Source organism: Duganella sp. BJB476, from assembly GCF_003416895.1.
Taxonomy (GTDB): Bacteria; Pseudomonadota; Gammaproteobacteria; order Burkholderiales; family Burkholderiaceae_D; genus Rugamonas.
On the sequence record NZ_QVIO01000008.1, the window covers coordinates 56160 to 170651 of the forward strand.

Annotated in this window: 103 protein-coding genes and 1 tRNA gene (2 of these 104 running past the window's edge); 75 read left to right on the forward strand and 29 right to left on the reverse strand. The window is 63.5% G+C overall.

The window, feature by feature from the left end; all coding sequences use genetic code 11:
* The 8 genes in view from D0T21_RS26085 to D0T21_RS26120 are tightly spaced (at most 55 nt apart) and all read left to right on the forward strand, a layout consistent with a single transcriptional unit that may run on beyond the window.
* Positions 1 to 641, forward strand: partial view of a PilN domain-containing protein gene (locus D0T21_RS26085; RefSeq protein WP_116992782.1) — the 3' portion only. Its footprint begins 13 nt before the window's first position; only the last 641 of its 654 coding nucleotides appear in the window; the start codon falls outside the window, past its left edge; it ends in the stop codon at positions 639 to 641.
* A gap of 2 nt (positions 642 to 643) precedes the next feature.
* Positions 644 to 1312 carry a type 4a pilus biogenesis protein PilO gene (locus D0T21_RS26090; RefSeq protein ID WP_116992781.1) on the forward strand — a complete coding sequence of 223 codons (669 nt, stop codon included), beginning with the start codon at positions 644 to 646 and terminating at the stop codon, positions 1310 to 1312.
* Positions 1309 to 1854 carry a pilus assembly protein PilP gene (locus D0T21_RS26095; RefSeq protein ID WP_116992780.1) on the forward strand — a complete coding sequence of 182 codons (546 nt, stop codon included), beginning with the start codon at positions 1309 to 1311 and terminating at the stop codon, positions 1852 to 1854. The genes D0T21_RS26090 and D0T21_RS26095 overlap by 4 nt, the downstream gene beginning before the upstream one ends.
* Entirely contained in the window at positions 1851 to 4043 is a 2193-nt protein-coding gene (gene pilQ / locus D0T21_RS26100; RefSeq protein ID WP_116992779.1) for a type IV pilus secretin PilQ, read from the forward strand. Before D0T21_RS26095 ends, pilQ begins: the two co-directional genes overlap by 4 nt.
* A 43-nt stretch (positions 4044 to 4086) precedes the next feature.
* Positions 4087 to 6357: an Ig-like domain-containing protein gene (locus D0T21_RS26105; RefSeq protein ID WP_116992778.1), complete on the forward strand. Its 2271-nt coding sequence runs from the start codon at positions 4087 to 4089 to the stop codon at positions 6355 to 6357.
* A 12-nt stretch (positions 6358 to 6369) separates the two neighbouring features.
* Positions 6370 to 8013: a bifunctional shikimate kinase/3-dehydroquinate synthase AroKB gene (gene aroKB / locus D0T21_RS26110; protein WP_116992777.1), complete on the forward strand. Its 1644-nt coding sequence runs from the start codon at positions 6370 to 6372 to the stop codon at positions 8011 to 8013.
* Between the two features lie 12 nt (positions 8014 to 8025).
* Positions 8026 to 9162 carry a deoxyguanosinetriphosphate triphosphohydrolase gene (locus tag D0T21_RS26115; protein WP_116992776.1) on the forward strand — a complete coding sequence of 379 codons (1137 nt, stop codon included), beginning with the start codon at positions 8026 to 8028 and terminating at the stop codon, positions 9160 to 9162.
* Positions 9163 to 9217: 55 nt separating this feature from the next.
* The gene (locus D0T21_RS26120) at positions 9218 to 9661 is read left to right on the forward strand and encodes a hypothetical protein (protein WP_116992775.1); all 444 of its coding nucleotides are present in this window, start codon (positions 9218 to 9220) and stop codon (positions 9659 to 9661) included.
* On the opposite strand, the gene mutY is transcribed toward D0T21_RS26120, so the two are convergent.
* From mutY to mutM, 3 genes are read right to left on the reverse strand one after another with little or no spacing between them, the layout of a single operon-like run.
* A complete protein-coding gene (mutY, locus tag D0T21_RS26125; protein WP_116992774.1) occupies positions 9658 to 10788 on the reverse strand; it encodes an A/G-specific adenine glycosylase in 1131 nt (376 codons plus the stop codon). The two genes, D0T21_RS26120 and mutY, sit on opposite strands and share 4 nt — an antisense overlap.
* Positions 10789 to 10802: 14 nt before the next feature.
* Positions 10803 to 12731, reverse strand: a complete 1929-nt coding sequence (locus D0T21_RS26130; RefSeq protein ID WP_116992828.1) for a dynamin family protein — start codon at positions 12729 to 12731, stop codon at positions 10803 to 10805.
* A gap of 12 nt (positions 12732 to 12743) precedes the next feature.
* On the reverse strand, positions 12744 to 13577 hold the full coding sequence (gene mutM, locus D0T21_RS26135; RefSeq protein ID WP_116992773.1) for a bifunctional DNA-formamidopyrimidine glycosylase/DNA-(apurinic or apyrimidinic site) lyase: 834 nt from the start codon (positions 13575 to 13577) through the stop codon (positions 12744 to 12746).
* Positions 13578 to 13722: 145 nt separating this feature from the next.
* Between mutM and D0T21_RS26140 the strand changes: the two genes are divergently transcribed.
* The 8 genes from D0T21_RS26140 (at position 13723) to D0T21_RS26175 (ending at position 21156) form a co-directional block, all read left to right on the forward strand.
* Complete coding sequence (locus D0T21_RS26140; protein ID WP_116992772.1) at positions 13723 to 15504, forward strand: tetratricopeptide repeat protein; 1782 nt, start codon at positions 13723 to 13725, stop codon at positions 15502 to 15504.
* Positions 15505 to 15514: 10 nt separating this feature from the next.
* On the forward strand, positions 15515 to 16138 hold the full coding sequence (locus tag D0T21_RS26145; protein WP_116992771.1) for an outer membrane lipoprotein LolB: 624 nt from the start codon (positions 15515 to 15517) through the stop codon (positions 16136 to 16138).
* A gap of 8 nt (positions 16139 to 16146) precedes the next feature.
* Positions 16147 to 17025: a 4-(cytidine 5'-diphospho)-2-C-methyl-D-erythritol kinase gene (gene ispE, locus D0T21_RS26150; protein WP_116992770.1), complete on the forward strand. Its 879-nt coding sequence runs from the start codon at positions 16147 to 16149 to the stop codon at positions 17023 to 17025.
* A gap of 76 nt (positions 17026 to 17101) precedes the next feature.
* Positions 17102 to 17178, forward strand: a tRNA-Gln gene (locus tag D0T21_RS26155).
* Positions 17179 to 17342: 164 nt separating this feature from the next.
* Positions 17343 to 18293: a ribose-phosphate pyrophosphokinase gene (locus D0T21_RS26160; protein ID WP_026334886.1), complete on the forward strand. Its 951-nt coding sequence runs from the start codon at positions 17343 to 17345 to the stop codon at positions 18291 to 18293.
* Positions 18294 to 18457: 164 nt separating this feature from the next.
* Positions 18458 to 19093 carry a 50S ribosomal protein L25/general stress protein Ctc gene (locus D0T21_RS26165; protein ID WP_116992769.1) on the forward strand — a complete coding sequence of 212 codons (636 nt, stop codon included), beginning with the start codon at positions 18458 to 18460 and terminating at the stop codon, positions 19091 to 19093.
* 127 nt (positions 19094 to 19220) lie between these two features.
* A complete protein-coding gene (gene pth / locus D0T21_RS26170; protein WP_116992768.1) occupies positions 19221 to 19802 on the forward strand; it encodes an aminoacyl-tRNA hydrolase in 582 nt (193 codons plus the stop codon).
* Positions 19803 to 19851: 49 nt separating this feature from the next.
* Positions 19852 to 21156, forward strand: coding sequence for an amidohydrolase (locus D0T21_RS26175; RefSeq protein ID WP_116992767.1), 1305 nt, complete (start codon positions 19852 to 19854; stop codon positions 21154 to 21156).
* Here the strand turns inward: D0T21_RS26175 and D0T21_RS26180 are convergent.
* The 3 genes from D0T21_RS26180 to D0T21_RS26190 all read right to left on the reverse strand — a co-directional run bounded on the left by D0T21_RS26180 (position 21119) and on the right by D0T21_RS26190 (position 27638).
* Positions 21119 to 22519, reverse strand: a complete 1401-nt coding sequence (locus D0T21_RS26180) for a DUF3999 family protein (RefSeq protein WP_116992766.1) — start codon at positions 22517 to 22519, stop codon at positions 21119 to 21121. The genes D0T21_RS26175 and D0T21_RS26180 overlap by 38 nt on opposite strands.
* Positions 22516 to 25731: a DUF2339 domain-containing protein gene (locus D0T21_RS26185; protein ID WP_116992765.1), complete on the reverse strand. Its 3216-nt coding sequence runs from the start codon at positions 25729 to 25731 to the stop codon at positions 22516 to 22518. Before D0T21_RS26185 ends, D0T21_RS26180 begins: the two co-directional genes overlap by 4 nt.
* Positions 25732 to 25811: 80 nt before the next feature.
* The gene (locus tag D0T21_RS26190) at positions 25812 to 27638 is read right to left on the reverse strand and encodes a DUF885 family protein (RefSeq protein WP_116992764.1); all 1827 of its coding nucleotides are present in this window, start codon (positions 27636 to 27638) and stop codon (positions 25812 to 25814) included.
* Positions 27639 to 27823: 185 nt separating this feature from the next.
* On the opposite strand from D0T21_RS26190, the gene D0T21_RS26195 reads away from it, so the two are divergent.
* Complete coding sequence (locus D0T21_RS26195) at positions 27824 to 29095, forward strand: MFS transporter (RefSeq protein WP_116992763.1); 1272 nt, start codon at positions 27824 to 27826, stop codon at positions 29093 to 29095.
* Between the two features lies 1 nt (position 29096).
* Here D0T21_RS26195 and D0T21_RS26200 read toward each other — a convergent pair whose 3' ends face one another.
* From D0T21_RS26200 to D0T21_RS31840, 6 genes are all read right to left on the reverse strand, one after another.
* Positions 29097 to 30245 carry an acyltransferase gene (locus tag D0T21_RS26200; RefSeq protein WP_116992762.1) on the reverse strand — a complete coding sequence of 383 codons (1149 nt, stop codon included), beginning with the start codon at positions 30243 to 30245 and terminating at the stop codon, positions 29097 to 29099.
* Positions 30246 to 30247: 2 nt separating this feature from the next.
* Positions 30248 to 31285, reverse strand: coding sequence for a hypothetical protein (locus tag D0T21_RS26205; RefSeq protein ID WP_199538573.1), 1038 nt, complete (start codon positions 31283 to 31285; stop codon positions 30248 to 30250).
* Positions 31286 to 31373: 88 nt separating this feature from the next.
* Entirely contained in the window at positions 31374 to 32375 is a 1002-nt protein-coding gene (locus D0T21_RS26210) for an SUMF1/EgtB/PvdO family nonheme iron enzyme (protein WP_116992761.1), read from the reverse strand.
* Between the two features lie 112 nt (positions 32376 to 32487).
* The gene (locus D0T21_RS26215; protein WP_116992760.1) at positions 32488 to 33255 is read right to left on the reverse strand and encodes a LytTR family DNA-binding domain-containing protein; all 768 of its coding nucleotides are present in this window, start codon (positions 33253 to 33255) and stop codon (positions 32488 to 32490) included.
* Complete coding sequence (locus tag D0T21_RS26220; RefSeq protein ID WP_116992759.1) at positions 33252 to 34382, reverse strand: sensor histidine kinase; 1131 nt, start codon at positions 34380 to 34382, stop codon at positions 33252 to 33254. The genes D0T21_RS26215 and D0T21_RS26220 overlap by 4 nt, the downstream gene beginning before the upstream one ends.
* A gap of 85 nt (positions 34383 to 34467) precedes the next feature.
* Positions 34468 to 34647: a hypothetical protein gene (locus D0T21_RS31840; protein ID WP_147328172.1), complete on the reverse strand. Its 180-nt coding sequence runs from the start codon at positions 34645 to 34647 to the stop codon at positions 34468 to 34470.
* A gap of 258 nt (positions 34648 to 34905) precedes the next feature.
* On the opposite strand from D0T21_RS31840, the gene D0T21_RS26225 reads away from it, so the two are divergent.
* From D0T21_RS26225 to D0T21_RS26255, 7 genes are all read left to right on the forward strand, one after another.
* Positions 34906 to 35106, forward strand: coding sequence for a hypothetical protein (locus D0T21_RS26225; RefSeq protein ID WP_116992758.1), 201 nt, complete (start codon positions 34906 to 34908; stop codon positions 35104 to 35106).
* On the forward strand, positions 35097 to 35600 hold the full coding sequence (locus tag D0T21_RS26230) for a PIN domain-containing protein (protein ID WP_116992757.1): 504 nt from the start codon (positions 35097 to 35099) through the stop codon (positions 35598 to 35600). The genes D0T21_RS26225 and D0T21_RS26230 overlap by 10 nt, the downstream gene beginning before the upstream one ends.
* A gap of 354 nt (positions 35601 to 35954) precedes the next feature.
* On the forward strand, positions 35955 to 37046 hold the full coding sequence (gene ychF / locus D0T21_RS26235; protein WP_116992756.1) for a redox-regulated ATPase YchF: 1092 nt from the start codon (positions 35955 to 35957) through the stop codon (positions 37044 to 37046).
* A 157-nt stretch (positions 37047 to 37203) separates the two neighbouring features.
* Positions 37204 to 37713 carry an SgcJ/EcaC family oxidoreductase gene (locus D0T21_RS26240; protein ID WP_116992755.1) on the forward strand — a complete coding sequence of 170 codons (510 nt, stop codon included), beginning with the start codon at positions 37204 to 37206 and terminating at the stop codon, positions 37711 to 37713.
* Between the two features lie 139 nt (positions 37714 to 37852).
* A complete protein-coding gene (locus D0T21_RS26245; RefSeq protein ID WP_116992754.1) occupies positions 37853 to 38581 on the forward strand; it encodes a Crp/Fnr family transcriptional regulator in 729 nt (242 codons plus the stop codon).
* Positions 38578 to 40296, forward strand: coding sequence for a hybrid sensor histidine kinase/response regulator (locus tag D0T21_RS26250; protein WP_116992753.1), 1719 nt, complete (start codon positions 38578 to 38580; stop codon positions 40294 to 40296). Before D0T21_RS26245 ends, D0T21_RS26250 begins: the two co-directional genes overlap by 4 nt.
* Complete coding sequence (locus D0T21_RS26255; protein WP_116992752.1) at positions 40293 to 41105, forward strand: response regulator; 813 nt, start codon at positions 40293 to 40295, stop codon at positions 41103 to 41105. Before D0T21_RS26250 ends, D0T21_RS26255 begins: the two co-directional genes overlap by 4 nt.
* 2 nt (positions 41106 to 41107) lie before the next feature.
* On the opposite strand, the gene D0T21_RS26260 is transcribed toward D0T21_RS26255, so the two are convergent.
* A complete protein-coding gene (locus D0T21_RS26260; protein ID WP_116992751.1) occupies positions 41108 to 42928 on the reverse strand; it encodes a M48 family metallopeptidase in 1821 nt (606 codons plus the stop codon).
* Between the two features lie 108 nt (positions 42929 to 43036).
* On the opposite strand from D0T21_RS26260, the gene D0T21_RS26265 reads away from it, so the two are divergent.
* The 4 genes from D0T21_RS26265 (at position 43037) to D0T21_RS26280 (ending at position 47785) form a co-directional block, all read left to right on the forward strand.
* The gene (locus D0T21_RS26265) at positions 43037 to 43840 is read left to right on the forward strand and encodes a transporter substrate-binding domain-containing protein (RefSeq protein WP_158568054.1); all 804 of its coding nucleotides are present in this window, start codon (positions 43037 to 43039) and stop codon (positions 43838 to 43840) included.
* A 117-nt stretch (positions 43841 to 43957) separates the two neighbouring features.
* A complete protein-coding gene (locus D0T21_RS26270) occupies positions 43958 to 45577 on the forward strand; it encodes an NYN domain-containing protein (RefSeq protein WP_116992749.1) in 1620 nt (539 codons plus the stop codon).
* Positions 45578 to 45668: 91 nt separating this feature from the next.
* Positions 45669 to 46520, forward strand: coding sequence for an MOSC domain-containing protein (locus tag D0T21_RS26275; RefSeq protein WP_116992748.1), 852 nt, complete (start codon positions 45669 to 45671; stop codon positions 46518 to 46520).
* 80 nt (positions 46521 to 46600) lie between these two features.
* On the forward strand, positions 46601 to 47785 hold the full coding sequence (locus D0T21_RS26280) for a diguanylate cyclase (protein WP_116992747.1): 1185 nt from the start codon (positions 46601 to 46603) through the stop codon (positions 47783 to 47785).
* Positions 47786 to 47861: 76 nt separating this feature from the next.
* On the opposite strand, the gene D0T21_RS26285 is transcribed toward D0T21_RS26280, so the two are convergent.
* A complete protein-coding gene (locus tag D0T21_RS26285; protein ID WP_116992746.1) occupies positions 47862 to 49844 on the reverse strand; it encodes a monovalent cation:proton antiporter family protein in 1983 nt (660 codons plus the stop codon).
* 127 nt (positions 49845 to 49971) lie between these two features.
* Here D0T21_RS26285 and D0T21_RS26290 point away from each other — a divergent pair, with 127 nt between their 5' ends.
* The 11 genes from D0T21_RS26290 to D0T21_RS26340 all read left to right on the forward strand — a co-directional run bounded on the left by D0T21_RS26290 (position 49972) and on the right by D0T21_RS26340 (position 58492).
* Positions 49972 to 50970: an SIS domain-containing protein gene (locus tag D0T21_RS26290; RefSeq protein ID WP_116992745.1), complete on the forward strand. Its 999-nt coding sequence runs from the start codon at positions 49972 to 49974 to the stop codon at positions 50968 to 50970.
* On the forward strand, positions 50970 to 51500 hold the full coding sequence (locus D0T21_RS26295) for an HAD family hydrolase (protein ID WP_116992744.1): 531 nt from the start codon (positions 50970 to 50972) through the stop codon (positions 51498 to 51500). Before D0T21_RS26290 ends, D0T21_RS26295 begins: the two co-directional genes overlap by 1 nt.
* A gap of 12 nt (positions 51501 to 51512) precedes the next feature.
* Positions 51513 to 52106, forward strand: coding sequence for an LPS export ABC transporter periplasmic protein LptC (lptC, locus tag D0T21_RS26300; protein WP_116992743.1), 594 nt, complete (start codon positions 51513 to 51515; stop codon positions 52104 to 52106).
* A 10-nt stretch (positions 52107 to 52116) separates the two neighbouring features.
* On the forward strand, positions 52117 to 52722 hold the full coding sequence (gene lptA / locus D0T21_RS26305; protein ID WP_307720731.1) for a lipopolysaccharide transport periplasmic protein LptA: 606 nt from the start codon (positions 52117 to 52119) through the stop codon (positions 52720 to 52722).
* 2 nt (positions 52723 to 52724) lie between these two features.
* Positions 52725 to 53477, forward strand: a complete 753-nt coding sequence (gene lptB, locus D0T21_RS26310; protein ID WP_116992742.1) for an LPS export ABC transporter ATP-binding protein — start codon at positions 52725 to 52727, stop codon at positions 53475 to 53477.
* Positions 53478 to 53482: 5 nt separating this feature from the next.
* Positions 53483 to 54961 (forward strand): RNA polymerase factor sigma-54, encoded by a 1479-nt coding sequence (locus D0T21_RS26315; protein WP_116992741.1) that lies wholly within the window; start codon positions 53483 to 53485, stop codon positions 54959 to 54961.
* A gap of 77 nt (positions 54962 to 55038) precedes the next feature.
* The gene (gene hpf, locus D0T21_RS26320; protein ID WP_026334892.1) at positions 55039 to 55398 is read left to right on the forward strand and encodes a ribosome hibernation-promoting factor, HPF/YfiA family; all 360 of its coding nucleotides are present in this window, start codon (positions 55039 to 55041) and stop codon (positions 55396 to 55398) included.
* A 98-nt stretch (positions 55399 to 55496) separates the two neighbouring features.
* On the forward strand, positions 55497 to 56432 hold the full coding sequence (locus D0T21_RS26325) for an alginate lyase family protein (RefSeq protein ID WP_116992740.1): 936 nt from the start codon (positions 55497 to 55499) through the stop codon (positions 56430 to 56432).
* A gap of 32 nt (positions 56433 to 56464) precedes the next feature.
* Entirely contained in the window at positions 56465 to 57550 is a 1086-nt protein-coding gene (locus D0T21_RS26330; protein ID WP_116992739.1) for an enoyl-CoA hydratase/isomerase family protein, read from the forward strand.
* Between the two features lie 12 nt (positions 57551 to 57562).
* Positions 57563 to 58021: an Lrp/AsnC family transcriptional regulator gene (locus D0T21_RS26335; protein WP_116992825.1), complete on the forward strand. Its 459-nt coding sequence runs from the start codon at positions 57563 to 57565 to the stop codon at positions 58019 to 58021.
* A 96-nt stretch (positions 58022 to 58117) separates the two neighbouring features.
* The gene (locus D0T21_RS26340; protein ID WP_116992738.1) at positions 58118 to 58492 is read left to right on the forward strand and encodes a VOC family protein; all 375 of its coding nucleotides are present in this window, start codon (positions 58118 to 58120) and stop codon (positions 58490 to 58492) included.
* Here D0T21_RS26340 and D0T21_RS26345 read toward each other — a convergent pair whose 3' ends face one another.
* The 6 genes from D0T21_RS26345 to ilvA form a co-directional block, all read right to left on the reverse strand.
* On the reverse strand, positions 58493 to 58891 hold the full coding sequence (locus D0T21_RS26345; protein ID WP_116992737.1) for a VOC family protein: 399 nt from the start codon (positions 58889 to 58891) through the stop codon (positions 58493 to 58495).
* A gap of 98 nt (positions 58892 to 58989) precedes the next feature.
* Positions 58990 to 59853 carry an RNase adapter RapZ gene (rapZ, locus tag D0T21_RS26350; protein ID WP_116992736.1) on the reverse strand — a complete coding sequence of 288 codons (864 nt, stop codon included), beginning with the start codon at positions 59851 to 59853 and terminating at the stop codon, positions 58990 to 58992.
* 83 nt (positions 59854 to 59936) lie between these two features.
* On the reverse strand, positions 59937 to 60872 hold the full coding sequence (gene hprK / locus D0T21_RS26355; protein WP_116992735.1) for an HPr(Ser) kinase/phosphatase: 936 nt from the start codon (positions 60870 to 60872) through the stop codon (positions 59937 to 59939).
* A gap of 66 nt (positions 60873 to 60938) precedes the next feature.
* Complete coding sequence (locus D0T21_RS26360; RefSeq protein ID WP_020704458.1) at positions 60939 to 61421, reverse strand: PTS sugar transporter subunit IIA; 483 nt, start codon at positions 61419 to 61421, stop codon at positions 60939 to 60941.
* Between the two features lie 339 nt (positions 61422 to 61760).
* Entirely contained in the window at positions 61761 to 62594 is an 834-nt protein-coding gene (queF, locus tag D0T21_RS26365) for an NADPH-dependent 7-cyano-7-deazaguanine reductase QueF (protein ID WP_116992734.1), read from the reverse strand.
* 63 nt (positions 62595 to 62657) lie between these two features.
* Positions 62658 to 64193: a threonine ammonia-lyase, biosynthetic gene (gene ilvA, locus D0T21_RS26370; protein ID WP_116992733.1), complete on the reverse strand. Its 1536-nt coding sequence runs from the start codon at positions 64191 to 64193 to the stop codon at positions 62658 to 62660.
* 185 nt (positions 64194 to 64378) lie between these two features.
* Here ilvA and D0T21_RS26375 point away from each other — a divergent pair, with 185 nt between their 5' ends.
* From D0T21_RS26375 to D0T21_RS26390, 4 genes are all read left to right on the forward strand, one after another.
* The gene (locus D0T21_RS26375) at positions 64379 to 64870 is read left to right on the forward strand and encodes a YqaA family protein (protein WP_116992732.1); all 492 of its coding nucleotides are present in this window, start codon (positions 64379 to 64381) and stop codon (positions 64868 to 64870) included.
* 224 nt (positions 64871 to 65094) lie between these two features.
* Positions 65095 to 69114 carry an FAD/FMN-binding oxidoreductase gene (locus tag D0T21_RS26380; RefSeq protein ID WP_116992731.1) on the forward strand — a complete coding sequence of 1340 codons (4020 nt, stop codon included), beginning with the start codon at positions 65095 to 65097 and terminating at the stop codon, positions 69112 to 69114.
* Entirely contained in the window at positions 69114 to 69542 is a 429-nt protein-coding gene (locus D0T21_RS26385; RefSeq protein ID WP_116992730.1) for an HIT family protein, read from the forward strand. Before D0T21_RS26380 ends, D0T21_RS26385 begins: the two co-directional genes overlap by 1 nt.
* A 3-nt stretch (positions 69543 to 69545) precedes the next feature.
* Entirely contained in the window at positions 69546 to 69971 is a 426-nt protein-coding gene (locus tag D0T21_RS26390) for a gamma-butyrobetaine hydroxylase-like domain-containing protein (RefSeq protein WP_116992729.1), read from the forward strand.
* Position 69972: 1 nt separating this feature from the next.
* Here the strand turns inward: D0T21_RS26390 and D0T21_RS26395 are convergent, their stop codons facing one another.
* Both D0T21_RS26395 and D0T21_RS31845 read right to left on the reverse strand, forming a co-directional pair.
* A complete protein-coding gene (locus D0T21_RS26395) occupies positions 69973 to 70278 on the reverse strand; it encodes a hypothetical protein (protein ID WP_116992728.1) in 306 nt (101 codons plus the stop codon).
* On the reverse strand, positions 70232 to 70753 hold the full coding sequence (locus tag D0T21_RS31845; protein WP_147328173.1) for a type II toxin-antitoxin system VapC family toxin: 522 nt from the start codon (positions 70751 to 70753) through the stop codon (positions 70232 to 70234). The genes D0T21_RS26395 and D0T21_RS31845 overlap by 47 nt, the downstream gene beginning before the upstream one ends.
* 169 nt (positions 70754 to 70922) lie before the next feature.
* Between D0T21_RS31845 and D0T21_RS26400 the strand changes: the two genes are divergently transcribed.
* A complete protein-coding gene (locus tag D0T21_RS26400; protein WP_229211645.1) occupies positions 70923 to 72197 on the forward strand; it encodes a dienelactone hydrolase in 1275 nt (424 codons plus the stop codon).
* A 12-nt stretch (positions 72198 to 72209) separates the two neighbouring features.
* Here D0T21_RS26400 and D0T21_RS26405 read toward each other — a convergent pair whose 3' ends face one another.
* Positions 72210 to 72587 (reverse strand): lysozyme inhibitor LprI family protein, encoded by a 378-nt coding sequence (locus D0T21_RS26405; protein ID WP_116992726.1) that lies wholly within the window; start codon positions 72585 to 72587, stop codon positions 72210 to 72212.
* Positions 72588 to 72692: 105 nt separating this feature from the next.
* On the opposite strand from D0T21_RS26405, the gene ubiE reads away from it, so the two are divergent.
* The 12 genes from ubiE (at position 72693) to D0T21_RS26465 (ending at position 82045) form a co-directional block, all read left to right on the forward strand.
* Positions 72693 to 73427, forward strand: coding sequence for a bifunctional demethylmenaquinone methyltransferase/2-methoxy-6-polyprenyl-1,4-benzoquinol methylase UbiE (ubiE, locus tag D0T21_RS26410; RefSeq protein ID WP_116992725.1), 735 nt, complete (start codon positions 72693 to 72695; stop codon positions 73425 to 73427).
* A gap of 13 nt (positions 73428 to 73440) precedes the next feature.
* Positions 73441 to 74358, forward strand: a complete 918-nt coding sequence (locus D0T21_RS26415; RefSeq protein WP_116992724.1) for a Tim44 domain-containing protein — start codon at positions 73441 to 73443, stop codon at positions 74356 to 74358.
* Positions 74359 to 74449: 91 nt separating this feature from the next.
* Positions 74450 to 75052 carry an SCP2 domain-containing protein gene (locus D0T21_RS26420; RefSeq protein ID WP_116992723.1) on the forward strand — a complete coding sequence of 201 codons (603 nt, stop codon included), beginning with the start codon at positions 74450 to 74452 and terminating at the stop codon, positions 75050 to 75052.
* Positions 75049 to 76617, forward strand: a complete 1569-nt coding sequence (gene ubiB, locus D0T21_RS26425; protein WP_116992722.1) for a ubiquinone biosynthesis regulatory protein kinase UbiB — start codon at positions 75049 to 75051, stop codon at positions 76615 to 76617. Before D0T21_RS26420 ends, ubiB begins: the two co-directional genes overlap by 4 nt.
* 2 nt (positions 76618 to 76619) lie before the next feature.
* Entirely contained in the window at positions 76620 to 77216 is a 597-nt protein-coding gene (locus tag D0T21_RS26430; RefSeq protein WP_116992721.1) for a methyltransferase domain-containing protein, read from the forward strand.
* Between the two features lie 106 nt (positions 77217 to 77322).
* The gene (locus tag D0T21_RS26435) at positions 77323 to 77610 is read left to right on the forward strand and encodes an FmdB family zinc ribbon protein (RefSeq protein WP_116992720.1); all 288 of its coding nucleotides are present in this window, start codon (positions 77323 to 77325) and stop codon (positions 77608 to 77610) included.
* A gap of 25 nt (positions 77611 to 77635) precedes the next feature.
* On the forward strand, positions 77636 to 78253 hold the full coding sequence (locus D0T21_RS26440; protein ID WP_116992719.1) for a DUF502 domain-containing protein: 618 nt from the start codon (positions 77636 to 77638) through the stop codon (positions 78251 to 78253).
* A 49-nt stretch (positions 78254 to 78302) separates the two neighbouring features.
* The gene (aspS, locus tag D0T21_RS26445) at positions 78303 to 80102 is read left to right on the forward strand and encodes an aspartate--tRNA ligase (protein WP_199538583.1); all 1800 of its coding nucleotides are present in this window, start codon (positions 78303 to 78305) and stop codon (positions 80100 to 80102) included.
* Between the two features lie 45 nt (positions 80103 to 80147).
* Entirely contained in the window at positions 80148 to 80600 is a 453-nt protein-coding gene (gene nudB / locus D0T21_RS26450) for a dihydroneopterin triphosphate diphosphatase (RefSeq protein ID WP_116992717.1), read from the forward strand.
* Positions 80601 to 80674: 74 nt separating this feature from the next.
* Positions 80675 to 80914, forward strand: a complete 240-nt coding sequence (locus D0T21_RS26455; protein ID WP_116992716.1) for a DUF4160 domain-containing protein — start codon at positions 80675 to 80677, stop codon at positions 80912 to 80914.
* A complete protein-coding gene (locus tag D0T21_RS26460) occupies positions 80892 to 81164 on the forward strand; it encodes a DUF2442 domain-containing protein (protein ID WP_116992715.1) in 273 nt (90 codons plus the stop codon). Before D0T21_RS26455 ends, D0T21_RS26460 begins: the two co-directional genes overlap by 23 nt.
* 65 nt (positions 81165 to 81229) lie before the next feature.
* Positions 81230 to 82045, forward strand: coding sequence for an endonuclease/exonuclease/phosphatase family protein (locus D0T21_RS26465; RefSeq protein WP_116992714.1), 816 nt, complete (start codon positions 81230 to 81232; stop codon positions 82043 to 82045).
* 1 nt (position 82046) lies between these two features.
* Here the strand turns inward: D0T21_RS26465 and D0T21_RS26470 are convergent, their stop codons facing one another.
* Positions 82047 to 82847: an ABC transporter substrate-binding protein gene (locus tag D0T21_RS26470; protein WP_116992713.1), complete on the reverse strand. Its 801-nt coding sequence runs from the start codon at positions 82845 to 82847 to the stop codon at positions 82047 to 82049.
* A gap of 87 nt (positions 82848 to 82934) precedes the next feature.
* On the opposite strand from D0T21_RS26470, the gene clsB reads away from it, so the two are divergent.
* From clsB to D0T21_RS26510, 8 genes are all read left to right on the forward strand, one after another.
* Positions 82935 to 84098 carry a cardiolipin synthase ClsB gene (clsB, locus tag D0T21_RS26475; protein WP_116992712.1) on the forward strand — a complete coding sequence of 388 codons (1164 nt, stop codon included), beginning with the start codon at positions 82935 to 82937 and terminating at the stop codon, positions 84096 to 84098.
* Positions 84095 to 84472: an RNA-binding S4 domain-containing protein gene (locus D0T21_RS26480; protein ID WP_116992711.1), complete on the forward strand. Its 378-nt coding sequence runs from the start codon at positions 84095 to 84097 to the stop codon at positions 84470 to 84472. Before clsB ends, D0T21_RS26480 begins: the two co-directional genes overlap by 4 nt.
* A gap of 222 nt (positions 84473 to 84694) precedes the next feature.
* Positions 84695 to 85315, forward strand: coding sequence for a TetR/AcrR family transcriptional regulator (locus tag D0T21_RS26485; RefSeq protein WP_116992710.1), 621 nt, complete (start codon positions 84695 to 84697; stop codon positions 85313 to 85315).
* Positions 85316 to 85370: 55 nt separating this feature from the next.
* Positions 85371 to 87161 carry an acyl-CoA dehydrogenase C-terminal domain-containing protein gene (locus D0T21_RS26490; protein ID WP_116992709.1) on the forward strand — a complete coding sequence of 597 codons (1791 nt, stop codon included), beginning with the start codon at positions 85371 to 85373 and terminating at the stop codon, positions 87159 to 87161.
* A gap of 18 nt (positions 87162 to 87179) precedes the next feature.
* On the forward strand, positions 87180 to 89579 hold the full coding sequence (locus tag D0T21_RS26495; RefSeq protein WP_116992708.1) for a 3-hydroxyacyl-CoA dehydrogenase/enoyl-CoA hydratase family protein: 2400 nt from the start codon (positions 87180 to 87182) through the stop codon (positions 89577 to 89579).
* A 56-nt stretch (positions 89580 to 89635) separates the two neighbouring features.
* On the forward strand, positions 89636 to 90088 hold the full coding sequence (locus D0T21_RS26500) for a PaaI family thioesterase (protein ID WP_008444563.1): 453 nt from the start codon (positions 89636 to 89638) through the stop codon (positions 90086 to 90088).
* A 40-nt stretch (positions 90089 to 90128) separates the two neighbouring features.
* A complete protein-coding gene (locus D0T21_RS26505; RefSeq protein WP_116992707.1) occupies positions 90129 to 91325 on the forward strand; it encodes an acetyl-CoA C-acyltransferase in 1197 nt (398 codons plus the stop codon).
* 70 nt (positions 91326 to 91395) lie between these two features.
* Positions 91396 to 92175 (forward strand): enoyl-CoA hydratase, encoded by a 780-nt coding sequence (locus D0T21_RS26510; RefSeq protein ID WP_116992706.1) that lies wholly within the window; start codon positions 91396 to 91398, stop codon positions 92173 to 92175.
* 94 nt (positions 92176 to 92269) lie between these two features.
* On the opposite strand, the gene D0T21_RS26515 is transcribed toward D0T21_RS26510, so the two are convergent.
* From D0T21_RS26515 to D0T21_RS26525, 3 genes are all read right to left on the reverse strand, one after another.
* Positions 92270 to 94372, reverse strand: coding sequence for a hypothetical protein (locus tag D0T21_RS26515; protein ID WP_116992705.1), 2103 nt, complete (start codon positions 94370 to 94372; stop codon positions 92270 to 92272).
* A 115-nt stretch (positions 94373 to 94487) separates the two neighbouring features.
* Positions 94488 to 96041, reverse strand: coding sequence for an OmpA family protein (locus D0T21_RS26520; RefSeq protein WP_116992704.1), 1554 nt, complete (start codon positions 96039 to 96041; stop codon positions 94488 to 94490).
* A gap of 286 nt (positions 96042 to 96327) precedes the next feature.
* On the reverse strand, positions 96328 to 97359 hold the full coding sequence (locus D0T21_RS26525; protein WP_116992703.1) for a lipocalin-like domain-containing protein: 1032 nt from the start codon (positions 97357 to 97359) through the stop codon (positions 96328 to 96330).
* A gap of 120 nt (positions 97360 to 97479) precedes the next feature.
* On the opposite strand from D0T21_RS26525, the gene D0T21_RS26530 reads away from it, so the two are divergent.
* The 4 genes from D0T21_RS26530 (at position 97480) to D0T21_RS26545 (ending at position 103366) form a co-directional block, all read left to right on the forward strand.
* Positions 97480 to 98550 (forward strand): SGNH/GDSL hydrolase family protein, encoded by a 1071-nt coding sequence (locus D0T21_RS26530; RefSeq protein ID WP_116992702.1) that lies wholly within the window; start codon positions 97480 to 97482, stop codon positions 98548 to 98550.
* A gap of 111 nt (positions 98551 to 98661) precedes the next feature.
* Complete coding sequence (locus tag D0T21_RS26535) at positions 98662 to 101010, forward strand: glycoside hydrolase family 127 protein (protein ID WP_116992701.1); 2349 nt, start codon at positions 98662 to 98664, stop codon at positions 101008 to 101010.
* Positions 101011 to 101108: 98 nt separating this feature from the next.
* Entirely contained in the window at positions 101109 to 101705 is a 597-nt protein-coding gene (locus D0T21_RS26540) for a PEP-CTERM sorting domain-containing protein (RefSeq protein WP_116992700.1), read from the forward strand.
* Between the two features lie 89 nt (positions 101706 to 101794).
* A complete protein-coding gene (locus D0T21_RS26545; RefSeq protein WP_116992699.1) occupies positions 101795 to 103366 on the forward strand; it encodes a S9 family peptidase in 1572 nt (523 codons plus the stop codon).
* 4 nt (positions 103367 to 103370) lie between these two features.
* On the opposite strand, the gene D0T21_RS26550 is transcribed toward D0T21_RS26545, so the two are convergent.
* Positions 103371 to 104096: a hypothetical protein gene (locus D0T21_RS26550; RefSeq protein WP_116992698.1), complete on the reverse strand. Its 726-nt coding sequence runs from the start codon at positions 104094 to 104096 to the stop codon at positions 103371 to 103373.
* Between the two features lie 169 nt (positions 104097 to 104265).
* On the opposite strand from D0T21_RS26550, the gene D0T21_RS26555 reads away from it, so the two are divergent.
* The 4 genes from D0T21_RS26555 (at position 104266) to D0T21_RS32770 (ending at position 109113) form a co-directional block, all read left to right on the forward strand.
* Positions 104266 to 105525 carry a sensor histidine kinase gene (locus tag D0T21_RS26555; protein ID WP_116992697.1) on the forward strand — a complete coding sequence of 420 codons (1260 nt, stop codon included), beginning with the start codon at positions 104266 to 104268 and terminating at the stop codon, positions 105523 to 105525.
* Entirely contained in the window at positions 105522 to 106166 is a 645-nt protein-coding gene (locus D0T21_RS26560) for a response regulator transcription factor (protein ID WP_116992696.1), read from the forward strand. The genes D0T21_RS26555 and D0T21_RS26560 overlap by 4 nt, the downstream gene beginning before the upstream one ends.
* Positions 106166 to 106930, forward strand: a complete 765-nt coding sequence (locus D0T21_RS26565) for a MipA/OmpV family protein (protein WP_116992695.1) — start codon at positions 106166 to 106168, stop codon at positions 106928 to 106930. Before D0T21_RS26560 ends, D0T21_RS26565 begins: the two co-directional genes overlap by 1 nt.
* Positions 106931 to 107019: 89 nt before the next feature.
* Positions 107020 to 109113, forward strand: coding sequence for a DUF6600 domain-containing protein (locus tag D0T21_RS32770; protein WP_116992694.1), 2094 nt, complete (start codon positions 107020 to 107022; stop codon positions 109111 to 109113).
* Between the two features lie 24 nt (positions 109114 to 109137).
* Here the strand turns inward: D0T21_RS32770 and D0T21_RS26575 are convergent, their stop codons facing one another.
* The gene (locus D0T21_RS26575; RefSeq protein WP_116992824.1) at positions 109138 to 109881 is read right to left on the reverse strand and encodes an ABC transporter substrate-binding protein; all 744 of its coding nucleotides are present in this window, start codon (positions 109879 to 109881) and stop codon (positions 109138 to 109140) included.
* A 185-nt stretch (positions 109882 to 110066) separates the two neighbouring features.
* On the opposite strand from D0T21_RS26575, the gene D0T21_RS26580 reads away from it, so the two are divergent.
* From D0T21_RS26580 to D0T21_RS26590, 3 genes are all read left to right on the forward strand, one after another.
* Positions 110067 to 112082: a hybrid sensor histidine kinase/response regulator gene (locus D0T21_RS26580; RefSeq protein WP_158568055.1), complete on the forward strand. Its 2016-nt coding sequence runs from the start codon at positions 110067 to 110069 to the stop codon at positions 112080 to 112082.
* Positions 112083 to 112125: 43 nt separating this feature from the next.
* Entirely contained in the window at positions 112126 to 112686 is a 561-nt protein-coding gene (gene pnuC / locus D0T21_RS26585) for a nicotinamide riboside transporter PnuC (RefSeq protein WP_116992823.1), read from the forward strand.
* Positions 112687 to 112978: 292 nt separating this feature from the next.
* Positions 112979 to 114492: the 5' portion of a TonB-dependent receptor gene (locus D0T21_RS26590; RefSeq protein ID WP_116992692.1), read on the forward strand. The gene runs 1042 nt beyond the window's last position; 1514 of the gene's 2556 nt are visible here — the first part of the coding sequence; the start codon lies at positions 112979 to 112981; its stop codon lies beyond the right edge, outside the window.

Below are 114492 nucleotides of genomic sequence, written 5' to 3' on the forward strand. Positions count from 1 at the left end.
ACCTGCTGCCGCACCGCGAGGAAAAGCGCAAACAGAAAAAGGCGGCCTTCTTCGCGCTGCTGGCGCTGGGCGCCATCGTCGGCGTCGGCGTGGTGCTGCTGGTGGGCGGCTACAACGCCCGCGAAATCTCCATCCAGAACGAACGCAACCACGTGATCAAGACCGCGATCTCCGGCCTCGACAAGAAGATCGCCGAGATCGCCACGCTGAAGCAGGAAATCGAAGCGCTGAAGGCGCGCCAGCAGGCGGTGGAAGACTTGCAGGGCGATCGCAACCAGCCGGTCTACCTGCTCGACGAGCTGGTCAAGCAGATCCCGTCCGGCGTCTACCTCAAGGGCTTCAAGCAGGAAGGCCAGAAAGTGGCGATCGGCGGTTATGCGCAGTCGCAGGAGCGGGTCTCCGAATTGCTGGGCAACCTGGCCGGCGTCTCGCCGTGGCTGGAGCGGCCGGAGCTGGTCGAAGTGAAGTCCACCGGACTGGGCCAGGGCAAGACCGCCAAGAAGGTGGTGGAGTTCAACCTGTCGGTCAACATCAAGCGCCCGCGCGACAAGGATGCTGCCGCCTCCAGCGCCAAGGGCAAGCCCGCCGGCGACGCCCCGGCCGCCGGCCCGTCGCCGGCCAAGAGCCAGGAGCGCGGATAACCATGGCCAAGCTGAATCTCAATCTGATGGGCGCGCAACTGGCCGACCAGTTCCGCAACCTCGGCGACCGCCATCCGGGCCAATGGCCGCTGGCGCCGCGCGTGCTGTGCAGCCTCGGCGTGACGGCGGCGGTGGTGGTGGCCGGCTACTTCGGCTACTGGAGCTCGCAGTTCGACGAGCAGGAAGCCGGCGCCCAGGCCGAAATCAAGCTGCGCGACGAGTACAAGTTCAAGACCTCGCAGGCGGTCAACCTGGACGCGCTGCGGGCACAGAAAGTGCAGGTCGACCAGTACGTCGACCGGCTGCAGAAACAACTGCCGAGCAAGGCCGAGATGGACGCGCTGCTGAAGGACATCGGCCGCGCCGGCACCGGCAGCGGCTTGCAGTTCGAGTCCTTCAAGCCGGCGCAGGTGGTGGTCAAGGACTACTACGCCGAACTGCCGATCGACATCCGCGTCACCGGCAGCTACCACGACATCGGCGCCTTTGCCGGCAACATGGCCAACCTGTCGCGCATCGTCACGCTCAACAACATGAGCCTGAACACCGGCAAGGACGGCGTGCTGACCCTGGATGCGGTGGTCAAGACCTTCCGCTACCTCGACCCCGAGGAGGTCAGCGCCCAGCGCAAGGCCGCCGCCGACAAGAAAAAGGCGGCGAAAAAATCATGAGAACCCTGATCCCCGCGATGCTGCTGGCCCCCGTGCTGGCGCTGCTGGCCGGCTGCGGCGACAGCGACGTGCAGGAAGTGCGCGCCTGGATGAAGCAGGTCGATTCCCAGGCCAAGGTGGCGGTGCCGCCGCTGGCCGAGCCCAAGACCTTCATCCCCTTCGCCTACGCCCAGGCCGAGGCGATCGACCCCTTCAATCCCAACAAGCTGCTGGCCGAGCTGGCCAAGGCCTCGGCCAAGGGCAGCAACGGCATCAAGCCGGACACGGAGCGGCGCAAGGAATTGCTGGAGAGCTTCCCGCTCGACACCGTCAAGATGGTCGGCACCGTGCAGCAGAAAGGCGTGCTGTACGGACTGCTGCAGGTCGACCGCAACCTGCACCATGTGATCGTCGGGCAGCACGTGGGCCAGAACTTCGGCCTGATCACCGCCATCAGCGACACCAGCGTCAGCGTCAAGGAAATCGTACAGGATGCGGGCGGCGATTGGGTCGAACGCATGTCCAAGTTGGAACTGCAGGAAAGCAAGGAGAACACCAAATGACCGCTCACATCACGCCCCGGCGCGCCCTGGCCGTCGCCAGCTGGATGCCGGTGCTCGCTTTTGCCTTCGCCATGCAACTGGCCGGCGTCGTCCACGCCCAGGCCGCGCCGGAGGCGCCGCCTTCCAACGCCATCGAAGCGATCACCGCCAACCAGCAGGGCTCGAACGTGATCGTCAAGATCGCGCTGAAGAACGCGCCCGGAAAATTGCCGATCGGCTTCGCCATCACCAATCCGCCGCGCATCGCGCTGGACTTCGGCGCCACCTCCAACGCCACCGGCAAGACCGTGCAGGAGCTGAGCCTGGGCGACCTGCGTGGCGTCAACGTGGTGCAGGCCGGCGAGCGTTCGCGCCTGGTGTTCAACCTGAAGCGCAGCCTGAACTACGCCACCGCCATCGACGGCAACGCCGTGATCCTGACCATCGACGGTTCCGGCGGCCTGGCCCAGGCGGTCGACGCCCGCGGCTTGCCGGTGGCGGCCGCCACGCCAGCCGCGCCGGCCGGCCGTCAACTGCTGCGCGACATGGACTTCCGCCGCGGCGCCAACGGCGAGGGCCGGGTGGTGGTCGACCTGCCCAACAGCCAGGTGGCAGTCGACGTGCGCCAGACCCCGACCGGCGTGGTGGTCGATTTCCTCAAGACCGGCGTGCCGGAAAGCCTGCGCCGCCGGCTCGACGTCGGCGACTTCGGCACCCCGGTGGCGCTGGTCACCACCGTGCCGCAGGGCGACAACACGCGCATGACGATCGAGGCGCGCGGCCTGTGGGAACAGACCGTCTACCAGAGCGACACCCAGCTGGTGATCGACGTCAAGCCGATCAAGGAAGACCCGAACAAGCTGACCCAGGGCACCCAGGGCTATCGCGGCGAGAAGCTGTCCTTCAATTTCCAGAACGTCGAAGTGCGCGCGGCCTTGCAGGCGATCGCCGACATCTCCGGCCTGAACATCATCACCAGCGACAGCGTCAGCGGCAACCTGACCCTGCGCCTGAAGGAAGTGCCGTGGGACCAGGCGCTGGACGTGGTGTTGCAGGCCAAGGGCCTGGACATGCGCAAGAACGGCTCGGTGCTGTGGATCGCGCCCAAGGAGGAACTGCTGACCAAGGAAAAGCTGGAGCTGGAGCAGCGCGCCCAGATCGCCGACCTTGAACCGCTGAAATCCGAGATCTTCCAGCTGAACTACCAGAAGGCCGACGCCTTCAAGACCGTGTTCGGCCTGGAAGGTGGCAGCGGCGACGGCAAGAACCGCATCCTGTCCAAGCGCGGCAGCGCCATCATCGAGCCGCGCACCAACCAGCTGTTCGTCACCGACATCGCCTCCAAGCTGGAGGATATCCGCAAGCTGATCGCCAAGACCGACATCGCCTCCAAGCAGGTGCTGATCGAGGCCCGCATCGTCGAGGCCAGCGACACCTTCACCCGCAACCTCGGCGCCAAGCTGGGCTTTTCCGACCTGCGCACCCAGCGCGGCGGCGACTCCGGCTACCAGCTCGGCACCAGCAACACCCGGGTCGCCATCGGCGGCAACATCAACGGCGTGGGCGAGGTGACCGGCCAGATCAAGGCCTCCGACGCCAGCTACAGCAACAGCCAGTTCATCAACCTGCCGGCCGGCGCCATCAACGGCGCCGCCGCCGGCAACCTGGCGGTCAGCCTGTTTTCGTCGGCCGCCAACCGCTTCCTCAACCTGGAACTGTCCGCGCTGGAAGCGGACGGCACCGGCAAGATCATCTCCAGCCCGCGCGTGATCACGGCCGACAAGGCGATCGCGCTGATCGAGCAGGGCATCGAGCTGCCCTACCAGGTGGCCACCAGCAGCGGCGCCACCTCGATCATGTTCCGCAAGGCCAACCTGCGGCTGGAAGTGACGCCGCAGATCACGCCGGACGGCAACGTCGTCATCGACGTCGACGTCAACAAGGACAGCGTCGGCCAGGAAACCCGCGCCGGCTTCGCCATCGACACCAAGCACGTCAAGACCCAGGTCATGGTCGAGAACGGCGGCACCGTGGTGCTGGGCGGCATCTACCAGCAGACCGAGCGCAACACCACCGACAAGGTGCCGCTGCTGGGCGACGTGCCGGTGCTCGGCTATCTGTTCCGCAGCAACAGCCGCACCAACGACAAGACAGAATTGCTGGTCTTTATCACGCCCAAGATCGTCGCCGAACGGCTGTCGACGCGCTGATCAAGTGTTCAAGAACACGTACTTCGTTTAACTAGGATCTGACATGATATACGCGCTCCCCTCGGGCCTGGCCCAACCCATACTCCGCAGCGGCCGCTGGCTGGTGGCGCTCGGCGTCGCCGCTGCGCTGGCCGCCTGCGGCGGCGGCGGCGGCTCGCCCGGCAGCACCGGCGATGGCACGACGCCGCCGCCGGTCGTCAGCAAGGTGGCCACCGTGACCCTCAAGGCCGACCCGGCCACCATCGATTCGTCCGGCGTCGCCGGTACCGAGGTGACGCTGACGGCCATCGTCAAGGACGCCAACAGCAACGCTCTGGCGGGCGAGACGGTGGCATTCAAGGCCAACGCCGGCATCATCACCAACACCAACCGGATCACCAACACCAACGGCGAGGTGGTGGAAAAACTCAGCATCAAGGATAGCCCGACGGCGGGCGATATTACCCTCACCGCCAGCGTCGGCACGGTGACCTCGACGGCGATCGTGGTCAAGGTGGTGACGGCGATGCCGACGCTGACGCTGACCTCCAACCCCGGCGAGCTGGCGTCGTCCGGCGCGGCCGGCAGCGAAGTGACGGTGTCGGTGGTGGTCAAGGATTCGTCCAACAACGTGTTGCCGGGCGTCGCGGTGGCGCTGCAGGTCGACTCGGGCAACCTGGTCTATGCCACCCGCGTCAGCGACGCCAACGGCCGCGTCACGGCCAAGCTGGACCGGGGTAGCGATCCGACCTCGCGCACCGTCACCGTCACCGCGTCCGCCGCCGGCGCCCAGACGCAGACGCTGCCGATCAAGGTGACCGGCAACAAGCTGAGCATCAACAACAGCAGCTCCATCAAGGTCGGCGCCGCCACCGACGTCACCGTCAAGCTGGTCGATTCGGCCGGCAGCGCGCTGCCTGGGCAGGCGGTCACCTTCAGCGCCGGCGGCGCCAACCGGCTCAGCGTCAAGGGCGGCGGCACCGCCATCACCGATTCCAGCGGCCAGCTGGTGCTCAGCTATACGGCGCAGACGGCCGGCACCGACGCCATCGTGGTGCGTTCGGCCGGCGAGATCGCCAACGCCTCGATCGTGGTCAGCGCCACCAACTTCACCGTCAGCGGCGTCGACGGCGCCGGCGCACCGCTGGCGCTCACCAACATCAACAGCTGCCAGAAGGTGGCGGTCCACAGCGACATCGGCGGCGTGCCGCAGACAGGCGGCGTCACGCTCAACACCTCGCGCGGCGCCATCTACTCCGACGTCGGCTGCGCTACCGCCACCAGCGCGCTGACGCTGGTGAACGGCAACGCCATCGCCTATGTGCGCGCTGTCAATCCCGGCATAGCCACGCTGACCGCCACCTCCAGCGTCACCGGCCTGGCGACCCAGGGCTTGCTGGAGTTCGTCGCACCGTACACGGCGTCGGCGATCGTCAGCATCCAGGCCGACCCTGCGGTCATCGGCGTCAACGCCAACGGCAGCACGGTGCAGCAATCGACGCTGCGCGCCACCGTGCTCGACGGCACATCGGAGAACAACCTGGTCAAGAACGCCGTGGTCAACTTCTCCTTCGTCAGCGACCCGAGCGGCGGCACCTTGACGCAGCCATCGGTGGTCACCACCGGCGCCGACGGCACCGCCTCGGTCAGCTACATCGCCGGCCCCAACGACACCAAGCTGAACGGCGTGGTGGTCCAGGCCCAGCTGCAGGGTGTGTCGAACGCCACCGGCCAGGTCCAGCTGACCGTGGCCCGGCGGGCCGCCTCGATCAGCGCGGGCACCGGTAACACCATCGGCGTGCCGAGCTCGACCAGTTACCAGCTCGACTACGCGGTGACCGTGACCGACGCCGCCGGCAACCCGGCCGCCGGCATCAAGCTGACCAGTTCGGTGCGCCCGCGCTACTACTACAAGGGCCAACTGTACTTTGTCGGCACCACCGGCCCGTGGGTGCTCGACCTCTCCGGCGCCAACCCGCTGCCGCTCGCCTGCGCCAACGAGGACGTCAACAGTGATAACATCATGCAGCCGGGCGAAGACCTGAACCAGGACGGAACATTGACTCCGGGCAACGGTACCGTCGCCGTGACACCGACCGCGACCACCGACGTCAACGGCCAGGCCGTGGTGTCGCTGACGTATGCGCGCGACCACGCCAACTGGATCGATGTGGTGCTGACCATCCGCGGCCAGGTGTCGGGCACCGAGGCGCTGTATACTACCCACACCAGGCTGCCCTATTTGGGGACCGACTTCACGACGGTGGGGACGCCGCCGCCGGGCCGGTACAGTCCGTACGGCATCGACGTGACGTCCTGTACCAATACAAATTAATACCGGGGTTCAATGCAAAATGTGTTTCTAGTCGGCCTGATGGGGGCAGGAAAAACCACCATCGGCCGCATCCTGGCGCGCAAGCTGGGACTGAAGTTTGTCGATTCCGACCACGAGATCGAGGCCCGCACCGGCGCCTCGATCCCGTGGATTTTTGAAATCGAGGGCGAACAGAGCTTCCGGCGACGGGAGGCGGACGTGATCCGCGAGCTGACCGCCCAGCCCGACCTGGTGCTGGCCACCGGCGGCGGCGCCATCCTGAATCCGGACAACCGCGCCTACCTGCAGCAGCGCGGCACGGTGATCTACCTGCGCGCCACCGTCAACAGCATCCTGCAGCGCACCGCGCACGACAAGAACCGGCCGCTGTTGCAAACGGCCGATCCGCGCAAAAAACTCGAAGAATTGATGGCGATCCGTGATCCTTTGTACATGGAAATTGCCGATATCGTCATCGATACCGGCCGACCTAACGTACAATCGATGGTTCAATCCATCCTGACCCAGCTGGAAACCCGGGCTTGCGTAGCCTCGCCCAACTGCGTCACACAAGCCGAACCATCGATGAACGAAGAATCCACCATCCTGTTAAATGTCGAGCTGGGCGAGCGCAGCTATCCCATCTCGATCGGCCCGGCGCTGCTGCAAGACGGCATGCTGCTGGCCCGTCACGTCAACGGCGACAAGGTCGCCATCGTCACCAACACCACCGTCGCACCGCTGTACCTGGAGCGCGTCGAGGCCGGCTTGCGCCAGGCCGGCAAGCAGGTCACGTCCATCGTGCTGCCGGACGGCGAGGAGCACAAGAACTGGTCCAGCCTGATGCTGATCTTCGATGCGCTGCTGGCCGCCAAGGCCGACCGCAAGACCACGCTGATCGCCCTGGGCGGCGGCGTCATCGGCGACCTGACCGGCTACGCGGCCGCCAGCTATATGCGCGGCGTCGATTTCATCCAGGTGCCGACCACCTTGCTGTCGCAGGTCGATTCCTCGGTGGGCGGCAAGACCGGCATCAACCATCCGCTGGGCAAGAACATGATAGGCGCGTTCTACCAGCCGCGCGCGGTGATCGCCGATACCTCGACCCTGGAAACCCTGCCGGCGCGCGAGCTGTCGGCCGGGCTGGCCGAGGTCATCAAGCACGGCGCCATCATCGACGCCGCCTTCTTCGACTGGATCGAGGCCAACATCGGCAAGCTGATGGCGCGCGACAAGGGCGCGCTGGCCTACGCCATCGCCCGCTCGTGCGAGATCAAGTCCGACGTGGTGCGCCAGGACGAACGCGAAGGCGGCCTGCGCGCCATCCTGAATTTCGGCCACACCTTCGGCCACGCCATCGAGAACGGCCTGGGCTACGGCGAGTGGCTGCACGGCGAAGCCGTCGGCTGCGGCATGGTGATGGCGGCCGACCTGTCGCACCGCATGGGCCTGGTCGACGCGGCCACCGTGGCGCGCATGCGTGCGCTGGTGGTGGCCGCCGGCCTGCCGGTCAAGGCGCCCGACCTGGGCACCGAGCGTTGGCTGGAGCTGATGGAGGTCGACAAGAAGAACGAGGGCGGCGCCATCAAGTTCATCCTGCTCAAACCGCTGGGTGCGCCAAGCATCACCAACGCGCCGCAAGAGCTGCTGCTGGCCACGCTGGCCGCCAGCATTTAAGCGGGGAGCGCCATGCTGCCCGACGAATTCCTCGCCCCCTACGCGGCCCATTCGGCGGGCGGCGTGGGGCGCCGCTTCGACGAAACGGCGCACGCCTCGCGCAGCCAGTTCCAGCGCGACCGCGACCGCATCATCCATTCCTCGGCCTTCCGCCGGCTGGAATACAAGACCCAGGTGTTCCTCAACCACGAGGGCGACCTGTTCCGCACCCGGCTGACGCACAGCCTGGAAGTGGCGCAGGTGGGCCGCTCGCTGGCGCGCAACCTGCGGCTGAACGAAGACCTGGTGGAAGCCATCTCGCTGGCGCACGACCTGGGCCACACGCCGTTCGGCCACGTCGGCCAGGACGTGCTCAACGAATGCATGCAGGACCACGGCGGCTTCGAGCACAACCTGCAAAGCCTGCGCGTGGTCGACGAGCTGGAAGAACACTACGGCGCCTACAACGGCCTGAACCTGATGTTCGAAACCCGCGAGGGCATCCTCAAGCACTGCTCGCTGAACAATGCGCGCTTGCTGGGGCCGGTGGCGCAGCGCTTCATCGACCGCACCCAGCCGTCGCTGGAGGCGCAGCTGACCAACCTCGCCGACGAGATCGCCTACAACAGCCACGATATCGACGACGGCCTGCGTTCCGGCCTGATCACCATCGAGCAGCTGGAGCAGGTGGAGTTTTTTGCGCGGCTGTGGCGCGATGTGCAGGTGACCTTCCCTGGCTTGTCTGGCCGCCGCGCGATCTATGAAACCTTGCGCCGCCTGATCACCGCGCTGGCCGACGATCTGATCGCCACCTCCAGCGCGCTGCTGGCCGACGCCGCGCCCAAGAGCATCGACGAGGTGCGCGCGGCGCCGCCGCTGATACGCTTCTCCGATCCGATGCGCAAGGACGCGACCGAGCTCAAGCGCTTCCTGCGCGAGAATCTCTACCGTCACTACAAGGTCAACCGCATGCGGGTCAAGGCCAGCCGCATCGTGCGCGAGCTGTACCATGCCTTCATGGCCGAACCGGTGCTGCTGCCGCCGGATTACCAGGACAAATCGGGCGACGTTGGCAAGCAGGCGCGCAAGATCGCCGACTACATCGCCGGCATGACCGACCGCTACGCCATCCGCGAACACCGCCGCCTGTTCTCGCTCGACGAGCTTTGAGTGGGCTCAATCGTGCGGTCTTGAGCACCAACAGTGTTCGGCGCATGATGGCTCGATGGACGAGCAAATCACCCAACTGGATCGGCGCCTGACCTCGGTCGAGGTCGAGGTTGCCTCGCTTGCAGCGGAGGCGTTGGCGGCACGCGGCCAGTCCGTTACCAAGGAAGACATGGCAAAACTGGACGGCCGGGTCGCCGTCATCCAATCCAATTACGCGACGAAGGAAGACTTGGTCCAGTTGGAAGCTCGCGTGACTGTAATTCAGTCCAACTACGTGACGAAGGAGGATGTGGCACTGCTGGAAGCGCGGGTCGCCGTGATTCAGTCCAATTACGTAACGAAAGAGGATCTGGCCGCAGTGGACAGTAAGCTCTGCGAAAAAATTGCCGCGCTAAGGTTGGATATCTCCGAGCTTGAGAGCCGCATGGTGCGCTGGTCCTTCGCTACCATCCTCACCGTTTCCGGCGTGGTGGTGGCGGTCGTCAAGGTCTGGCCTTAAAACATCCTTTGCTGCGCGGCCTTGCTGTCGCCTACCAGTTCCAGCAGCAGTTTCTTGATCGGCGCCGGTAGCGGGGCGTCGGGGATTTTGGCGGCGTCGTACCAGACGTGGCCGGATTCGGCGGCCATCGTCAGGCGGCGCGCCAAGGTCACGCGGTAGGGCGCGATGTGCAGCTTGTAGTGGGTGAACACATGCGTCACCGTCGACAGCCGCTCGTGCGATTCCATCTCGCCGAATTTGCTCACCGCCAGCATCAGCGCGGCATCATCGACTGCTTCCACTTCATCGTCCTCGGCCAGCAGATGGCCATCCAACTCCGGCAGCGACAACAAACCGCCCCAGATGCCGCTTGGCGGACGCTGCTCCAGCAGCACCTGGCCGCCGTCGATAATCGCCAGCATCACCGCATGCTTTTCCGGGCTGGCCTTCTTCGGCTTGCGCACCGGCAGATCCTTGGTGCGGTTGCTGGAAAACGCCACGCAGCGCGGCTGCATCGGACAACGTTCGCACGACGGACTGCTGCGCGTGCACAAGGTCGCACCCATGTCCATCAAGCCCTGCGTGTACGATTCGATGCCTTGCTCAGGCAGCAGCGCCTCGGCGCGGCGCCACATCGCCTCCTCGGTCTTGCGCTCGCCGGGATAGGTGTCGATGCCGAACACGCGCGCGAACACGCGCTTGACGTTGCCGTCCATGATGGCCGCCCGCGTGCCGCTGGAAAACGCCGAGATCGCCGCCGCCGTCGAACGGCCGATGCCGGGCAAGTCCGCCAACAGCAGCGGATCGGACGGAAACACGCCGTCATACTCCGCCACCACGCGCTGCGCGCACTTGTGCAGGTTGCGCGCGCGAGTGTAGTAGCCCAGGCCGCTCCACTGCGCCATCACATCCTCGACCGGCGCTGAAGCCAGATCGCGCAGGGTAGGGAAGCGTTCCAGGAAGCGCGCGTAATAACCCAGTACCGCCGACACCTGCGTCTGCTGCAACATGATTTCCGACAGCCAGATCAGATACGCATCGCGCGTGTTCTGCCACGGCAGCACATGGCGCCCATGCACTTTTTGCCAGCCGATCAGATCGGCCGAAAAACTGGGATCTGCAAAATTCTCTACTGCTACAACTTTCATTCTTTTCCTAAACTCTAAGCTGCGGCGTCCAGCGCCACGAATTCCGCGTTGATGGCGATGCTGATCTGCCCCGCCAATTCATTGAGCCGCGCCTTCTGCGCCTCCAGCTCCTGCTGGCTGCCTTCAAACGCGTCGATTTTCTGTTCCAGGCTGTCGGTCGCATCGTGGATGCGCTGGATCGACGCCAGCCGGTGTTTCAACTGATCCTTATGCTGGCGGATCTGTGCCTCCAGCGGCGCCATGATCACCTTCAGCCAGGCCTCCGCATCGTTGTTGGCGGCGCGGAAGCAGCCGCGCACGCGCGAGGCGATGGTGTCGAAGAACTTCTCCATCAACACCACGCGGCTGGTGGTCAGCAAGGTCGCCGTGCCGAACTGCTTGTAGTAGATCGCCTCGATGGACGCGATCTCCTCGCGGTAATGCTCCAGCGAAAACGGCATCGGCAAGGCCAGGGTCAGCCCATGCTCGTTGGAGAAGCGGCGGTACATCACGCCCATCATCTCGCTGATCTCCACGGTCTTGTGCTCGGCCGCGTCGAGGCTGGCGCGGATGCGTTCGAAGTAGTTGCGCACCGCCTCGCGCACGCCGGTGAAGAAGCGGCTGCGCTGCATCTCCTGGCGCACCTGTTCGATATCGTCGCGCACGATGTCCATGCCCATGTTGGTGTACAGCTCGGTGGACAGGCGCGTGAACACGGCGCGCGTGGCCTGCAGCTTGAACAGGCTGGCGTCGAACTCTTTTTTCTCGACGTCGATGCGGCGCATCATGTGGGCGATCACGCTTTGGTTCTTGCCGCGCAAACCCTTCAGCTCATGCAGCTGTTCGACCACGCCGCGGCTGCGCGCGTTCACCATCGCCAGCTGCGCCGCGCTCAGCGCCTGCAATTCCTCGCTCAGCTGCTTGCGCACGATTTCCTTCTTGGCCGGAATCAGCTCGTTGAACAGCGCGCCTTCCAGCGTCTGCAGGCGGCTGCGCTCCAGCAGCGCCGGGTCCTGGTTGATCTTGGCCACCAGCGCCTTCTGCGCCGACACCGGGAACACCTGGCGCGGCTCCAGCGCCAGCACGTGCGCCACGTTGGCCTGCTGGCGTTCGATCTCGATATTGATCTCGGCCTCGCTGCGCAACTCGTCCCACATGCTGTCGATCTTGTTGAGCACCACCAGCCGCCCCGCGCCGGCGCCGATGTGGTTGCGCCAGACTTCGATATCGCTCTTGGTCACGCCGGTGTCGGCGGCCAGGATGAACAGCACCGCGTGCGCGTTCGGGATCAGGTTCAGCGTCAATTCCGGCTCGGTGCCGATGGCGTTCAGGCCCGGCGTGTCGAGGATCACCAGGCCTTGCTTCAACAGCGGATGCGGGAAGTTGATGATCGCATGGCGCCACAGCGAAATCTCGACCAGGCCGGCATCATCCAGCGTGACCGGCATGTCGGGATCGTCCTCGTCGTACAGGCCGTAGCGCTTGGCTTCCTCCACCGGCACGTGGCGCGTCATGCTGACCTGCTTGAACACCTCGTGCATGTCGGCGCCGGCGTCCAGGTTCAGCGGCAGCACGGTCCAGGCGGCGGGCTGGTCGCGGTAATCGCTGGTGGACAGGTTCTCGGCCCGCGTCTCGATCGGCAGCAGGCGGATCGACGGCGCGAAGCTGGCGTCGTACATCAACTCGGTCGGGCACATGGTGGTGCGGCCGGCGGCGGACGGCAGGATGCGTTGGCCGTAGTCGGCAAAGAAAATGGCGTTGATCAGCTCCGATTTGCCGCGCGAGAATTCGGCGACGAAGGCCACCGACAATTTATCGTCGGCCAGCCGCGCCAAGGTGCGCACGATGCGCTGGTCGGTGGCGGCGTCGGTCAGGGACGCGCCAGCAACCCAGGATTGATAATCTTTCAACGCCGTGACGACGCCTTGCCGCCAGGCGCTGTATTGCTCGAAATCCCTGACCATCATGTTCTGCCCTTATTTTTGGCAATTCACACAGTAGAACGTGGACCGTTGCCCCTGCTTGATCTGCCGTATCGGCGCCGCGCATACCTTGCAGGGGACGCCTGCACGATCATAGACGAAATAACTCTGCTGAAAATACCCGGATTGTCCGTTGACGCTAATAAAATCGCGCAGCGTGCTGCCGCCCTGGACGATGGCCTCGGCCAGGATCTCGCGCACGGCCTGCGCCAGCTTGTCGTAGCGGGCCAGACTGATGCGTTTGGCCGGCGTCTTCGGGTTGATGCCGGCGCGGAACAAGCTTTCCGAAGCATAAATATTGCCGACGCCGACAACGATATCGCCCGCCAGCAGCACCTGCTTGACGGGCGCGCTGCGCTGCCGGGTTTGATCGTACAGCAATTTGCCGCTGAAGCCAGCCTCCAGCGGCTCCACGCCCAGTTCGCGCAGCAGCACGTGGTGTTCCAGCAGGCCGTCGGCGTCGTCGTGCCACAGCACGGCGCCGAAGCGGCGCGGGTCCTTCATGCGTAGCACGCGCAGGCCGTCCGGAGTCTCGACCACGAGATCAAAATGATCATGTTTTTCCGGCTCGATATCGGACGGCATGATCCGCAGGTGGCCCGACATGCCGAGGTGGATGATCAGCGTGCCATGGTCAAAGTGCAGCAGCAGGTATTTGCCGCGGCGGCCGGTGCGCAGCACCTGGTGGCCGGCCAGCAGCTGCGGCAGCTGCGCCGGAAACGGCCAGCGCAAGCCTTCGCGGCGCAGCACCACCTGATGCACGGTGCGTCCCTCGATATGCGGCGCAACGCCGCGCCGGGTGACTTCAACTTCTGGTAATTCTGGCATCTGGCTCGCAAACAGTCGAAATAATGAGGCGGCTGACTCTGGTCGTGGCGGAATATTTGGTTACACTAGTCAAAAGACGCAATCGGTGTGTTGCGCGTAAAATCCGATGCATCTGTACCTTTTGCCGACTTGCCAGGATCTTCCCTTGAAAAACGCTTTCGCCATTGTAACCCTCTCCGCCTTGCTGTCCGCGTGCGCCGTCGCGCCGCAAAAAGAGGCGGAGTCCGCCACTGCGGCGCCAGCCGACGCGGCTGCGGAGAGTCCTGCGCCGGTTGTCGCCGCACCGGCGCCGGCCGCGGAGGTATTGCCCGATGTCGAGCTGACCAGCGATATGCTGTTCCGCATCACCAAGGCCGAGCTGGAATTCAAGCAGGGGCAGTGGCAGGGCGCCTACATCACCATGCTGGCGCTGGCGCAGCAAACGCGCGATCCGCGCCTGGCGCGCCGCGCCGCCGAAATGGCGCTGACCGCCAAGCAGGGGCCGGAAGCGCTGTCGGCCATCCGCCTGTGGCGCAGCCTGGCGCCGGACTCGGACGAGGCCACCCAATACTTCCTCGGCTTCGCCGTCGTCAACGACGACCTGGGCGAAGCGGAGCAGATCTTTGTCGAACGCCTGAGGGCCGCGCCGCTGCAGGCGCGTCCGCTGGCCATGTTCCAGATGCAGCAGTTCCTGCTGCGCGCCAAGGACAAGAGCGCCGCCTTCGCACTGGAAGACCGCGTGCTGGCGCCGTACAGCGGCACGCTGGAAAGCCATTTGATCCTGGCGCAGGGCGCTTTCGCGCTGGGCGACAACGAGCGCTCCCGCGCCGAGGCGGAACAGGCGCTGCAAATCAAGCCCGATTCCGAGTTGGCCATCCTGACCACGGCGCAGGTGTCCGGCGACATCGACACCGCGTTGAAGGTGCTGTCGACCTTCCTGGACAAGTATCCGAAATCGCGTGAAGTGCGCGCCGCCTATGCCCGCATCCTGGCCGACGCCAAGCAGACCGAACCCGCCCGCAAGGAATTCCTGACCCTGCTGAAAGACCAGCCGGACAACCTGGCCACGCTGTACGCGCTGGGCGTGATGTCGATGCAGTCCAACGACATCCCCAACGCGGAAAAATACTTCACCGATTTCATCAAGGTGCTGGCCGACCATCCGAGCGACGAGCGCGACCCGTCCAAGGTGCTGATGATACTGTCGCAGATCGCCGAGCAGCGCAACGACTTCGACGCCGCCTACAACTGGCTGGACAAGGTCGACGGCGCCGATGAAAAAATCTACCTGGCCGCGCGCATGAAGATGGCGCAGCTGACGGCCCGCAAGGGCAATGTCGACGAAGCCCGCAAGCAGCTGGCCGAGCTGAAGCCGTCCGAGGCGGTCGACCAGGCGCAGATCTTCCAGGCCGACGCGCAAATCCTGCGCGACGCCGGCGACAACCGTGCCGCCTACACGGTGCTGGAAAACGCCGTCAAGCGCTATCCGGACAATCCCGACCTGCTGTACGACTTCGCGCTGGTCGCCGAAAAGCTGGGCCAGGTGGAGCTGATGGAAAAGGCGCTGCGCCAGGTGATGATCGCCGCGCCCGACAACCAGCACGCCTACAACGCGCTGGGCTACTCGCTGGCCGAGCGCAACGAGCGTTTACCGGAAGCCTACTCACTGATCGACAAGGCCATGAAGATGGCGCCGGGCGATCCCTTCATCATGGACAGCATGGGTTGGGTGCAGTACCGCATGGGCAACCTGAACGAAGCGGAAGCCTTGCTGCGCCGCGCCTACGCCTTGCGCGGCGATCCTGAAATCGCCGTCCACTTGGGCGAGGTATTGTTCGTCAAGGGCGACAAGACCGGCGCCCAGCAGATGTGGCAGGAAGCGCAAACCAAAGACCCGAAGAACGACGCGCTGAAAAGCACGCTCGCCCGTTTGAACCAAAGCCTGTAAGCGATACCTGATGACCTTATTCAACCTGCGCCGCCGCGCGCCCGCCGCCATGCTGGCCACCGTGTTGGCGGCTTCCGTGCTGGCCGGCTGCGCCACCACTTCCGGGCCGCGCTCGGCCGCCGTGGTCGCGCCCTACAGCGACAATATCGCGCTGGGCGGCGGCATCTCCATCCACTACAGCAAGGACGGCAAGCGCGAATCGCTGATCGGCAAGTTCACCTGGCAGCAGACCAAGGCCGACACCGACGTCAACCTGATCTCGCCGACCGGCCAGATCCTCGCCGTCATCAATGTCACGCCGGGATTGGCCACGTTGAAGCAAAGCGGCAAGGAGCCGCGCACCGCGTCCGACCTCGACAGCCTGACCGCGCAGGCGCTGGGCTGGACGCTGCCGGTCTCCGGCTTGCGCGAATGGCTGCAAGGCTACGCCACCGACGCCAGCGGCAAGCGCTTCGTCGCCTCGCCGGCCAACGACACGGTGATCACCCGCGACGGCTGGAAAGTCGAATACGCCACATGGCAAGACGACAAAGCGGCCGTACCGCAACCTAAACTCATCGACCTCACGCGCCTGGGCGCGGGGCAGGTGGATGACCTGACGATACGCATCGCCATCCGTCCGAACGCAGAATAAGCAGCACCATGACCAGTCTGAAGAATTGCCCGGCTCCGGCCAAGCTCAACCTTTTCCTGCACGTGAACGGCCGCCGCGCCGACGGCTACCATTTGCTGCAAACCGTGTTCCAGTTGATCGACCACGGCGACACGCTGCACTTCGAGCTGCGCGGCGACCACGAGATCCGCCGCGTGACCGACCTGCCCGGCGTGCCGGAAGACAGCGACCTGATTATCCGCGCCGCCCGGCTGCTGCAAGCCGAGGTGCTGCGCCGCACCGGCGCGCTGCCGGCCGGCGCGGACATCGCCATCGACAAGATCCTGCCCATGGGCGGCGGCCTGGGCGGCGGTTCGTCCGACGCGGCCACCACGCTGATGGCGTTGAACCATTTGTGGCGGGCCGGTCTAAGCAAGGAAGAGTTGATGGCGCTGGGCCTGCCGCTGGGCGCGGACATCCCGTTCTTCATCTTCGGCCAGACCTCCTTTGCCGAGGGCGTAGGGGAGGCCATGCGGCCAGTAACAGCGCCGGATTGTTGGTATGTCGTCATCGAACCGGGCGTCGCGGTGCCGACGGCAGCAATTTTTTGCTCAGAACATTTGACAAGGGATACTCCGGTCGTCATAATAACGGACTTTTCCAGCCACCTCGAAAATCGAATCGGTTTAAAAGGGTTTGGAAAGAACGACTTGCAGCAAGTAGCAACGAAGTTATTCCCGCCGGTAGCAGAGGCGATAGAATGGCTCAGTGCTTACGGTGACGCCAGGATGACTGGCTCCGGTGCTTGCGTGTTCAGTGCGGTAGCAACCGAGAACGAAGCGGATGCGGTGCTTGCAAAAGTACCGGCGAAGTGGAAGGCCTGGAAAGCAAAAGCGCTGAATCGCCACCCGATCATCGAAAAGTTGTGAGGCGGTAAAAAAATTTGGCTTAGCGTGAAAATGGCTGTAAAATACCGGCCATGTAACGACAAGCAGTCAGTTGCGTAGGGGAATCGCCAAGCTGGTTAAGGCACTGGATTTTGATTCCAGCATACCAAGGTTCGAATCCTTGTTCCCCTGCCATTCGTTTGTATCTGGACCCGTCGAGGCGCAAGCTGTCTCCGGCCAGGTAGAGCAAAGATGGCGTCGCCCCAGCGCGAACCATACCCTAAGTTCTAAGTACAGCGCCGCGCGGTTTTCGCTGGCGACTTTTCAAAAAATTTCATCGACTATCTCTGGGACTCCCAATGGCTTTCGAAAACCTGATGGTTTTTACCGGCAACGCTAATCCTGCATTGGCAGAAGGAGTCGCTAAAAATCTCGGCATCCCTCTCGGCAAGGCAAACGTTTCGAAATTCTCGGACGGCGAAGTGATGGTTGAGATTAACGAAAACGTCCGCGGTAAAGACGTGTTCGTTCTGCAATCGACTTGTGCTCCAACCAACGACAGCCTGATGGAGTTGATCCTGATGGTCGACGCCCTGAAACGCGCGTCCGCTGGCCGTATCACCGCAGCTATCCCTTACTTCGGCTATGCCCGTCAAGACCGTCGCCCACGTTCGGCGCGCGTTGCGATCTCGGCCAAAGTGGTCGCGAACATGCTGGAAGAAGCGGGCGTCGAGCGCGTCCTGATCATGGATCTGCACGCAGACCAGATCCAGGGCTTCTTCGATATCCCGGTTGACAATATTTACGCTTCGCCAATTCTGCTGGGCGACCTGCAGAAGAAGAACTACCAGGATCTGCTGGTGGTATCGCCGGACGTCGGCGGTGTGGTACGTGCGCGCGCCCTGGCAAAACGCCTGGGCTGCGACCTGGCCATCATCGACAAGCGTCGTCCTAAGGCCAACGTTTCGGAAGTGATGAACATCATCGGTGAAGTCGAAGGCCGTAACTGCGTGATCATGGATGACATGGTCGACACCGCAGGTACCCTGGTCAAGGCTGCCGAAGTGCTGAAAGAGCGCGGCGCGAAGAAAGTGATCGCGTATTGCACGCACCCAGTGCTGTCCGGCCCGGCAATCGAGCGCATCACCAATTCGTCGCTGGACGAGCTGGTCGTGACGGACACGATTCCACTGTCCGACGCGGCCAAGGCTTGCGGCAAGATCCGTCAACTGACCTGCGCACCGCTGCTGGCCGAGACGTTCAAACGCATCATCAAGGGCGATTCCGTGATCTCCCTGTTTATCGACTAAAGATAAACGATTTAGCCAGTTTTTCATGGCGCGACAGGCATAAATTGCCTGTCGCGCCTTTGCTTTTCCCGGTTTCATGAGCGCAGTCAGCTCATTTTCGAAGCACCCTGGTCGCGGGGGCTTCATAACACGGGGCGCGAGCCCTGTTATTTTTGGAGTTACACATGAAAGTTGTTGCATTCAAACGCGAATTGCAAGGTTCCGGAGCGAGCCGCCGCCTGCGCAATTCGGGCCAAACCCCTGGCATCATCTACGGCGGTACCGAAGCGCCAGTGACCATCTCCCTGGATCACAACGCCCTGTACCACGCGCTGAAAAAAGAAGCCTTCCACTCGTCGATCCTGGATCTGGAAATCGATGGCAAGACCCAGCAAGTTCTGCTGCGTGACTTCCAAGTCCACGCGTTCAAACAACTGGTTCTGCACGCTGACTTCCAGCGCGTTGACGCAAACGCCAAAGTGCACATGAAAGTGGCTCTGCACTTCGCTAACGCTGACGTGTCCCCAGCAGTCAAACTGCACGGCGCAACCATCAGCCACGTAGCTAACGAAATCGAAGTTTCGTGCCTGCCAAAAGACCTGCCAGAGTTCATCACCGTTGACCTGTCGACCATCGACGTTGGTCACTCGCTGCACATCGCTGACCTGGTTCTGCCAGCTGGCGTAACCGCGATCACCCACGGTTCGAACCTGACCATCGCTACCGCTTCGGTACCTGCTGGTCACGTAGCTGCTGAAGCCGCTGCTACCGCTGAAGCTCCAGCTGCTGACGCTAAGCCAGCCGCTAAAGCCAAGAAGTAATCACTGACGCCGCCTTCGGGCGGTTGCAGGAGAAAACCCCCGCCAGTGCTGTCATGCCGGCGGGGGTTTTTGTTTTAAAACGCTGACTTAAGCGATAATCACGTTTCTCTTTTACCGACCACACGTCATGCCTATACGTCTCATCGTCGGCCTCGGCAATCCCGGCCCCGAATACGAACAAACCCGTCACAACGCCGGCTTCTGGCTGGTGGACAACCTCGCCAACGACATCGGCGCGCGCCTGCAACGCGAGACCAAGTACAACGCGCTGATGGCCAAGGGCTCGGTCGCCGGCCAGGAAGTCTATCTGCTGGAGCCGCAGACGTATATGAACCGCTCCGGCCAGTCGGTCGGCGGCCTGTGCCGCTTCTTCAAGATCCTGCCGGACGAAGTGCTGGTCGTGCACGACGAGCTGGACCTGATGCCCGGCGCCGCGCGCCTGAAAAAAGGCGGCTCCTCGGGCGGCCACAACGGCCTGAAGGACATCACCGCCGCGCTCGGCACGCAGGACTACTGGCGGCTGCGCCTCGGCATCGGCCATCCGCGCACGCTCAGCCTGCAGCAGCAGGTGGCGGATTTCGTGCTGCACCGCCCGCGCCGCGAAGACCAGGAGTTGATCGAACAAGCCATCGACAAGTCGCTGCTGGTGATGCCGCAGATCGTCGAAGGCAAGTTCGACGCCGCCACGATGAAGTTGCATACAGCCTGATCCGCCGGTGGTATGCTGGTTTGCTTATCCCCAGACCAGGAAATCACCGATGAAGCTGCTCCCGCTTGCCGCATTATTGTGCATCCACGCCGTCCAGGCGCAGGACGCGTCCGCCGTCGCCAGCCAGATCAACGGCATGTATCCCAAGCTCGATGCGATCTACAAGGATCTGCACGCGCATCCCGAAATCGCCTTCCAGGAAGAACGCACGGCCGCCAAGCTGGCCGCCGAGATGCGCGCGATCGGCTTCGAGGTGACGGAAAAAGTCGGCAAGACCGGCGTGGTGGCCATCTACAAGAACGGCGCCGGCCCGACCGTGCTGGTGCGCACCGAGCTGGACGGCCTGCCGATGGAGGAGAAGTCCGGCTACGCCTATTCCAGCAAGGCGCATGCGCTGCTGGACGGCAAGGACACGATGGTGGCCCACAGCTGCGGCCACGACGTCCACATGACCGCCTGGCTGGGCGCGGCGCGCACGCTGGTGGCGCTGAAGTCGCAGTGGAAGGGCACGCTGATGTTCATCGGCCAGCCGGCCGAGGAAACCGTCAGCGGCGCCAAGGCCATGCTGGACGACGGCCTGTTCAAGCGCTTCCCGAAACCGGACTACGCCTTCGCGCTGCATACCTGGCCGCTGGCCCATGGCACCATCGGCTACAACAGCGGGCCGGTGTCGTCGAACTCGGACGCGATTGAAATCACCTTCAAGGGCCGCGGCGGCCACGGCTCGGCGCCGGACAAGGCGCTGGATCCGATCACCATCGCCGCCCGCTTCGTGGTCGATGTGCAGACCGTGATCAGCCGCGAGAAAGATCCCAAGGAATTCGGCGTCGTCACCATCGGCGCGATCAACGGCGGCACGGTCGGCAACATCATCCCCGACACCGTGCGCGTGCGTGGCACGATACGCTCATACAGCCCGGAAGTACGGGCGAAACTGCTGGCCGGCGTGCGCCGCGTCGCCAACGCATCGGCCGCGATGGCTGACGCGCCGGCGCCCGATGTCGAGCTGATCACCGGTGGCGCCGCCATCGACAACAGCGATGCGCTGGTCAAGCGTACCGAAGGCGTGCTGAAAAAAGCCTTCGGCGAAGCCAACGTCGCGCGCATGCCAGCGATGACGGCCAGCGAAGACTTCTCGGCCTACGTCAACGAGGGCGTGCCGGGCATGTTCTTCTTCACCGGCGTCTACGATCCGAAGGCGGTGGCCGAAGCGGCCAAGCCGGGCGGCAAGCCGATCGCCTTCAACCACTCGCCGTACTACGCGCCGGTGCCGGAGCCGTCGATCAAGACCGCCGCCCAGGCGATGACGCTGGCCGTCATGAACGTGATGGGCGCAGCAAGCGCCAAACCATAAACGCCAGCACGGCCACGCCCAGCAGCAACACGCCCCACAGCACAACCAGGCGCTGCTGGGCGGCGGTGGCTGCGGTCAGCGCCGCAGTGGCGTCCTGCGCGCCGCTGCCTTGCTGCTGCGTGGCCGGGCCGGCGCTGGCCTGTTCCAATTTCTGCAATTCTGCATCGGAGAATCCAGGCGCGACCTGGCTCAACTCGCGTACGGCCGGCGTGGCGCGCTCGCGGCCGACCGCCAGCGTGTAGGGGCCGTTGCCGTTGGCGAGGAAAATCAGCGTGGCCGGTTGCCAGCTCAATCGCAAAGCGGGCCTTGCCGTTGCTGGCGCCGTGGTCCGCAGCACCCATTGCGTCGCATGCACGGTTGGTACTTCGATGTCGCCGGAACTGCGCACCTGCTCGCCTTGCGCGATGCGGTAGAACGTCGCGCTGGTGAGCGGATCGAAGCGCCATGCCGGGCCTTGTCCTGCCTGCCTTGCGGGCAGTTCGCGATAGATGCCCAGGGTGCCGGACAGTACGACATTGGGCTCGCTGAATTGCAGTCCGGCCTTGCTCGGCGCGACGGCGGGCGGCACGGCGTAGGCCAGGTCTTGCGCCTGCCTGCCGGTTGTCGCTTGCAGCAGCAGTTGCTCGGTGGGCTGGGCGACGTCGGCATGGACCAGCTGCTCGGCCGTGATCGCGGCGAACTGGATCGGCGTGCCGCTGCGCCAGTTCAGCCGGGCGTAGCGGAAGCTGCGGGCGTCGAACTCCAGCCGGTCGTTGGACAGCGTTTGCGCATCCTGGTTGACCAGCCAGTTCAGGTCGGCGGCGCCGACGGTATCCCATTGCTTCATGTCGGCGCTGGTCTCCAGCCAGACCTGCGCGCTGTACTCGCGCTGGCCGGACGGCAGCGTGAAGCGCAGCGCGCTGACCGGTGTGGCGGCCGCGTCTTTGCCCAGGTCGAGCACCAGCCCCGCCAAGTGCGGTGGCTGGGCGGCCTTATCGCGCGCGTTGTCGGGGCGGACCTTGACGGACAGCAGGCGCCCGTCGGTGGCCGTGCTGACATCCAGGTCCAGCTGCCCGGCCGATGCGGCCGTGCTCATCAACGGGAAGATGGCCGACGGCAGGTCGCGCCGGCTGGTGCGCGTCGCCGGCGCCGGCGTGCGTAGCGCGAACGGCTGCAAGGCGCCGCTGGCGTCGAATATCCGCACGTCGTCCAGCAGCGGCGAACGCGCGTGCAGGTAGACATCCTTGGGCAGCCGCACTTGCAGCACGCCCTGTTTGGCGCTGGTGGTCAGCGGCAGCAGGTGAGTGTAGTCCTGCGGTGCGTCGCTGGCCGCCGCCGATGCGATGGTCGACGCGGCCACTGCCGCGATCAGGATGTTCTTCATGTCTTTTCCGTTTCGGTAGGGTAGGGCGCCAGATAACCGATGCCGACCATCAGCGCGCCCACGCCGACGAAGGAGACGATGCGTTCGACGCCGCCCACGTTGGACAGGTCGACCAGGAACAGCTTGGCGACCACCAGGGCCAGCAGCACCGCGCCGCCTATCCATACGGTGCGCAGCACGCGCTTGACGGCGTAGCGCATCATCAGCAGCGCTGTGATGCTCCACACCAGCGACAGCATCGCCTGCACGAATTGCGAGGCGAACATGGCGTCGAATTCGTACGGCACTTTCATGTAGTTGGAGACGGTGCGCAGCAGCGCCAGGTTGAGCCAGCCATAGCCGGCCAGCGCGGCCAGCAGCGGCAACGGCGCCACCCAGTGCGGCGGCCAGGCGGTGAGCAGGTTCCGACGCAACGTGCCGCCGGCGTCCATGTCGTGCAGCAGGCGGTAGCAGCCGTAGGCCATCAGCATGGCGAAGCAGGTCGTCAGGTCCAGCGGGTTCAGCAAAGGCACGTAGGGCAGTGGCGCCATGGCGCCGTTCTGCGACAGGTTCCAGACCGCGACCAGCAGCAGCGCCCAGCCGCAGGCCAGCGGGATCAGGCGGCGCCGATACCACGCGGCCAGCGGCGCGACCGGCCAGCCGCCGGCGCGGCTGCGCTGCATCAGCCAGCCGACGGCGGCCATCATCAGCCAGGCCGGAATGAAGCGCGCCCAGCTGGCGCTGGTCTCCCAGCCGGCGTCGGCCAGCAGCTGTGCTTCGGCGCCGCTGGCGCCGTGCAGCCAGCGCGTGATCCAGATCGCCGCGACCGGCCAGATCATCAACCACAGGCCGCCGGTGCGCACGATGTGCAGCAGTTGCAGCGGCATGTCGCGCAGCATCCAGCCGTTGGCGGGCCAGACGCGCAACAGCCATTCGCCTGTCAGCCACAGCGCGGCGTAGGCCAGCCAGACGGATGCGACGGGCAGGCGGTTGTCGAAATACAGGCCGCCCAGCATCAGTGCGCTGGCGACCAAGAGGGCGACCCAGGCCGGCGCCGTCAACACGCGCAGGCTGCGCCATTGCAGGCGGCGCGCCAGCATGACGATGGCCACGGTGCCGGCGGCGAGCAGCATGCCGTAGATGCTGGGGCCGAGGATGTCGTCGCTGGCCCATGCGCCGGTGGTGGCGATCTGGTAGCGGATCGACAGCCAGCCGGCCAGGTCGGGCAGGATCAGGGCGAACCACCACAGGCCGGCCCATAGCATCGCCAGGCGCGACAGGCCGTAGGTGGCGGTGCCGGGTTCCTGGCCATCGTGCCGCATCAGCGCCCAGCTGCTGAACAGGGCGCCGGCGCAGATCATGGCCGCGCCCAGTATCGGCCGGTCGAACAGGTCGGGTGTCGCGGAGGCCCAGTTCCATTGCGTCAGCGCCAGGATGGCCAGCATCACGCCGGCAACGGCCTGCGCGATCAAGGCGAAACCGCTGGCCAGTTGCCACGCCATCTTGCGGGCGATGAAGTACAGCGCCGCCGCCGCGACCAGTGCGCTGACCACCAGCAGGTTGGCCTGGCTGGCGCCGTCGGTGCGCAGGAAGATTTCGGTCCAGGCGCCGGCGACCAGCCAGATCGATGCGAACGCGAGGAACAGCGCCGCCAGCGCGGTAAATAATTTCGTGCCGCTGTCCTGCTGTGCGCGGAAGCGCGTCGCCATCAGGAAGGCCGTGACGGACAGCAGGATGAAGCCCAGCCACAGATTGGATTCCATGGCACTTTCCGGCGACATCCCGCTGACTGTGCCGAAGAATGACAACCAGGCGCCGGCTTGCACCAGCAGGCCGAACATCCAGGCCATTGTCTGTTTCTGGCGCAGCCCGATCCAGACGATGCCCGCGCCTTCCAGCGCCCACGCGGCGGAAGTCCAGCGGCCGTCGAGCGCGAACGGTATCGCCAGCGTGCCGAACACGATGCCCAGCGCGAGGAAAGCGTCGGTCAGCAGGGCTACCTTGTCGCGCTGGCGCAGCACGGTGGCCAGGCCGATGTAGAACAAGCCCAGCGCCAGCGCCGAATAGGCCACGCCGAATGGGTAGCCGTGCACCAGGCCAAATTGCAGGCCGAAGCCCAGCATCGGCGTGCCGAACACCAGCGTGCCGTCGACATAGTTCTTCAGCTTGACTGATTGCCGGCTTGCATACGCCAGTGGAATCGAGACGTAGAAGGCAAAGAACAGCAGCAGGAACAATTGCACCGACAGATAATTTTCCGGCGTGTAGCGCAGCACGCCCCAGGCGGTGCCGATGGCGAAGGTAAAGGCGAAGCCCAGCAGGTTCAGCGGACGCCACGAGCGCAGCATAGCCAGCGCGAACACGCCGGCGTTGAGCAGCGCGTAGTACGAGAACAGTCCGATGTGGCTGCCGCCGCCGGTGGACGCCAGGATGGGCGCGGCAAAGCCGCCGACGATGCCGAAGATGGCCAGCCACATGGCGTCTTGCAGCACCGCCAGCAGGCAGGTGAAGACGGTCAGCACGAACAGCAGCGCGAAGGCCAGCGAGCCGGGGATCAGCTGGTACAGGCGGAACGCGCCGAAGGTCACCAGCATCAGCACGGCCAGCGCCGCGCCTTGTACCGGCAGGCTGATGGCGGGACGGCTCAAGCGTATGCGCCAGGCCCAGGCCAGCAGCGCGATGTCGGCCAGCACGATGCCGGCCAGGCGAAATTCGATCGGCACCGTCACGCGGGCGGCCGTGTACTTGAGCAGGAAGCTGACGCCGATGAACAGGATCAGCAAGCCAAGCTTGGCGACCAGGTTGCCGCCGAACAGCCAGGCCTTGGCGGCCACCAGCCATCGCGGCGGCGTTGGTTCAGGCCGGGGCGCCGGCGATGGCGGTGGAGCAGGTTCGGCGGGAGCGGGCGATGGCGCTGCGGGCGCGGGTGCTTCTACCGGCGCCGGCGCTGCTACAGGCGCGGACTGCGGTGGACGTGGCGACAGGATGGTGGTCTGTATCGGCCCATAGACAGGCGTCGGTGCAGCCGGGCGCGCAGGCTGAGCTGCTTGCGGTGGCGTTTGCTGTGGTGCTTGCGGCGCGGCGGCGCGCTGCATCGTCGTTTGCATCTCGCGCAGCGCGTCCACTTCCCGCTGCAACTCCGTGGCGATCTTGCGTGCCTGCTTCGCTTCCGTGCGCGCGCGCCAGGCGACGCTCAGCGTGAACACGCCGAAGATAAACAACAGGAATTCCATTGAGCGGCTCCCTTGAGGCAATCTCGCAAAGTATCACATTTGCAACATTGCCTCAATCGGAACCCTCAATGGCGCGCCACTTATTTGCTGGCGGCGATCCAGCGGTCGACGCGCGCTTCGAGGATCGGCAGCGGCAGAGTGCCGTCGCCGATCACGACTTCATGGAATTTCTGATAGCTGAACTTGTCGCCCAACGCCTGCTGCGCGCGCGACCGCAGCTCCAGGATCTTCAGCGAGCCGATCTTGTAGCTCAGCGCCTGCGCCGGCCACACCATGTAGCGCTCGATCTGGTTCTTGGCGCGCGCTTCGCTCCAGCCCAGCGTGTCGGCCAGGTAGGCGATGGCTTGCTCGCGGCTCCAGCCCTTGGCGTGCATGCCGGTGTCCACCACCAGCCGCGCGGCGCGCAGCATTTCCGCGTTCAGGTGGCCGTAGTAGGCCACTGGATCTTCATACAAGCCCATCTCGCGACCCAGCGTTTCCGAGTACAGCGCCCAGCCCTCGGTGTAGGCCGCGCTGTTCGGATTCTCGGTGCTGAATTTGCGGAAGTCCGGCAAGTCCAGTTCCTTCAGCAGCGCCGCGTGCAGGTGGTGGCCGGGCACGCCTTCATGCAGGAACAGGCTGACCATGTCGACCCGGCTGTATTTTTTCGGATCGTTGACCACCGGCCAGAACACGCCCGGATGCGAGCCATCGGCCGCCGACGGCGTGTAGTGGTCGGACGCGGTGGCGCGCGTCAGCTCGGGCTCCAGGTGCAGCTCCAGCTTGGCTTTCGGAATCAGGCTGAAGTAGGTCGGCAGCTTGGTTTGCACGGTCGCGTAAATTTCGCGATAGGCGTCCAGCACCTGCTCGTCGGTGGTGAAGATCTTGAATTTTTCCTGCGCCGCCACCCACTGCGGCAATTGTTTTTCCGGACCGTCATAGCCCAGCTTGGGGCCGAGCGCGGCCAGCTGCTGCTGGATGCGCGCCACTTCCTTCAAACCCAGCGCGTGCACCGCGTCCGGCGTCAGTGGCAGGTTGGTGCTGTCCTTGATGCGGGCGGCGTACCAGGCGGCGCCGTTCGGCAGCGCGCCCCAGCCGGTGCTGGCGCGGCTGGCCGGCAGGTATTCATTTTCCAGGAAGCTGACCAGGCGGTTCAATGCCGGCGCGATCTTGGCGTCGACCGTGTTCAGGTAGGCGGCCGTCAGTTTTTTCTTGTCGGCGTCGGAGAAGCCGGCCGGGAAGCGCGTCACCGGCGAGTAGTAGATGCTGGTTTCCGGCGTCGCGCTGCGCAGGTTCTGGAACTGCGGCAGCATCGCCACCGTGATCGCCTTCGGCTGCACGATGCCGGCGCGCATGCCCAGCTTCATGTTGGCGATGGCCTGGTCTATCCATGTCGGCAACTGGTTCAGGCGGCTCAGGTAGGCCTGGTATTGCTTGACCGTGCCCAGCGGCTGCGAGCCGTTGCCGTCGGCGTAGTTGGCCAGCGTGCTGGGCACGTTGTCGAGCTGGTTCAGCGGCAGCAGGTGTTCCGGGAAGGACTCCAGCTGCATCGCGTTGTTGAGTTCGTAGGACAGCAGGTCGTAGGTCAGCTGCTCCTGCTGGCCGAGCTGGTCGCGGCGCACCGTCATCAGCTGCTTCTGCATCTGGCGGTACAGCGTGAACTGCTGCGCGCGCACCTTGGGCGAGATGGCCAGGCCGAGCTGGTCGTCATAACGGCCGTCGCCGTTGGCGGTGGCGAACAGCAGCGGATCGAATTTGCAGCGCGCCGTGTGGAAGGCCGCCGCCAGCTTGGCCAGCTGCTTCTGGGCTTGCCCGGCTTGCTGAGTCTGCACTGGTTTGGCGGCTGCCGTGATGGGCGGCGCGCCCAACAGCAAAGCGGCAATCAGGGTGGAAGTGGTCAGCGCGGCAAGCGGGCGGGCAGATGGCATGGGTGTCCTCGATGTGGAGATGGATTTTCGCCCAGCAGTCTAGCATTTGTCGCTGCGGTTTACTCATCGCCGGAAAAATTGCGTATTCTATGCTTGCCGCGAACCGGCTACCCATAAAAATGCTAACAATAGCGAGACCACACATGCAGACAAAAGATAACGCAGCAGCCATCGCCAGCCCCGGCATGGACCACAGCGCCACACCCGCCCGACCGCTTACCCGCCAGGATTACAAGACCCTGTCGCTGGCCGCCCTGGGCGGTGCGCTGGAGTTCTACGATTTCGTTATTTTTGTCTTCTTCACCGCCGTGATCGGCAAGCTGTTCTTCCCGCCGTCGATGCCGGGCTGGCTGAGCATGCTGCAAACCTTCGGCATCTTCGCCGCCGGCTATGTGGTGCGTCCGCTGGGCGGCATCATCATGGCGCACTTCGGCGATCTGTTTGGCCGGAAAAAAATGTTCACCATGTCCATCCTGCTGATGGCGGTGCCGACGCTGCTGATGGGCATGCTGCCGACCTACGCCAGCATCGGCCTGGCGGCTCCCATGCTGCTGTTGCTGCTGCGCGTGATGCAGGGCGCGGCCGTGGGCGGCGAGGTGCCGGGCGCTTGGGTGTTTGTGTCCGAGCACGTGCCGGCGCGCCATATCGGCTATGCCTGCGGCACGCTGACGGCCGGCCTGACCGCCGGCATCTTGCTGGGCTCGGTGGTCGCCACCGGCATCAACACCGCCTTCACGCCGGAGCAGGTGGCCGATGGCGCCTGGCGTTTGCCGTTCCTGCTGGGCGGCTTCTTCGGCCTGGGCGCGATGTACCTGCGCCGCTGGCTGCATGAGACGCCGGTCTTCGCCGAGCTGCAGCAGCGCAAGGCGCTGGCCGCCGAGATGCCGCTCAAGACCGTGCTGCGCAATCATCGCGGCGCGGTGGTGGTGTCGATGCTGCTGACGTGGATGCTGTCGGCCGCCATCGTCGTGGTCATCCTGATGACGCCGACCTTGCTGCAAAAGATATACCGCTTCGATCCGCATACCTCGCTGGTGGCGAACACGCTGGCGACGCTGTGCCTGTCCATCGGTTGCCTGGTGGCGGGCGTGCTGGCCGACCGCATCGGCGCGCGCACCACCTTGTTCGGCGGCGCCTTGCTGCTGGCGATCAGCACTTACGTGTTCTACACCACGCTGCATGCGCGGCCGGATCTGCTGTTGCCCTTGTATGGGCTGGTCGGCTTCACGGTCGGCGTGGTGGGCGCCGTGCCTTGCGTGCTGGTCAAGGCGTTCCCGGCGCAGGTGCGCTTCTCGGGCCTGTCGTTCTCGTATAACGTGGCGTACGCCATCTTTGGCGGCCTGACGCCGGTGGTGGTGGCGTTGATGCTGAAGAATAATCCGCTGGCGCCGGCCTACTATGTCATCGCCGTGAGCGTGCTCGGCATGATTACCGCGCTGTTCGTCAAGGAGCGTTGAGTCAGGTAGCGACGGGGCGGTCGAAGGATCGCCGCCGGTCGCGCAGCAGCAGGAACGGTTTTTCCAGCGCGACGTGCAGCAGCCACGCGGCGGCCCAGGACATGGCGCCGTAGATCGCCAGGAACAGCAGACTGCCCAAGACGGGCGCCTGCTGCGTTCCGCCGAGCAGGGCCTGGCATACTTTTGTGGCAGGTCCGATCAGCGGATAGTGCACCAGATACAGCGCATAGGACAGCCTGGCGATGTAGCGCAGCGGACGCGCGGCGCCGAACGAAGGCAGCTGCGCATTGACGGCCAGGCCGCAGCGCACCAGCAGCGCAAACAGCATGGACGACAGCGCGATGATCCAGCAGACCGTCGGCCAGTCGCCCTGTGTCAGCCAATCCCTATACGTCAGCAGCAACAGCGGTGGCATCGCCAACGCCAGGAACAGCGCGCGTGGCGCGCGCCCCGTACCCGATGCGCCATGCTGGACGGCGACCAGCACGCCCGCCAGGATGCCCAGCACGGCATGGTGAAACGGTGCGCGTATCGCCCAGAAGAAGGCAGGGTAATCGCCCGGTGTGATGCCGTGTGCGCTGTTTTGCATCGACCAGCATAGCCCTCCCATCACCGCCGCCAGCAGCATGCAGGCGGAGCGGGCGCCCATCCGCGTCAGCAGGAACAGCAGCAACGGCGTGGCCAGGTAAAACTTTTCTTCCACCGCCAGCGACCACAGCGTGACCATGACATCCGAGCCCAGGTAATCCTGCATGAACAACAGGTGTGTGGCGAAGGACAGGCTGGAGAATTCCGCACCCAGCGTCCACGGCGCGGCCAGCCAGCACAGCAGGATCACGCCCCAGTACAGCGGCAGTGTGCGGAAGGCGCGGCGGCGGTAGAAGTCCATCACCGAGGCGCGCTCGAACGGCGCGGCATGCGGTCCGGCGAAGTGGCTGCCGATCAGGAAACCGCTGAGCACAAAGAACAGGTCGACGCCGACCCAGCCATTGGCCGACAGCACCGCCAGCGGACCACCGGGCACGACGCCGAACGTGGCCTGTGACGCGACCGCCCAATGCCGCGCCAGCACCAGCAGGATCGCCACGGCGCGCAATGCGTCGAGGACAGGGTAGCGGCCCGGCTTGCCGGCCAGTCCGGTGCTCGACATGGTCAGACTATCTTCAGCGCGCTCTGGACATCGCGCTTGCGCAATTTCCAGATGATCGAGTCAACGATGTAGTGATGAAAATTGATGCCCTGGTAGGCGATCACCACCAGCGGCACCAGCGTGTAGTTGGCGAAGTAGGCATTGGACATATCGATGGACCGGTACACCACGCCGGTCAGCGCCAGGCAGGCCATCAGGTAGAGCGGCCAGCGGCCTTCCTGGCTGAGCCAGGACAGCGCCCGCTGCTCGGGGTTGACGCCGCCCTTGAACTGGTTGGAATTGAACAGCCACACAAAGGCGATGTACTGAGCGTTGTGCCAGACGTTGATGACCAGCCAGCCGCTGGTGATGTCGTGGATGGCGACATACGACACCAGGTAGATCATGTAGTGCGAGCACAGGTAGGCGAAATGCAGCCGGCCCAGCGTACCGTCGCGCAGCGCGCGCACCTGCGCCGCCAGCCACCACGCCAGGCAGGCGGCCGCCGCCGCCATCGTGGCCAGGGCCAGCCATTGCGGAACCGGCAGCTTCCACACTTCCATCCCCAGGAAGGTCGAGTCCGGGCGCGCGCTCATCATCAGGAAGGCGGCGGCCGGCACCAGATAAAAGGTGATGCGGTTGAACACGGGATTGCCGGCCTGGACGCTGCGCGTCTTCATGCCGTAGGCCTTGTTGATGCCTTCGCTTTGCCGCGTGTAGTGATACCACTGCCAGTGCATGTACAGCGTGGCGACCGCCGCCACGCCGCCCCAGCCGATCAGCAGATAGACGCCGGCAAACACCGCCACCGGCAAAGGCAGCAACAGCGCCCAGTGCTGGCGGGCCGACTTCAGGTCGAACAGCAGGCGGGTGTAGGTGGAAATGACATGGTGATAACCCAGCAAGGCCAGGTCCAGCGAAATGATCAGCATGAAGTAATGGGGGAAGCCGAGCGCCAGCGCACCCACAGCCAGCGCGAGCAGGGGAATGCCCAGCACGAACAGGCGATCGAATCGCCTGCTGCGCATATAGATCGGTGCCGTCTCGGCGATTGCTGGCATGGCGTGGACTCCTGCGGATAGCACTGTCTGTATGATAGTGCTATACGGCAATAAGTCCACTATTCCTTTTGTGCGGTGTTGCGCGGGTTTATTTTGCGCGGCGGCTGCGTTCGGCCGCCTGCGCTTTCGCCAGGCCGGCGTCGAAGGTGTTCGCGCCGCCATCCTTAACCGTTTCGCCGCTGACATCCTCGGCGATGCGGAAGCCTTCACCCACGCTGCTGCGGTTGTCCGTTCCTGCATGGGCGCGGAAGGTCGGGCTGGCGCCGGCCGGGCCGCTGTTGTAGTTGCCGCCGCGATGGATGACCATGGTCGAGCCGTGGAATAGTTCGCAGCCGGTGGTCCAGGGCGCGCCGTTGTCAGGGGCGCCCTGGTAGCTCAGGTGCTGGCAATCCTCGACCAGTTCGCCTACGTTGCCCAGCATGTCGTACAGGCCATAGGCATTCGCCTGGTACATGCCGACCACCGTGGTCAACTCCGCCTGGTCGTCGCAGGCGATTTCCTTCCTGTCCTTGCCGGTGATGCGCGTAATGGCGGTCTTGCCGCTGCGGTCATAAACATTGGCGTATTGGCACAGTGCGGCCGGATCGTCGCCGTAAGGATAACGGCTGCTGGCGCCGGCGCGCGCCGCGTATTCCCATTCCGCTTCGCTGGGCAGGCGGAAGTGGCGCCCGGTTTGCTTCGACAGCCATTGCAGGTAGGCGTGGGCGTCGTCCCAGCTGACGCACATGACCGGATGGTAGTCGCTTGGCGCGTTGACGGCGGCGTTCCAACCGGCCTTGCCGCTGTCCATGCCCCAGTCGTTGGCCGCCAGCTTCCAGCAATCGCCGTCGGCCTTGTAGCCGGTGGCTTCGATAAACTGGCGGAATTGCCCAACCGTGGTTTCGTAGCGGGACAGCCGGTAGCTCTTGATGTTGACGGTGTGCAGCGGTTCCGATGCCGGATAGTCATCGTTCTTCGGATTGGCGGTGCTGCCCATGACGAATTCGCCGCCCTTGAGCGTGACCATGGAGGGCGTGAGCAGAGAATCGGTGGCCGCGAACAGCGGGCAGCTCAACATCAGCATCGACAACAGCGAAATGGTTTTTTTCATTGCAGGGTCCTGTAGGATCAATGTTTGCGGGAATGCAAAGATCCCACAGGGTCCGCGCCGACGGCAGTGGCAAGCGACGAATCGACGGCCGCGCCGACCAATCGCCAGCCGCCTACATTGCCCGGAACAGGTGGACGTAGGCGCGGCTGACGCGCAACTCGCGCGCATGGCCCTTGATGCGCAGGAACAGGCGGCTGCTTTCATCGCGCCGGGTGCCGGCCAGGTAGTCCAGGTTGACCAGCGTCGAGCGGTGCACCTGCCAGAACTGCTCGGGATCGAGCTGCTCGGACAGCTCGACGATGGTGGTGCGGATCAGGTACTCGCCGCCGGTGGTTTGCACCACGGTGTACTTGTCGTCGGCATGAAAGTACAGGATGTCGCTGACGGCGATCTGATGAACAAACTCGCCCTGGCCGGCGCGCACGAAACGCAGCCGCGCCGGCGCCGCCGGTCTGCGCGTCAATTGGTGTAGCGCTTGCGACAGGCGCGCATCGGGCTGCGCGCTGCGGCCGGCCGCCTGCAAGGCCAGCGTGGCCTTGACCCGTTCGATCATCTGCGCCAGCCGGTCGGTCTTCAGGGGTTTGAGCAGGTAGTCGAGCGCGCAATGGTCGAAGGCCTGCACCGCGTAGGTGTCGAAGGCGGTGACGAATACCACGCGGGTGTCGCCTTCGATGCCCTGCGCCACTTCCAGCCCGCTCAGGCCCGGCATCTGGATGTCGAGGAAGGCCAGGTCCGGCTCCAGTTCCTCGATGCGTGCGGCCGCCTCCACGCCGTTGCGGGCGATGTGCACGATCTCCAGTTCCGGCCACAGCAGTTCCAGCTGCTCCTTCAGGTACAGCGCCAGGTGCGGTTCGTCGTCGGCGATCAGCGCGCGCGTCATGCCAGCGTCCGGTATGGGATGGACAGCGAGGCTTGCATGCCCACGGTCTGCGGCGCCAGCGTCAGCGCAGCCTTGCCGCCGTAGCGGGTGCGCAGCCGTTCGTGGATATTGGGCAGGGCCATGCCGCTGCCGCGCTTGCGCGGACGGCGCGGGCCGTCCAGGCCGAGTCCGTCGTCGTCGACGCGGATGTCGAGCTGGCCATCGGCGACGTGCGCGCGGATGCGGATGCTGCCGCCTTCGATTTTCGGCTCCAGTCCGTGTTCGATGGCGTTTTCCACCAGCGGTTGCAGCAGCAGGGTGGGCAAGGCCGCAGCCAGGGCTTCGTCGCTGGCGTCGATCTCGAAGCGCAGCCGGTCTTCCATGCGGATCTGCAGCAGCGTCAGGTAGCTGCGCACCATCGCCAGTTCCGCCGCCAGCGTGCTGTCGGTGTGGCGCAGCTGGCTCAGGCTGGCGCGCAGATAGTCGGTGAAGGTTTCCAGCATCAGCCGGGCGCGCGGCGTGTCGCGCTCGAGCAGGCTTTGCACATTGGCCAGCGTGTTGAACAGGAAGTGCGGTTCGATCTGCGCCTGGAGCAGGCGCAGCTGGGCTTCCATCGCCTGGTGCAGCAGCCGGTCCTGCCTGACCCGCAGGCGCCACCAGAACCAGTTGGCCGCCGCCACCACCATGACGAAGGCGAGGAATTCGGTCTGGGCCACGCTGTGGCTCATGAAACTGTCCCAGGCATTCCAGCCGCTGAGCCAGGTGTACAAGCTCAGGCTGAACGCGGCGCCGAACACGACGCCGCCGACGGCGATGGCGTTGATGACCAGCGCGGCGCGCCAGTCGGCCGCCTCGGACATCCGCTCGATGGTGGCGGCCGGCAGCAGCTTTTCGACGGCGCGGGTGATCGCGAGCATGCTGTAGGCCACGCACAGGCAGATGAACAGGTTGAACAGCAGCGACGCGCGCCACCAGCCGGGGTCGCTCACCCGGCCGGTCAGCAGGCCGTTAATCAGCATCATGCAGAAGCCGATCGGCAGCGCCAAAGCGGCGCCGACCGCCAGTTGCGCCCAGAGCGGCTCCTGGCGTTGCTTTTTAAGCATCCAGAACGAGCGCCAGGCCAGTTGGAAGGGGGAGCTAGTATTCATGGCGGCAATTGTAGCTGCGAAGAACGGCCGGGCAGGGCGGAATGCGACGGATCGACAGGATTGCCGACAGAATGCAAGTTTCGATTTATTCTGCAAGACGCGATCGTTTCTTGGCTACGGCAACCGCCTTTTTTGCCGGGACCTTCGCAGCGATTCCCCTCGCAGGCGCAATCATCTCTTCTGTTTTTTCATGAGAAAGCGCGGCAATTTTTTTTTGACGGTTGGCCGGTAGTTTTTTGATGACATCGTCCAGATTTCTTCCCACAGCAATCCCCTATACCTTTCTCCTGGTGTTTTTTTTGCTTGCGCTTTCGTGGCCTAGGTCGCTTCGGCGGTTTTCAGGACTTCTGAGATTGAGTCAATTATCATTCCCTAGTGATATCACGGCAAGATGGATTCGAGCACCAACGCGACTTTCGCAAGGAATGGGGGCGAGATGAGGAAATACTGATGAATTGCGACTCAATGACGATTCAAAGGGAATGCGCTACACTATTTGATATCAAAGATAGGGAGGTGCGCTATGACAGCCTTCATTCATCACGAAGACGACCAGTCGCTCGACGCGACGATAAAAGACACGCCAAAGGACAACGCGCTTGCTCAAGCACGCAAACGTCGCGTCGAGGCTTTGCGCCGCATCGCCGGCATCTGGGCGAATCGCACTGACATTCCCGCTGACGGCCTGACCTATCAAGTGGAGTTGAGGTCTGAATGGCGCTAGTCCTATTCGACACCAATATACTCATCGATGCTCTTAAGGGTTACACGCCTGCAATCGAGGAACTGGCATATTGGGACGAGCCTGCCATCAGCGTGATCACCTGGATGGAGGTCATGGCTGGCACCAGAGACGACTATGACGAAGTGCTGGGCTTCTTGAATTCCTTTGGGTTTGAGGTCATTCATACGAACGAAGCCATCATGATCGCTTCGATGGAGGTCCGCAGGATGAGCATCCAAATGAGGCACAAGGTAGCGCTTCCTGACGCCATCATCATGGGAACGGCTTTATCCTGCAGAGCTACCATCGTCACTCGCAACAAGAAGGATTTCTTTACTCCGAACGTTCGCATTCCTTACGAATTGACACCAATAGATCCAGTGGAGTTCATCAATGTCGATCCTCCACCTGGTCTCTCGTCTTCGTCAGAGCACCTGGGCGACGACTTCTTTGAGCTTTTCGCTAAAACCATTCTCGGCCCACCGCAAGGCTAAAATGAGGAACTGATCAACGATCAGACGGAGCCAGCGACCTGGGCTTTCCGTACCTGTTTTCCGTGCAATAAAGAAAATCCTTGCCCTATGGCCGACTCGCACGCACAGCCCTGACAAAATCCGATCACACAGAATTGCATCATTCCGCGCAGGATGCTTTTGGAGAAGGGTGTCGCTGAGGGTTACAATAGCCATATTCTTTGACAAAACTCGCACAAAATTCAGCGATCGCGCTGCAATTTTGGGAGTTTTGTTGTCATTTATGGTAGTGATGGTGGTTGACGTAAGAGTCTTGCCTGGCGTATTGCGCCACGATCTGCATCCGCCTAACTTATTGATAATTAAAGGTTTTTCATGAGTCTCCAATGCGGCATCGTCGGCCTGCCTAACGTCGGCAAGTCCACCCTCTTCAACGCCCTGACCAAGGCCGGCATTCCGGCCGAGAACTATCCGTTCTGCACCATCGAGCCTAACGTCGGCGTGGTCGAAGTGCCGGATCCGCGCATGGGCGCGCTGGCCGACATCGTCAAGCCGGAACGCATGGTCAACGCCATCGTCGAGTTCGTCGACATCGCCGGCCTGGTGGCTGGCGCGTCGCAGGGCGAGGGCCTGGGCAACCAGTTCCTGTCGCACATCCGCGAAACCGACGCCATCGTCAACGTCGTGCGCTGCTTCGAAGATGACAACGTGATCCACGTGGCCGGCAAGGTCAGCCCGCTGGACGACATCGAAGTGATCCAGACCGAGCTGGCGCTGGCCGACTTGGGCACCGTGGAAAAAGCCATCCACCGCGAAAACAAGAAAGCCCGTTCCGGCGACAAGGACGCGGCCAAGCTGCTGGCCATCATGGAGCGCATCGTGCCGCACCTAAACGAAGCCAAGCCAGTGCGCGCCATGGGCCTGGACGCCGACGAAATGGCCCTGATCAAGCAGCTGTGCCTGATCACCGCCAAGCCGGCCATGTACGTGGCCAACGTCTCCGACACCGGCTTCAAGAACAACCCGCTGCTGGACCAGCTGACCGCCTACGCCGCCACCCAGAACGCGCCTATCGTCGCCATCTGCGCGTCGATCGAAGCGGAAATCGCCGACCTGGACGACGCCGACAAGACCGCCTTCCTGAACGACATGGGCATGGAAGAGCCGGGCCTGGACCGTCTGATCCGCGCCGCCTACAAGCTGCTGGGCCTGCAAACCTACTTCACCGCCGGTGTGAAGGAAGTGCGCGCCTGGACCATCCACGTGGGCGACACCGCGCCGCAAGCGGCCGGCGTGATCCACACCGACTTCGAACGCGGCTTCATCCGCGCGCAAACCATCGCCTATGACGACTACATCCAGTACAAGGGTGAAGGCGGCGCCAAGGAAGCGGGCAAGATGCGCGCCGAGGGCAAGGAATATGTGGTCAAGGATGGCGACGTGTTGAACTTCCTGTTCAACGTCTGACGCGCTGTATTCTGAAGAAGCCCTGTCGATACAGGGCTTTTTTGTTTTTGGCAGGGAGCATCATGATTGTTGGCCGATTGAATCGTACTGGATCGGCGCAAAATCAGCGCTAGAATATCAACATGGCCTGATTTGCAACGACAGCAGGAGAGCATTGATGCGATTCCCACTTAAGCTTGCGTTACTCCTGACCTTTGCGGCGATGGACCTGTCGCCAGTTCAAGCGTCGCCTTCAGATGATGAGCTGGCGATCCAGCAAATCGAAAGTCGTTGGCAGGACGCCTGGAACCGCCACGATATGGAGGCGCTTTCCAGCCTCTTCACCGATGACGCCGATTTTGTTCAAGTCAATGGCCGGAGATGGATCGGACCGGCTGAGATCAAGAAAAACCATACGCTGGTCCATGAAATGATGTTCAAGGACAGCGTCTGGACCAACCTGAAATTGGATATACGGTTTCTCAAGCCGGACGTCGCCATCGCCCATCAAATGTGGGGGCTGCGCGGCGACAAGAATCCCGATGGCACGCCGCGCACGCCTCGCGAAGGCTTGTTTACCCAGGTATTTATCAAGCGCGGCGGTCATTGGTTGATTTCCGCTGCCCACAATACGAATATCGCTGTTGTCCCCGGAAGTCCCGTCGCGGGCTCCGCGCCGCCAAAATAAAATCGCAAAGAAATTCGCCCGCACGCCAGACTGGCGGCAAACCCGGCGTTTGCGCCCATCTGTGTTACTCTGTCTGACGGTCATCGTTTACCGTCCCCGCCCCCCCACCTAGTTGACGACTGGAACAAGGAATGTTTCCATGCGTCTCAACGACCCCAATCAGAACCACCTGCTGGCCGCGCTTTTAGACGCCGAGTTCTCCCGCCTGTCGCCGCACCTGGAACCGATCATGATGCGGCTGGGCGATGTGCTGTACGAATCCGGCGGCAAGCTCGATCACGTGTACTTCCCGACCTCGGCCATCGTCTCGCTGCACTATGTGCTGGAGAACGGCAGCTCGTCCGAGATCGCCGGCGTCGGCAACGAGGGCATCCTCGGCATCTCGCTGTTCATGGGCGGTAACACCACGCCCAGCCGCGCCGTGGTCCAGACCGCCGGTCATGGCTACCGCCTCAAGGCGCACATCCTGATGGAGGAGTTCAACCGCGCCGGGCCCGTCATGCGCCTGCTGCTGCGCTACACCCAGGCGCTGATCACCCAGATGTCGCAGACGGCGATCTGCAACCGCCATCACACGGTGGAACAGCAACTGTGCCGCTGGCTGCTGCTGACCTTGGACCGCCTGCCGACCAGCGAGCTGACCATGACCCAGGAACTGATCGCCAGCATGCTGGGCGTGCGGCGCGAAGGGGTGACGGTGGCGGCCGGGCGCTTGCAGGCCAACGGCTACATCAGCAACCGGCGCGGCCATATTTCCGTGCTGAACCGGGCCGGCCTGGAAGGCGACGTCTGCGAATGCTACGGCGTGGTCAAAAAAGAATTCGCGCGCCTGATGTCGGACGTGCACCAACGCCAGGGACTGAAATGAAACCGATCAAACTGCCAGAAAGCCCGCTGCTCAAGGCCGATGCGCTGCAACTGGCGATCCACAACAGCGCCAATTTCTCCAGCATCGCCACCGACGCCCAGGGCGTCATCCAGATCTTCAACGTCGGCGCCGAGCGCATGCTGGGCTATAGCGCCGCCGAAGTGGTGAACCAGATCACGCCGGCCGGCATCTCCGACGCGGAGGAAATCATCGCCCGCGCCGCCGAGCTCAGCATCGAAGCCGGCGTGACCATCCTGCCGGGTTTTGAAGCACTGGTGTTCAAGGCTTCGCGCGGCATCGAAGACATCTACGAGCTGACTTATATCCGCAAGGACGGCAGCCGTTTCCCCGCCATCGTATCGGTCAGCCCGCTGCGCGACGCCGAGGAAAAAGTCATCGGCTACCTGCTGCTGGGGACCGACAACACGGCCCGCAAGCAGGTCGCGCTGGAGCGAGCCCTGCTGGACCAGCGCCTGCGCGAGCAGCAGCTGGCCTTGCAGGAAACCAATGTGGAACTGGAGGCGGCGCGCGCGCTGGCCGAGACGGCCAACCGCGCCAAGTCTGAATTCCTGTCGGCCATGAGCCACGAACTGCGCACGCCGCTGAACGCCGTGCTGGGCTTTGCACAGCTGCTGGCGTCGGACAAGCCGCCACCCAGCGTCTCGCAGCAGCGCTCGCTGGATCAGATCCTCAAGGGCGGCTGGTACCTGCTGCAATTGATTAATGAAATCCTCGACCTGGCCATGATCGAATCGGGCAAGGTGACGATGTCGCAGGAGTCGATGGGCCTGTCCGAAGTGCTCAGGGATTGCCGGGCGCTGATAGGCCCGCAGGCGGAAAAGCGCGGCATCCATTTGTTCTTCGCCTCGCTGAGCGAACCCTTCTTCGTCCATGCGGACCGTACGCGCGTCAAGCAAGTGATGATCAACCTGCTGTCCAACGCCATCAAGTACAACCGGCGCGACGGCAAGGTGACGGTGGAGTGCGCGGCCGGCAGCGAAGGCATGGTGCGCATCAGCGTGACCGATACCGGGGCCGGCCTGAGCGACGAGCAGATGGCGCAGCTGTTCCAGCCTTTCAACCGGCTGGGCCAGGAAGACGGCGCGGAAGAGGGCACCGGCATCGGCCTGGTGGTGACCAAGCAGCTGACCGAGCTGATGGGCGGCGCCATCGGCGTACGCAGCGAGATCGGCATCGGCACCACCTTCTGGATCGAGCTGGCCGCCAGCAGCGAGCCGGTGCTGGAGATCGTCGCCTTCGACAGCTCGGCGCCGTTCGAGGGCTCGGACCACGCCGCGCTGAGAACGCTGCTGTACATCGAGGACAACCCGGCCAACCTGAGCCTGGTGGAGCAGCTGATCCTGCGCCGCAGCGATCTCAAGCTGCTGACCGCGATCGACGGCCACAGCGGCATCCAGCTGGCGCGCGCCTACCAGCCCGATGTGATTTTAATGGACATCAACCTGCCCGGCGTGAGCGGCTACGGCTGCCTGAAGATCTTGCAGGACGATGCCGCCACGGCGCACATTCCGGTGATGGCGCTGTCGGCCAACGCCATGCCGCGCGACATAGAAAAAGGGGTCGAGGCCGGCTTCTTCCGCTACCTGACCAAGCCGATCAACGTCGTCGAATTCATGGGCGCGCTGGACCTGGCGCTAGCATTTGCTGCCGAATACGGCAGTCTCCACACCAGTTCCCACGGAAGCGCATCATGATAGACCCCTCTGAAATACTGCGCGCCCAGATCCTGATCGTCGACGACCAGGAAGCGAACGTCATGCTGCTGGAGCAGATGCTGGCCAACGCCGGCTACACCAATGTCAGCAGCACGATGGACCCGTTCACCGTGTGCGATCTGCACCTGAAGCACCATTACGACCTGATCCTGCTGGACCTGCAAATGCCCGGCATGGACGGTTTTGCCGTGCTGGAAGCGCTCAAGCAGATCGAGCCGGACGGCTACGTGCCGGTGCTGGTGGTGACGGCGCAGCCGAACCACAAGCTGCGCGCGTTGCAGGCCGGCGCCAAGGATTTCGTCGGCAAGCCGTTCGAGCTGGTCGAGGTGGAAACGCGCATCCGCAACATGCTGGAAGTGCGCCTGCTGCATCGCAAGCTGCGCCGCTACAACGAGCAGCTGGAATCGACGGTGTTGGAACGCACGGCGCAATTGCGCGCCAGCGAGGCGCGCTTCCAGCGCTTCGCCGAACTGTCGACCGACTGGTACTGGGAGCAGGATGTCGACGGCCAGCTCACCAACTGGTCCGGTCCGGTGGCCGACATGGTGGGCATCGGCAGCAGCGATACCGGCGGCTGGGACGTGGCCGAGCACGCGTTGCTGCAATCGAATATCGCCGAGCGCAAGGCCTTCCTGGACTTCGTCTACAGCCGGACTATCGGTGGCGTGCTGCAATACCTGCAGGTGAGCGGCGAGCCCATGTTCGACGAGACCGGCCGCTTCATCGGCTATCGCGGCGTCGGCCGCGACGTGACGGCGATGGCCGGCATGTTCGCCAAGACGGAATAAACCTAGCCCGCCGAACGCGAGACCTTGTGGCGGTGCCAGTAGTGCCCCAGCACCGCTTTCACACGCTCGCGTTCGCCACGTATGCCTTTCAGCTTGACCTTGTCGTCGCTGCCGAAGTTGCGCTTGATGGTCAGCACGTCGCCCCCTATGCCATCCTTGTAGCGCAGGTCGCCGATCGCGTCCCAGGCGATGAACTGCCCGTCCTGCGGCAAGGTCAGGCCGTCGTAGCCGATCTGGAAGCGCTGGCCGCCGTTCAGCTCGAACACTTGCTGCGGGAAGTGGCGCAGCACGACGGCGCGCTCTTCGTCGTTGTGCGGCTGGTAGCGGTAGGCCAGGTCGCGCTCATGCTCGCTGGCGAAGCGGCCTTCATATACATTCCACAAACGCGTTTCGATCTCCTCCGCGCCGGCGATGTCGGCGACCCAGCTGCGCGCCACCGGCGCCACCACGATCGCGCCGAAGTCCTGCGGCGCGATGACGCAGCCGGCGTTGTCCATGCGCTCGTCCAGCTTGGGATGGCTGTCGAAAGGATGGGGCATGTCGGTATCGGCCATGTCGCCGGCGAACTCGTCGGAGTGCGCGAACGCCTCCAGCCCCTGCGCCACATGGGCGGCGATGCCCAGCGTTGCGCCATGTTGGGCATTGCGCTCGAACAGTTCACGCTCGATGCGGCCGCGATAGTTGCTGTAGGCGCTGACCTTGATCAGCGCGCGCACCAGCGCCGCGCCGGACACCAGGTCACGCGCGGCGCGGTCGGCCAGGAACTCGCGCTCGCGGCTGTCGCGCTTCAGGGCCAGCTCGTAGATGAAACGGTACAGGCTCAGCAGGTAGAACGCGATCACCGTCAGGCCGGCCGCGCCCATCATCGCGCGGTAGTAGTCGAACTGCGACAGCTTGGGGCCGAGCGCCGCGCTGCTGCTGGTGTCGCCGCCGCGCAGGTGGGCCAGTTCGTGCACCAGCACCGCGTCGGCCTCGTCCTGCGCCATCACGCGCAACAGCGGCAGGCTGACGAACAGCGTGCGTCCCGTCAGCTTGCGCCCTCCCACCGACAGTGCCGCCTCGGTGACGAAGAAGTTGTTGTCGATGCCGGCCACGATCTGTTCCGGCGGCGCCGTGCCCAGCGTGGCGGCCAGCGCGCGCACGCGGGCCCACAGTGCCGGCGCGGCGTCGGCCGCCAGCAGTTCGCCATCGACGCCGGTCTGTTCCGGCACGCGCTGGAACATATGCTTGAGCGAGGCGAACACGGCGCCCGCCGCCAGCAGGGCGACGATGCCGACCAGCTTGATCGAATAGAAGTGCAGGAAGTACGCGGTCAGCCAGAACGACATCCACACCAGCAGCGCGCTTTGCAGCGTCACCTCCAGCGCGCTGGCCAGCGCCATGATGCGCCAGCCCAGCACCAGGCTGGCATACTGCGCCGCGCGGTTGTAGAAGGCCAGCAGTCCCAGTCCCGCCGCCGTCAGCAGCAACACCGCGCCGGCCACCAGCAAGCCGACGGCGGCCAGCTGCGCCCAATAGAATTGCCACTCTTCCGACAGCGGCTCGCAGACGCCGTGGCGATAGTCGGCCCGTTCCGGCGCGGCGTCGCCGCAGACGGACGAGGGCGGATGCTCGCGGTAGTAGGTCAGCAGCGCGCCCTTGTCCAGCGTGGCGTCGGCGGACTGTGTGAGCTTTTGCTGCACGGCCTCGATGAAGTTGGCGTCCTGCGCGCCCAGCACGTAGTGGGCGAACGCCAGCACGATCAGCGGTACGGCGAACAAGGCGAGCGCTGCCCGGCCGAGGGCTTTCAGCAGATCGCGTTTGATGATATCCAGTGAACGCACGATGGCTCCGTCTCGTTTAAAAAAATCGAGCGGCTATGGTAATGCACCGGCAGGCCCGCGAAATACGCACATTGTCACCCCCGCCGCCATGCTGTTAGTATGCCTTGCATGACAAAAACAAAGACATGGGGACTGCTCGCCGGCCTGGCGCTGCTGCTGCATGGGCGCCTTGCGCCGGCGGCCGAGAGCGTGCCCTTGTATGTTTATTATTCCGATCCCACCTTCGCCGCCGGCGCGCCCGGCAGCCTGACCGACAAGATGGCCGCCTGGCTGACGCAGCGCTCCAACGGCCGCTACCAGTTCGTCGCCACCCAGCTGCCGCGCCGCCGGCTCGAGCTGATGATGGAACAGCCCCATTGGCCGGGCGTGGTGGCCTGGGCCAACCCGCGCTGGTTTGCCGCCGCCGGCGCGCGCCAGGGCTGGAGCCGCTACTACATGGTCGACGCCAACCTGGTGGCCTCGCTGCGCAGCGCGCCGCTGGAGTACGTGGACGACAGCTCGCTGTACGGCCAGAACATCGGCACCGTGCAGGGCTACACCTATAAAAACCTGGAACCGCTGGTCAAGGACGGCAAACTGGTCCGCGACGATGCCGACACCGAGCTGCGCAACCTGCTCAAGCTGCAGCAGCACCGGGTGCCGGTGGCGTTTTTGCAAGCCAGTTCGCTGCCGCGCTTCCACCGGCAGTTCGCCGACCTCGATCGCTGGCTGTACCTGTCGGCGCGGCCGCGCACGGTGTTCGAACGGGCCTTTTTCACCGCGCCGAACCAGCCTGAACTGCTGGATTTCCTCAACCGGCAGGCCGACGCGCTGCTCGCCGACCAGCCGTGGCAGGACGCTTTCGGCACCTGCAAGCTGGTGTTGCCGCGCCAGTCCGGCGCCACCGATGCGCAACGCAAGCTGTGCCGCTAGTTGTCGTGTTCGTCGCGCGTGCGGCTTTGTTGGGTATAATCGCCGGATTGCCTGTTCGCCGGACCGCAACGTCTGCCTTCCGCGCCCGTCTCACCCTTCACTAGAAAAATACTCTTCATGGCATCTTCCAACGATAACGTCAGCATGGCGCTGTTCTGCGATTTTGAAAACGTGGCGCTCGGTGTGCGCGACGCCAACTACGACAAGTTCGACATCAAGCCGGTGCTGGAACGTCTGCTGCTCAAGGGCAGCATCGTGGTCAAGAAGGCGTATTGCGACTGGGACCGCTACAAGGGCTTCAAGGCGCCGATGCACGAGGCTAACTTCGAGCTGATCGAAATCCCGCACGTGCGCCAGTCCGGCAAGAACTCGGCCGACATCCGCATGGTCGTCGATGCGCTCGACTTGTGCTACACCAAGTCGCACGTCGACACCTTCGTCATCATTTCCGGCGACTCCGATTTTTCGCCGCTGGTGTCCAAGCTGCGCGAGAACGCCAAGAAGGTGATCGGCGTCGGCGTCAAGCAGTCGACCTCGGACCTGCTGGTGGCTAACTGCGACGAATTCATCTTCTACGACGACCTGGTGCGCGAAAGCCGCCGCGCCAAGCGCGAAGCCGGCCCGGAGGCCAAGCCGGCCGTCAAGCGTTCGCCGGAAGAGGAGCGCGTGCGCCGCGAAGAGATGGACAAGCGCCGCAACCAGGCGGTGGAAATCGCCGCCAATACCTTCGAGGCGCTGGTCTCCGAGCGTGGCGACAGCGGCAAGATCTGGGCCTCCGTGCTGAAGGAAGCGATCAAGCGCCGCAAGCCGGACTTCAGCGAGTCCTACTATGGCTTCCGCACCTTCGGCAACCTGATCGAGGAATGCAAGGCGCGCGGTTTGCTGGAATTCGGTCGTGACGAAAAATCCGGCGCTTATGTGTATCGCGGCACCGGCGTGGCGACGCCGGGCGAGTCGTCGGTTGACGGCGCGCCGGCCGAGGCACAGGACGGCGGCAAGCAGGAATCGCGCCGCAGCCGTGGCCGTGGCCGCACCGCCGCCGAGCGCTTTGCCGAACGCCAGGCCGAGCGCCAGGCGCAGCAAGCCCGCGCGGCAGGACAAACCAATGGCGACGAGGACGACGCCGAGCAGCCAGCGCCAAGCTACGTCGAGCCGGAACAACTGGCCGGCCAGCCGGAAGCGCCGGAGGCATTGGAAGCACCAGCCGCCGCAGCGGCCAGCGACTCCGAGCGCGGCCGTGGCCGTGGTCGTGGCAATCGCGGCGGACGCAAGCAGGGCGAGCGTCAGGGCCAGCAGGAGGCTGTAGCGGCCGCCGAGGCGCCGGTAGTGGCGCAAGCTGTGGTCGAAGCACCGGTCGCCGTCAGCGCGCCGGTGGTGGCCGACGAGGCGCCAGCCAAGAAAAAGGGCGGCCCGAAACCGCCAGCGCGCAAGCTGAAAGAGGCTGCCAAGCCGAAGGCCGACGCTGTGGCGCCTGCCAAGGGTGGCAAGAACGCGAAGAACGTCCGCGGCGCCAAGGGCGTGGCAACGGCCAACGACGAACAGTCGGCGGCGGCAGCCCCAGCCCCAGCCCCAGCGCCGGTTGAAGCGCCTGCGCCGGCACCGGTCGCATCGGCCGAGTCCGACGCCAAGCCAGCCGCCAAGCCTGCCAAGGCCAAGGCGGCCGCCAAGCCAGCCCGCAAGCCGGCCGCACCGCGCACGCCGCGTCCCGCCAAGGCAGCGGCCAAAGCCGAGGAGTAATCCCGGACGGGGAAGGGCGGGCCGCCAGCGGCCCGCCGCTGCTGCTCGTATAATGGCAATGTTTTCATCTGCCTAACGACTGGTGCCGAGCATGCCCATCCTCTCCGAAATCACGCTGTACCCGATCAAATCCTGCGGCGGTATCTCCTTGCAGGAAGCCACGCTGACCGTCACCGGCCTGATGACCGCGCAGATCTACGACCGCGAATGGATGGTGGTCGACGGCGCCGGCGTTTGCCTGACCCAGCGCGAACACCCGCGCATGGCGTTGATCACTCCCAACATCAAGGGCAGCACGCTGGAACTGCGCGCGCCCGGCATGCTGCGCCTGGAAATTCCGCTCGACCTGCCCGATCCCGATCAGGCGCCCACCCTCACCACCCAAGTCTGGGACGACACCGTGCTGGCCTATGACTGCGACGACCTGACCGCCGAATGGTTCAGCCAGGCGATCGGCGTGCCGTGCCGGCTGGCGCGCTTCCACGCCAAGGCCGAACGCGCCGTCAGCCAGAACTGGACCAACGGCGTCGCCGCCACCACCATGTTCTCGGACGGCTACCCGATGCTGGTGGCCGGCGCCGCCTCGCTGGACGACCTGAACGACAAGCTGCGCAAAGCCGGCCGCGACGCCATCCCGATGAACCGCTTCCGTCCCAACCTGGTCGTGGCCGGCATCGAAGCCTTCGAAGAGGACTACGTCGAAACGTTCCAACTGGGCGATGCGCTGCTGAAACCGGTCAAACCCTGTTCGCGTTGCCCTATGCCATCGGTCAACCAGGCGACCGGGGAGTTCGGTCCCGATCCGCTGGACCTGATGCAAGGCTACCGCGCCAAGCCGGAGCTGGACGGCGCCCTGTGCTTCGGCATGAACAGCATCCTGATCGCCGGAGAGGGCCAGCACGTGCGGGTTGGGCAGGAAATCGTCGTTACCTTGGCGTTTTAACGCAGCTAGCCATTCCCAAGTGCTAAAACTTGGCGTAATGTGGCATCTGGCATGAAACAAGCTGATGAGTAAGGGCAAATATGACGCAAACTGCAACCGGCAAGTTCTCGCCGCCAACTGACCACGCCGCGCGCGCGGTGGATCTGGCGGCCGAAAACCAGGCCCTGCGTGCGCGCATGGCTTACCTGCTGGAGCAGGCCGAGCGCAACCATTCGATCATGACCCGCCACCAGGCCTTCGACCTGGACATCGTCAGCGCCGCCAATTTTCCCGAACTGATAGGCACCATCTTCCGCGTGTTGCCGGTGATCTCCGAACTCGACAGCGTGACCCTGACGCTGATCGACGAAGACGCCGACATCCGCACCGTCATGGCCAAGCTGGACGTGGTGTTTGAAGACTTCCCCGAACTGATCTTCGTTGAAACGCTCGACGGCCTGGGTTTCGACCTCGGCCAGCGCAACGCCTACACGCCGACGCCCAAGCCGCTGCTGGGCATGTACGACGCGCAGCGTCATGCGAGGCCGTTCCCGCAGCCGCCGGCCGGTCTGCAAAGCGTGGCGCTGGTGCCGCTGCTGCGCAACAAGCGCATCATCGGCAGCCTGAACCTGGGCAGCTGCGACCCGACCCGTTTCACGCCCAGCCTGGGCACGGATTTCATCGAGCACATGGCGTCGATCATCGCCATCTGCCTGGAAAACGTCATCAGTAACGAGATGCTCAAGTACATCGGCCTGACCGATTCGCTGACCGGTGTCTACAACCGGCGCTATATCGACCGGCGTTTGCTGGAAGAGATCGCGCGCGCGCGGCGCCAGCAGTATCCGATCTCGTTCATGTACATTGACATCGACCACTTCAAGCGCGTCAATGACACCGTCGGCCACGGCGGCGGCGACGATGTGCTGCGCGAAGTGGCCAACCGCATCAAGAACGAGCTGCGCACCTCGGACGCGCTGGCGCGTTTCGGCGGCGAGGAATTCGTCGTGCTGCTGATCGACGCCAACCTCGACAGCGCCGCCTTCGTGGCCGAGCGCATCCGCGCCAGCGTGGCCGGCAGCATGATTGCGCTGTCGCAGGAATTGCAGTTGTCGGTGACGGTATCGATTGGCGTGGCCTGCCTGAATGCGGGCGAAGCCGAAGGCGACCCGGCGGTCGTCGCACGCGCCTGGGTGGCGCATGCGGACAGCTTGCTGTACGTCGCCAAGGAAACCGGCCGCAACCGCGTAGTCAGCCGCGATCCAGAACCCCGGGGTCAAGTCTGACATTCGGACACGAGCTCTGCCGTAGGCACGCGCTACGGCAGAGCTCGTGTCCGAATGTCAGACTTGACCCCGATGTTTAACGCAGCAGGCGCTGCTCGGCGCGGTTGACGGCTTCGGCTGTACCGCGCAATACCACCACATCGCCCGCTTCCAGCACGATGTCCGGCGTCACGTCCAGCCGGCCCTTGCCGCGGCGGATGCTGCTCACTTCGGCGCCCGCGCCGGCCACGTCGATCTCGCTCAAGGCCTTGCCCACGCTGACCGCGCTGCCGCTAAGCGTGACCGAGTGCAAACGCTCCAGATCGGCCTCCTCGCCGGCGTCGCTGGCGCCGTGGAAGTAGCCGCGCAGCGAGGCGTAGCGTTCTTCGCGCGCCGTCTGCACCCGGTGCACCACGCGCCGCAAGGGCACGCCCAGCATCACCAGCGCGTGCGAGGCCAGCATCAGGCTGCCCTCCATCAGTTCCGGCACCACTTCCGCCGCGCCTGCCGCTTTCAATCGGTCGAGGTCGGTGTCGTCGTGGGAGCGCACGATCACCGGCAGGGCCGGCGCCAGTTCGTGCACCAGGTGCAGCACCTTCAACGCCGACGCCGTGCTGGCGTAGGTGATCACCACCGCGCTGGCGCGGTAGATGCCGGCGGCTACCAGGCTCTCGCGCCGCGCCGCGTCGCCATAGGAAACGTGACGGCCGGCGGTCTGCGCCTCCTGCACCCGTTCCGGATCCAGGTCCAGCGCGTGGTAGTCGATATTTTCTTCGCCCAGCAAGGTCGCCAGGCTTTGCCCGCTGCGGCCGAAGCCGCACACGATCACGTGTTTGTTGGTGGACATGGTGCGGCTGGCGATCTTGGTCAGCGCCAGCGACTGCATCATCCACTCGTTGCTCGACACCTTCATGACGATCTGGTCCGACTTGGAGATGATGAACGGCGCCACCAGCATCGACAGCACCATCGACGCCAGCACCACCTGGATGATGAACGGATCCATCAGATGACTGCCGCCCGCCAGGTTCAACAGCACGAAGCCGAACTCGCCCGCCTGCGCCAGCGCCAGGCCGGTGCGCATCGACACGCCGTCCGAGGCGCCGAACAGCTTGGCCAGGCCGGCGATCAGCGCGAACTTCATCAACACCGGTCCCGCCAGCAGCACCAGCACCAGCCACCAGTGCGCCATCACCATTTGCACATTGAGCAGCATGCCGATGGTGATGAAGAACAGTCCCAGCAGCACGTCGCGGAAGGGCTTGATGTCCTCTTCCACCTGATGCTTGTACTCGGTCTCGGAAATCAGCATGCCGGCCACGAAGGCGCCCAGCGCGAGCGACAGGCCGGCGCGCTCGGTGATCCAGGCTGCGCCCAGCGTGATCAGCAGCAGGTTCAGCATGAACAGTTCCTGCGAGCGCCGCTTGACCACCACGGTGAACCAGCCGCGCACCAGCTTCTGGCCGAAGAACAGCAGCAGCGCCAGCACGATCACGGCCTTGACGCCGGCCCAGGCCAGCGTCTCGACCAGCGCGTCCGGCCGCTGGCCCAGCGACGGAATCAGGATCAGCAGCGGCACCACGGCCAGATCCTGGAACAGCAGGATGCCGATGATCTTGCGGCCGTGCTCGCTCTCCAGTTCCAGCCGTTCCGTCAGCATTTTTGACACGATGGCGGTCGACGACATGGCCAGCGCGCCGCCCAGCGCGAACGAGGCTTGCCAGCTGATATGGATGCCCGAGGGCAGTTGCGTGGCGATGGCCCAGCCGAACACCATGGTGGCGGCGATGGTCAGCACCACCTGCGCCATGCCCAGCCCGAACACGATGCCGCGCATGGCCATTAATTTGGGGAGGGAGAATTCCAGCCCGATGGAGAACATCAGGAATACCACGCCGAATTCGGCCAGCGAGTGGAAGGCCTCGCTCGACTCGGCCAGCCCCAGCGCGTGGGGGCCGATCAGGATGCCGACCGCCAGGTAGCCCAGCATCGGCGGCAAATGCATCATGCGGAAAGCGACGACGCCCAGCACCGCGCTCCCCAGCAACAACAATGTTAATTCCAAAGGTGAAAACGTCATATCAACATAGCCAGTAAATATAATTTCGTTGTTTGTGGGCCGGCGGGGGCGTTATGTTGTGACTGGCAAGTTTTTTGCTTTCTCAATTCGGCTATACTTGGGCATGAGTGTAACCCATGAAAAAACAATGCTGAAAGCTTTTGACGCAAATATGGCCGCGCATGCGTTGCGGCTGGCCCGCGACACCCTGCAGAACGAAGCAGAGGCGATCGCCGCCCTGAACGCCCGCCTGGACGCTGACGACAGCGTGGTGCAGGCCATCGAATTGCTGCTGAACTGCAAGGGCCGCGTTGTCGTGTCCGGCATCGGCAAGTCCGGCCATATCGGCCGCAAGATCGCCGCCACCCTGGCCTCGACCGGCACCCCGGCCTTGTTCGTGCACCCGGCCGAAGCGGCCCACGGCGACCTCGGCATGGTCACCGCCGACGATGCCTTTATTGCAATCTCGTATTCCGGCGAAAGCGCCGAGCTGATGACCATCCTGCCGGTGGTCAAGCGCATGGGCAGCAAGGTCATCGCCATGACCGGCAAGCCGGGCTCCAGCCTGGCCGAGATCGCCGACGTGCACCTGAACGTGGCCGTGGCCAAGGAAGCCTGCCCGATGAACCTGGCGCCGACCACCTCGACCACCGTCACGCTGGCGCTGGGCGACGCCATCGCCGTCGCGCTGCTGGACCTGCGCGGCTTCAAGGAAGAGGATTTCGCCCGCTCCCATCCGGGCGGCGCGCTGGGCCGCCGCCTGCTGACCCACGTGCGCGACGTCATGCGCAGCGGCGACGCGGTGCCGAAAGTCACCGCCGACGTCAAGCTGACCGACGCGCTGCTGGAAATCACGCAAAAGGGCATGGGCATGACCGCCGTGGTCGACGCCGACGACAAGCCGATCGGCGTGTTCACCGACGGCGACCTGCGCCGCATGATCGAGAAAGTCCAGGACTTCACCAAGGTCGTGATCCGCGACGTGATGCACGCCAACCCGCGCAGCATTTCGCCGGAAAAACTGGCGGTCGACGCCGTGGCCGTGATGGAACAGTTCCGCATCAACCAGATGCTGGTGACCGACGCCGACGGCAAGCTGGTCGGCGCGCTGCACATCCACGACCTGACCCGCGCCAAGGTGATCTGATGACGGATTTGACTTATGTGGAACGCGCCGCGCGCGTCAAGCTGATGATCTTCGACGTCGACGGCGTGCTGACCGACGGCAGCCTGCACTATGGCGCCGAGGGCGAGGCGCTGAAGACCTTCAACGTGCACGACGGCCTGGGCATCAAGCTGCTGCAGGAATCCGGCGTGCAGACCGCCATCATCAGCGCGCGCACTTCGCCGCAAGTGATCAAGCGCGCGGCCGACCTCGGCATCGTCCACCTGCACCAGGGCGGCCACGACAAGCTGACCCCGTTCAAGGCGCTGCTGGAAAAGACCGGCCTCACCGCCGACCAGGTCGGCTTCATCGGCGACGACGTGGTCGACCTGCCGATCTTGACGCGCGTCGGTTTCGCCGTCGCCGTGCCGAACGGCCGCGCCGAAGTGCTGGAACGCGCCCACCACACCACGGTGGCCGCCGGCGGCCGCGGCGCGGTGCGCGAAGTGTGCGAACTGCTGCTGCACGCGCAGGGCACGTACGAGCGCGTGATGGCGCAATTCCTGGTGTGACGGGGACCTGGCATGCGTAAAAAAACAGCCCATCGCTGGCAGCTGACCGTCATCATGCTGGTCGGCGTGTTTGTCGCCGTCGGCAGCTTCTGGCTGGTGCAGGTGGTCAACCAGGCCGGCCAGCAAGAGCGGACCGACCAGCATCGCAACGAGCCGGACTACATCATCGACCGCTTCAGCATGGTACGCATGAACAAGGCCGGCCAGCCGGCCTATATCGTTTCCGGCGACAAGCTGACCCACCGGCCGATCGACGACTCGTCCGACATCGACAAGCCGCATGTGCAAAGCCTGTCCGGCGACCAGCCGCCGATGAATATCCACGCCGACACCGCCCATGTCGATCAGGGCAATACGCGCGTCAAACTCAATGGTAATGTGGACGTGGTGCGTCCGGCCTCGCCCAAGGCGCAGGCCATGCGCATGACGGCCCCGACGCTGACCGTGTTCCCGGACGAGCAACGGATGGAAACCGACGCCCCGGTCGAACTGCACCTGGGCACCACCGTCGCCAACGGCAACGGCATGAAGGCCAACAACGCGACGCTGCAAGTGCAACTGGGCGGACGCGGAACGATTACGATGCCGCCGCACGCGGCAAAATGAGGAAATGAAAATGAAAGACATGGTAATGAAACGCGTGATCCTGCCGGCGGCGCTGCTGCTGGCCGTCGTCGCGGCGATCGCCCCGGCGCGCGCCGAAAAGGCCGACTCCAGCAAGCCGACCCAGATCTCCTTCGATCAGGCCGACGCCGACGACGTCAAGCAGATCAAGACTTTCCTCGGCAACGTCGTGCTGACGCGCGGCACGCTGCTGATGAAATCGCCCAAGGCGGTGGTGACCGAAGATCCGCAGGGCTACCAGTACGTGGTGCTGACCGGCGGCGCCGGCGTGCAGGCCACCTTCCGCCAGAAGCTCGACGGCGCCGGCGACCAATGGGTCGAAGGCCAGGCCGACCGTATCGAATACGACAACAAGACCGAGCTGGTCAAGCTGTTCGCCAAGGCCCAGGTCAAGCGCCTGGAAGGTAACAAGCCGAGCAGCCAGGTCGACAGCGAATTCATTTCCTACGACAGCCGCAAGGAAGTGTTCGAGGTCAAGAACACCCCCACCGGCGACAGCAAGCCGGGCGGCGGACGCGGCACCATGGTGCTGCAGCCGTCGAGCAAGCTGGCGGTGCCGGCCGCAACGCCGGCGCCTGTGCCGACGCCGGGGAAATAAGCATGGAATCTTCCTGCGGTAGCACCCTGATCGTCAAAGGCCTGCAAAAGACTTACGGCAAGCGCCAGGTCGTGCATGACGTGTCCCTGCAAGTCGAATGCGGCGAAGTGGTGGGCCTGCTCGGTCCCAACGGCGCCGGCAAGACCACCTCGTTCTACATGATCGTCGGCCTGGTGCCGTCAGACGCCGGCAGCATCGATATCAGCGGCACCGACATCTCCTCGCTGCCGATCCACCGCCGCGCCTCGCTCGGCTTGTCCTACCTGCCACAGGAAGCGTCGGTGTTCCGCAAGCTGACGGTGGAAGAAAATATCCGCGCCGTCCTCGAAATCCAGAAAGTGGACGGCAAGCCTTTATCCAAGGCTGCCATTGATGAACGGCTCAATACCCTGCTGGCCGATTTGCAGATCGAAAAGCTGCGCGAGAACCAGGCGCTGTCGCTGTCCGGCGGCGAGCGCCGCCGCGTGGAGATCGCGCGCGCACTGGCGACCAACCCGCGCTTCGTGCTGCTCGACGAACCATTCGCCGGGGTCGACCCGATCGCCGTGATTGAGATCCAGCGCATCGTGCGCTTCCTCAAGGAACGCGGCATCGGCGTCCTCATTACCGATCACAATGTGCGCGAGACGCTGGGCATCTGCGACCGCGCATATATCATCAACCAGGGCACGGTATTGGCTTCAGGCCGGCCAGACGACATCATCGCCAACGAATCGGTGCGTCGCGTGTATCTGGGTGAACACTTCCGTATGTAAAACCCATGAAACAGTCTTTGCAACTGCGCACGTCGCAGCACCTCGCGCTGACACCGCAATTGCAGCAGTCGATCCGGCTGCTGCAACTGTCGACGCTGGAGCTGCACCAGGAACTGGAACAGCTGCTGACCGATAATCCGCTGCTGGAGCGCCTCGACGACCCGCTGGACCGCTCGCTGCGGCTGCTGTCGGACGGCGCCATCAGCCAGCAAGCCCCGGTCGGCGACGCGCCGCCGGAAGGCCCGCCCAACGCGCAAGAGGCGCCGGCCGCCGACGCCGACAACTACGACGGCCCGGCCGCCGACACCGAGAGCACCAGCAGCGACGCCGACGTCGACTGGAGCGACGCCGGCCGCAGCAAGGCGCCCGACGACGAGGACTCGCGTCCTCAGCTGGAGGCCAGCCACTGCACGCTGCGCGAGCACCTGATGGAGCAGATGCGGGTGACGGTGCTGGAGATGCGTGACCGCGCGCTGGTCGAGTTGATCATCGACGCGCTGGACGAAAACGGCTACCTCGAAGAATCGCTGGAAGAAATCCTGGCGCGCCTGCCGGAAGAGCTGGAACTGGAGCTCGACGAATTGCAGACCGCCTTGTCGATGCTGCAAAGCTTCGATCCGATGGGGGTGGGCGCGCGCAACGCGTCCGAATGCCTGGCGCTGCAAATCAAGCGCCTGCCGGCGATTCCGATGGTGACGCGGCGCATGGCGCTGGCGATTGTTGAAAATCATTTGACCTGGTTTGCCCAGCGCGATTTCAATAAATTGAAGAAGGCGCTGCTGTGCGACGACGAAGATTTGCGCGAAGCACAAACCGTCATCCGCCAGTGCAATCCGCATCCGGGTTCGGCGTTCGCATCGGACGTGTCGGACTACGTGGTGCCGGACGTGATCGTCAAAAAAGCGCGCAACGGCTGGCAAGTGAGCCTGAACAACGACGTCATGCCGCGCCTGCGCGTGAACGCCATGTACGCCAACCTGCTCAAGCAGGGAAAAGGCGAGGGCGCGATGGGCGCGCAGCTGCAGGAAGCGAAGTGGCTGATCAAGAATATGCGCCAGCGTTTCGACACGATTTTGCGCGTTGCACAAGCGATAGTAGAACGACAAAAGAACTTTTTCTCCCATGGCGCGGTTGCCATGCGCCCCCTTGTGCTTCGCGAAATTGCTGATACACTGGGACTACACGAGAGCACTATTTCTCGGGTAACAACTCAAAAATATATGCTGACCCCGCATGGCATGTTTGAGTTGAAATATTTCTTTGGTAGCCATGTCGCCACCGAAGCGGGGGGGGAAGCAAGTTCGACGGCGATACGTGCACTCATCGTGCAATTGACAGGAGCAGAAGACCCGAAAAATCCTTTATCCGACAGTAAGATTGCGGACATGCTGGGAGAACAAGGCATGGTGATTGCGCGACGCACTGTTGCTAAATATCGCGAAGCGTTGAAGATCCCGCCAGTCAGTCTCCGTAAATCTTTGTAGTTACTTGGTTCCTGCGCGCCCGGCAGTAATGGGCTCCGCACTAACCGTAAGAAGCGACATTATCTTTAGGAGTGTGTATGAATCTCACCATCAGTGGACATCATCTCGAAGTGACCTCGGCCATCCGTGAATACGTGCAGAACAAGCTGGAACGCGTCACCCGCCACTTTGATCAAGTGATTGATATTGCTGTCATCCTGACTGTAGATAACCTCAAAGAGAAAGAGAAACGCCAGAAGGCTGAAATTAACCTGCGCATGTCGGGCAAGACCGTCTACGTGGAAAGCCTGTCGCAAGACCTGTACGCCGCCATCGATACCTTGATCGACAAGCTGGATCGGCAGGTCATGAAATACAAAGCCAAGGTCCAAGAGCACGGCCACGATGCGATCAAGCATCTCCCGGATAGCTACGAACCCGCTGCCGCCGCCCTATAACAACGGCCTCGGCACCATCAAACTAAGGGCGCAGAGGCGCCCTTTTTTGCGCCTAAATGGTTTAGAGTAAACGTTTTCCTAATTTGGACGGGAGTGGCATGAAACGAGCTAAACTATTTACAGCATGGCTGCTGGCGCTGGCCTTTCCGGCCGCTATGGCGTGCACCACGCCGCCGCCGGCCGTGATCGACATCGACGCCAACGGTTATTACTCGGATGCGCATCACTCCGTCATCGATCCGGTGCTGCGGGCGCGCAATATCGCCAACACCAAGCCGATCGACGACTTCCTGGCCGAGGTGGCGAAGAACGCCAGCCAGGGCAGCGCCTCCTGCGCGCTGGGCTGGCTGGAGAGCTGGGCCGGACAGCGGGCCTTGCTGGGCAAGCTGTCCAGCGAACAGGCCTGGTACGTGCGCAAGTGGACTTTGGGTGGCATGGCGCTGAGCTACGCCCGCGTCAAGCAGGCCGCCACCCCGGCGCAGCAGCAAGCTATCGAAGCCTGGTTCAAGATGCTGGTCGACGCCACCATGGCGCATTCCGACGCGCACAAGGGCACGCGCAACAACCACTACTACTGGGAAGGCCTGGCGGTGACGGCGGTGGGCGGCGTCACGCATGACGAGCGCTACCTGGCCTGGGGCCGCAAGGTGTTCGAGCATGCGATGGGGCAGGTGGCGGCGGACGGTTCGCTGCCGGCGGAAATGGAGCGCGCGGCCAAGGCTTTGCACTACCACGTGTTCGCGGCCGTGCCGCTGGTGATGAGCGCGTCCATCCTGGACCTGCATTCCGCCAAGCTGGACCAGCTGATGCGGTTCACGCTGGCCGCCGCGCAAGACCCGTCGGCGATGGAGAAGGCCACCGGCTTTGCGCAGGAGCGGGCCAATGCCAGCGAGATGTCGTTCGCCATCCTCTACGCACGGCACGAGGGCAGGGCGGAGCTGATGCCGGCCAAGGCCAACTTCCAGCCGCGCCTGGGCGGCGACCTCAATCTGGCCAATCCGCTGGAGCATCTGGCGCCCGGCAAGTCGCAGTAGAATAGGGTTTTCTCAACCACCCTAAGCACCTCATGAGCGAATACGTCCACACCAGCGTCAGCAACGGAACCGGCTTCATCACACTGGACCGGCCCAAGGCCTTGAACTCTTTGTCGCTGGCGATGGTGCGCGATATCACGCAGGCGCTGATGGCGTGGCGCGACGACAGCGGCGTGGCCGCCGTCGTCATCCGCAGCAGCAGCGAAAAGGCCTTCTGCGCCGGCGGCGACATCCGCTTCTTCTACGACGCCGGCCGCGCCACGCCGCAGGGCGGCAGCGCGCTGGTGGAGGATTTCTTCACCGAGGAATATGCGCTCAATCACCTGATCCATTTTTATCCGAAGCCGTACATCGCGTTGATAGATGGCGTGGTCATGGGCGGCGGCATGGGCGTGGCGCAGGGCGGTCCTGACTGCCGCGTGCGCATCGTCACCGAGCGGACCAGGATGGCCATGCCGGAAGTGAACATCGGCCTGTTCCCGGACGTGGGCGGCAGCTATTTCCTGGCGCGCGCGCCGGGCAAGCTGGGCTGCTATCTGGGCGTCACCGGCGTCACCATCGGCGCCGCCGATGCACTGCATGCGGGACTGGCCGATCACTTTGTTCCGGGCAGCGAAATGGCGGCGCTGTCGGCGCTGCTTGAGGCGACGCCGGGTGCGGAACTGGCCGAGGCCATTGCCGCCTTCGCGGCGCCGTTCAAGGCCGCGGCGGGCGACAGCAAGCTGGCGGCCGAGCGCGCCGCCATCGACCGCCACTTCGGCGCCGGCTCGGTGCCTGCCATCATTGCCTCGCTGAAGACGGACGACAGCGCCTTCGCGCAAAAGACGCTGCAAGTGATGGCCACCCGCTCGCCGCTGATGATGTGCGTGACGCACGAGCTGGTGCAGCGTGGCGCCGCATTGGACGTGGCCGACTGCCTGCGCATGGAGCGCACGCTGGTGCGCCACAACTTCGAAGACGGCGAAGTGATCGAAGGCGTGCGCGCGCTGGTCATCGACAAGGACAACGCGCCGCAATGGAAGCCTGCGTCATTGGAAGAAGTCAGCGAGGCCATGGTGCAGCGTTTCTTCCAGCCGGTGTGGCCGGACTACGCCCACCCGCTGCGCCACCTGGACTAAACGCCGATGGCCGTGGAACTGGACCGACTCGATATCCAGATACTGAACCTGCTGCAGGAGGACGCCACCATCCCGCTGCGGCGCATCGCCGAGCAGGTGCATGCGTCCGCCGCCACCTGCCAGCGCCGCATCGCGCAGTTGCGCGCCAGCGGCGTGCTGGTCAAGGAGGTGGCGCTGGTGGACCGCGTGCGCGTCGGCCGTCCGCTGACCGCGTTCGTCACGGTACAGCTGGAGCAGCAGAATACCTCGCTGCTGAAAATGTTCGAATCGCTGATGCGCGAAGAATCCGACGTCATGGCTTGCTACGAAGTAGCGGGGGAATTCGACTTCATGCTGGTGGTGACGGCGGTGTCGATGGAGGCGTTCCAGGCTTTCACGCGGCGCGTGTTCACGTCGAATAACAACGTCAGCAACTACAAGAGCTTGCTGGCCATGAACTGCGCCAAGTTCGAGACCAAAGTGCCGTTGTGAAGATCGAGTAATTCTTGCATCGGGACGGGCAAGTATGCAATTTTGTCTCATGGCCGCTCAGTATGATGGGCCTTCCAACTTCAGGAGGACCGCATCATGATCGACCACGTTTCCATCGGCACGCGCGCACTGCCGCGCGCCACGGATTTCTACACCGCCTGCTTCGCGCCGCTGGGTTATACCTTGCAGCACAGCGACGCCACCCAGGTGATTTACGGCGCCGACGGCGTCTGGAGTTTTTGCCTCTACCCATCGGCGGCCGAGGGCGCGTTGGCAGGCGATCGCACCCATGTGGCTGTCTCCGCGCCCAGCCAGCAGGCGGCCAGGGAGTTCTTCGATGCCGCGATGGGCCAGGGCGCGACCGTGCTGCGCGAGCCCGGCTTGCGGCCGGACATCAACGAGCGCTACTTCGGCACCATGATCAAGGACCCCGACGGCCATACCATCGAAGTGGTGCACTGGAGCCGCTGATCAGGCTTCCGGCGCCGACCAGACCAGGTTCCACAGGTGGCCGTCGATATCCTCGAAGCCCTGGTCATACATGAAGCCATGGTCTTCTGGTGGATGCGGTATGCGGCCGCCGGCGGCAAGGGCCTTGGCGATCAGGCTGTCCACTTCTTCACGGCTTTCGCAACTCAGGCAAATGACGACTTCATTGGCTTCCCTGGCGTTCGCGAGAGGCTTGTCGATCAGGGACTTGAAGAAGGGTTCGGTCGTCAGCATGGCCTGAATGGCGCCGTCGACGATGTTCATGAACGCCGCGTTTTCTCCGCTGAATCGGGGATCGAAGCTAAAGCCGAGAGCGGAAAAGAAGGCCCTGGATTTGTCCAGGTCTTTCACGGGCAGGTTGAGGATGATCTGTTTGTTCATAGCGCTTCCTTGGTTAAGGTGGAATGGACTATCGGTGCTTCATCCCTACGACGGGTGACGACACACAGAATCGACATGCTGGCGAAAAAATTTTTCCTCTATGCCTGCTCGCGGTGGCGCAGGATGACACGTTCGGACTGCTGGAAGTAGGCCGCCAGCTGCTCGGCCATGTAGACCGAGCGGTGCTGGCCGCCGGTGCAGCCCACCGCCACCGTCAGGTAGCTGCGGTTGTCGGTCTTGAAGGACGGCAGCCATTTCTCGATGAAGACGCGGATGTCGTTCATCAAGTCCAGCGCGCTCGGCTGGGCGTTGAGGAAGTCGATCACCGGCGCGTCGCGGCCGGTCAGCGGGCGCAAGGTCAGGTCGTAGTAGGGATTCGGCAGCGCCCGCACGTCGAACACGAAGTCGGCGTCCAGCGGCACGCCCAGCTTGAAGGCGAACGATTCGAAGAACAGGATCAGCGGCGCCCGCTCGATCGCCACCAGGTCCTTGACCCAGGCGCGCAGCTTGTTGGCGCTCAGTTCCGAGGTGTCGATCACATGGCCCAGCTGCTCGATGGCCGACAGCCGCTCGCGCTCTTCCGAAATGCATTCGATCAGCGTGCGGCGCGCCGACGGATTCTGGCCCGGCCGCAATTCGTGCGACAGCGGATGGCTGCGCCGCGTTTCCGAGAAGCGCGCCACCAGCGAGTGGGTATTCGCGGTCAGGAACATGACCTTGATGTCGTGGCCTTGGTCGCGCAGCCGTTCGACGGCGGCCGGCAGCGTGGCCAGCGATTCGGCGCTGCGCGCATCGACCGCCACGGCAAGCGCCTGCAGGCCTTCGGCAACCAGCGTGTCCACCAGGCTGGAGAGCAGGGCCGGCGGCAGATTGTCGACGCAATAGTGTCCCGTGTCTTCCAGGACGTTCAGGGCCACGGACTTGCCGGAGCCGGAAATACCAGTAATGAGTACGATGCGCATAGGCCCCGATGATACCGCAGGCCGAGCTTACTTGCCCATAATGACCATGTTTAGTTTTCGCAACGATGTGGAAAAATACACGCTTAGTCGCCGCTCATGGCCTGTCTCTGTCTTTCCATAAACTCTTGCAAGGTATCGATGCCGCGCAGTTGCAGGATGGTATTGCGTACCGCGGCTTCCAGCAGCACCGCGATGTTGCGGCCGGCCGCCACCGGGATCACCACCTTGCGGATCGGCAGGCCCAGCACGTCCTCGGTCGGGAACTGGAACGGCAGGCGCTCGACTTCCTCGTCGGCCGCGCCGCGCCGCACCAGGTGCACGATCAGCTTCAAACGCATCTTGCGGCGCACGGCGGTCTCGCCGAAGATGGCCTTGATGTCCAGCAGCCCCAGCCCGCGCACTTCCAGCAGGTTCTGCAGCAGCGCCGGGCAGCGGCCCTCGATCATGTTCGGCGCGATGCGCGAGAACTCCACCGCGTCATCGGCCACCAGACCGTGCGAACGCGAAATCAGTTCCAGGCCCAGCTCGCTTTTGCCCAGGCCGGAATCGCCGGTAATCAGTACGCCCACGCCCAGCACGTCCATGAACACGCCGTGCATGATGATGCGCTGCGCCAGCTTTTTCGACAGGTAGACGCGCAGGAAGTCGATCACTTGCGCGGCCGGCAGCGGCGTGGAGAACAGCGGAATGTTTTTCTCGTCGCAGATGGCGAGGATGTCGGGCGGCGTTTCCAGCCCCTGCGCGATGATCAGCGCCGGCGGGCCGCCGGCGATCAGCTCGCCGATGACGTGGGAGCGCGTCAGCGACTTCAGGCGCTGGTAGTAGTTGATTTCCTGGTGCCCGAAGACCTGGATGCGGCCCGGGTGGATGGTGTTCAGGTGGCCGACCTGGTCGGCGGCCGAGGCGACGTCGCCGGAGATCAGGCGTTCGCCGCCGGGGAAGCCGGCGAACCAGCCTAGCTGCAAACTTTCGCGATTGTCGTCGTAGAGGCGTTGTATCGTCAGCGGAGTTTGCAGCATGGGTCGTCTTTACATGAGGATGAACTGGAGCCTAGTTTAACCTATTGTCTGACGACCAAGAAAATCTCAACCCGCAGCTTGCAAGCTAGGCATCCAGTTGATGATGCGCGAGTGCACCGATTTCGGATCCGCATCCGTGCTCAGCGCGGTGCGGAAGGCGTCGTCGGAGAACATCTCGGCGATCTCGGACAGGATCTCCAGGTGCTGCTGGGTGACGTGGTCCGGGATCAGCAGGAAAAACAGCAGATTGACCGGCTTGCCGTCGGGCGACTCGAACGGGATCGGCTCGGCCAGGCGCACGAAGGCCGCCAGCGGCGATTTCAGGCTTTTCATGCCCTTGATGCGGCCATGCGGAACGGCGACGCCATGGCCCAGTCCGGTCGAACCCAGGCGCTCGCGCGCGAACAGGTTGTCCGACACGGTGGAGCGGGCGATACCGCAGTTGTTCTCGAAGATCAGGCCGGCTTGCTCGAAAGCGCGCTTCTTGCTGGAGACTTCCAGATCCAGCAGCACGTTTTCCAGTGAGAGTATTTTGCTAAGGTTATTCATAACGCGACATAGAATGTTGCAACGCACAAAGGTGGCATGCGAGCAGAATTATAGGCTTGTTTCTGCGCCATGTAACATGAAATCGCTCGCGCCCGTTGTTACGCTAGTGTCGGCCAGCCGGCGCGCGGGCTGGATTGATATGCATCAAAGAAAGGAATCGCTATTTCTGAATAGAAATCACGGAAAACGCCGGTTTTTCGCCAGGGTCTGGGGCGAATTTCCGATTATTTGCGCGTTTTCAGGCCGGTGGGGCCGTATGACGCGCTGTGGTCAACAACGGCGCGCCATTTGCATATCATACGCCTGATTTTTCCTGTTTGATTGGAAAAAGTACCAGATTTATTGACGTGCGCCACGAAGATTGGGCGGTTTCTGTGCTGTGCTGAAGTTGCTGCGCCAGGGGTTGATGTCCAGCCCGCCGCGCCGGGTGTAACGGGCGTACACCGACAGCTGCTGAGGCTGGCACTGGCGCAGGATGTCGGTGAAGATGCGCTCCACGCACTGCTCGTGGAACTCGTTGTGCTCGCGGAAACCGATCAGGTAGCGCAGCAGGCTTTCCTGCTCGATCTGCGGACCGGCATAGTGGATCTGCACGCTGGCCCAGTCCGGCTGTCCAGTGACCAGGCAGTTCGACTTGAGCAGGTGCGAGATCAGTTTTTCCTCCACCGGTTCCTCGTCCAGCGCCGCCTTGAGCAGCTCCGGCGCCGGATGGTAGTGATCGACGTCGATGTCGAGGCGGTCCAGCAGCAGGCCGTCGAGCTCGCCCATTTCCACCATGCCGAATTCCTCCGGCTGGGTCAGCGAGATGTGCACGGTGGCGCCGAAGCCGTTCGACAAATCCTGTTGCAGCAGGTTCTTCAGCGCGACCACGCTGTCGAGGCGGGTCTGGTTGAAGGAGTTCAGGTACAGCTTGAAGGACTTCGATTCGATGATGTTGGGCGAGTCGGCCGGCACGGTGATGCGGGCGATCGCCACCTGCGGCTTGCCGCGCGCGTTCAGCCACGAGATTTCGTAGGCGTTCCAGATGTCGACGCCGAAGAAGGGCAGGGTGCCGGTCAGGCCCAGTTCGTCGCGCTTGCCCTGGCGCGCGATCGGGAACAGCAGTTCCGGTGCGTAGTCGGTGCGGTAGGCGGAGGTTTTTCCCAGTGGGGACAAGTCGACGGTGTTGGTCATGGCGATGTATGGTGTTTCAGTGAAGGACGGCATGGTAGCGCAAACCATGCCGTCGTGCTGCGGTTAGCCCAGGAACAGCTTGTACACCGGGTTGGCGCTCTCATCCCAGTAGCGGTAGCCCAGGGTGGTCAGGAATTGCGCGAACTGGTCCATTTCCTCGGACGGCACCTGCAGGCCGATCAGGATGCGGCCGACGTCGCCGCCCTGGCTGCGGTAGTGGCACAGCGAGATATTCCAGTTCGGCGCCATCGAGTTCAGGAAGCGCATCAGCGCGCCCGGACGCTCGGGGAATTCGAAACGGTACAGCAACTCGTCCTTGGCCAGCGCGCTCTTGCCGCCCACCAGATGGCGGATGTGGGCCTTGGCCAGCTCGTCGTGGGTCAGGTCCAGCGTCCTGAACTCGTTCTGCTCGAAGGTGCGGGCCAGCACGCCCGATTCGCTGCGGTCGGCGATCTGCACGCCACAGAATACATGGGCCTCGTCCTTGTCGCTGATGCGGTAGTTGAACTCGGTCACATTGCGCGGGCCGACCAGCGCGCAGAAGCGCTTGAAGCTGCCGCGCTGTTCCGGCAAGGTGACGGCGAACACCGCCTCGCGCGCTTCGCCCAGCTCGGCGCGCTCGGCGACGAAGCGCAGGCGGTCGAAGTTCATATTGGCGCCGCTGGCGATGGTGATCAGCGTTTCGTTCTTGATCGGGTCCTTGCTCAGCGCGGCGCGCTCGACATAGGCCTTGGCGCCGGCCACGGCCAGCGCGCCGGACGGTTCCAGGATCGAACGGGTGTCGCTGAACACATCCTTGATGGCCGCGCTGATGGCGTCGGTATCGACCAGGATGATGTCGTCCACGTACTGCTGGACCAGGCGGAAGGTTTCCTCGCCGGCCAGGCGCACCGCGGTGCCGTCGGCGAACAGGCCGACGTCGGACAGCGTCACGCGCTCGCCAGCCTTGACGCTGCGCGCCATGGCGTCGGAATCGAGGCTTTGCACGCCGATGATCTTGATGTCCGGGCGGATCTGCTTGACGTAGGCGGCGATGCCGGAGATCAGGCCGCCGCCGCCGATCGGCACGAAGATCGCGTGGATGGGGCCGGAATGCTGGCGCAGGATTTCCATGCCGATGGTGCCCTGGCCGGCGATCACGTCGGGATCGTCGAACGGGTGGACGAAGGTCAGCTTCTGTTCCTGCTCCAGCGACAGCGCGTGGTTGTAGGCGTCGGTATAGGACTCGCCGTGCAGCACCACCTCGACATCGGCGCCGCCGCGCGCCTTGACCGCTTCCACCTTGACCTGCGGGGTGGTGGTCGGCATCACGATGACCGCGCGGCAACCCATGCGCGCGGCCGACAGCGCCACGCCCTGGGCGTGGTTGCCGGCCGAGGCGCAGATCACGCCGCGCTTGCGCTGGGCGTCGCTCAGGTGGGCCATCTTGTTGTAGGCGCCACGAATCTTGAAGCTGAACACGCTCTGCATGTCCTCGCGCTTGAAATAAATTCGGTTCTCGAAGCGCTGCGACAGGGTCGGCGCGAGTTCCAGCGGGGTTTCAGTAGCGACGTCGTAGACGCGCGCGGTCAGGATTTTCTTCAGATAGTCGATAGTCATGGTTTGCAAACATAGTGATTCCGGGACCCCAAGGGGGCGTTGCTCATTCAGTGCTAACTATCCGGCGTGTGACCGGGTGAAGCAGGGGCGCGGGCCGCGCGCGGATGGGTGCGCGGCCGGACGGTTCAATCATGCGGTGTGCGACTCATTATAATGGACACCTTTCCTTCCGCTCAAAGAAACCGATGATCGAATCTGCAATCGCCTGGCTGCTGCACGTACTGGCAGCGCCGGAAGTGGGCCTGACGTCGGTCTTTATCATCAGCCTGATCTCCGCCACCTTGCTGCCGCTGGGCTCTGAACCAGCGGTGTTTGCCGTCATCAAGGCCAACCCGGCCCTGTTCTGGAGCGTCATCGCCGTCGCCACCGTCGGCAATACGCTGGGCGGCGCGATCGACTACTGGATGGGCTACCAGGCCAAGCAGACTTTTTCCAGGGAGCGCAAGAGCCGCTGGTTCCACTGGCTGGAGCGCTACGGCGCCAAGACCATGCTGCTGGCCTGGCTGCCCGGCATCGGCGATCCGCTGTGCACCCTGGGCGGTTGGCTCAGGCTACCTTTCTGGCCCAGCATCGCCTACATGGCGGTCGGGAAATTGCTGCGCTACCTGACCATGACCGCTCTGCTGTTGTACGTGCCGGACGGGGTTTGGCATAGGATAGGCCAATTGCTCGGCTAATTTGGTGCAAGCTATCATATTGCCATATGCGTTTGCGCATGAATTTCGTTCAGTTTTATATCGGGTATTTATCCGTTATTGCCAATAAAAGCCGGATTTTGCAAATTTTTGGCGGGTTATTGCAACCCGGATAGCCCCTTGGCCGCCTAAGGCTGTTCCGGCGTGGTGCGCCGCAATACGCTAGAATGACCCTCCCGGGTTCAGTCTACAAGTCCAATCTCACAATGAATGCCCCTGCACAAATCCAAGCTTTGCTGGCGGAAACGCCCCACGGTCCCGAGGCCACGCGCCTTCGTGAAATTCCTTATAACTACACGTCGTTTTCCGATCGCGAGATCGTCATCCGGCTGCTGGGCGAGGAGTCGTGGAGCTTGCTGGATGCCTTGCGCGGCGCCCGCCAGACCGGCCGTTCGGCGCGCATGCTGTATGAGGTCTTAGGCGATATCTGGGCCGTCCGCCGCAATCCGTATCTGCAGGACGACATGCTGGACAACCCGAAGCGCCGCCAGGAACTGATCGACGCGCTGCATCACCGCCTGGCCGAGGTGGACAAGCGCCGCCTGACGGTCGACGATACCGGCGCGAATCAGGATGATGAAGCGGCGCGTGAACGCAGCGTCAACGTCGCCAAGCTGCTGCGAGCGGCCGGCAAGGCGGTGGCCGACTTCGGCGAGGAATTCAAGCAGGTCTACGATCTGCGCAAGCGCACCAACAAGGTGCTGGGCCGCTACACCGACAAGCACAACATCTGCTTCGACGGCATGAAGCGCATCTCGCACGTGACCGACGCCACCGACTGGCGCGTCGAGTATCCGTTCGTGGTGCTGACCCCGGACACCGAGGAAGAAATGGCCGGCCTGGTCAAGGGCTGTATCGAACTGGGGCTGACCATCATCCCGCGCGGCGGCGGCACCGGCTACACCGGCGGCGCGATTCCGCTGACGCCGATGTCGGCGGTGATCAACACCGAGAAGCTGCTCAACATGGGCGCGGTGGAAATGAAAGTGCTGCCCGGCCTGGACCGCGAATACGCGACCATCTACACCGGCGCCGGCGTCATCACCAACAAGGTTTCCGAAGCGGCCGAGAAGGCCGGCTTCGTGTTCGCGGTCGATCCGACCTCGGCCCACGCTTCCTGCATCGGCGGCAATATCGCGATGAACGCGGGCGGCAAGAAGGCCGTACTGTGGGGCACGGCGCTGGACAACCTGGCCTCGTGGCGCATGGTCGACCCGAACGGCGACTGGCTGGAAGTCACCCGCCTCGACCACAACCTGTCGAAGATCCACGATACGCCGCTGGCCCGCTTCAAGCTGGAGTGGACCCATCCGACCGCGCGCGGCGAATCGAAAGGCGAGCCGTTCAAGACCGAGCTGCTGGAAATCGAAGGCCGCAAGTTCCGCAAGGAAGGCCTGGGCAAGGACGTCACCGACAAATTCCTGGCCGGCCTGCCGGGCATCCAGAAAGAGGGCTGCGACGGCCTGATCACGTCGAGCCGCTGGATCCTGCACAAGATGCCGAAGTTCGCCCGCACCGTCTGCCTGGAGTTCTTCGGCCAGGCGCGCGACGCGATTCCATCGATCGTCGAAATCAAGGATTACCTGGACGGCCTGCCGGCCAAGGGCGAGCAGTTCAGCACGCTGCGCCTGGCCGGCCTGGAGCATCTGGACGAGCGCTACCTGCGCGCGGTCGGCTACGCCACCAAGTCGAAACGCGGCGTGCTGCCGAAGATGGCGCTGTTCGGCGACATCGTCGGCGACGATGAAAACGCCGTCGCCATGGCCGCCTCGGAAGTGGTGCGCATCGCCAATACCCGCGTGGGCGAGGGCTTCGTCGCCGTCAGCCCGGAAGCGCGCAAGAAATTCTGGCTGGACCGCGCCCGCACCGCCGCCATCGCCAAGCACACCAACGCCTTCAAGATCAACGAAGACGTGGTGATCCCGCTGAATCGCATGGGCGAGTACACCGACGGCATCGAGCGCATCAACATCGAACTGTCGATCAAGAACAAGCTGCAGTTGGCCGATGAACTGCACCAGTTCTTCGCGGCCGGCAATCTGCCGATCGGCAAGAGCGACGACGCCGACGACGGCGTGGGCGACGAAGAAATGATGGGCGACCGCGCCGAGCAGGCGCAAGCGCTGCTGACCCAGGTGGCGGCGCGCTGGACCTTCCTGCTGGCCGAGCTGGACAAGCCGCTGACCGCCGTCACCGCGCAACTGGCCGAACTGGGCCTGGAGCGCCTGCTGCCGGTGTTCGAAGAACGCCTGAAGACCCAGCCGGACGCGACGCTGTTCGACGTGGTGCAGGACCGCACCATCCGCGTAACGTGGAAGCAGGAAATCCGCGCCCAGCTGCGGCAGATCTTCAACGGCGCGGCCTACAAGCTGATCCTCGACGAAGCGACCGCCATCCACAAGCGCGTGCTGCGCGGCCGCGTGTTCGTGGCGCTGCACATGCACGCCGGCGACGGTAATGTGCACACCAACCTGCCGGTCAACTCGGATCACTACGAGATGCTGCAACTGGCGCACCAGGCCGTCGCGCGCATCATGAAGCTGGCCCGTTCGCTCAACGGCGTGATCTCGGGCGAGCACGGCATCGGCATCACCAAGCTGGAGTTCCTGACCGAAGAGGAAATCGGCCCGTTCCGCGACTACAAGCTGCGGGTCGATCCGGAAGGCCGCTTCAACAAGGGCAAGCTGTTGAACCTGGCTGGCATGGAAGCCGATTTGTCCAACGCCTACACGCCGTCGTTCGGCCTGATGGGCCACGAATCGCTGATCATGCAGCAAAGCGATATCGGCGAGATCGCCAACAGCGTCAAGGACTGCCTGCGTTGCGGCAAGTGCAAACCGGTGTGCTCGACCCACGTGCCGCGCGCCAACCTGCTGTACTCGCCGCGCGACAAGATCCTCGCGACCTCGTCGCTGATCGAAGCCTTCCTGTACGAAGAGCAGACCCGCCGCGGCATCTCGATCAAGCACTGGGAAGAGTTCGAGGACGTGGCCGACCACTGCACGGTCTGCCATAAATGCGTCACGCCCTGTCCGGTCAACATCGACTTCGGCGACGTGTCGATGAACATGCGCAACCTGCTGCGCAAGATGGACAAGAAGAGCTTCAATCCCGGCAAGTCGGCGGCGATGTTCTTCCTCAACGCCACTGATCCGGCCACCATCAACGCCACCCGCGCGGCGATGGTCGGCATCGGCTACAAGGCCCAGCGCCTGGGCAATGACTTGCTGAAGAAATTCGCCAAGAAGCAGACCAAGGCGCCGCCTCCAACGGTGGGCAAGCCGAAGGTGCGCGAGCAGGTGATCCACTTCATCAACAAGAAAATGCCGGGCGGCCTGCCGAAGAAAACCGCGCGCGCCTTGCTGGATATCGAGGACGACAAGGTCATCCCTATCATCCGCAATCCCAAGGCCACCAATGCCGATACGGAAGCGGTGTTCTACTTCCCTGGCTGTGGCTCGGAGCGCCTGTTCTCGCAGGTGGGTCTGGCTACGCAGGCGATGCTGTGGGAAGTGGGCGTGCAGACCGTGCTGCCGCCGGGCTATCTGTGCTGCGGTTATCCGCAGCGCGGCGCCGGCGAGTACGACAAGGCCGAGAAGATGATGACCGATAACCGCGTGCTGTTCCACCGCATGGCGAACACGCTCAACTATCTGGACATCAAGACGGTGCTGGTCTCGTGCGGTACCTGCTACGACCAGCTGGCGACCTACGAGTTCGACAAGATCTTCCCTGGCTGCCGCATCATGGACATCCATGAGTACCTGATGGAAAAGCAGGTCCGGCTGGAGGGCGTGACCGGCACGCGCTATATGTACCACGAGCCTTGCCACACGCCGATGAAGCTGCAGGAAGCGACCAAGACCGTCAACACGCTGATCCAGACGCACGACAACGTCAAGATCGAGAAGAACGACCGCTGCTGCGGCGATTCGGGCACGCTGATGATCGCGCGTCCCGACATCTCGACGCAGGTGCGCTTCCGCAAGGAAGAGGAAGTCATCAAGGGCGCCGACAAGCTGCGCGCCGACGGCTTCGAAGGCGAAGTGAAGATCCTGACCAGCTGCCCGGCCTGCCTGGGTGGCGTGTCGCGCTACGGCGAGGACGCGGGCACGACGGCCGACTACATCGTGGTCGAGATCGCCAAGCACCTGCTGGGCGAGAACTGGATGGCCGACTACGTCAAGCGCGCCAACGACGGCGGCATCGAGCGGGTGCTGGTGTAATGGCCTGCGACCTGTGCAAGCTGCTGGAAGCGCCGGGTGCGGCTTTGATCTGGGGCGACCGCCAGCTGTCGGTGGTCGCCGTGGACGAGGCCGAGTATCCGGGTTTCACGCGTGTGGTGTGGAATGCCCACGTCAAGGAAATGACCGATCTGTCGCCGGCTGAACGCAGCCGCGTGATGGAGCTGGTGTGGGCCGTCGAGTCCGCACAACGCGCGGTGATGGCGCCGGAAAAAATCAACCTGGCCAGCTTTGGTAATATGACGCCTCATGTGCACTGGCATGTGATTCCGCGTTATGTGGGCGATGCACACTTCCCTAATCCGACCTGGGCTGTTACGCAGCGCTCGTCGGCGCCGGAAGTGCTGGCCGCGCGCCGCGCGCTGCTGCCGGCCCTGCACGCCGCGATAATCGAACGTTTGAAAGCATAAGCAATGAGCAAGCAACCTACTGGCCTGACCGTCCACAACAAGTCCAAAGTGCTGGACATCGAATTTGACGACGGCGCCTCGTTCTCGATTCCGTTCGAGCTGCTGCGCGTGTATTCGCCGTCGGCCGAGGTGAAGGGGCATGGCGAAGGGCAGGAGGTGCTACAGGTGGGCAAGCGCGAAGTGGGCATCGCGGCGATGGACCCGGTCGGCAACTACGCAGTGCAACCGACCTTCACCGATGGCCACAACACGGGCTTGTACACCTGGGACTACCTGTACAAGCTGGGTAATGAAAAAGATGCGCTGTGGGCTAACTACATGGACCGCCTGCACGCGTCGGGCTTCGAAGGCGATAGCGGCCGCGAGACCGGTGTCACCCTGACCGGGCCAGGCTCAAAGAACCACACCGGCTGCGGCCACAAGCACTGAGTTAGTAAGTGATTTCTTGGCGATAGATATAGGCAAAGATGGCGCGTAGGCGTGGCGAGAACTTCCTGAGAACCTCCACGTTCACGCTGGGCGCCGGCCGCGGTCCGGCGCCAGGATGCATATGTTGCCAGGCCTCTTCCAAAGTCAATGACTTGCTGCACCAGTCTCTGTGACGCTCCCTGAATTCCGCCCGTTTCTCCTCATCACGCAGCATTTGCGCGTGTAGCGCATCGATCTCCGATTTGGTTTGTTTATCCAGTTCAGGAAATTCCAAATCGGCCGGGATCTCTTTGCCATAGATTTTCATGACTGTTCTCCATTAACTCAAAAGGCGTTACAAGTTCCGGCAGGGTTAAATCGTTTGCGACCATCAGGAAGCGAAGCAGTGGCAGCTTGGTCGCGTTGGCGATGTCGCGGCAATTCCAAGTAAGCAAAATATCATTGCGGTTCAATGCGGCATACGCGATATGTTGTGAGGGGCCGCCTGCTACGGCCTTTAGACCGCCACCCAGAATCAATAGTTCAGCGCGACTCTTTATCTGATTGTTGTCGGGCAGACGGATCAACGGTGCAATTGTTTTTAAGCGCATCGCCAGTCGTAGTGGATCTCCCTGCTCCAGTTCATCAGTGACCTGATCGGAGACATAAGTCATGCTCGGCACGCAGCGCGTATGCCACCAGAGTTGCGTCAATTGCTGGCAGGCGCGGGTGATCGGGTTGGGGCTCGGCGGATCGGTCAGGTGCAAAATGACGGAGGTGTCGAGATAGACGGTTGACGGCATGGCGGACCTCTGGTGGCTTTGTCCAGACTAGCTTGCCCGGCGGGCGACGGTTTCGGCTAGATCAAACGAACTCGCCTTCATTTCATCAAGCTGTCACAGCGCCGTGGGATAGTTGGCGGTTTTATTGCGCTGGATGGGAGATGGCATGAGGGATGTTTGCAGAGTGTTGATGTTGGCGATGGTTTTGGTCGCTGCGCCGCTGCGCGCTCAGGAATACTTCGGTGATGCGCGGCCTGACGCGCCCGAGCTTGCCGCGCGTGGATCGTTGCAGGTTGGCGTGCGCACGCTGGTGGCCGAGCATGCGGACCAGCTCGATATCCTGCGCTACAGCGACGCCACGCCGAACCCGCGCTACAGCCGCAAGCTGACGTTGGAAGTGTGGTACCCAGCCCAACTCCAGCCAGGCCAAAAAGAACATACCGTTTATACCGATGTGCTCGGCTCCGGCCCCAACGATCCAGCCCGTCCCAACACGCCGTTCGAGTTCAATGGCCGCGCCGTGCGCGACGCAGCGCCTCAGGCTCCGGCTGCCACCGCGCCGGCCGGCGGCTATCCGCTGGTGATCGTCTCGCACGGCTATCCCGGCTCGCGCATGCAGATGAGCTACCTGACCGAAAACCTCGCCTCCAAAGGCTACATCGTGGTGGCGATCGACCATCCCGAGTCGACCCGCGCCGACAAGGCCGGCTTCGCCAGCACCTTGCTGAACCGCGCGCAAGACGATCTGTTCGTGCTGCAAACCGTCGCCGCCTGGGGCAAGCCGGGCAGCGGGCATTTCCTGTCCGGCCTGGTCGATGCCGATAACACCGCCTTGATCGGCTACTCGATGGGCGGCTACGGCGCACTCAACACCGTTGGCGCCGGCGTAAGCCCGGTGGCGGCCGCGTATGTCCCCGGTGGCAAGCTGGCCGTCAACCAGCAGGGCAATGCCCAATACGAAGCGCGGCGCGATCCGCGCATCAAGGCGGTGGTGGCGTTCGCGCCATGGGGCGGCGCGCATCAGGTGTGGGAGCCGGCCGGCCTGGCCGGCGTGCGCACGCCGACGCTGTTCGTCAGCGGCGACCAGGACGACGTGGCCGGCTACCAGGACGGCGTGCTGCGCCTGTTCCAGGGCGCCATCCACGCCGACCGCTACCTGCTGACCTACGTCGGCGGCCGCCACAACTCCGCGCCGAATCCGCCGTCGCCGGCCATGCTGGCCAATTTCGACGACTTCATGTCCTATTCCGAGCCGGTGTGGGACAGCCGCCGCATCAACAACATCAACCAGCATTTCGTCACGGCTTTCCTCGGCATCCACCTCAAGCAGCAGCCGTTCCAGCCGTATCTGGAGCTGCCGCCGCTGGGCGCGGACGGCACCATCAAGCCTGATCCTGGCCTGTGGAAGGGCTTTCCCAAGCGCGCGGCGCTGGGACTGGAATGGCGCCACCTGCCGGCGCAGTAGGCGCCGTGGGGGTTAGTCCTTCAGCTTGCTGTTCTGGCAGCCCGAGCTGGAGCACTCGCGCACGCGGTCTTGCAGGAACTGGGCGCGTTTGATGGTGGTGTTGGTGGCGCAATCGAGGTTGACGTAGAAATCGTTGGCCTCGCGCTTGGAGCAGCTCTTGTTGCGCTGTTCGATCCAGCCCAGCTGTCCAGCCTTGAGCGACTTCTTGCCGTCGGCGTCGAGCTTGGCGCTCAGGGTCTTGTAGTTCTCGTTGAGCTCCTTGTCCGCTTCCTGGTACACCTTGTTCAGGCAATACAGGCCGTCGAAGTCGTTCTTCGGCGTGTCGCAGGCTGAGTTGGCGAACGCGGCGCCCGAAGCGCAGAACAGCAATGCGGCAATAACTTTTTTCATGTTGGGTATCCAGTGATGTGTGAGTTGCCGATTTTGCCATAGTGGCGGCCCGCCCTCAAGGCTGTCAGCTTGTATAATGCAGGCAAACTAACAGGCCTGCCTACCATGACCAATACCACTCACTTCGGTTACAAAACCGTCGCGGAAGACGACAAAGTCCGCGAAGTCGCCAAGGTTTTCCATTCTGTCGCCGCCAAGTACGACATCATGAACGACGTCATGTCGGCCGGCCTGCACCGCCTGTGGAAGACCTTCACCATCGCCAACGCCGCCGTGCGCCCCGGTTTCAAGTGCCTGGACATCGCCGGCGGCACCGGCGACCTGGCCAAGGTATTTGCCAAGCAAGCAGGCCCGACCGGCGAGGTCTGGCTCACCGATATTAACGAATCGATGCTGCGCGTCGGCCGCGACCGCCTCTTGAATCGCGGCCTGTTGACCCCCACATTGTTATGTGACGCGGAAAAACTGCCGTTCCCGGACAATTATTTCGACCGCGTCAGCGTCGCCTTCGGCCTGCGCAACATGACCCACAAGGACCAGGCACTGGCGGAAATGCGCCGCGTGCTCAAGCCGGGCGGCAAGCTGCTGGTGCTGGAATTCTCGAAAGTGGCCGAGCCGCTGCAGAAACCTTACGATTTCTATTCGTTCAAGATCCTGCCGTGGATGGGCCAGAAGATCGCCAACGACGCCGAAAGCTACCGCTACCTGGCCGAATCGATCCGCATGCACCCGGACCAGGAAACGCTGAAGACCATGATGGAAGAGGCCGGCCTGGAACGCGTGACGTATTACAACCTGACGGCAGGTGTGGCCGCTTTACACACCGGTATCAAACTGTAGTCATAGGAGTAGCATGAACATCAAGAAAATCCTGATCGGCGCCGTATTGGCCGTTTCCGCACTGTCGATGCTGGGCGAGGCGCTGGCCCGTCCGATGGGCGGCGGCCGTTCGATCGGACGTCAATCGCAAAGCGTCAACCGCATGCCGCCGGCCGCCGCGCCTGCGCCGGCAGCGCCGCGCCAAGCCGCGCCGGCGCCGGTCGCCCCGCCAGCCGCCATCCCGCCGAAGCCGGCCAGCCCATGGAAAGGCATCCTGGGCGGCGCGTTGCTGGGCCTGGGTATCGGCGCACTGTTCTCGCACTTCGGCCTGGGTGGCGCCATGGGCGGCATGTTCGGCTCGCTGATCATGCTGGCATTGCTGGCCGGCGTGGTGTTCTTCGTCATTCGCCTGATCCGCGGCCGCTCGCAGCCTGCGCCAGCCGCATTTGGTGGCAATAACGGTGGCAACAATGTGTACGCGATGCCGCCATCCAGCGGCACGCCGGAGATCGGCTCCCGCTTGCAGCCTGAGCCGGTGCAGCAGGCCGCCACGCCGGTCGCCCACACGCCCTGGGGCGTGCCGGCCGACTTCGACGCGCCGGCTTTCCTGCGCGTGGCCAAGAGCAATTTCATCCGCCTGCAGGCGGCCTGGGACAAGGGCGATTCGGCCGATATCCGCGAATTCACCACCCCTGAAGTGTTTGCCGAGCTGAAGATGCAGATCAGCGAGCGCGGCGCGCAAAAGGACTACACCGACGTCGTCACCATCGACGCCGAGCTGCTGGGCATCGAAACCAGCGACAGCGACTACCTCGCCAGCGTCAAGTTCACCGGCACCATCAAGCCCGCGCCGGATGCGCTGGCCGAGCCGTTCAACGAGGTGTGGAACCTGTCCAAGCCGGTTTCCGGCGCGTCTGGCTGGCTGCTGGCTGGTATTCAACAGCTCGCGTAATTGCCGACAATTCGCGGCAAGCTGGTAAGATCAAGACCGCCCGTATTTCCGGGCGGTTTTGTTTTGCGGTTTTTGTTTTCACGGTAGACGAATGACACCACCGAATTTCTCCGCTGCGGCGCCGGCCAGCGCCGCCATCAATCACTTGCTGGCGCAGGAGCCGTGGGCGCGCAAGGAGTTGCAGCGCCACGCCGGCAAGATCGCCGCCATCGACACCGGCGCCGTCGTGCTGCGCCTGCGCGTGACGGCCGACGGCATGCTGGAAGCGGCGCCGCCAGAAGAACCGGCCCGCGTCACCATCCGCGTCAAGCTGTCCGACCTGCCGCTGATCGCGCAGAACCGCGAGCGGGCGTTTTCCTACGTGCAGATCGAGGGCGACGCCGAGTTCGCCAACGCCATCTCCAACCTGAGCAAGTCGCTGCGCTGGGAAGCCGAGCACGACCTGGAAAAAGTGGTGGGCCCGATCGCCGCCGTGCGCGTGGTGTCCGGCGCCAAGGCCGCGTTTGAAGCGATCAAGAACGGCCACCAGAAGCTGGCCGAAAACGTCGCCGAATTCCTGCTCGATGAAAAACCTGTGCTGATCCGCCCGCAAACGGTGGAAGCCTTCTCGGCCGACGTGGTGCGCCTGCGCGACGACGTCGAGCGCGCCGCCAAGCGCCTGGCCAAACTGGAACAGAAACTGGATCCCAAATGATGTTGAAATTTTTACGCCTGCTGAAGATTCTGCGGGTATCGGTGCAATACGGCCTCGACGAAATCGCCATCTCCGGCCTGAAAAAACCGCGCATCGCCAAGCTGATCGACACCGTGTTCTTTTGGCGCGACCTGTCGGCGCCGCGCGGCGTGCGCCTGCGCATGGCGCTGGAAGACCTGGGGCCGATCTTCGTCAAGTTCGGCCAGGTGCTGTCGACCCGCCGCGACCTGATCCCGGCCGACCTGGTTGAGGAACTGTCGCGCCTGCAGGATCGCGTGCCGCCCTTCGATTCCGACCTGGCCATCGCGCAGATCCGCAAGTCGCTGGGCGCCCATCCCGACCAGCTGTTCGCCAGTTTCGAGCGCACGCCGGTGGCGTCGGCCTCGATCGCGCAGGTGCACTTCGCCACGCTCAAGGACGGCAAGCAGGTGGCGGTCAAGGTGCTGCGTCCGGGCATGAAGAAGTCCATCGACGAGGATGTGGCGCTGATGCACATCGCGGCCGAATGGATAGGCCGCATCTGGGCCGACAGCAAGCGCCTGAAGCCGAAGGAAGTGGTCGCCGAGTTCGACAAATACCTGCACGACGAGCTGGACCTGATGCGCGAGGCGGCCAACGCCAGCCAGCTGCGCCGCAACTTCGCCGATTCCAAGCTGCTGCTGGTGCCGGAGATGCATTGGGATTACTGCTCCAACAGCGTGATCGTGATGGAGCGCATGCACGGCATCCCGGTGTCGCAGATCGACCGCCTGGAAGCGGCCGGCGTGGACTTGAAAAAACTGTCCAGCGACGGCGTCGAGATCTTCTTCACGCAGGTGTTCCGCGACGGCTTCTTCCACGCCGATATGCATCCGGGGAACATCCTGGTGTCGATCGATCCGCAGACTTTCGGCCGCTACATCGCGCTCGACTTCGGCATCGTCGGCACGCTGAACGACTTCGACAAGGATTACCTGTCGCAGAATTTCCTGGCCTTCTTCCGCCGCGACTACAAGCGCGTGGCCGAGGCCCACATCGAGTCGGGCTGGGCGCCCAAGGAAACCCGCGTCGACGAGCTGGAGTCCGCCGTGCGCGCCTGCTGCGAGCCGATCTTCGACCGGCCGCTGAAGGACATCTCCTTCGGCCAGATCCTGCTGCGCCTGTTCCAGACCTCGCGCCGCTTCAACGTCGAAGTGCAGCCGCAGCTGGTGCTGCTGCAAAAGACGCTGCTTAATATCGAAGGCCTGGGCCGCCAGCTGGATCCCGACCTGGACTTGTGGAAGACCGCCAAGCCCTACCTGGAAAACTGGATGGCCGAGCAGGTCGGCTGGCAGGGCATGTGGCAGCGCCTGAAGGCGGAAGCGCCGCGCTACACCCACATCCTGCCGCAACTGCCGCGCCTGCTGCACCGCGCGCTGGAGCAGGGCGGCGAGAAGCCGTCCGATAACACTGAGCTGATCAAGGTGCTGATCCATGAACAGCAGCGCACCAACCGGCTGCTGAGCCTGGTGATTTACTTCGCCTGTGCTTTCGGCATCGGCGTCGCGGGCTACCAGCTGTACCTGCGCTGGCATCACGTCATCTGACCATGGTGGACTTCGCACAGCGCGACCCGATGTCGCCGGCGTTCTGGGACGAGCGCTTCGAGCGCCAGTTCACGCCCTGGGACCGGGGCGGCGTGCCGCAGGCCCTGCGCGACTTCGCCGCCGCCAGCGCGCCGCTGACGACGCTGATACCTGGCTGCGGCTCGGCCTACGAGCTGGCCTACCTGGCCGATGCGGGTTGGGACGCGGTGGCCATCGATTTCTCGCCGGCTGCGGTGGCGGCGGGCAAGGCGGCGGTCGGACCGCACGCGGCGCGCGTGGTCGAGGCCGATTTCTTCGCCTGGCAGCCGGAAAGTCCCTTGCAACTGATCTACGAGCGCGCCTTCCTGTGCGCCTTGCCGCGCGCGATGCGGCCGCAGGTGGCGGCGCGCTGGGCGGCCTTGCTGGCGCCGGGGGCGCTGCTGGCCGGCTATTTCTTCTTCGACGATGCGCCCAAGGGCCCGCCGTTCGGCATCACGCGCGCCGAGCTGGAAGCCTTGCTGAAGGACGACTTCGAGTGCATCGCCGACGACGCCGTCAGCGATTCCATCCCCGTGTTCGAGGGCAAGGAGCGCTGGATGGTGTGGCGCCGCCGGGGCTAAATCGGCGGCTGACGGCGCCCGGCCGCCCCTTGGCTGGAGGAAACAGGCAGGCGGGCGGCAAAAAGCTTTATAATTCAGGGTTTTGATGATTTTTGCGGAGTAATAGATGCCGATCTACGCCTACCGCTGCGAGGCATGTGGTTTTGCCAAGGATGTCTTGCAGAAGATGTCCGACCCGCAGCTGACTGTTTGCCTGTCGTGTGGCAAAGAGACGTTTAAGAAACAATTGACCGCAGCCGGCTTCCAGTTGAAGGGTTCCGGCTGGTATGTGACCGATTTCCGTGGCGGCACGCCGCCGGCGACCGGCACCGCGAGCGGACCGGCTGCGCCCGCCCCGACGGAGACGCCGGCGGCCGCGCCTGCCGCGCCCGCCTCCGGCACGAAGTCGGACTGAAGCACACCCACTCTAAGAGTAATCGATGCGTAAATATTTCATTACCGGCTTGCTGATCCTGGTGCCCCTGGCGATTACCGCCTGGGTGCTGAACCTGGTCATCAGCACCATGGACCAGTCCCTGCTGTTTGTGCCGGAACGCTGGCAGCCGCGTACCCTGATCGGCTTCGATATTCCCGGCCTGGGCACGCTGCTGACGATCCTGATCGTGTTCGTGACCGGCCTGCTGACCAACAACCTGGTCGGCAACTACGTGGTCAAGCTGTGGGAAAAACTGCTGACCCGCATCCCGGTCGTCAGTTCGCTGTATTCCAGCGTCAAGCAAGTGTCCGACACGCTGTTCTCGTCGTCCGGCAATGCCTTCCGCAAGGCGGTGCTGATCCCGTATCCGCACCAGAACTCGTGGACCATCGCCTTCCTGACCGGCACCCCCGGCGGCGACGTCAAGAACCACCTGGTGGGCGACTATGTCAGCGTCTACATCCCGACCACGCCGAACCCGACGTCGGGCTTTTTCCTGATGATGGCGCGCAAGGACGTGGTCGAGCTCGACATGTCCGTCGATGCGGCGCTGAAGTACATCGTTTCGATGGGCGTGGTGTCGCCGGAAGACGCGCCCAAGGCCATCGAGATCGCCAAATAAAAGATTAACTGAGTAACTTAACCTGAACCGAGAAATAAACATGTCCTCAATGCGTACTCACTACTGCGGCCTCACCACTGAAGCGCTGCTTGGCCAAACTGTCAGCCTGTGCGGCTGGGTACATCGTCGCCGCGACCACGGTGGCGTGATCTTCATCGACCTGCGCGACCGTGAAGGCCTGGTGCAGATCGTGTGCAATCCGGAGCAGGCTGAAGTATTCAAGGCCGCCGAAGCCGTGCGTAACGAGTTCTGCCTGCGCGTGACCGGCGTGGTCAAGGACCGCCTGGCCGGCACCGTCAACGCCAACCTGGCGTCGGGCAAGATCGAAGTGGTTTGCTCGCAACTGGAAGTGCTGAACGCCTCCGTGGCCGTTCCATTCCAGCTGGACGACGACAACCTGTCCGAAACCACCCGCCTGACCCACCGCGTGCTGGACCTGCGTCGCCCACAGATGCAGAACAACCTGCGCCTGCGCTACAAGGTCACGATGGAAGTGCGCAAGTACCTCGACGACCTGGGCTTCATCGACATCGAAACCCCGATGCTGACCAAGTCGACCCCGGAAGGTGCGCGCGACTACCTGGTGCCGTCGCGCGTCAACGCCGGCAACTTCTTCGCGCTGCCGCAATCGCCGCAGCTGTTCAAGCAGCTGCTGATGGTCGCCAACTTCGACCGTTACTACCAGATCACCAAGTGCTTCCGCGACGAAGATCTGCGCGCCGACCGCCAGCCTGAATTCACCCAGATCGACTGCGAGACCTCGTTCCTGACCGAACAGGAAATCCGCGACCTGTTCGAAGACATGATCCGCAAGGTGTTCCGCAACACCATGAACGTCGAACTGCCTAACCCGTTCCCGGTGATGGACTTCGCCGAAGCGATGGGCAAATACGGTTCGGACAAGCCGGACATGCGCGTCAAGCTGTCGTTCACCGACCTGACCGAAGTGATGAAGGACGTCGACTTCAAGGTCTTCTCCGGCGCCGCCAACATGCCTAACGGCCGTGTTGTGGGCCTGCGCGTACCGAAGGGCGGCGACATGCCACGTTCGGAAATCGACGCCTACACCCAGTTCGTCGCCATCTACGGCGCGCGCGGCCTGGCTTACATCAAGGTCAACGAGAAGGCCAAGGGCCGCGACGGTCTGCAATCGCCTATCGTCAAGAACTTGCACGACGCCGCGCTGGCCAAGGTGCTGGAACTGACCGGCGCCGAAGACGGCGACCTGATCTTCTTCGGTGCTGACAAGGCCAAGGTGGTCAACGATGCCATCGGCGCGCTGCGCGTCAAGATCGGCCATTCGGAATTCGGCAAGAAAGCCGGCCTGTTCGACGACGTCTGGGCGCCGCTGTGGGTGATCGACTTCCCGATGTTCGAATACGACGAAGAAGCCGATCGCTGGACCGCGACCCACCATCCATTCACGGCGCCGAAAGACGGCCATGAAGACTGGCTGGAAACCAATCCGGGCGCCTGCATCGCCAAGGCCTACGACATGGTCCTGAACGGTTGGGAGCTGGGTGGCGGTTCGATCCGTATCCACCGCGAGGAAGTACAGTCGAAAGTGTTCCGCGCGTTGAAGATCGACGCCGACGAAGCCCGCCTGAAGTTCGGCTTCCTGCTGGACGCGCTGCAATACGGCGCGCCGCCGCATGGTGGCTTGGCATTCGGCCTGGACCGTATCGTGACCCTGATGACCAAGTCCGATTCGATCCGCGACGTGATCGCCTTCCCGAAAACCCAGCGCGCCCAGTGCCTGCTGACCCAGGCGCCGTCGGAAGTGGACGAGAAGCAGTTGAAAGAACTGCATATCCGTCTGCGCGCGGCTGAGCCTAAAGTAGCCAGCTAATTGCAATGGAAAGGGCGCTTCGGCGCCTTTTCTTTTATCCGAACTATGAAGCCTTACAAGATTCCCGAGTCGGTGCTGGTGGTGATCCACACGGCCGACCTGCAAGTGCTGCTGATCGAACGCGCCGACCGGCCGGGTTACTGGCAATCGGTGACCGGCTCGCTGGACGCGCTCGACGAGCCCTTGCTGGACACCGCACGCCGCGAGCTGTTCGAGGAAACCGGCATCGTCGCCGACGGTGAACGCATCGTGCTGCGCGACTGGCAGCTGTCCAACATCTACACGATCTATCCGGTGTGGCGCCACCGCTATGCGCCCGGCGTGACGGAAAATACCGAGCACGTCTTCAGCGTCGAAGTCTCGCGCGACATCGCCATCAAGCTGGCCCCGCGCGAGCACCTGAACCACGTCTGGCTGCCGTATCTGGAAGCGGCCGACAAATGCTTCTCCTCCTCCAACGCCGAAGCCGTGCTTCAGCTACCCCAGCAGATCCGCTAGCTTGTGTCGCCTCAAATGGCGACTAGCAGTCCCGACGCATACTCGGAAATCCGTATCGATTTCTGGAGCATGTCATGCCAGTGCTGTTGCGGTTCAAAGGCTACCGGTTCTATTTTTTTAGTCACGAGTTTGGTGAGCCTCCGCACGTCCACGTAGATAAGGATGGCAAGACCGCAAAGTTCTGGATTGAAAGCCTGACCGTAGTGCGGAACAGGCGCTTTACGCCGCTTGAATTGCGTGAAATTGAGCGTATTATTTCTCGCTATCGTCTGGATTTCTTGAGGAGATGGAATGACTACTTTGACGATCCCTGATGAACGTATCAAAGGTGTCTCGTTCGATGCGGATTCACTCACTGTTGAGCTTATGGATGGCCGCCGCATCAGTACTCCTCTCGCTTGGTATCCTCGGTTGGCTAGCGCGACTCTTCCAGAGCTTGAGCGATGGGAAATCATCGGTGATGGTGATGGTTTGCATTGGGAGCAGTTTGACGAGGACTTAAGCGTTGAGGGAATGTTGCGAGGTTTTCCGGCAGCAGGCTTTCGAGCCGGCGTAAAACGCTGAGCGCCAGCAGGCGGTATGTGCGACGGCGTACGCCCACATCGCGGACTCAGGGTTAGAATAGACGGATGAAAATCCGAGTCGCGACCTACAACATCCACAAGGGCGTATCCGCCATCCGCAGCGAGCCGCGGGTGCTGGCGCTCAAGCAGGCGATTGGTCTGTTCGACGCCGATGTGGTTTTTTTGCAAGAGGTGCAGGGCAAGCACGACTTGAACGCCGCCAAGTACGGCGCCGAACACTTCGGCCACAAGCACTGGCCCGCCGCGGCGCAGCACGAGTATTTCGCCGGCGAGTCGCGCCACGCCCATGCCGCCTACGGCATGAACGCGATCTACGACCATGGCCATCACGGCAACGCACTGCTGAGCGCGTTCCCTATCGCCAACCAGGCCAACCACGACGTCTCCGACCACGCCTACGAACAGCGCGGCATCCTGCACTGCGTGCTGAATACGCCGCACGGCACGGTGCATTGCTATGTGGTGCACCTGGGCCTGTTCGAAGCGGGCCGCCGCCGCCAGACCCAGGCGCTGATCTCGGCCGTGCGCGCGTCCGCGCCCGACGGCGAGCCGGTCATCATCGCCGGTGATTTCAACGACTGGCGCAACACCCTCAGCAGCGAATTGCGCAACGCGCTCGGCGTGGTCGAGGCCTTCGACCAGATCGGCACCAACTCCGCGCTCGACGAGATCGTGCGCACGCTGCGCCGCAAATCCAGCGTCAATCCGGCGCGCACCTTTCCGGCGGCGCTACCGTTCTTCCGGCTGGATCGCATCTACGTGCGCGGCTTCAAGGTCGAGGCGGCGGAGGTGATGCACGGCAGCCTGTGGGCCAAGCTGTCCGACCACGCCCCCATCGTCGCCAGCCTGACGCTGGCCTGAACTATTTGCGGCCCAGCGTCGCGCTGTCGAGCTTGACGTCGAGGTCTTGCAGGCTGGCGTTCAGCATGGCGATGTTGGTCTTGTTGGCCACCAGCTCCTTGAGCCGCGCCTCGAACGCGTCGAGATGGCGGGTGCAGGGGCTGAACTTGGAGAAGGCGTAGTAGTTCTTGTCTTCCGCCAGGAAGGGACGCATCGCCACGATCTGCGCGTTGCGGCCATGACGCGCCAGCCAGGCCTCGCCGGTGAACAGGCCGCTCACGAAATAGTCGATGCGGCCCAGGCCCAGCTTGCGGAAATTGCTGTCCGCCGTGCCCGATTCCTCCAGCCGCAGATTGGCGGCGGCAAATTGCGAGAACTCCTGGCCGAAGGTGTTGCCCAGCGCGATGCCGCCCTTGTGGCTGGCCAGGTCTTGCCAGGTGTTGAAGATGAAGGCGCGCTGGCGCGGAACGAACACCGCCACCGGATTGGGAAACGCCGGCGTGCGCACAAAGTCCAGGTAGCGTTCGCGCTCCGGCTGGATTTTCAGCGTCGCCACCAGATCGATCTTGCCGATCGAGGCATTGGCCAGCACCCGCTTCCACGGGCCGACATAGCGCACTTCATAGGGGATCTTCAGGTCGGACAGGATGCGGGTGGCGAGGTCGATGCTGGGGCCGCGCAACTCCTTGCCGTCGTACCAGTGCAGCGGCGGATAGTCGGGATCGGCGGACACCACCACCTTGGGGCAGTCGCCATCGAGCTCGGCGGCGGTGGCCTGGGCCCAGCACACTGCCAGCATCATCAGTAGACTACGGGTCGGCATCCATCATGCTCCAAGGGGGTTGCAATTTATTATAGACTCGTTTCCATGGAAGCGCCTTATTTCGGAACTCAAGGGTAGAATCCAGCTATGCGCTCAGTAAATTTTATCGCCGACAATGAAGTCACCTTGCTCCACACGGGCACCGATTTCTTTCCTGCGCTGATAGCCGCGATCGACGCCGCCCGCTACGAGGTGTATTTCGAGACCTATATCTTTGCCGGCGACGACACCGGCACCGCCGTGCTGGCCGCGCTGAGCGGTGCAGCGCAGCGCGGCGTGCAGGTGCGCATGATCACCGACTGGTGGGGCACCGGCCGCCGCCAGATCAACAGCATGCACGAACGGCTGGTGGCGGCCGGGGTCGAGCACCGCATCTTCAATCCCTGGTTCAAGCGCGGCGTCACCCGCACCCACCGCAAGATCTGCGTGGTCGACCGCGAGGTCGCCTTCGTTGGCGGCATCAACATCAACGACGATATGTACTGCGATTACAACCACGCGATCAGCCTGTCGGCGCCGCGCTGGGATTTCGCGGTGCAGGTGCGCGGGCCGCTGGTGGCGGCCATCCAGCTGGAGGCGCTGACCCAGTGGCGCCGCCTGGGCAAGCTGGGCATCATCAAGCGGATCGGCCTGTTCCGCGACATGCGCAAGGTGAACAAGATCGCCCGCGAGAACATGGTGCAGGCCGGCTTCGTGGTGCGCGACAATCTGCGCAACCGCAGGACGATACAGCGCGCCTACATGCAGGCGCTGGGGCGCGCGCGCAAGAGCGTGCTGCTGGCCAATCCGTATTTCGCGCCGGGCGCCAGGTTCCGCCATGCGCTGGCGGCGGCGGCCCAGCGCGGCGTCGAGGTCACGCTGCTGATCGGCGTCGGCGAAATCTGGTTGCAGGACGCGGTCGCGCATTCCTTCTACCCGAAGCTGCTTGCGGCCGGCGTCAAAGTGGTGGAATATCACAAGACCCAGTTGCATGCCAAGGTGGCGGTAATCGACGACGACTGGGCGACCGTGGGCTCCAGCAATGTGGACGGCTTGAGCCTGTTTTTAAACCAGGAAGCGAATGTGGTGATCAAGGATGCGGTCTTCGCGCAAAACCTGCGCCAGCACATCGAGGCCGCCATCGCCGATGGCGTGCCGGTCAACTACGCCGACTTCGAGCACGTCGGCCGCTTCCGCCGTGTCGGCTACGAGATCGCGTTTTTCGCGTACAAGCTGGCGATGCGGATTTTCGCAGTGGGGAAATACGCTTGAGCGATAGTGTCAGACTGGATAAATGGCTGTGGGCCGCGCGCTTCTTCAAGACCCGTTCGCTGGCCACCGAGGCGGTCGATAGCGGCAAGGTCAAGCTCGACGGCGACAAGGTCAAGCCGGCGCGCGCGGTGCGCATCGGCGACACCTTGGACATCGACAACGGCTCCGACCGCTGGGAAGTCGACGTGATGAACCTGTCCGACGTGCGGGCGGCGGCGCCGATCGCCCGCAACCTGTACGAGGAAACCGACGCCAGCGTCGCGCGCCGCGCGACCGTGGCCGAACAGCGCAAGATGTTCCGCGAACCCAGCGCGGATTTCAAAGGGCGGCCGACCAAGCGCGACCGCCGTCAATTAGGCAAATTCAGCGATTAATCCCCAACCCGCGCCAGACCGCCGCGCGGGGTTAGTTGCTATGCCGCAGTAATAGAACGCCGCCTCTAACACTAGCGTTTGACTTTTACCCCTCAGTGGATAATAGTACGAGCGTTCGCAATTCTTTTCACACGGAGTAAATTCAAGTGGAGCAGAATGCTCTTTTCTCTCCATGAATAATTTACCTTGGGATGCAATCTTATTAATACATCAACTAAATTTATGCGCAAAGGCGAACTGACACGCGCGGCAATCCTGGATGTGGCGCTGGACCTGGCCAGCCGGGATGGTCTTGAAGGCCTGACCATCGGATTGCTCGCGGACAAGATGAACATGAGCAAGTCCGGCGTGTTCGCCCACTTCGGCTCGCGTGAAGATTTGCAGTTGGAAGTACTGAAGCTGTACCACCATCGTTTCGAGCAGGAAGTGTTTTTCCCCAGCGTCAAGGAGCCGCGCGGTATCCAGCGGCTCAAGTCGATGTTTGCGCGCTGGGTCAAGCGGGTCAGCGTGGAAGTGGCCTCGGGCTGCATCTACATCAGCGGCGCGGTGGAGTATGACGACCGTCCTGGTCCGATCCGCGAAGAGCTGATGGCCATGGTCGGCGCCTGGCAGGGCGCGCTGCTGCGCTGCGTGCAGCAATGCGTCGAAAGCGGCGACCTCAAGAGCGACACCGACCCGCAGCAGCTGGTGTACGAGATGTACGGCCTGATCCTGGCACTGCACCACGATGCGCGCTTCCTGCGCATCCCGGGCAGCCTGGGCCGGGCCGGCACCGGCTTCGAGCGCTTGATCGAAACGTACCGTAATCCGCAAACGCCGTCAGCGGTGGTGGCACAGCAATAACGTAAAAAACACTCATTCACATCGTAATCATTACAAAAGTCATCAGGAGAAAATCATGGGTCAATACGTCGCGCCAATCCGGGATATGCAATTTGTTCTGCACGAATTCCTGAAAGTGGAAGAAGAACTGAAGTCGCTGCCGGATTACGCCGAAGTCGATGCCGACATCATCAACCAGGTACTGGAAGAAGGCGGCAAATTCACCGCCGAAGTGCTGTTCCCGCTGAACCACTCGGGCGACCGCGAAGGCTGCAAGCACGACGCCGCGACCCACACCGTGACCACGCCTAAAGGCTTCAAGGAAGCGTACAAGCAGTACGTTGAAGCGGGCTGGGGCGCGCTGGCCTGCGATCCGCAATACGGCGGCCAGGGCCTGCCTGTCGTGCTGAACAATTCGTTCTACGAAATGCTGAACTCGGCCAACCAGGCCTGGACCATGTACCCAGGCCTGTCGCACGGCGCCTACGAGTGCCTGAAAGAACACGGCACCGACCACCAGAAGGAAGTTTACCTGCCTAAGCTGGTCTCCGGCGAATGGACCGGCACCATGTGCCTGACCGAACCGCACTGCGGCACCGACCTGGGCATGCTGCGCTCGAAAGCGCTGCCACAGGAAGACGGCTCGTGGCTGATCACCGGCAACAAGATCTTCATCTCGGCCGGCGAGCACGACATGGCTGAAAACATCCTGCACCTGGTGCTGGCCCGCGTGCCGGACGCGCCGGAAGGCTCGAAAGGCATTTCGCTGTTCCTGGTGCCTAAGTTCCTGCCGAAAGCAGACGGCTCGGTCGGCGAACGCAACCCGATCACCTGCGGCGCCATCGAAGAGAAGATGGGCATCCACGGCAACTCGACCTGCCAGATGAACCTGGACGGCGCCCGTGGCTGGATCATCGGCCAGCCGAACAAAGGCCTGAACGCCATGTTCGTGTTCATGAACGCGGCCCGCCTGGGCGTGGGCATGCAGTCGCTGGGCCTGACCGAGATCGCCTACCAGAACGCGCTGATCTACGCCAAGGACCGCATCCAGATGCGTTCGCTGTCGGGCGTGAAAAATCCGGAAATGCCTGCTGACCCGATCATCGTCCACCCTGACGTCCGCCGCATGCTGTTGACCGGCAAGGCCTACGCCGAAGGCGCGCGCGCCTTCACTTCGTACGTGGCGCTGCAGATCGACCGCGAACTGCACCACCCTGACGAAGAAGTGCGCAAGGAAGCCGCCGACGAAGTCGCGCTGCTGACCCCGGTCATCAAGGCCTTCATCACCGACAACGCCTGGATCGCCACTTCGGAAGCGATGCAAGTGTTCGGCGGCCACGGCTACATCTCCGAATGGGGCATGGAGCAGTACGTGCGTGATGCCCGTATCAACCTGATCTACGAAGGCACCAACACCATCCAGTCGCTGGACCTGCTGGGCCGTAAGATCCTGGGCGACAACGGCGCCAAGCTGCGCAAGTTCGGCGAGAAGATCAAAGCCTTCGTGGAAGACAACGGCACCGACGAAGCGATGAGCGAATTCGTCACCCCGCTGGGTGACCTGGGCGACAAGGTCACCAAGCTGACCATGGAAATCGGCATGAAAGCCTTCCAGAACCCGGACGAAGTCGGCGCGGCATGCGTACCTTACCTGCGCGTGGTCGGCCACATGGTGTACAGCTACTTCTTCGCACAGATGGCGAAAATCGCCCTGGCCAAAGAAGACAGCGGCGACAATTTCTACAAAGCCAAGCTGGCCACGGCGCGCTTCTACTTCGCCCGCCTGCAGCCAGAAACTGCAACCTTGATTCGCCAGGCACGTTCGGGCTCCGCCAACCTGATGGCACTCGACGCCGACCTGTTCTAAGAACTTAAAGGAAACGACATGACCAATTTCATCGTTAAAAAAGTAGCCGTGCTGGGCGCCGGCGTGATGGGCGCGCAAATCGCCGCTCATTGCGTCAACGCCAAAGTGCCAGTCGTACTGTTCGACCTGCCAGCCAAGGAAGGTCCGAAGAACGGCATCGTGCTGCGCGCCATCGAGAACCTGAAGAAACTGTCGCCTGCACCACTGGGCAACAAAGACCACGCCGCGCTGATCGAAGTAGCCAACTACGAAGACGACCTGGCCAAGCTGGCCGAGTGCGACCTGATCATCGAAGCCATCGCCGAGCGCATGGACTGGAAACACGACCTGTACAAGAAGGTCGCTCCGCACATCGCCGCCAACGCGATCTTCGCCTCGAACACCTCGGGCCTGTCGATCACCAAGCTGTCCGAAGGCTTCGACGCCGACCTGAAATCGCGCTACTGCGGCGTGCACTTCTTCAACCCGCCGCGCTATATGCACCTGGTCGAAATCATCCCGACCGAGTTCACCAAGCCGGCAATCAGCGACCAGCTGGAAGGCTTCCTGACCACCACCCTGGGCAAGGGCGTGGTTCGCGCCAAAGATACGCCTAACTTCATCGCCAACCGCGTCGGCGTGTTCGGCATCCTGGCGATCGTGCACGAAGCAGAAAAATTCGGCCTGTCGTGCGACGTGGTCGATGACCTGACCGGTTCCAAGCTGGGCCGCGCCAAGTCGGGCACTTTCCGCACCGCGGACGTGGTCGGCCTGGACACCATGGGCCATGTGATCAAGACCATGCAGGACTACCTGCCGAACGATCCGTTCGCCGCCGTCTACAAGACCCCGGCCGTACTGGCTGGCCTGGTGGAAAAAGGCGCGCTGGGCCAGAAATCCGGCGCCGGCTTCTACAAAAAAGTTGGCAAGGAAATCCAACGCCTGGACTTCGCCACCGGCGAATACGTCACCGGCGGCGGCAAGGCTGCCGACATCGTTGCCCGCATCCTGAAGGAAAAAGATCCGGTCAAGAAGATGAAGGCCCTGCGCGAATCGACCAACCCACAAGGCCAGTTCCTGTGGGCGATCTTCCGCGACGCTTTCCACTACATCGCGATCCACCTGGACACCGTGGCCGACAACGCGCGCGACATCGACTTCGCCATGCGCTGGGGCTTCGGCTGGAACGTCGGCCCGTTCGAAACGTGGCAGGCAGCAGGCTGGTCGCAAGTGGCCACCTGGGTCAAGGAAGACATCGACGCCGGCCAGGCGCTGTGCAACGCACCGCTGCCAGCCTGGGTATTCGAAGGTCCGGTCGCTGAAAAAGGCGGCGTCCACACCGCTGAAGGTTCGTGGTCCGCAGTGTCGAAATCGTTCGTGCCGCGCTCGTCGCTGGCCGTCTACGACCGTCAGGCATTCCGCGCACCGGTACTGGGTTCGGGCGCCATCGATGGCCGCACCGCCGGCACCACCGTGCACGAAGACGACGACGTCCGCCTGTGGCACTCGGGCGACGACGTTCTGGTGATCTCGCTGAAAACCAAGATGCACGTGATTAGCCCAGGCGTGATCGCTGGCTTCCGTAAAGCACTGGCCGAAGCCGAGAAGAACTTCAAGGGCCTGGTGATCTGGAGCGCGGACGCGGCCGACGGCGGCGCGTTCTCGGCCGGCGCCGACCTGCAATCGGCACTGCCTGCGTTCATGCAGGGCGGCGCGAAAGCGGTCGACCCTATCATCCGCGAACTGCAAGACACCTTCATGGCGATGAAATATTCGAACGTGCCGGTGGTGGCTGCTGTTGCTGGCCTGGCGCTGGGCGGCGGCTGCGAAATGGCGCTGCACGCATCGAAGCGCGTGGCCTCGATCGAATCGTACATCGGCCTGGTGGAAGTGGGCGTAGGCCTGATCCCTGCTGGCGGCGGCTTGAAAGAAGCGGCAGTGCGCGCGTTCAAGGAAGCCAAGGGCACCGACATCCTGCAATTCCTGAAGACCGGTTTCACCAACGCCGCTACCGCCAACGTGTCGAAGTCGGCACTGGAAGCGCAGGCCATGGGCTACCTGAAAGAAGACGACGTGATCGTGTTCAACCCTTACGAGCTGCTGCACGTGGCCAAGGTTGAAGCGCGCGCCATGTTCGACAAGGGCTATCGTCCGCCACTGAAGACTCCTGTGCAGGTAACCGGCCGCTACGGCTGGGGCACCATCAAGGCGCAGCTGGTCAATATGCGCGACGGCGGCTTCATCTCCGCGCACGACTTCAAGCTGGGCGAGATGATCGCCGAGATCGTGTCGGGCGGCGATATCGACCAGGGTTCGTTCGTGAGCGAGCAGTGGTTCCTGGACATGGAGCGTAAAGCCTTCCTGGAACTGCTGAACCATCCGAAGACCCAGGAACGCATCATGGGCATGATGCAGACCGGTAAGCCAGTCCGCAACTAATCGGTATGTCGATCCTGAAACTGGTATTTAGAGTTCTACTGCGCGTGAGGCCAAGCATGGTGTATGACCGTATCAAGCAACAAATGATGGACACCTTGCCCTTCGTGCGTTTGCTGGGGATCAGGATCGACGAGATCGGCAGCGGCACTTCGAAAGTGTCGATGCCGGAGGACCCGAAGCTCAATAACCACCTGGGCACGCAGCACGCCGGGGCCTTGTTCACGCTGGCCGAAACGGCTTCCGGCGCGGCCATGGCTGGCGGCTTCGCGGAGCTGATCCTGGGCTTGCGCCCGGTCGCCAAGGAATCGCGCATCCAGTACCAGAAAGTAGCCAAGGGCGCCACGCGCGCCGAAGGCCGCGTCCCTGGCGATCTGGCCGCGCTGAAGGCCGAGCTGAAAGAGCAGGGCAAGGTGGCGTTCCCGGTGGAAGTCGACATCTTCGACGCCGCCGGCACGCTGGCCGCACAGGTTCAAGTGGATTGGTATTTATCCGAGAAGCGGGCTTCCTAGTTCCGCATAGTCTTCGATCAAAAATTTTCGAAAGAATAAAATGAGCAAACAAATTCAAGACGCATACATCGTCTCTGCCACCCGCACCCCGATCGGCAAGGCGCCGCGCGGCATGTTCAACAAGACCCGTCCGGACGACCTGCTGGTGCGCGTGCTGCAATCGGCCCTGGCGCAAGCGCCTGGTCTGGACCCGGCGCTGATCACCGACGCCATCATCGGCTGCTCGTTCCCGGAAGCGGAGCAGGGCTTCAACATCGCCCGTCAATCGGTGCTGCTGGCCGGCCTGCCTAAGACCATCGGCGGCGTCACCATCAACCGCTACTGCGCATCGGGCATCACCGCGCTGGCCATGGCTGCCGACCGCATCCGCGTTGGCGAAGCCGATGCGATGATCGCCGGCGGCGTCGAGTCGATGTCGATGGTGCCGATGATGGGCCACCACCCATCGATGAACCTGAACATGTTCACCGACGACAACGTCGGCATGGCATACGGCATGGGCCTGACCGCTGAAAAAGTGGCGACCCAGTGGAAAATCTCGCGCGAAGCGCAGGACGCGTTCGCCGTTGAATCGCACCGCCGCGCCATCGCCGCGCAGCAGGCCGGTTTCTTCAAGGACGAGACCACCCCGGTTGAAATCATCACCCGCACGCCTGACCTGGCGACTGGCGAAATCAAGATCAAGACCCGCACCGTCGACACCGACGAAGGCGCACGCGCCGATTCGACCGTGGAATCGCTGGGCAAGCTGAAGCCAGTGTTCGCCGCCAAGGGTTCGGTCACCGCCGCCAACTCGTCGCAGATGTCCGACGGCGCCGGCGCGCTGCTGGTCGTGTCCGAGAAATTCCTGCGCGAGCACAACCTGACCCCGCTGGCCAAGTTCTCGTCGTTCGCCGTCAAAGGCGTACCACCGGAAATCATGGGCATCGGTCCTAAGTTCGCGATTCCAGATGCGTGCAAAGCTGCCGGCATCACCCAGGATCAGCTGGACTGGATCGAACTGAACGAAGCGTTTGCGGCACAGGCACTGGCCGTCATCGGCGACCTGGGCCTGGATCCAGCCAAGGTCAACCCAATGGGCGGCGCGATCGCCCTGGGCCACCCGCTGGGCGCAACCGGCGCGATCCGCGCTGCGACCGTGGTGCACGCACTGCGTCGCAACAACCTGAAATACGGCATGGTCACCATGTGCGTAGGCGCAGGCATGGGCGCTGCTGGTATTATCGAACGCGTATAAGCTAAGCACGGAATCATAAGAAGGGCGCTGCGGTTTAACCACGGCGCCCTTTAATCATTTTGGAGATCACATGGATATTTTGAGCAGCAAGACCAACGGCGTGCTGACGCTGGAATTCAACCGCCCGGAACGCAAGAACGCGATCACCTCGGCGATGTACCAGAGCTTGGCCGACGCCATCAACGAAGCGGAGCAGGACGCCGCCGTGCGCGCCATCCTGATCGTCGGCAAGCCGGAGATCTTCACCGCCGGCAACGACCTGGAAGACTTCATGAAGACCGCGCGTCCGGCCGACGGCTCGGGCATCGAAGAGCGTTCGGTCTACAAGTTCATGATGGCGCTGAGCGGCTCGACCAAACCGGTGGTGGCTGCAGTGGCCGGCGCGGCGGTCGGCATCGGCACCACGTTGCTGATGCATTGCGACCTGGTCTACGCTGCCGACAACGCCAAGTTCTCGATGCCGTTCGTGCAGTTGGGCCTGTGCCCTGAGTTCGCGTCGAGCATACTGCTGACGCAGATCGCCGGCTACCCGCGCGCCGCCGAGAAGCTGATGCTGGGCGAAGCCTTCCTGGCGCAGGAAGCGCTGGAGATGGGCCTGGTATCGAAGATCGTGCCGGCCGCCGAGCTGCGCGCCTTTGCCGAAGGCCAGGCCGCCAAGCTGGTCGCCTTGCCGGCCAGCTCGATCCGCGCCACCAAGCAGCTGATGAAGGCCGCCCGCAAAGGCCCGGTGACGGAAGCCATCGCCGCCGAAAACAAATTCTTCGGCGCCATGCTGGCCGCCCCGGAAGCCAAGGAAGCGTTTACCGCCTTCTTTGAGAAACGCAAGCCGGACTTCAGCAAGTTCAACTGAGGACAATGCGGCGTACCAAACGACGCGTTGAGAAACACTGCTCGTGAGGTACGCCTTGGCACTTTCGCTCAGATTACTTCAGAACTATTGCATTTCACATACCGTTGAACATGGTCAAGCGTTGCTTGGCGCAATACAGGTCGAAGTAAAAGTCATTTGTTCCGGTGGACTTGTTCCGAATAAGGTTCAACGCATTGGCGAAATCTTCTGGACTTGAAACGTCGTCTAGCAGTATCAGAAATTGGGGAACGCTTAGAAACCAACAGTGCGAATATGGCTTCCACCTTTCGGGTTGGTTCGCCTGCTGATACAGGTCCTTGGTGATGGCTCGTAACTCGTCTAATTTCTTATTCACCTTATCGAGTTTTTTCTGCAAATCCCTATCTTCTGTCGAGAAGGATAGCTTCATTCCATTTTCAAGAATCTTATGCAGAACTATGCGATCTTGGAAACTGCCATAGTCCGGCAACGTCACGGCAATGCATTCGACTTTCCGATCGCGTAGTTCAATGCGCACAATGCTGTCATCTTCCTGTGTCAGTTCGATGAAGCTGTTCTGTTTGATCTGCAATTCATGACGCAGTCCCTGGATAGTCGCGCTGACGATGCTATCAGTGATATCCACTAGGAGTGCGACGTCGAATCCTGATCTTGCGGAGCGCGTCAACGACTTCTTCTTTGTCTCTATGAAGAAGATCTGTGTGTCTGTTTCGAGCACAACGTCGCATTCCCACGTTTTTCCGCCGGCCCTGTATTTACCGGTCTGGGTTGCAAACGACTTCGATGTCAGTTCATCGTGAAGCAATCCCTCAATGCCGTATCCGATGTCGCCATCCAACCCAACCTGACGAAGTCGTGTCAGTACTGCTTCGATCATTGCGGGTGCATTGACGGAATGATCAAGGAGCAGATACTGATCTCGTTGTAGCGTCAGCAAAGGGCGGTCACCGAAGTTTGGTCCTGCACGCTCATCCCGGGGAAGGCTATCGTCTGGCACTTCATCTGGGATTGTGAAGTTCTTGTTGGAAGTTTCTGCCGGATGCGCAAAGACGTCTTGTAATAGTTCCGACACTCTGGATTCTGCAATAGCCGTGCAGACCTTTGCTACATCCTTAGATTCGATCCTTACCGGACCACTGCGATTCGCAATGACCGTCTGCAACGCTTCGATCACTTGTAATAGTTCGCGGACATCTGGATCTAGATGTGCAGGAAATTTCTTCGCTTTTCGTAGTCCTGAAATGAGACCACAAATAATTCTTACGATATCGGTCGGCCGCGTTTGCTGAAGTGTGAACATGGCATCGTAAATGGCCAGTCGCCTCAAGAACGGAAGCATGCCCCGTTGGTCCACATGAATTGAATCCAGATTGCTCGTCGGTCGGACATCATAAGCGGTGGCAAAGTCGATGCTAATGTTAAGCAGGTTTTTCCAGTCCGCTTGGTTCTTTCTTAGCGGCCGTTTCGGTAATGCATACTTTGCCGCATAATTCAGGAGCAGGCCAATCGGAAGACGGGGGGGATTTTGTTGTGGCCCGGGGCTGAACTGATTCACTTCATGATAACGCTGCTGAAGGGTATCAAATTTTGTAGCCAACAAGGAGAAGACTTGCTCCGCTACATAACCAGCGCCCATGTGCTTCACGAAATTCATCTCGATGGTTCTTGCGATCGCGCGTTTTTGCTGGTCGCCCAATACTTGGTCTGTATTTCCGGTCCGGCCCGCTTTGCGCGCCGATTTGATCTTGCGTTTGGTGCGCGCTTGGTGGATTTCAGCGGCATGGAGTTGCTCATACAGGCTGAGGTAAGTTAGTCCGTTCCATTCGACATAATTCACTGCGGCCTGTACCGCTGCTGTCCAGTCCCCTTCGACCTGCGGATCATATTCGGCGCCGCGGATGGTGTCCTGCATCGTCTTTAATATCTCAAAGTATGGATCGCGAACGGCGTCGTTGGCTTCATGGTCATGGATAAGTTCACGGAGCAGCTTACTGCAATGGGAAAAGACGTTCCGGTGTCCTGACGTAAAGCTAGCCTTCACCTGTTTGAGGAGCATGTCGCCTACGCGGCGTCGCTGATAGTAAAACTCGTGCTGAAGCCCGACAAAGGCTTTCGCCACTTCGGGGGGAGTATCGTTCGATAGCTGCGGTTTCGTTTGGTCCACCAAGGAACGGAACTGAGCCAATGAGATAAGCATGATTCTTGTTTTTCCTTTTCGATCGAGTGTTGGGCTGTAAGGACAAGTGCTACGATGGCCGGTGCCGCGGTCGAATGCGCCATCGCCTCACCGTAAATTCTTTAGGCATACTCGCTTATTTGCAGACCTCGGTAGCGTTCGCTGCAGCGGACCGTACTACTTCCTCTCCGCCTGAGCTGATCAATCGAAGCTCCACCCGACGGTTGCGTTCTTCGCATGCGCGTTCGCGCGCGACGCCATCCTTGGCGCTGCAGGCTGACATGCCGTCCATATCACCACGGATGTCGATTAAGACATTATTTTCAGCGTTGAGTTTGGCTGCGGTTAAATGATTGTAGACGTCGCACGCTCGGTCATGCGCTAGCTTGAAGTTGCTTTCTGTATTGCTAGGCCGAGGATCTGCATAGCCGACTACAACAATACTGTCGTTCGCAGTTTTTACCTTGAAAAACTCGTTCACAATTGGCTCGGCCAGCTTCCATTGATCGGGAGTGAGCTTTGACTTGTTCGATTCGAAATAGATCCCTCGTCGCAGTTCGATACAGGAGGTGTTCATCCGGCTTTCCGACTTACGTACGCCTGCACTGTCTAGTTCGACACGTACGCCGCTATTTTGCACGGATGTCTTTTCCTTAGGGGGGGCATATGCGCCTACTTCGACGTAGCTGCGTTCGCCTGCGCCGTGCCACCAGATCCTGACGTCACTGACCGCCGCACTTTCATCATCCATCCTGCAGCTATACAAACGAATTCCTTTTGCATCCGCTATGGTCTGGAGTTTCCCGAACTCGGCTTTATTTACGACTAGCGTTGCATGTTCGGTATATACCCCTAAACTGGACATCACATAGTTCAGTATTTTTCCGTCTATGCCACAAGCCAAGTACGGGATGATGACGCCAATGATGAGAAGGGTGCCTGCGACCCTTTTCTTGCGGCGATTTTTTTCGAAATCCTCCGTAGTCTCCGGAATAGGAAGATTCAGCAGATCCAGTCCGAGCGCCATGGAGAGGCCGCCGAGCAATAAGCCTGCGGTAAACACCAATGCAGGCCAGGTAGTAGAAAAAAGGACAGATAGCAGGCCGGTTACTATCGCAAACATCAGGCCTGGAGCAACCGACACCAGTGCGGTGCCGATGCTACGACATAAGAAATAGGTGGCGGCGATATAGGCGATCGCGGTAAGGACAATGCCGACAATTGCCCAGGAAATTGAAATTGGCGCCGCAGCAGCAGATTCAAACAAATGGAAAGAGAGTGCGCGAACGCAGAGAACCAAGCCCAGTATGCAAAGAGGGAGGCCTATCAACAAAGCTTCGCTGATTTTCTTGTTCGCTGTACTTAGGGGCGGAGCGCTAGCCACCGTCGATCCTGCCGGAAGCGATGGCTCAGGCAGGCGGTTTGTCCAGGGCACATATGCCATCATGCCAAATCCTGACAGCACTATACCTGTCAGTGACAATCCCAACATAGCGAAAATAAAAAATAGGGTGTCGCCGATTTTCAGGCCGGTCGGAAAAAAATGCGCGACAAAGAAACAGTAAATAAATATGGTAACCAAGCCTACAGTGCTTGCCGCACCCACTGCCAAGCCTCCGATCGTTTTCCATTTCTCAGCATTGAGTTTTTCTATTTCAGATATTTTTTTCTGTGTGTCCAGATCGATCATTTTTTTCCTTGTGTTTACGATGGGGCATAGATTCGGTATTTTCACAGCATGATATATATTTCCCGATGGGAAATTCTCACCAATTTTCACTGAAAGGTAACTAGGAGCACGGGAAATTATGGAGAACTGACGCCTTCAGTTTCCTGCGTTTAATTGTTTGTTTGCTGATTTGAATGGGGGAAATTGCCGCGTCCTCGCCGAATGCCGGGACGCGGCTCCCTGGAACCGATTAGGTGTTCATGACGCTGGCACGCCCCGCCGCAGGAGCGTAAGCAGGACGGTAGCGTTACTCGAACAGATGTTGTTCGTTCCACGCGGTTCCGTGCGCCGGCTTGTCGTGGTAGCGGCCTTCAGCAACCGCGACGCCTTCATAGACCTGCGAACCCGGTATCTGGGGATTCCAGAATTCCTGGTCCGACACCAGGCTCTTGACGATGAACTCGGCGCGTAGCGGCGGAATTTCAACTTTCACATTCGGGAAGTAAGTGGCGCCGCTTGGGCTTTTCCACGCCGGGCTCAATGGCGTAACGAGCGCATCGTGCGAGAACCTCGATACACCATCCAGGCCCAGCACCGTGACATTGGCCTTGACCGTTTGATTCTCGATGATCTTGACGTCCGGGCCGGTGAAGACGGAAAGACATGTGCCGTCGGTCAGCGTAATGTCCTGCAATATCCATCTGAAGGACTTGCCAGGCCAGGCGCCGTACTCGTGGTCCATCCACGTTGTTCCATGCACCTTCATGGCGTTACCGTTGATGGCTATCCTGCCGCTCGCTTCCAGCTTGGGGAAGGAGTAGTAGAAGTTATGCCGCTCAAGCGGCGTTTTCCCCTCCGGGTCGACCACCGGGGATCGGCCGTCGCCAAACACCTGTAGCGGCGGGAGCTTGGCCACGAAGTTGAGGTCGAAGTCTATCGTGGTATTGAAGGTCGCATCCTTGAATTGGGCTTTGACGTTCATGGAGAGCGGCGTCTTATCGGCGCTCATGGCGATCGATCCCGGCTGGCCAGCCGGACCGACGTTGACGGCCCAGGGTTTCGTCGTGTCTGCCTGCGCCCAATTATCGTTCCAGGGAAATCCATTCACGGTTTGATAGTGACGCTTTTCCTGCACGTCGGTGAGCATGATGTAGGCCAACAAGAAGTGCGGATCCGCCCCCTTCGGCGCAAAACCGGCCGCATTGATTTCAAATCCGAATACGCGGTTTTCATGGCGGAGAGTGCCGATATGCCACCACCACTCCGCATGGACCGGGACGTTGCCTACGTGGTGACGGTATTGGTCCTCTGGCAAATGGATATATGATTCGCTAGTCATAATTATTTATTCCTCTCTTCAGTGTGTGGCAGAAAAGTCGATAGGAAATCCAGGGCAGCGATCGATTGTATTGCTATTTTTTTATCCAATACTCTCGAATAAACACAATTCAGGATCAGGATGAAGTTCAAAACAGTTTTGGTGGCCTTGTCGTTGGCCGGGCAGGCGTTGGCCGGCGTGGCGGTCCAGCCGGACGACGCGCAGTTGCAGTACACCGGGCGCATCGACTTTGCCGACCGCGCGCGGCCCATGTTGTCGTGGCCCGGCACCAGCATTGAAGGGAACTTCACCGGCGCCAGCCTGGCGGTCAAGCTGGACGACCAACTGGGCAAGAACTTCTTCAACGTCTTCATCGATGGCGACCTGGCCAAGCCGGTGGTCATCGAAGCCGCGCAGGGCAGCAAGACTTATGCGGTGGCCGATGGCTTGGAGCCGGGCGCGCACCGCTTCCTGATCACCAAGCGCACCGAGGGCGAGGAGGGCGGCACGGTGTTCCAGGGACTGGAGCTGGCCGATGGCGGCAAGTTGCTGCCGCCGCCGGCGCGCAAGCTGCGCCATATCGAATTCTTCGGCGATTCCATCACCACCGGCATGGGCAACGAGTCGCCGGACGACGGGCCGGATCATCTGGTCAAGGACAAGAACAACTTCATGTCCTATTCCTCGATCACGGCGCGGGCGCTGGAGGCGGAGGCACACATCATCTCGCAAAGCGGCATCGGCGTGATGATCAGCTGGTTCCCGTTCACCATGCCGGATTTTTACGACCAGCTCAGCGCCGTCGGCAACAACGACACCCAATGGGATTTCCGTTCGTGGACGCCGGACGTGGTGGTGATCAACCTGTTCCAGAACGACCGCTGGCTGATCGACCGCGAGAAGCGTCTGTCGCCGCCGCCGGACGACGCGCAGCGTGTGCAGGCGTATCGCACCTTCGTGCAGAAGATACGCACGCTGTATCCGAAGGCCTACATCGTGTGCGCGTTGGGCAGCATGGATGCGGTGCAGGAAGGCTCCAAGTGGCCGGGCTATGTGCGCGCGGCGGTAGACCAGATCCGGCAAGGCGGCGATCGGCGGATCGATACCATCGTGTTCCCATGGACCGGCTTCGGCGGTCATCCGCGCGTCAAACAGCACCAGGCCAACGCGGCGCAGCTGACCACGCTCATCCGCCAGAAAATGGGTTGGTGAGCGGCTCACGCCGGATTGTGCCGATTTCGTCATCCTTTTAGCGGCGTCGCCACAAGACGGCCGGCGTTCCTGCACGTACATTAGTGGATAGCCATCTATCATGGGGTACGTATGCATCGTCGACAGATATTGCGGGGCGCCGCCGGCCTGGGATTGATCTCCGGCTGGACCACGACCGCCAGCGGCGCCACGGCTAGCGGCGTGCCGCTGACCGCCCAAGCGCTACCGCTGTCGTCGGTCCGCCTGCTGCCTTCCGTCTACGCCGACGCGCTGCAAGCCAACCAGGCTTATTTGCTGCGCCTGAGCGCAGACCGCTTCCTGCACAATTACCACCGCTTTGCCGGCCTGCCGACCAAGGGCGCCATCTACGGCGGCTGGGAATCCGACACCATCGCGGGCGAAGGATTGGGCCACTATTTGTCCGCGCTGTCGCTGATGCACGCGCAAACCGGCAATCCGGCGCTGAAGCCGCGCATCGATTACATCGTCGCCGAACTGGCGCGCGTGCAGCAGGCGCATGGCGACGGCTATGCGGCTGGCTTCATGCGCAAGCGCCAGGATGGCGTGGTAGTGGACGGCAAGGAAATCTTCCCTGAGATCATGCGCGGCGAGATCAGGTCCGCAGGCTTCGACCTGAATGGCTGCTGGGTGCCCTTGTATAACTGGCACAAGGTCTTCGCAGGCCTGTTCGACGCGCAGACCCATGCCGGCAACGAGCAGGCGCTGCAGGTGGCGCTGGGTCTCGCCGGCTATATCGACAAGGTGTTTGCCGCGCTCAGCGACGAACAGGTACAGCAGGTGCTGGCCTGCGAGCACGGCGGCATCAACGAAAGCTTTGCCGAGCTCTATGCGCGTACCAGCGATAAGCGCTGGCTGGCGCTGGCGCAGCGGCTGTATCACGTCAAGGTGCTGTTGCCCTTGACGCAAGGCCGCGACGAGCTGGCCAACCTGCACTCCAACACGCAGATCCCCAAGCTGATCGGCCTGGCGCGCCTGCACGAGCTGACCGGCCGCCGCAGCGACGCCGACGCCGTCGATTTCTTCTGGAAGCGCGTCACGCAGCACCACAGCTATGTCATCGGCGGCAACGGCGACCGCGAATACTTCTCCGCGCCGGACAGCATCGCCGCCCACATCACCGAGCAGACCTGCGAAGCCTGCGCCAGCTACAACATGCTGAAGATGACGCGTCACCTCTACAGCTGGGCGCCCGATGCCGCTTACTTCGACTATTACGAGCGTACGCATCTGAACCACATCCTCGCGCACCAGAATCCGCGCACCGGCATGTTCACGTACATGACGCCGTTGATGTCCGGCGTGGCGCGTGAATATTCCAGCGAGGACAATGATTTCTGGTGCTGCGTGCTGTCCGGCATGGAGAGCCACGCCAAGCACGGCGATTCGGTCTACTGGGAGAACGGCGACACCTTGTTCGTCAACCTCTACATCCCATCGACGGTGGAATGGAAGGCGGCCGCGGCAAGGCTGGAGCTGAACACGCGCTATCCGTACGAAGGCGACATCGAGCTCAAGGTGCGCCGCCTGGCAGGCCCGCGCGAGTTCACGCTGGCGCTGCGCATTCCGTCGTGGGCCGACGCCTGCAAGGTGCTGGTCAACGGAAAACCGCAAACCGCCAGCAAACATAAGGGCTACTTGCTGCTGCGGCGGCGCTGGCGCGCGGGCGACAGCGTGCGCCTGTCGCTGCCGCTGGATCTGCGGCTGGAATCCACGCCCGGCAACGAGCGTGTGGTGGCGCTGCTGCGCGGCCCGATGGTATTGGCGGCAGACCTGGGCGCGGCCGACAAGCCGTTCAGCGGACTGGCGCCGGCGCTGGTGGGCGCCAACATCCTGGCTTCGTTTGCGCAGGCGGACCAGGGCAAGTCCGTGTACCGCAGCGTTGGCAGCGGGCGGCCGGGCGACATGAAGTTTGCGCCCTTCTTCTCGCAGTACGAGCGGCGCGCGGCGGTGTACTTCCATGTCTATACGGATGCCGAATGGGCCGCGTCGGAAGTCGGCTTCCGCAAGGAGGAGGCGCGCCTCAAGGACCTGGCCGCGCGCTCGGTGGACGTCATGCATCTGGGGGAGATGCAGCCGGAGCGCGATCACGACTTGCAATCGGATATCTCCTATCCCGTTTCCTACCGTGGCCGCAATGGCCGCGATGCCCGCACCGGCGGCTATTTCAGCTTCCGCATGAAGTGCGCCGACGGCCCGCTGCTGCTGCAGGCGAGCTACTGGGGGGAGGAGCGCAACCGCGATTTCCACATCAGTATCGACGGCGAACGGATAGCGCGCGTCAAGCTGGACGGCGGCAATCCGGGGGTGTTCATCGACCAGGAATATCCGGTGCCGGAGCGCCTCACCAGCGGCAAGGGCAGCGTGGTGGTGCGCTTCGATCCGGAGCCCGGCCACACTGCGGGGCCGGTGTTCGGCGTCAGGCTGTACACGCCGCCATGACGGTGTCGCGCACGCGAGACACCCGGACTTGAACATAAGCGAGCTGATGCTATCCTTATTTTTTATCTTATCAATTTTATATTGCTTAAGGAGAAGATATGAAAGCTCTTGCGATTGCGCTGGCCTGCATGGCCTGCGCCGGTAGTGCTCTGGCCGACAACGTGGCGCTGAACGGCGCCGTGACGTTGACCGGTAGCGGTTTCGGCAACAGCGACGGCTGGCTCGGTGGCGCGCTGGCTGCCCCGTCCACGGTCACCGACGGCGTCTATCTGCCGATCGGCACGCAGTGGAATACCGGCACCGTGTTCTGGACCGGCGACGTCGGCGCCGATACGGTCATGATTACGCTGAACCACACCTCGGTGGTCAGCCAGCTCAATCTGCAGGCCGACAACGACAACAACTACCTGGTCCAGTATCGCGACACGTCCAACGTCTGGCACGATGCCGCCGTGATCGTGCCGCACCGCTCCTGGGGCCAGGACAACGGCAGCGTGGTGCTGGGCACGCCGGTGACGGCCACCGCCTTCATGATTTCCGGCACCACCGGCGCCGGCGACAACCATTTCTCCGTGTCGGAATTCGAAGCCATCGGCCGCGTCGTCGCGGTACCGGAGCCAGAAACCTATACGATGCTGGGCGCCGGCCTGGCCATGCTTGGCTGGATGGCGCGCCGCAAGCAGCGCCGTTCCTGACTGTCTACCTTCCGGCACATGCGCGTCCATGAGTGCGTCTCCAGAATGCAGGCTGGTTCAACCACGAACCGCCTCATTCAGGAGACTCCATGGACAAGACATACAGTACCCTCGCCGTCGCGGCGCTACTCGCGGCGCTAGCCGGCTGCGGTAGCGGCGGCGGCACACCGGCAGCGGCAACCCCGACCCCGACCCCCGACGTGCCGACGCCGCCCACCGGCGTGGCCGACACGTCCGGCGCGCGCGGCGCCTTGCTGTTCAATCCACCGCCGTTGGCGCAGTCGCTCGATCCGGCCGGCATGGTGCAGGCGCTGGGCCGGCTCGGCACCGTCGGCAAGCAGATCCTGACCGCCGCCGGCCAGCCCAAGTGCAGCATCGATTTCCATCAGTTCGAATACAGCACCGTCGGCGCGGCCGGCGAAACCACCATCGCGTCCGGTTCGCTGATGGCGCCCAACGGCAGCGACCCGGCCTGCAGCGGCAAGCGTCCGGTGCTGATGTACGGCCACGGCAGCTCGCCGCTGCGCAATATCCGCATGGGCGTGCTGACGCCCGGCGCGCCGTACGCCGAAACCAGCGCCGCTGCCGCCGCGCTGTACGCGGCCCAGGGCTACATCGTGATCATGCCCAACTACGCCGGCTACGACACCTCGACCCTGAGCTACCATCCGCACCACGTGGCGGACCAGCAGTCCAAGGACATGATCGATGCGCTGACCGCCGCCCGCAAGGCCTTCGCCAAGCTGCCGCATCCGGTCAGCGAGAATGGCAAGCTGTTCCTGACCGGCTACTCCGAAGGCGGCTATGTGACGATGGCCACTCACCGCGCGATGCAGGCGGCAGGCATCAGCGTGACGGCCTCGGCCCCGATGAGCGGCAACTACGCCGAAAGCGTCAGCTATGAAGCCAGCCTCGGCTCGCCCGAGCTGTTGCGCGGGCTGAGCCAGATCGGCGCCGAATCGATGCTGGAATTCACGCTGCAGTTCACCGCCTGGCAAAAGGCCTACGGCAATCTGTACGCCGCTCCGAGCGAGCTGTATCAGCCAGCCTACGCGGCAACCATGGAGACGCTGGCGCCGACGCTGCTGCCGATCGATACGCTGATCGCCAATGGCAAGCTGCCGCCGCACCTGCTGGCGCGCGACATGCCGGGTTACGCCAGCCTGCCTGCGTCCGAACAAGCTTTTTACGGCACGCCTGAGCAGAGCCTGCTCAAGTCTTCTTACGTGACGGCGCTGCTCGACGATATCGTCAGCCATCCGTGCCCGGTGACGTCGGCCACGGCGCCGCTCGACTGCGCCCATGTGCATCCGATGCGCGCCGCCTGGTTCAAGAACGATTTGCGCACCTGGGTGCCGACCGTGCCGGTGCTGATGTGCGGCGGCAATGGCGATGACGAGGTGCCGTTCAATAACGCCACGCTGACGCAAGCCTATTTCAACGCCCACGGCATCGCCGCCAACCTGGTGACGGTGCTCGATGTCGATACGCCGGCGCTGCCCAACGATCCGTACGCCAGCGCCAAGGCGCTGTTCGCGGAAGCCAAGCGCATAGTGATCGCCGGCAACGGCAATCCGTCCGATCCGAGTAACTACCACGGCTACATGGCCTTCGCCGGCTGCAACGTGGCGGCGCGCGATTTCTTCAAGGCGTACCAGTGATGACTTAGTTGTACAAGGTGCCGATGGCCAGCGGCGGGGTCAGGGTCAGGATCTTGCCCTGCTGCGGCCAGTCGGCGTAGCGGTACAGCGCCACCTTGTAGATGCCCATCGAGTTGCCTTCGAACGGATGGGCGTCGACCAGCGGCAGGGCGCCGCCGGGGCCGTCGGTCTGGATGCGCACCTCCGGCGCGGCGCCGGCCGGATAGACGAATTTGATGCCCAGGCATTGCTTGCCGCTGAGGCGCATGCGGTAGCCCGATTCGCGCTGTGCGCCGATCAGCTGCTCGCAGGCGGCGCGCAGCTCGGCCAGGTCGTAGACGCCGTCGGCGTGCTCGCGGATCGAGTAGCGGCCGCTGAAGTAGTAGCTGCCTTTCTGCCGGTTCAGGCGCAGCACGGCGTCGTCCTGGTAGGCTTGCTTGAGCATGGGCAGCTCGGCGCGGCCGATGGCGTCGACCGCGATGGTGGTGTCGGTTTTTTCGCCCACCAGGTGCAGGCTCAGGCCGTCGAGCGGGGTGGCCGGGTCGAGCGGGCGGATCTGCATGTGGGCCTGGATCAGCGGCCGGCTGCGGGTGTAGTAGGCGAAGAAGGCGGCCGCCTTGTAGGCGTGGCGGTAGCTGTTCCATTCCGAATCGCGCTCGGCGCTGATGACCACTTTCGGATCGTCGCCGGCGCCTCCGGCGATGGCGGCCAGCGGCAGCAGGGCGGCAATCCATAACGGCAGTGTTTTCATCGGCGGGCGCGGACGCGAGTTCAGGGATTGCAGATTCTAGGTCAAAGCGCGGCCGTGCGCTCATCCGCGAAGGCCTGCGCGTGGGGGAAATGCCACATGACTTCCAGCACTGTTGTTGCCCGGTGGCCTCGCGTATCATGGCCCGACTCATGCTCCAGCCAGGAACCCCATGTTGCATCGCTTCAAGAACAATCTCATCGGCATCATCGGCCTGCTGGGCTGCCTGGTCGGCGGCGCGCTCGACACCACCCATTTCCGCCTCAGCGGCATCAAGCTCGATGCGCCGCTGGGCCAGCTTGCGCTGTGGTGCGCCAGCTGGTTCACGCCGGCGCCGTCGGCGATCCGCGCCGGCACCGACCGCGACGAACTGACCGTGCTGCTGTTCCTGATCGCCTACGTGGCGCTGATGGTGCTGTTCGGATTGCTGTTCTGGCTGCGCACCAGCGGCAGCGCAGCCGCCGCGCGGCGGCCGGCCTGGCAGGGCCGGGCGATGCTGGCGGCGCAAATGGCGATCGCGCTCAGTTATCCGCATTCATTGCTGTACCTCGTGGCCGCCGAGCTGGGCCTGGTGCTGGCGCTGCGCAGCGGCCTGCGCTGGCTGGCGCTGCAAGCGCTGCTGCTGGTGCTGCTGGTGCTGGCGCCGTTGCCCGGCAGCGAATACACCAGCAGCGACGGCTGGGTGCGCGAAGTGCTGCTGGACCTGGGCACGATGACGCTGTGGCAGTGCATCGCCTTCGGCATTGGCCACATGGCGGCGATTGAACGGCGCGGCCGCATCGAACTGGCGGCCGCCAACGGCGAGCTGCGCGCCACCCAGCTGCTGCTGGCCGACACGGTGCGCTCGGCCGAGCGGCTGCGCATCGCGCGCGACCTGCACGACATCGTCGGCCACCACCTGACCGCGCTCAACCTGCACCTGGACTTGTCGCTGCGCCAGTCGGGCGCGGCCGCGCCGCCGGCGCTGGCCACCGCGCGCGAGCTGGCGCAGGGCTTGCTGGCGGAGGTCAGGGTGGTGGTCGGCAGCGAGCGCGGCACGCAGCGCATCGATTTGCGCGAGGCGCTGGCGGCCCTGTGCGCCGGGATTCCGCAGCCGCGCATCGCGCTGCGCTTCGCGCCGGAGCTGGAGATCGCCTCGCCGGCCGTGGCCCACACGCTGTTCTGCTGCGTGCAGGAGGCGATCAGCAACGCCGTGCGGCACGCCGCCGCCGGCCAGCTGGACATCGAACTGGCGCGCGCGGACGACGGCGTGTCGGTGCTGCTGCGCATCGAGGACGACGGCGCCGGCAGCCGCGCGACCGAAGAGGGCAACGGCTTGCGCGGCATGCGCGAGCGGCTGGCGCTGCTGGGCGGCGAGCTCAAGGCCGGCAACCGGCCGCGGCGCGGCTTCGGCATGGAAATCGTGCTGCCGGCCGGCGCGGGGGCGGCATGACGGCGATCATCCGCGTGATGCTGGTGGACGACCAGACGCTGGTGCGCAGCGGCATCTGCGGCCTGCTGGCGCTGACGCCCGACATCCGCGTGGTGGCCGAGGCGGCCGACGGCGCCGGCGCGCTGGCGCTGGCCATGGCGGCCAAGCCGGACGTGCTGCTGCTCGACATCCGCATGCCGCAGCTGTCGGGCATCGCGCTGTTGCAGCAGTCGGCCGCGTTGCTGCCGCCGACCATCCTGCTGACCACCTTCGACGACGATGAGGCGCTGCTGGATGGCATGCGCGCCGGCGCCCGGGGCTTCCTGCTCAAGGACATCTCGCTGGAGCGGCTGGCCGACGGCATCCGCGCGGTGGCGGCGGGCGCCACGGTGTTCCGGCCGGCGCTGACCGAACGCACCCGCAGCGCCTACGAAAGCAGTGCCGGCGTGATGCCGCCGCACGACGCCGGCGAACGCCTGACCGCGCGCGAAACCGAAGTGCTGGCGCTGATGGCGGCCGGCTTCAACAACGGCGAGATCGCCAGCGCGCTGGGGCCGAGCGAGGGCACGATCAAGAATCATGTGTCGAGCATCCTGGCCAAGCTGGGCGTGCGCGACCGGGTGCGCGCGGTGTTGCGCGGACTGGAACTGGGACATATCTGATGGCGAGAAATTTTTTTCTGGCGCTGCTGGTGTGCGGCGCGGCGCAGGCGGGCCCGACCCGCATGATGATGCCGGAGGATACGCAGGACATCTATTTCGGCCTGGCGCTGAACGACCTGGTGCATGACAAGAGCGGCGACCGTACCACCACCGCCTTGCCGACGCTGTGGGTGCAGTGGAGCAGCGGCGCCTTCCTCGACCTGAACAGCGAGGACGGCCTGGGACTGGGCTGGCACCTGTCGGACGATCCGGCCTTTGAATACGGCCCGCAGCTGCGCTTCAGTTCCAGGGAGCAGCGCAGCGACACGCCGGGCCAGCGCGGCGGCCTGGCCACCGAGGCCGGCCTGTTCCTCACCTATCGCGTGGAGCACAACATCAGCGCCGGCGCGAACGCCATGGCCAGCAGCGGTAGCAGCGGCCTGGGCCTGAGGGCGCATCTGTGGACCGAAGCGTCCACGCCGGTGGCGGCGCACCATACGCTGTCGCTGGGCGCTGGCGTGCTGCTGGCCAACCAGCGCTATTTGCAGGAATATTTCGGCGTGACCGCGCAGCAGGCCGCGGTCGAGGCCAACGCCTTGTATGCGCCGCGCCAGGGTGTGTTGAGCATGTATCTGCAACCGTCCTGGACGTGGCAGCTTGGGAACAAGTACACGCTGGACACCTGGCTGCGCGTGAGCCGGCTGGGCGGGCAGGCCGCGGCCAGTCCGCTGGTGGGGCAGCGCAACCGGGCCATCGTCAGCACTGCGTTGACTTACCATTACTGACACCGCGTTGTTGCGGGCGTGCGGCAACGAACAGTAGGGACCGCGCCGATCGGCTATGTTGGACTCACGTTTATTTTTAGAGTCCCATCATGGCAATCCGATTCCGATTCTTGCTGGCGCTGGGTGGCGCCGCCTGCTTGTGCAGCGCCGCCGCGCTGGCCGACCCGCCGGCGCGCGTGGCGCGCCTGGCCTATGTGAACGGCGCAGTGAGTTACGCCGCCGCCGGCGTGGATGACTGGCAGACGGCAGGCATCAATCGTCCGCTGGTGGCGGGCGACCGACTGTGGACCACGGCCGGCGCGCGCGATGAGCTGCGGGCCGGCCCGGCCGCCGTGCGCATGGATAGCGAGACGCTGGTCACGCTGCTCAACGCCAACGACACTACGACCCAGCTGCAACTGTCGCAAGGACGCCTGAATTTGCGCGTGCGCCAGCTGCGTCCCGATGAAGTGCTGGAGGTCGACACGCCCAACCTGGCGTTCAGCATCCGCAAGCCGGGCCACTACCGTATCCAGGTGGACGCCTCCGGCAACGCCACCCAGGTCGCCGTGATCGACGGCCAGGGCGAGGCCTACGGCGACAACACTTCCTACCTGGTCGATCCCGGACAAGCCTATCGCTTCACCGGTACCGGCTTGCAGGATTTCAGCGTCGGCCAGTTGCCGCCGGCCGATGATTTCGACCAGTGGTCGGCGCAGCGCGATCGCCGCCTGGAGCATCCGGCTGCGGCGCGCTATGTGTCGAGCGATGTGGTGGGTTACGAGGACCTGGACGACAACGGCAACTGGCGCGACGTGCCGGGCTACGGCAATGTGTGGATGCCGGCCCGTGTGGCGCCGGACTGGGCGCCGTATCGCGATGGCCACTGGTCCTGGGTCGAACCCTGGGGCTGGACCTGGGTTGACGATGCGCCTTGGGGCTTCGCGGTGACGCACTACGGCCGCTGGGCGCAAACGCCGGTCGGCTGGGGTTGGGTACCGGGGCCGGTGGTGCAGCGGCCGGTATATGCGCCGGCGCTGGTGGTGTTCGTGGGCGCGGCGACCTTGCTGCTGGGCGACCGGCCGGACCATCATGGCGTGGCCTGGTTCCCGTTGGGGCCGCGCGAGGTGTACCGGCCGTCGTACCGGGCCAGCCCGACTTATGTCACCAACATCAATACCAGCAATACGGTGGTCAACAAGACGCAGATCACCAACGTCTACAACAACGTCAACATCACCAATGTGCGCTATGTGAACCGGCAGGCCGTGACGGCGATGCCGGCCACGGCGTTCGCCCAGGCGCAGCCGGTGCGCCAGAATGCGGTGCGGGTGTCGCCGCAGGCCTTGGCCGCCGCGCCGCTGGCGGTTGCGGCGGCGGTGCGGCCCATGCCTGCGCCGCCGCATGGCGGAGCTGGGGGCGCGCGTCCGGCTCCGGCCGTTCTGGCGCGGCCGGTGGTGGCGAAGACTGCACCGGCCGTGGTTGCACCGCCGCCGGTGGCGCACGCTGGAACGCCTGCGCCGGGCGCCGCCCAGGCGGCCGCCAATATCCGCATGGCGCGGGCGGAACGGCCGAAGACGGCCGTGCCCGCGGCGCCCGCGGTACCCGCCACGCCGCCGCAACTGGCACAGAAGGGCGGGGCACATGGCGCGCAGCCTCCCGCACCGGTCACGCCGGCCTTGCCGCTGACGGCGCAACATCCGAAGCAGGCGGAGATACCGCCGCAGGCAGCTTTGCATCCGCAGCCGGCGCCGCGTCCGCAGCCGGCGGAATCGCACCCGCAGCCTGAATCGCATCCGGCGCCGCGTCCGCTGCCGGAAGCGCATCCGCAGACGGCGCTGCACACGCAGCCGGAATCGCGTCCGCCGCCTGTGCCGCTCCCGCAGCCGGAATCGCATCCGCAGCCCGTGCCGGTGCCGTACCAGCAAGTGGCGGCGCATCCTCCGCCGGCGCCGCATCCACAAGCTGAAGCCCATCCACAGCCGGCGCCGCATCCACCAGCGGAAGCGCGTCCGCCAGTGGCGCAGCATCCGCCACCGGCGCCACATCCTCCTGCTGCGCCCAAAGCGCCGCCGCAAGAACAGGCGCACGTGTCACCGCATCCTCCGGCTGCCCAACCCGAGGCTCATCCCCACCCCGAGGCGCCGCCGCATCGCGTGGCCGAGCGAAACAAGGATACGAAGCATGAGCCCCAGCACGAATAGCCTGCCGCCGCGCGGCGGGGATGGCTACGAAACGCCGTAGCGGCTGCGGATTTCCGCCAGCACGCCTTGCTTCTCCAGCCGCTGGATGGCGGCGTTGAGCAGGTCGAGATCGGCCTGGGTAGTGCTGTTTTTGTTGAGCATCAGATGCACCGGCGCCCGCAGCACGGTGAACGGCAGCTGCGCGATGGAGATGCCCTGTTCTTTGGCTTCGTGCCGCAGGGCGGCGGTGTCGCCGAGGATCAGGTCGGCGCGTCCGGCGTCCAGCATGCGCAGGCCTTGCGCGAAGTTGAGGAAGGTGCTCAGCTGACCGGCCTGCTGCAACTGCGGCTGCACGCGCGCATAGGCCGCGCCGTACCAGCCCACCTTGGGCGCCAGTAGCGCCACTTTTTTTCCGGCCAGCGCGTCGACGCTGCGCATGTTCTGGTAGCGCGGCAGGTTGGCGGCGCGGGTGAAGATGCTCACCGATTCAAAACGGTAGGCCAGGCTGAAGCGCGCATACTTGCGCCGCTCGGCGGTGTCGGAGGCGGCCAGCAGCAGGTCCAGCCCGCCCAGCTCGAACTGGCGCTGGCGGCGCGCGGTCGGCAGTTCGGGCAGCAGTTGCAGCGCGCAGCCGGCCTCTTTGAAGATGGCCTGCGCCAGTTCCAGGTCCAGCCCGGATGGCGGGCCGTCGGGCTTGGAATACACATAGGGCGGCCATTGCTCCAGCGCCATTTTCATCTGGCATGGCGCAGCCAGCGCCGGCAACGCGGACGCGTAAATGAACGCCATGACGTAACCGACGCAACCCGCTTGCATGGCGCAACCCTTTCTTCTCCGATGGCTACAATTTGCCAGATGTGGCGGGAATGTCAAGGACATCGCCGTGCCGGCAAGCAATTCCGGCAACGTTGCGCTATTGTGCGCCCCCGTATGGCACAGTTGCTACACTCTGGTTTTCTGCCTCTGGAAACCCTATGCCGGCGCAATCGTCCTCCGCCCTGTCCACCGTCATGTGCGAACCCGTCTGGCGCTTTATCGGCGCCGGAACGCCCATGCGCGACATGGTGCGGCGCCACGCGTGGGAGCACACACCGCTGGGAGCGGTCGCGGAATGGCCGGCCTCGCTGCGCACCGCGGCCGGCCTGGTCATGCACTCGGTGCATCCGATGTTCCTGTGGTGGGGCGAGCAACTGGTGCAGATCTACAACGACGCCTACCTGCCTTGCTTTGGCGAGGGCAAGCATCCGGCTGCGCTGGGGCAGGCCGGGCGTGATTGCTGGCCGGAAATCTGGCCCATCATCGGTCCGCAGATCGACAGCGTGCGCAACGGCGGCGAGCCGCAGTGGTATGCCGACAACCTGGTGCCGATCTGGCGCAACGGCCGCATCGAGGATGTCTACTGGAGCTATACCTACACCCCGGTGTTCGATGAGGCCGACCAGGTGGGCGGCGTGCTGGTGGTGTGCACCGAGACCACCGCCCAGGTGCTGGCCGAACGGCGTCGCCACGCGCTGGACCTGCTGGCGCGCAGCCTGCTGAACTGCCGCGACGAAGCGCAGGTGCAGGGCGCGCTGGCCGATTGCGTGGCCGCCAATCCGGGCGACCTGCTCGGCGCCGGCCTGCGGCGCGGCGCGGCTGCCGAAGCCACCGAGGCGGAGGCCGGCGTGGTGGTCATCCACGGCGCCGAACTGCAACTGTGCGACGACCTGACGTTGGTGTTCCAGGTGTCGCCGCGGCTGCCGCTGGACCAGCCCTACCGCCAGTTCCTGGAGCAGATCACCGCCGCCGTGTGCGCCACGCTGAGCCGGATCGAGAGCGACCGCGCGCTGGCGCTGGCGATGGCCGAAAGCGAACGCCTGAATGTCGATCTCAACCTGTCGGCGCGCATCAAGGACGAGTTCCTGGCCATGCTGGGACATGAGTTGCGCAATCCGCTGGCGCCCATCGTCACCGCGCTCAAGCTGATGAAGCTGCGCGGCGCCGACACCGGCCACGAGCAGGCCGTGATCCAGCGCCAGGTCGACCACCTGGTGCGGCTGGTCGACGACTTGCTCGACGTCTCGCGCATCGCCAGCGGCAAGGTCGAGCTGCGCAAGGAAACCGTGCAGCTGTCGGACGTGCTCTACAAGGCGATCGACATGGCCAGCCCGCTGCTGGAGCAAAAGCGGCACCGCCTGCTGGTCGAGGTGTCGAGCGTGCGCTGGCATGGCGATCCGGCGCGGCTGGCGCAGGTGGTGTCCAACCTGCTCAACAACGCGGCGCGCTACACGCCGGCCGGCGGCCACATCACGCTGAGCACGCGGCTGCAGCAGCAGACCATCCAGATCCAGGTCAAGGACGACGGCTGCGGCATCGCGCCGGCCTTGCTGCCGCATATCTTCGACCTGTTCGTGCAGGGCAACCGCCAGCTGGACCGCGCCAAGGGCGGGCTGGGCGTCGGGCTGGCGCTGGTGCGCAACCTGGTGCAGATGCACGGCGGCGAGGTCAGCGCCGCCAGCGCCGGCGAGGGTTGCGGCAGCACGTTCACCATCACGCTGCCGGATGGGCTGGCGGAGGGCGCGCCGGAGCCTTCGCCTGCCTCGGCTTCGTCCTCGGTCTCGGCCGCGCCGCCACAGGCCGCCGCCGCCATCGGCGCCAGCGTGCTGGTGGTGGACGACAACCGCGACGCCGCCGATGCGCTGGTCGAACTGCTGGGCGTGCTGGGCTACAGCGCCGTCGCGGCCTACGATCCGGTCGAGGCCATCGCCGCCGCCGCCGGCGCCATGCCGCAGGTGGCCATCCTCGACATCGGCCTGCCCGGCATGGACGGCTACGAACTGGCCGGCCATCTGCGCCGGCTGCCCGGCGGCGCGCAGCTGAAACTGCTGGCGCTGTCCGGCTACGGCCAGGAGGGCGACAAGGCGCGCAGCAAGGAGGCCGGTTTCGCGGTCCACCTGGTCAAGCCGATCGAGATCGCCGTCCTGCAAGCCGTGTTACAGTTGGAGCAGTAGCGGCCCGCCGCAATCAAAACTGTATGCTGGATTGGAACTCCTGTTGATCGCTCCCCTGGAAATCGCCGCCAACGTCGTCATGACGGTCTCCATCGTCCTGGCCGGACGCAACAACGTGCATTCGTGGTGGCTGGGCGTGGTCGGCTGCGCGATGTTTGCCGCGCTGTTCTACAGCGTCAAGCTGTACGCCGACGTTGCGCTGCAACTGTTCTTCATCGTCACCTGTTTCATCGGCTGGCTGCGCTGGGTGCGCGGCGACAGCGGCAGCGCGCTGTCGATCACCCGCGTCCGGCCGGCCGCGCTGGGCTGGATGGTCGGCGTCGGCATCGCCGCCACCGTCGCCTATGGCCTGATGCTGCAAGCCTATACCAACGCCTACGCACCCTTCATCGATTCGGCGGTGCTGATGTTCAGCATCGTGGCGCAGTTGCTGCTGATGGGGCGGCGTCTCGACACCTGGCCATTCTGGCTGCTGGTCAACACCATCTCGGTGCCGCTGTACGCCAGCCGCGGCCTGCACCTGACCGCCTTGCTGTACGCTGCGTACTGGATCAACGCGCTGGTGTCCTGGTTCTTCTGGCAGCGCAAGATGGCCGCGCTTTAGATCGGCTTTAGATTCAATCGACATATACAAGTAGGATTTAATTCGTTCCCTTCAGCAACGACGGCCTTTATAGTGCAGGCTCTCCAGTCTCACCGGCCTGTTGCCATGCATCGTATTAACGTCATCACCTTAGCCTCAAACCGTCACGTCCTGTACATGCTCTGCATGGCGCAGTGCATGTGCCGCGTCTTGTAATCCCGCCGCACCACCCCCGTAGTCCCACGACGTCCATCGTTCCGGCCCACCAGGCCGGAGGCGCCCGTACGTCCCTGAAACCCCAACAAGAGGAATCATGTTTAAACCACTCAGCATCACCCTGGCGCTGGCCGCCGCCTTCCCGCAATTCGTCCACGCGGAAGAGGCCGAACTGGCGCGCGTCGTCGTCACCGGTTCGAATATCCGCGTCACCGAAAAAGAGGGCGCCGCCGCGGTGCAGGTCATCAGCGCCAAGGACATCGCCGCCAGCGGCAAGACCAGCATCGCCGACGTCATCCGAGCGATCGCGGCCAACAGCGGCAACAGCTACAACGAACAGTACACCGGCAGCTTCTCGGCCGGCACGGCCGGCGTCTCGCTGCGCGGCCTGGGGCAGAAGAACACGCTGGTGCTGGTCAACGGCAAGCGCGTCAGCCCGTATGCGACGGCGCAGGATTTGCAGGAAGTGTTTGTCGACCTGAACAGCCTGCCGATGGCGGCGGTGCAGCGCATCGAAGTGCTCAAGGATGGCGCCTCGTCGATCTACGGCTCGGACGCGGTGGCCGGCGTGGTCAACATCGTGCTGTACCAGGAATTCAAGGGCACCGAAGTGACGGTGGAGGGCGGCGCGTCGACCCAGGGCACGGGCCAGACCGACAAGCGCGCGGCGCTGCAGACGGGCGTGGGCTCACTGGCGGAGAACGGCTACAGCCTGGTGTTCGCGCTCGACGCGCAGCAGCGCAGCAAGCTGCAACAGACCGACGTCGACTGGATGCGCGGCAGCGATTTCCGCGACCAGCCGAACGGCAGCCTGGCCTGGGCGCCGACCAACTACTACGGCAGCGATGCGACCAAATTGCTGGGCGGCGTGCAAGGCCCCTTGCAGTTGCGGCCTTACGGCGCCATCACCGAGGGCAAGCAGGGCCAGGTGCTGGCCTACAATCCGGCCGAATACAAGACGCTGATCCCGGCGGTGCAGCGCCTGCATGCCTCGTTGCGCGGCACCGTGCAGCTGACGCCGGCGCTGGCGGCCTATGCCGACCTGCTGTACAGCTATTCGCGTGCCGACCAGACCTTCGGCGCGCCGCTGACCGTCAGCAGCAGCCTGCGCGCCTGGAACAACCAGAGCAAGAAGCTCGACACGATAGGCGCGACCCTGCCGGTCGGCCATCCGAACAATCCGGGCACGACGCCCTTGCCGTTCGTCGCCACGCTGTTCGACCTGGGCCCGCGCCTGAAGGCCGACAAGGTGGACTTCTACCGCGCGCTGGGCGGCGTCAAGGGCCAGGTGGCGGGTTGGGAAGTCGATGCTTCGCTGGGCCGCTCGGCCAGCACGCTGGAGGAGACGGTGCAGAACTTCGTCAATCGCTACGAGTTTGAAAAAGTGCTGGCCGACGGCAGCTACAACTTCGCCGACCAGGGCAAGAACAGCGAAGCGGTGCGCAACCGCCTGCGCCTGTCGACGCTGCGTCCGGCGCAGTCCAGGCTGACCACGCTGGACGTCTCCGCCGCGCGCGAGCTGCTGGACTTGCCGGCCGGCCCGCTGGGATTTGCGCTGGGCGGCCAGTGGCGCCGCGAGGAAATGAATTCGAACACGTCGAGCGCCGTGCT

Bases quoted from the DNA above. Each gene is read 5' to 3' on its own strand.
- D0T21_RS26090 (WP_116992781.1), top strand. From the start codon at position 644: ATGGCCAAGCTGAATCTCAATCTGATGGGCGCGCAACTGGCCGACCAG.
- D0T21_RS26095 (WP_116992780.1), top strand. From the start codon at position 1,309: ATGAGAACCCTGATCCCCGCGATGCTGCTGGCCCCCGTGCTGGCGCTG.
- pilQ (WP_116992779.1), top strand. From the start codon at position 1,851: ATGACCGCTCACATCACGCCCCGGCGCGCCCTGGCCGTCGCCAGCTGG.
- D0T21_RS26105 (WP_116992778.1), top strand. From the start codon at position 4,087: ATGATATACGCGCTCCCCTCGGGCCTGGCCCAACCCATACTCCGCAGC.
- aroKB (WP_116992777.1), top strand. From the start codon at position 6,370: ATGCAAAATGTGTTTCTAGTCGGCCTGATGGGGGCAGGAAAAACCACC.
- D0T21_RS26115 (WP_116992776.1), top strand. From the start codon at position 8,026: ATGCTGCCCGACGAATTCCTCGCCCCCTACGCGGCCCATTCGGCGGGC.
- D0T21_RS26120 (WP_116992775.1), top strand. From the start codon at position 9,218: ATGGACGAGCAAATCACCCAACTGGATCGGCGCCTGACCTCGGTCGAG.
- mutY (WP_116992774.1), bottom strand. From the start codon at position 10,788: ATGAAAGTTGTAGCAGTAGAGAATTTTGCAGATCCCAGTTTTTCGGCC.
- D0T21_RS26130 (WP_116992828.1), bottom strand. From the start codon at position 12,731: ATGGTCAGGGATTTCGAGCAATACAGCGCCTGGCGGCAAGGCGTCGTC.
- mutM (WP_116992773.1), bottom strand. From the start codon at position 13,577: ATGCCAGAATTACCAGAAGTTGAAGTCACCCGGCGCGGCGTTGCGCCG.
- D0T21_RS26145 (WP_116992771.1), top strand. From the start codon at position 15,515: ATGACCTTATTCAACCTGCGCCGCCGCGCGCCCGCCGCCATGCTGGCC.
- ispE (WP_116992770.1), top strand. From the start codon at position 16,147: ATGACCAGTCTGAAGAATTGCCCGGCTCCGGCCAAGCTCAACCTTTTC.
- D0T21_RS26160 (WP_026334886.1), top strand. From the start codon at position 17,343: ATGGCTTTCGAAAACCTGATGGTTTTTACCGGCAACGCTAATCCTGCA.
- D0T21_RS26165 (WP_116992769.1), top strand. From the start codon at position 18,458: ATGAAAGTTGTTGCATTCAAACGCGAATTGCAAGGTTCCGGAGCGAGC.
- pth (WP_116992768.1), top strand. From the start codon at position 19,221: ATGCCTATACGTCTCATCGTCGGCCTCGGCAATCCCGGCCCCGAATAC.
- D0T21_RS26175 (WP_116992767.1), top strand. From the start codon at position 19,852: ATGAAGCTGCTCCCGCTTGCCGCATTATTGTGCATCCACGCCGTCCAG.
- D0T21_RS26180 (WP_116992766.1), bottom strand. From the start codon at position 22,519: ATGAAGAACATCCTGATCGCGGCAGTGGCCGCGTCGACCATCGCATCG.
- D0T21_RS26185 (WP_116992765.1), bottom strand. From the start codon at position 25,731: ATGGAATTCCTGTTGTTTATCTTCGGCGTGTTCACGCTGAGCGTCGCC.
- D0T21_RS26190 (WP_116992764.1), bottom strand. From the start codon at position 27,638: ATGCCATCTGCCCGCCCGCTTGCCGCGCTGACCACTTCCACCCTGATT.
- D0T21_RS26195 (WP_116992763.1), top strand. From the start codon at position 27,824: ATGGACCACAGCGCCACACCCGCCCGACCGCTTACCCGCCAGGATTAC.
- D0T21_RS26200 (WP_116992762.1), bottom strand. From the start codon at position 30,245: ATGTCGAGCACCGGACTGGCCGGCAAGCCGGGCCGCTACCCTGTCCTC.
- D0T21_RS26205 (WP_199538573.1), bottom strand. From the start codon at position 31,285: ATGCCAGCAATCGCCGAGACGGCACCGATCTATATGCGCAGCAGGCGA.
- D0T21_RS26210 (WP_116992761.1), bottom strand. From the start codon at position 32,375: ATGAAAAAAACCATTTCGCTGTTGTCGATGCTGATGTTGAGCTGCCCG.
- D0T21_RS26215 (WP_116992760.1), bottom strand. From the start codon at position 33,255: ATGACGCGCGCGCTGATCGCCGACGACGAACCGCACCTGGCGCTGTAC.
- D0T21_RS26220 (WP_116992759.1), bottom strand. From the start codon at position 34,382: ATGAATACTAGCTCCCCCTTCCAACTGGCCTGGCGCTCGTTCTGGATG.
- D0T21_RS26225 (WP_116992758.1), top strand. From the start codon at position 34,906: ATGACAGCCTTCATTCATCACGAAGACGACCAGTCGCTCGACGCGACG.
- D0T21_RS26230 (WP_116992757.1), top strand. From the start codon at position 35,097: ATGGCGCTAGTCCTATTCGACACCAATATACTCATCGATGCTCTTAAG.
- ychF (WP_116992756.1), top strand. From the start codon at position 35,955: ATGAGTCTCCAATGCGGCATCGTCGGCCTGCCTAACGTCGGCAAGTCC.
- D0T21_RS26240 (WP_116992755.1), top strand. From the start codon at position 37,204: ATGCGATTCCCACTTAAGCTTGCGTTACTCCTGACCTTTGCGGCGATG.
- D0T21_RS26245 (WP_116992754.1), top strand. From the start codon at position 37,853: ATGCGTCTCAACGACCCCAATCAGAACCACCTGCTGGCCGCGCTTTTA.
- D0T21_RS26250 (WP_116992753.1), top strand. From the start codon at position 38,578: ATGAAACCGATCAAACTGCCAGAAAGCCCGCTGCTCAAGGCCGATGCG.
- D0T21_RS26255 (WP_116992752.1), top strand. From the start codon at position 40,293: ATGATAGACCCCTCTGAAATACTGCGCGCCCAGATCCTGATCGTCGAC.
- D0T21_RS26265 (WP_158568054.1), top strand. From the start codon at position 43,037: ATGACAAAAACAAAGACATGGGGACTGCTCGCCGGCCTGGCGCTGCTG.
- D0T21_RS26270 (WP_116992749.1), top strand. From the start codon at position 43,958: ATGGCATCTTCCAACGATAACGTCAGCATGGCGCTGTTCTGCGATTTT.
- D0T21_RS26275 (WP_116992748.1), top strand. From the start codon at position 45,669: ATGCCCATCCTCTCCGAAATCACGCTGTACCCGATCAAATCCTGCGGC.
- D0T21_RS26280 (WP_116992747.1), top strand. From the start codon at position 46,601: ATGACGCAAACTGCAACCGGCAAGTTCTCGCCGCCAACTGACCACGCC.
- D0T21_RS26285 (WP_116992746.1), bottom strand. From the start codon at position 49,844: ATGACGTTTTCACCTTTGGAATTAACATTGTTGTTGCTGGGGAGCGCG.
- D0T21_RS26290 (WP_116992745.1), top strand. From the start codon at position 49,972: ATGCTGAAAGCTTTTGACGCAAATATGGCCGCGCATGCGTTGCGGCTG.
- D0T21_RS26295 (WP_116992744.1), top strand. From the start codon at position 50,970: ATGACGGATTTGACTTATGTGGAACGCGCCGCGCGCGTCAAGCTGATG.
- lptC (WP_116992743.1), top strand. From the start codon at position 51,513: ATGCGTAAAAAAACAGCCCATCGCTGGCAGCTGACCGTCATCATGCTG.
- lptA (WP_307720731.1), top strand. From the start codon at position 52,117: ATGAAAGACATGGTAATGAAACGCGTGATCCTGCCGGCGGCGCTGCTG.
- lptB (WP_116992742.1), top strand. From the start codon at position 52,725: ATGGAATCTTCCTGCGGTAGCACCCTGATCGTCAAAGGCCTGCAAAAG.
- D0T21_RS26315 (WP_116992741.1), top strand. From the start codon at position 53,483: ATGAAACAGTCTTTGCAACTGCGCACGTCGCAGCACCTCGCGCTGACA.
- hpf (WP_026334892.1), top strand. From the start codon at position 55,039: ATGAATCTCACCATCAGTGGACATCATCTCGAAGTGACCTCGGCCATC.
- D0T21_RS26325 (WP_116992740.1), top strand. From the start codon at position 55,497: ATGAAACGAGCTAAACTATTTACAGCATGGCTGCTGGCGCTGGCCTTT.
- D0T21_RS26330 (WP_116992739.1), top strand. From the start codon at position 56,465: ATGAGCGAATACGTCCACACCAGCGTCAGCAACGGAACCGGCTTCATC.
- D0T21_RS26340 (WP_116992738.1), top strand. From the start codon at position 58,118: ATGATCGACCACGTTTCCATCGGCACGCGCGCACTGCCGCGCGCCACG.
- D0T21_RS26345 (WP_116992737.1), bottom strand. From the start codon at position 58,891: ATGAACAAACAGATCATCCTCAACCTGCCCGTGAAAGACCTGGACAAA.
- rapZ (WP_116992736.1), bottom strand. From the start codon at position 59,853: ATGCGCATCGTACTCATTACTGGTATTTCCGGCTCCGGCAAGTCCGTG.
- hprK (WP_116992735.1), bottom strand. From the start codon at position 60,872: ATGCTGCAAACTCCGCTGACGATACAACGCCTCTACGACGACAATCGC.
- D0T21_RS26360 (WP_020704458.1), bottom strand. From the start codon at position 61,421: ATGAATAACCTTAGCAAAATACTCTCACTGGAAAACGTGCTGCTGGAT.
- queF (WP_116992734.1), bottom strand. From the start codon at position 62,594: ATGACCAACACCGTCGACTTGTCCCCACTGGGAAAAACCTCCGCCTAC.
- ilvA (WP_116992733.1), bottom strand. From the start codon at position 64,193: ATGACTATCGACTATCTGAAGAAAATCCTGACCGCGCGCGTCTACGAC.
- D0T21_RS26375 (WP_116992732.1), top strand. From the start codon at position 64,379: ATGATCGAATCTGCAATCGCCTGGCTGCTGCACGTACTGGCAGCGCCG.
- D0T21_RS26380 (WP_116992731.1), top strand. From the start codon at position 65,095: ATGAATGCCCCTGCACAAATCCAAGCTTTGCTGGCGGAAACGCCCCAC.
- D0T21_RS26385 (WP_116992730.1), top strand. From the start codon at position 69,114: ATGGCCTGCGACCTGTGCAAGCTGCTGGAAGCGCCGGGTGCGGCTTTG.
- D0T21_RS26390 (WP_116992729.1), top strand. From the start codon at position 69,546: ATGAGCAAGCAACCTACTGGCCTGACCGTCCACAACAAGTCCAAAGTG.
- D0T21_RS26395 (WP_116992728.1), bottom strand. From the start codon at position 70,278: ATGAAAATCTATGGCAAAGAGATCCCGGCCGATTTGGAATTTCCTGAA.
- D0T21_RS31845 (WP_147328173.1), bottom strand. From the start codon at position 70,753: ATGCCGTCAACCGTCTATCTCGACACCTCCGTCATTTTGCACCTGACC.
- D0T21_RS26400 (WP_229211645.1), top strand. From the start codon at position 70,923: ATGTTGGCGATGGTTTTGGTCGCTGCGCCGCTGCGCGCTCAGGAATAC.
- D0T21_RS26405 (WP_116992726.1), bottom strand. From the start codon at position 72,587: ATGAAAAAAGTTATTGCCGCATTGCTGTTCTGCGCTTCGGGCGCCGCG.
- ubiE (WP_116992725.1), top strand. From the start codon at position 72,693: ATGACCAATACCACTCACTTCGGTTACAAAACCGTCGCGGAAGACGAC.
- D0T21_RS26415 (WP_116992724.1), top strand. From the start codon at position 73,441: ATGAACATCAAGAAAATCCTGATCGGCGCCGTATTGGCCGTTTCCGCA.
- D0T21_RS26420 (WP_116992723.1), top strand. From the start codon at position 74,450: ATGACACCACCGAATTTCTCCGCTGCGGCGCCGGCCAGCGCCGCCATC.
- ubiB (WP_116992722.1), top strand. From the start codon at position 75,049: ATGATGTTGAAATTTTTACGCCTGCTGAAGATTCTGCGGGTATCGGTG.
- D0T21_RS26430 (WP_116992721.1), top strand. From the start codon at position 76,620: ATGGTGGACTTCGCACAGCGCGACCCGATGTCGCCGGCGTTCTGGGAC.
- D0T21_RS26435 (WP_116992720.1), top strand. From the start codon at position 77,323: ATGCCGATCTACGCCTACCGCTGCGAGGCATGTGGTTTTGCCAAGGAT.
- D0T21_RS26440 (WP_116992719.1), top strand. From the start codon at position 77,636: ATGCGTAAATATTTCATTACCGGCTTGCTGATCCTGGTGCCCCTGGCG.
- aspS (WP_199538583.1), top strand. From the start codon at position 78,303: ATGCGTACTCACTACTGCGGCCTCACCACTGAAGCGCTGCTTGGCCAA.
- nudB (WP_116992717.1), top strand. From the start codon at position 80,148: ATGAAGCCTTACAAGATTCCCGAGTCGGTGCTGGTGGTGATCCACACG.
- D0T21_RS26455 (WP_116992716.1), top strand. From the start codon at position 80,675: ATGCCAGTGCTGTTGCGGTTCAAAGGCTACCGGTTCTATTTTTTTAGT.
- D0T21_RS26460 (WP_116992715.1), top strand. From the start codon at position 80,892: ATGACTACTTTGACGATCCCTGATGAACGTATCAAAGGTGTCTCGTTC.
- D0T21_RS26465 (WP_116992714.1), top strand. From the start codon at position 81,230: ATGAAAATCCGAGTCGCGACCTACAACATCCACAAGGGCGTATCCGCC.
- D0T21_RS26470 (WP_116992713.1), bottom strand. From the start codon at position 82,847: ATGCCGACCCGTAGTCTACTGATGATGCTGGCAGTGTGCTGGGCCCAG.
- clsB (WP_116992712.1), top strand. From the start codon at position 82,935: ATGCGCTCAGTAAATTTTATCGCCGACAATGAAGTCACCTTGCTCCAC.
- D0T21_RS26485 (WP_116992710.1), top strand. From the start codon at position 84,695: ATGCGCAAAGGCGAACTGACACGCGCGGCAATCCTGGATGTGGCGCTG.
- D0T21_RS26490 (WP_116992709.1), top strand. From the start codon at position 85,371: ATGGGTCAATACGTCGCGCCAATCCGGGATATGCAATTTGTTCTGCAC.
- D0T21_RS26495 (WP_116992708.1), top strand. From the start codon at position 87,180: ATGACCAATTTCATCGTTAAAAAAGTAGCCGTGCTGGGCGCCGGCGTG.
- D0T21_RS26500 (WP_008444563.1), top strand. From the start codon at position 89,636: ATGGTGTATGACCGTATCAAGCAACAAATGATGGACACCTTGCCCTTC.
- D0T21_RS26505 (WP_116992707.1), top strand. From the start codon at position 90,129: ATGAGCAAACAAATTCAAGACGCATACATCGTCTCTGCCACCCGCACC.
- D0T21_RS26510 (WP_116992706.1), top strand. From the start codon at position 91,396: ATGGATATTTTGAGCAGCAAGACCAACGGCGTGCTGACGCTGGAATTC.
- D0T21_RS26515 (WP_116992705.1), bottom strand. From the start codon at position 94,372: ATGCTTATCTCATTGGCTCAGTTCCGTTCCTTGGTGGACCAAACGAAA.
- D0T21_RS26520 (WP_116992704.1), bottom strand. From the start codon at position 96,041: ATGATCGATCTGGACACACAGAAAAAAATATCTGAAATAGAAAAACTC.
- D0T21_RS26525 (WP_116992703.1), bottom strand. From the start codon at position 97,359: ATGACTAGCGAATCATATATCCATTTGCCAGAGGACCAATACCGTCAC.
- D0T21_RS26530 (WP_116992702.1), top strand. From the start codon at position 97,480: ATGAAGTTCAAAACAGTTTTGGTGGCCTTGTCGTTGGCCGGGCAGGCG.
- D0T21_RS26535 (WP_116992701.1), top strand. From the start codon at position 98,662: ATGCATCGTCGACAGATATTGCGGGGCGCCGCCGGCCTGGGATTGATC.
- D0T21_RS26540 (WP_116992700.1), top strand. From the start codon at position 101,109: ATGAAAGCTCTTGCGATTGCGCTGGCCTGCATGGCCTGCGCCGGTAGT.
- D0T21_RS26545 (WP_116992699.1), top strand. From the start codon at position 101,795: ATGGACAAGACATACAGTACCCTCGCCGTCGCGGCGCTACTCGCGGCG.
- D0T21_RS26550 (WP_116992698.1), bottom strand. From the start codon at position 104,096: ATGAAAACACTGCCGTTATGGATTGCCGCCCTGCTGCCGCTGGCCGCC.
- D0T21_RS26555 (WP_116992697.1), top strand. From the start codon at position 104,266: ATGTTGCATCGCTTCAAGAACAATCTCATCGGCATCATCGGCCTGCTG.
- D0T21_RS26560 (WP_116992696.1), top strand. From the start codon at position 105,522: ATGACGGCGATCATCCGCGTGATGCTGGTGGACGACCAGACGCTGGTG.
- D0T21_RS26565 (WP_116992695.1), top strand. From the start codon at position 106,166: ATGGCGAGAAATTTTTTTCTGGCGCTGCTGGTGTGCGGCGCGGCGCAG.
- D0T21_RS32770 (WP_116992694.1), top strand. From the start codon at position 107,020: ATGGCAATCCGATTCCGATTCTTGCTGGCGCTGGGTGGCGCCGCCTGC.
- D0T21_RS26575 (WP_116992824.1), bottom strand. From the start codon at position 109,881: ATGGCGTTCATTTACGCGTCCGCGTTGCCGGCGCTGGCTGCGCCATGC.
- D0T21_RS26580 (WP_158568055.1), top strand. From the start codon at position 110,067: ATGCCGGCGCAATCGTCCTCCGCCCTGTCCACCGTCATGTGCGAACCC.